The sequence below is a fragment of the Flavonifractor sp. An100 genome (assembly GCF_002161175.1).
In the GTDB taxonomy this organism is placed as follows: domain Bacteria; phylum Bacillota; class Clostridia; order Oscillospirales; family Oscillospiraceae; genus Lawsonibacter.
Window position 1 is genome coordinate 1 of sequence record NZ_NFMA01000004.1, and the last position, 114,413, is coordinate 114,413.

At 56.6% G+C, this 114,413-nt stretch carries 120 protein-coding genes, 1 pseudogene and 1 riboswitch (1 of these 122 running past the window's edge); of the genes and pseudogenes, 16 read left to right on the forward strand and 105 right to left on the reverse strand.

The genetic code is table 11. From position 1 onward, the window contains the following. Positions 1-122: 122 nt before the first annotated feature. From B5E43_RS03355 to B5E43_RS15045, 4 genes and pseudogenes are all read left to right on the forward strand, one after another. Positions 123-443: pseudogene (locus B5E43_RS03355) on the forward strand (CotH kinase family protein); the annotation flags it as partial. Between the two features lie 397 nt (positions 444-840). Beyond that, on the forward strand, positions 841-1,092 hold the full coding sequence (locus B5E43_RS15040) for a hypothetical protein (RefSeq protein WP_158098950.1): 252 nt from the start codon (positions 841-843) through the stop codon (positions 1,090-1,092). Positions 1,093-1,153: 61 nt separating this feature from the next. After that, positions 1,154-1,537, forward strand: a complete 384-nt coding sequence (locus tag B5E43_RS03365; RefSeq protein ID WP_087393651.1) for a hypothetical protein — start codon at positions 1,154-1,156, stop codon at positions 1,535-1,537. Continuing rightward, positions 1,527-1,694, forward strand: a complete 168-nt coding sequence (locus tag B5E43_RS15045; RefSeq protein ID WP_158098951.1) for a hypothetical protein — start codon at positions 1,527-1,529, stop codon at positions 1,692-1,694. The genes B5E43_RS03365 and B5E43_RS15045 overlap by 11 nt, the downstream gene beginning before the upstream one ends. A 305-nt stretch (positions 1,695-1,999) precedes the next feature. On the opposite strand, the gene spoIVA is transcribed toward B5E43_RS15045, so the two are convergent. The 36 genes from spoIVA to B5E43_RS03545 all read right to left on the reverse strand — a co-directional run bounded on the left by spoIVA (position 2,000) and on the right by B5E43_RS03545 (position 35,898). Further along, positions 2,000-3,478: a stage IV sporulation protein A gene (spoIVA, locus tag B5E43_RS03370; protein WP_343214264.1), complete on the reverse strand. Its 1,479-nt coding sequence runs from the start codon at positions 3,476-3,478 to the stop codon at positions 2,000-2,002. Positions 3,479-3,618: 140 nt separating this feature from the next. Then, positions 3,619-5,145, reverse strand: coding sequence for an SPOCS domain-containing protein (locus B5E43_RS03375; RefSeq protein ID WP_087393655.1), 1,527 nt, complete (start codon positions 5,143-5,145; stop codon positions 3,619-3,621). A gap of 284 nt (positions 5,146-5,429) precedes the next feature. Then, a complete protein-coding gene (rsgA, locus tag B5E43_RS03380) occupies positions 5,430-6,314 on the reverse strand; it encodes a ribosome small subunit-dependent GTPase A (protein WP_087393657.1) in 885 nt (294 codons plus the stop codon). A 2-nt stretch (positions 6,315-6,316) separates the two neighbouring features. Continuing rightward, positions 6,317-8,317, reverse strand: a complete 2,001-nt coding sequence (gene pknB, locus B5E43_RS03385) for a Stk1 family PASTA domain-containing Ser/Thr kinase (protein WP_087393659.1) — start codon at positions 8,315-8,317, stop codon at positions 6,317-6,319. 39 nt (positions 8,318-8,356) lie between these two features. Continuing rightward, positions 8,357-9,076 carry a Stp1/IreP family PP2C-type Ser/Thr phosphatase gene (locus B5E43_RS03390; RefSeq protein WP_087393661.1) on the reverse strand — a complete coding sequence of 240 codons (720 nt, stop codon included), beginning with the start codon at positions 9,074-9,076 and terminating at the stop codon, positions 8,357-8,359. Positions 9,077-9,133: 57 nt separating this feature from the next. Next, on the reverse strand, positions 9,134-10,162 hold the full coding sequence (rlmN, locus tag B5E43_RS03395) for a 23S rRNA (adenine(2503)-C(2))-methyltransferase RlmN (RefSeq protein WP_087393663.1): 1,029 nt from the start codon (positions 10,160-10,162) through the stop codon (positions 9,134-9,136). Positions 10,163-10,167: 5 nt separating this feature from the next. Further along, positions 10,168-11,496 (reverse strand): 16S rRNA (cytosine(967)-C(5))-methyltransferase RsmB, encoded by a 1,329-nt coding sequence (rsmB, locus tag B5E43_RS03400; protein ID WP_087393665.1) that lies wholly within the window; start codon positions 11,494-11,496, stop codon positions 10,168-10,170. A gap of 38 nt (positions 11,497-11,534) precedes the next feature. Further along, on the reverse strand, positions 11,535-12,467 hold the full coding sequence (gene fmt / locus B5E43_RS03405; protein ID WP_087393667.1) for a methionyl-tRNA formyltransferase: 933 nt from the start codon (positions 12,465-12,467) through the stop codon (positions 11,535-11,537). After that, positions 12,464-12,961: a peptide deformylase gene (def, locus tag B5E43_RS03410; RefSeq protein ID WP_087393668.1), complete on the reverse strand. Its 498-nt coding sequence runs from the start codon at positions 12,959-12,961 to the stop codon at positions 12,464-12,466. Before def ends, fmt begins: the two co-directional genes overlap by 4 nt. 25 nt (positions 12,962-12,986) lie before the next feature. Further along, entirely contained in the window at positions 12,987-15,452 is a 2,466-nt protein-coding gene (priA, locus tag B5E43_RS03415) for a primosomal protein N' (protein ID WP_087393670.1), read from the reverse strand. Between the two features lie 76 nt (positions 15,453-15,528). Then, positions 15,529-15,726 carry a DNA-directed RNA polymerase subunit omega gene (gene rpoZ / locus B5E43_RS03420; protein WP_087393672.1) on the reverse strand — a complete coding sequence of 66 codons (198 nt, stop codon included), beginning with the start codon at positions 15,724-15,726 and terminating at the stop codon, positions 15,529-15,531. 45 nt (positions 15,727-15,771) lie between these two features. Continuing rightward, positions 15,772-16,386 carry a guanylate kinase gene (gene gmk, locus B5E43_RS03425; RefSeq protein ID WP_087393674.1) on the reverse strand — a complete coding sequence of 205 codons (615 nt, stop codon included), beginning with the start codon at positions 16,384-16,386 and terminating at the stop codon, positions 15,772-15,774. After that, positions 16,377-16,655 carry a DUF370 domain-containing protein gene (locus tag B5E43_RS03430; protein WP_087393676.1) on the reverse strand — a complete coding sequence of 93 codons (279 nt, stop codon included), beginning with the start codon at positions 16,653-16,655 and terminating at the stop codon, positions 16,377-16,379. The genes gmk and B5E43_RS03430 overlap by 10 nt, the downstream gene beginning before the upstream one ends. A gap of 6 nt (positions 16,656-16,661) precedes the next feature. Further along, positions 16,662-17,528: a YicC/YloC family endoribonuclease gene (locus B5E43_RS03435; protein ID WP_206406912.1), complete on the reverse strand. Its 867-nt coding sequence runs from the start codon at positions 17,526-17,528 to the stop codon at positions 16,662-16,664. A 44-nt stretch (positions 17,529-17,572) separates the two neighbouring features. Continuing rightward, positions 17,573-18,106, reverse strand: a complete 534-nt coding sequence (locus tag B5E43_RS03440) for a hypothetical protein (RefSeq protein WP_087393680.1) — start codon at positions 18,104-18,106, stop codon at positions 17,573-17,575. After that, entirely contained in the window at positions 18,107-18,709 is a 603-nt protein-coding gene (locus B5E43_RS03445) for a DnaJ domain-containing protein (protein ID WP_087393681.1), read from the reverse strand. Beyond that, the gene (locus B5E43_RS03450; protein WP_087393683.1) at positions 18,706-19,572 is read right to left on the reverse strand and encodes a DUF5685 family protein; all 867 of its coding nucleotides are present in this window, start codon (positions 19,570-19,572) and stop codon (positions 18,706-18,708) included. The genes B5E43_RS03445 and B5E43_RS03450 overlap by 4 nt, the downstream gene beginning before the upstream one ends. Positions 19,573-19,583: 11 nt before the next feature. Then, the gene (locus tag B5E43_RS03455; RefSeq protein WP_087393685.1) at positions 19,584-20,006 is read right to left on the reverse strand and encodes a SoxR reducing system RseC family protein; all 423 of its coding nucleotides are present in this window, start codon (positions 20,004-20,006) and stop codon (positions 19,584-19,586) included. Between the two features lie 32 nt (positions 20,007-20,038). Then, positions 20,039-21,271 (reverse strand): CdaR family protein, encoded by a 1,233-nt coding sequence (locus tag B5E43_RS03460; RefSeq protein WP_087393688.1) that lies wholly within the window; start codon positions 21,269-21,271, stop codon positions 20,039-20,041. Beyond that, positions 21,268-22,149: a diadenylate cyclase CdaA gene (gene cdaA, locus B5E43_RS03465; protein ID WP_087393691.1), complete on the reverse strand. Its 882-nt coding sequence runs from the start codon at positions 22,147-22,149 to the stop codon at positions 21,268-21,270. The genes B5E43_RS03460 and cdaA overlap by 4 nt, the downstream gene beginning before the upstream one ends. A 247-nt stretch (positions 22,150-22,396) precedes the next feature. Next, positions 22,397-23,521, reverse strand: coding sequence for an aminotransferase class V-fold PLP-dependent enzyme (locus tag B5E43_RS03470; protein WP_087393693.1), 1,125 nt, complete (start codon positions 23,519-23,521; stop codon positions 22,397-22,399). Beyond that, the gene (locus B5E43_RS03475) at positions 23,518-23,772 is read right to left on the reverse strand and encodes a DUF3343 domain-containing protein (RefSeq protein ID WP_087393695.1); all 255 of its coding nucleotides are present in this window, start codon (positions 23,770-23,772) and stop codon (positions 23,518-23,520) included. The genes B5E43_RS03470 and B5E43_RS03475 overlap by 4 nt, the downstream gene beginning before the upstream one ends. 182 nt (positions 23,773-23,954) lie before the next feature. Further along, a complete protein-coding gene (gene ispF / locus B5E43_RS03480) occupies positions 23,955-24,431 on the reverse strand; it encodes a 2-C-methyl-D-erythritol 2,4-cyclodiphosphate synthase (RefSeq protein ID WP_087393896.1) in 477 nt (158 codons plus the stop codon). After that, positions 24,431-25,165, reverse strand: coding sequence for a 2-C-methyl-D-erythritol 4-phosphate cytidylyltransferase (gene ispD / locus B5E43_RS03485; RefSeq protein ID WP_087393697.1), 735 nt, complete (start codon positions 25,163-25,165; stop codon positions 24,431-24,433). The genes ispF and ispD overlap by 1 nt, the downstream gene beginning before the upstream one ends. Before the next feature lie 91 nt (positions 25,166-25,256). Beyond that, on the reverse strand, positions 25,257-25,736 hold the full coding sequence (locus B5E43_RS03490; protein ID WP_087393699.1) for a CarD family transcriptional regulator: 480 nt from the start codon (positions 25,734-25,736) through the stop codon (positions 25,257-25,259). A 175-nt stretch (positions 25,737-25,911) separates the two neighbouring features. Next, positions 25,912-27,873, reverse strand: coding sequence for a bifunctional 4-hydroxy-3-methylbut-2-enyl diphosphate reductase/30S ribosomal protein S1 (locus B5E43_RS03495; protein WP_087393700.1), 1,962 nt, complete (start codon positions 27,871-27,873; stop codon positions 25,912-25,914). Next, positions 27,870-28,517 (reverse strand): lysophospholipid acyltransferase family protein, encoded by a 648-nt coding sequence (locus B5E43_RS03500; protein ID WP_242964693.1) that lies wholly within the window; start codon positions 28,515-28,517, stop codon positions 27,870-27,872. The genes B5E43_RS03495 and B5E43_RS03500 overlap by 4 nt, the downstream gene beginning before the upstream one ends. Then, positions 28,514-29,191, reverse strand: coding sequence for a (d)CMP kinase (gene cmk, locus B5E43_RS03505; protein WP_087393702.1), 678 nt, complete (start codon positions 29,189-29,191; stop codon positions 28,514-28,516). Before cmk ends, B5E43_RS03500 begins: the two co-directional genes overlap by 4 nt. Before the next feature lie 28 nt (positions 29,192-29,219). Next, positions 29,220-30,482 carry an NAD(P)/FAD-dependent oxidoreductase gene (locus tag B5E43_RS03510; RefSeq protein WP_275532984.1) on the reverse strand — a complete coding sequence of 421 codons (1,263 nt, stop codon included), beginning with the start codon at positions 30,480-30,482 and terminating at the stop codon, positions 29,220-29,222. Continuing rightward, the gene (locus tag B5E43_RS03515) at positions 30,479-31,342 is read right to left on the reverse strand and encodes a MurR/RpiR family transcriptional regulator (RefSeq protein WP_087393704.1); all 864 of its coding nucleotides are present in this window, start codon (positions 31,340-31,342) and stop codon (positions 30,479-30,481) included. Before B5E43_RS03515 ends, B5E43_RS03510 begins: the two co-directional genes overlap by 4 nt. A gap of 104 nt (positions 31,343-31,446) precedes the next feature. Next, the gene (locus B5E43_RS03520) at positions 31,447-32,169 is read right to left on the reverse strand and encodes a pseudouridine synthase (protein WP_087393705.1); all 723 of its coding nucleotides are present in this window, start codon (positions 32,167-32,169) and stop codon (positions 31,447-31,449) included. Between the two features lie 31 nt (positions 32,170-32,200). Continuing rightward, positions 32,201-33,301, reverse strand: coding sequence for a D-alanyl-D-alanine carboxypeptidase family protein (locus tag B5E43_RS03525; RefSeq protein ID WP_087393707.1), 1,101 nt, complete (start codon positions 33,299-33,301; stop codon positions 32,201-32,203). Positions 33,302-33,388: 87 nt separating this feature from the next. Further along, complete coding sequence (locus tag B5E43_RS03530; RefSeq protein WP_087393708.1) at positions 33,389-33,805, reverse strand: spore germination protein GerW family protein; 417 nt, start codon at positions 33,803-33,805, stop codon at positions 33,389-33,391. Positions 33,806-33,809: 4 nt separating this feature from the next. After that, complete coding sequence (locus B5E43_RS03535; RefSeq protein WP_087393710.1) at positions 33,810-34,466, reverse strand: DUF2953 domain-containing protein; 657 nt, start codon at positions 34,464-34,466, stop codon at positions 33,810-33,812. After that, positions 34,463-35,083, reverse strand: coding sequence for an SMC-Scp complex subunit ScpB (scpB, locus tag B5E43_RS03540; RefSeq protein WP_087393903.1), 621 nt, complete (start codon positions 35,081-35,083; stop codon positions 34,463-34,465). The genes B5E43_RS03535 and scpB overlap by 4 nt, the downstream gene beginning before the upstream one ends. Continuing rightward, entirely contained in the window at positions 35,080-35,898 is an 819-nt protein-coding gene (locus B5E43_RS03545; protein ID WP_242964694.1) for a segregation/condensation protein A, read from the reverse strand. The genes scpB and B5E43_RS03545 overlap by 4 nt, the downstream gene beginning before the upstream one ends. 274 nt (positions 35,899-36,172) lie before the next feature. On the opposite strand from B5E43_RS03545, the gene B5E43_RS03550 reads away from it, so the two are divergent. Next, a complete protein-coding gene (locus B5E43_RS03550; RefSeq protein ID WP_087393712.1) occupies positions 36,173-37,504 on the forward strand; it encodes a putative ABC transporter permease in 1,332 nt (443 codons plus the stop codon). Between the two features lie 45 nt (positions 37,505-37,549). On the opposite strand, the gene yihA is transcribed toward B5E43_RS03550, so the two are convergent. From yihA to ruvC, 21 genes are all read right to left on the reverse strand, one after another. Beyond that, on the reverse strand, positions 37,550-38,149 hold the full coding sequence (yihA, locus tag B5E43_RS03555) for a ribosome biogenesis GTP-binding protein YihA/YsxC (protein WP_087393714.1): 600 nt from the start codon (positions 38,147-38,149) through the stop codon (positions 37,550-37,552). A gap of 10 nt (positions 38,150-38,159) precedes the next feature. Beyond that, the gene (gene lon, locus B5E43_RS03560) at positions 38,160-40,607 is read right to left on the reverse strand and encodes an endopeptidase La (RefSeq protein WP_087393716.1); all 2,448 of its coding nucleotides are present in this window, start codon (positions 40,605-40,607) and stop codon (positions 38,160-38,162) included. A gap of 94 nt (positions 40,608-40,701) precedes the next feature. After that, positions 40,702-42,021, reverse strand: a complete 1,320-nt coding sequence (gene clpX, locus B5E43_RS03565) for an ATP-dependent Clp protease ATP-binding subunit ClpX (protein ID WP_087393717.1) — start codon at positions 42,019-42,021, stop codon at positions 40,702-40,704. Between the two features lie 84 nt (positions 42,022-42,105). Continuing rightward, entirely contained in the window at positions 42,106-42,687 is a 582-nt protein-coding gene (gene clpP, locus B5E43_RS03570; RefSeq protein WP_087393719.1) for an ATP-dependent Clp endopeptidase proteolytic subunit ClpP, read from the reverse strand. 172 nt (positions 42,688-42,859) lie between these two features. Beyond that, positions 42,860-44,245, reverse strand: a complete 1,386-nt coding sequence (gene tig / locus B5E43_RS03575; RefSeq protein WP_087393721.1) for a trigger factor — start codon at positions 44,243-44,245, stop codon at positions 42,860-42,862. A 135-nt stretch (positions 44,246-44,380) separates the two neighbouring features. Beyond that, on the reverse strand, positions 44,381-45,067 hold the full coding sequence (locus B5E43_RS03580; RefSeq protein WP_087393723.1) for a metallophosphoesterase: 687 nt from the start codon (positions 45,065-45,067) through the stop codon (positions 44,381-44,383). A 4-nt stretch (positions 45,068-45,071) separates the two neighbouring features. After that, entirely contained in the window at positions 45,072-46,556 is a 1,485-nt protein-coding gene (thrC, locus tag B5E43_RS03585) for a threonine synthase (protein WP_087393725.1), read from the reverse strand. A 143-nt stretch (positions 46,557-46,699) separates the two neighbouring features. Further along, entirely contained in the window at positions 46,700-47,068 is a 369-nt protein-coding gene (locus B5E43_RS03590) for a YraN family protein (protein ID WP_087393727.1), read from the reverse strand. Beyond that, positions 47,065-47,670, reverse strand: coding sequence for a ribonuclease HII (locus B5E43_RS03595; RefSeq protein ID WP_087393729.1), 606 nt, complete (start codon positions 47,668-47,670; stop codon positions 47,065-47,067). Before B5E43_RS03595 ends, B5E43_RS03590 begins: the two co-directional genes overlap by 4 nt. 14 nt (positions 47,671-47,684) lie before the next feature. Continuing rightward, positions 47,685-48,578 (reverse strand): ribosome biogenesis GTPase YlqF, encoded by an 894-nt coding sequence (ylqF, locus tag B5E43_RS03600; RefSeq protein ID WP_087393731.1) that lies wholly within the window; start codon positions 48,576-48,578, stop codon positions 47,685-47,687. A 70-nt stretch (positions 48,579-48,648) separates the two neighbouring features. Next, positions 48,649-48,990, reverse strand: a complete 342-nt coding sequence (rplS, locus tag B5E43_RS03605; protein WP_087393733.1) for a 50S ribosomal protein L19 — start codon at positions 48,988-48,990, stop codon at positions 48,649-48,651. Positions 48,991-49,150: 160 nt separating this feature from the next. After that, entirely contained in the window at positions 49,151-49,948 is a 798-nt protein-coding gene (locus tag B5E43_RS03610) for a Nif3-like dinuclear metal center hexameric protein (RefSeq protein ID WP_087393735.1), read from the reverse strand. Next, complete coding sequence (locus B5E43_RS03615; protein WP_087393737.1) at positions 49,939-50,643, reverse strand: class I SAM-dependent methyltransferase; 705 nt, start codon at positions 50,641-50,643, stop codon at positions 49,939-49,941. The genes B5E43_RS03610 and B5E43_RS03615 overlap by 10 nt, the downstream gene beginning before the upstream one ends. 87 nt (positions 50,644-50,730) lie before the next feature. After that, positions 50,731-50,934, reverse strand: coding sequence for a DUF1858 domain-containing protein (locus B5E43_RS03620; RefSeq protein ID WP_087393739.1), 204 nt, complete (start codon positions 50,932-50,934; stop codon positions 50,731-50,733). A gap of 174 nt (positions 50,935-51,108) precedes the next feature. Continuing rightward, the gene (locus B5E43_RS03625) at positions 51,109-51,390 is read right to left on the reverse strand and encodes a zinc-ribbon domain containing protein (RefSeq protein WP_087393741.1); all 282 of its coding nucleotides are present in this window, start codon (positions 51,388-51,390) and stop codon (positions 51,109-51,111) included. A gap of 63 nt (positions 51,391-51,453) precedes the next feature. After that, complete coding sequence (locus B5E43_RS03630) at positions 51,454-52,128, reverse strand: sigma-70 family RNA polymerase sigma factor (RefSeq protein ID WP_242964695.1); 675 nt, start codon at positions 52,126-52,128, stop codon at positions 51,454-51,456. 58 nt (positions 52,129-52,186) lie between these two features. Continuing rightward, positions 52,187-53,545, reverse strand: coding sequence for a phosphoglucosamine mutase (gene glmM / locus B5E43_RS03635; protein WP_087393743.1), 1,359 nt, complete (start codon positions 53,543-53,545; stop codon positions 52,187-52,189). 99 nt (positions 53,546-53,644) lie between these two features. After that, a complete protein-coding gene (gene ruvB / locus B5E43_RS03640) occupies positions 53,645-54,715 on the reverse strand; it encodes a Holliday junction branch migration DNA helicase RuvB (RefSeq protein WP_087393745.1) in 1,071 nt (356 codons plus the stop codon). 66 nt (positions 54,716-54,781) lie between these two features. After that, a complete protein-coding gene (locus tag B5E43_RS03645; RefSeq protein ID WP_087393747.1) occupies positions 54,782-55,114 on the reverse strand; it encodes a DUF6054 family protein in 333 nt (110 codons plus the stop codon). A gap of 5 nt (positions 55,115-55,119) precedes the next feature. Further along, a complete protein-coding gene (ruvA, locus tag B5E43_RS03650; protein WP_087393749.1) occupies positions 55,120-55,725 on the reverse strand; it encodes a Holliday junction branch migration protein RuvA in 606 nt (201 codons plus the stop codon). Between the two features lie 5 nt (positions 55,726-55,730). Next, positions 55,731-56,252 (reverse strand): crossover junction endodeoxyribonuclease RuvC, encoded by a 522-nt coding sequence (gene ruvC, locus B5E43_RS03655; protein ID WP_087393751.1) that lies wholly within the window; start codon positions 56,250-56,252, stop codon positions 55,731-55,733. Between the two features lie 161 nt (positions 56,253-56,413). Here ruvC and B5E43_RS03660 point away from each other — a divergent pair, with 161 nt between their 5' ends. Further along, complete coding sequence (locus B5E43_RS03660) at positions 56,414-56,962, forward strand: nitroreductase (RefSeq protein ID WP_343214265.1); 549 nt, start codon at positions 56,414-56,416, stop codon at positions 56,960-56,962. A gap of 52 nt (positions 56,963-57,014) precedes the next feature. Here B5E43_RS03660 and B5E43_RS03665 read toward each other — a convergent pair whose 3' ends face one another. From B5E43_RS03665 to hisZ, 12 genes are all read right to left on the reverse strand, one after another. Beyond that, the gene (locus B5E43_RS03665) at positions 57,015-57,719 is read right to left on the reverse strand and encodes a Bax inhibitor-1/YccA family protein (RefSeq protein ID WP_087393753.1); all 705 of its coding nucleotides are present in this window, start codon (positions 57,717-57,719) and stop codon (positions 57,015-57,017) included. A gap of 35 nt (positions 57,720-57,754) precedes the next feature. Further along, positions 57,755-58,081 (reverse strand): phosphoribosyl-ATP diphosphatase, encoded by a 327-nt coding sequence (gene hisE, locus B5E43_RS03670; RefSeq protein ID WP_087393755.1) that lies wholly within the window; start codon positions 58,079-58,081, stop codon positions 57,755-57,757. Positions 58,082-58,154: 73 nt separating this feature from the next. Continuing rightward, the gene (hisI, locus tag B5E43_RS03675) at positions 58,155-58,475 is read right to left on the reverse strand and encodes a phosphoribosyl-AMP cyclohydrolase (protein ID WP_087393757.1); all 321 of its coding nucleotides are present in this window, start codon (positions 58,473-58,475) and stop codon (positions 58,155-58,157) included. Then, positions 58,468-58,677, reverse strand: a complete 210-nt coding sequence (locus tag B5E43_RS03680; protein WP_087393759.1) for a hypothetical protein — start codon at positions 58,675-58,677, stop codon at positions 58,468-58,470. The genes hisI and B5E43_RS03680 overlap by 8 nt, the downstream gene beginning before the upstream one ends. Positions 58,678-58,686: 9 nt before the next feature. Then, positions 58,687-59,442, reverse strand: a complete 756-nt coding sequence (gene hisF / locus B5E43_RS03685; protein ID WP_087393761.1) for an imidazole glycerol phosphate synthase subunit HisF — start codon at positions 59,440-59,442, stop codon at positions 58,687-58,689. 23 nt (positions 59,443-59,465) lie between these two features. Beyond that, positions 59,466-60,191, reverse strand: coding sequence for a 1-(5-phosphoribosyl)-5-[(5-phosphoribosylamino)methylideneamino]imidazole-4-carboxamide isomerase (gene hisA, locus B5E43_RS03690; protein ID WP_087393763.1), 726 nt, complete (start codon positions 60,189-60,191; stop codon positions 59,466-59,468). A 72-nt stretch (positions 60,192-60,263) separates the two neighbouring features. Then, positions 60,264-62,387, reverse strand: a complete 2,124-nt coding sequence (locus tag B5E43_RS03695; RefSeq protein WP_087393765.1) for an LTA synthase family protein — start codon at positions 62,385-62,387, stop codon at positions 60,264-60,266. 66 nt (positions 62,388-62,453) lie between these two features. Then, positions 62,454-63,065 carry an imidazole glycerol phosphate synthase subunit HisH gene (hisH, locus tag B5E43_RS03700; protein ID WP_087393912.1) on the reverse strand — a complete coding sequence of 204 codons (612 nt, stop codon included), beginning with the start codon at positions 63,063-63,065 and terminating at the stop codon, positions 62,454-62,456. Between the two features lie 89 nt (positions 63,066-63,154). Beyond that, positions 63,155-63,730 (reverse strand): imidazoleglycerol-phosphate dehydratase HisB, encoded by a 576-nt coding sequence (hisB, locus tag B5E43_RS03705; protein ID WP_087393767.1) that lies wholly within the window; start codon positions 63,728-63,730, stop codon positions 63,155-63,157. Between the two features lie 51 nt (positions 63,731-63,781). Continuing rightward, positions 63,782-65,059 (reverse strand): histidinol dehydrogenase, encoded by a 1,278-nt coding sequence (hisD, locus tag B5E43_RS03710; protein WP_087393769.1) that lies wholly within the window; start codon positions 65,057-65,059, stop codon positions 63,782-63,784. After that, positions 65,056-65,697 (reverse strand): ATP phosphoribosyltransferase, encoded by a 642-nt coding sequence (gene hisG, locus B5E43_RS03715; RefSeq protein ID WP_087393772.1) that lies wholly within the window; start codon positions 65,695-65,697, stop codon positions 65,056-65,058. The genes hisD and hisG overlap by 4 nt, the downstream gene beginning before the upstream one ends. Further along, positions 65,694-66,863 carry an ATP phosphoribosyltransferase regulatory subunit gene (gene hisZ / locus B5E43_RS03720; RefSeq protein WP_158098952.1) on the reverse strand — a complete coding sequence of 390 codons (1,170 nt, stop codon included), beginning with the start codon at positions 66,861-66,863 and terminating at the stop codon, positions 65,694-65,696. Before hisZ ends, hisG begins: the two co-directional genes overlap by 4 nt. Positions 66,864-67,066: 203 nt before the next feature. Between hisZ and B5E43_RS03725 the strand changes: the two genes are divergently transcribed. Beyond that, complete coding sequence (locus B5E43_RS03725; RefSeq protein ID WP_143382937.1) at positions 67,067-67,318, forward strand: hypothetical protein; 252 nt, start codon at positions 67,067-67,069, stop codon at positions 67,316-67,318. Here B5E43_RS03725 and B5E43_RS03730 read toward each other — a convergent pair. The 8 genes from B5E43_RS03730 to pyrH form a co-directional block, all read right to left on the reverse strand. Continuing rightward, positions 67,298-71,440 (reverse strand): PolC-type DNA polymerase III, encoded by a 4,143-nt coding sequence (locus tag B5E43_RS03730; RefSeq protein WP_087393779.1) that lies wholly within the window; start codon positions 71,438-71,440, stop codon positions 67,298-67,300. The two genes, B5E43_RS03725 and B5E43_RS03730, sit on opposite strands and share 21 nt — an antisense overlap. Before the next feature lie 32 nt (positions 71,441-71,472). Further along, positions 71,473-72,510, reverse strand: coding sequence for a flavodoxin-dependent (E)-4-hydroxy-3-methylbut-2-enyl-diphosphate synthase (gene ispG / locus B5E43_RS03735; protein ID WP_087393781.1), 1,038 nt, complete (start codon positions 72,508-72,510; stop codon positions 71,473-71,475). A 25-nt stretch (positions 72,511-72,535) separates the two neighbouring features. Then, a complete protein-coding gene (locus B5E43_RS03740; RefSeq protein ID WP_087393783.1) occupies positions 72,536-73,597 on the reverse strand; it encodes a site-2 protease family protein in 1,062 nt (353 codons plus the stop codon). A 28-nt stretch (positions 73,598-73,625) separates the two neighbouring features. Next, positions 73,626-74,762: a 1-deoxy-D-xylulose-5-phosphate reductoisomerase gene (locus B5E43_RS03745; RefSeq protein WP_087393785.1), complete on the reverse strand. Its 1,137-nt coding sequence runs from the start codon at positions 74,760-74,762 to the stop codon at positions 73,626-73,628. Between the two features lie 62 nt (positions 74,763-74,824). Continuing rightward, on the reverse strand, positions 74,825-75,646 hold the full coding sequence (locus tag B5E43_RS03750; protein ID WP_158098953.1) for a phosphatidate cytidylyltransferase: 822 nt from the start codon (positions 75,644-75,646) through the stop codon (positions 74,825-74,827). A gap of 1 nt (position 75,647) precedes the next feature. Further along, positions 75,648-76,397 carry an isoprenyl transferase gene (locus B5E43_RS03755; RefSeq protein ID WP_087393789.1) on the reverse strand — a complete coding sequence of 250 codons (750 nt, stop codon included), beginning with the start codon at positions 76,395-76,397 and terminating at the stop codon, positions 75,648-75,650. Positions 76,398-76,520: 123 nt separating this feature from the next. Next, positions 76,521-77,075 carry a ribosome recycling factor gene (gene frr / locus B5E43_RS03760; RefSeq protein WP_087393791.1) on the reverse strand — a complete coding sequence of 185 codons (555 nt, stop codon included), beginning with the start codon at positions 77,073-77,075 and terminating at the stop codon, positions 76,521-76,523. A gap of 45 nt (positions 77,076-77,120) precedes the next feature. Continuing rightward, the gene (gene pyrH / locus B5E43_RS03765) at positions 77,121-77,837 is read right to left on the reverse strand and encodes a UMP kinase (RefSeq protein WP_087393794.1); all 717 of its coding nucleotides are present in this window, start codon (positions 77,835-77,837) and stop codon (positions 77,121-77,123) included. 181 nt (positions 77,838-78,018) lie between these two features. Next, a riboswitch (FMN riboswitch) is annotated at positions 78,019-78,145 on the forward strand. A 112-nt stretch (positions 78,146-78,257) separates the two neighbouring features. On the opposite strand from pyrH, the gene B5E43_RS03770 reads away from it, so the two are divergent. The 7 genes from B5E43_RS03770 to B5E43_RS03800 all read left to right on the forward strand — a co-directional run bounded on the left by B5E43_RS03770 (position 78,258) and on the right by B5E43_RS03800 (position 87,066). Then, complete coding sequence (locus tag B5E43_RS03770) at positions 78,258-78,953, forward strand: ECF transporter S component (protein WP_087393797.1); 696 nt, start codon at positions 78,258-78,260, stop codon at positions 78,951-78,953. Between the two features lie 220 nt (positions 78,954-79,173). After that, the gene (locus tag B5E43_RS03775) at positions 79,174-80,730 is read left to right on the forward strand and encodes an alkaline phosphatase (RefSeq protein WP_087393799.1); all 1,557 of its coding nucleotides are present in this window, start codon (positions 79,174-79,176) and stop codon (positions 80,728-80,730) included. 108 nt (positions 80,731-80,838) lie between these two features. Beyond that, positions 80,839-82,044 carry a YibE/F family protein gene (locus tag B5E43_RS03780; protein ID WP_087393801.1) on the forward strand — a complete coding sequence of 402 codons (1,206 nt, stop codon included), beginning with the start codon at positions 80,839-80,841 and terminating at the stop codon, positions 82,042-82,044. Positions 82,045-82,166: 122 nt separating this feature from the next. Then, positions 82,167-83,420 carry a DNA polymerase IV gene (gene dinB / locus B5E43_RS03785; RefSeq protein ID WP_087393803.1) on the forward strand — a complete coding sequence of 418 codons (1,254 nt, stop codon included), beginning with the start codon at positions 82,167-82,169 and terminating at the stop codon, positions 83,418-83,420. 28 nt (positions 83,421-83,448) lie between these two features. Next, entirely contained in the window at positions 83,449-84,477 is a 1,029-nt protein-coding gene (locus B5E43_RS03790; protein ID WP_087393805.1) for an inorganic phosphate transporter, read from the forward strand. Between the two features lie 158 nt (positions 84,478-84,635). Continuing rightward, entirely contained in the window at positions 84,636-85,376 is a 741-nt protein-coding gene (locus B5E43_RS03795) for a ZIP family metal transporter (protein ID WP_087393913.1), read from the forward strand. A 226-nt stretch (positions 85,377-85,602) separates the two neighbouring features. Then, positions 85,603-87,066 (forward strand): carbon starvation CstA family protein, encoded by a 1,464-nt coding sequence (locus B5E43_RS03800; protein ID WP_087393807.1) that lies wholly within the window; start codon positions 85,603-85,605, stop codon positions 87,064-87,066. A 51-nt stretch (positions 87,067-87,117) separates the two neighbouring features. Here B5E43_RS03800 and sigG read toward each other — a convergent pair whose 3' ends face one another. The 6 genes from sigG to B5E43_RS03830 all read right to left on the reverse strand — a co-directional run bounded on the left by sigG (position 87,118) and on the right by B5E43_RS03830 (position 93,333). After that, a complete protein-coding gene (gene sigG / locus B5E43_RS03805; RefSeq protein WP_087393810.1) occupies positions 87,118-87,888 on the reverse strand; it encodes an RNA polymerase sporulation sigma factor SigG in 771 nt (256 codons plus the stop codon). Positions 87,889-88,023: 135 nt separating this feature from the next. Beyond that, positions 88,024-88,464, reverse strand: coding sequence for a DUF523 domain-containing protein (locus B5E43_RS03810; protein WP_087393811.1), 441 nt, complete (start codon positions 88,462-88,464; stop codon positions 88,024-88,026). Between the two features lie 72 nt (positions 88,465-88,536). Next, positions 88,537-88,788 (reverse strand): IreB family regulatory phosphoprotein, encoded by a 252-nt coding sequence (locus B5E43_RS03815; RefSeq protein ID WP_087393812.1) that lies wholly within the window; start codon positions 88,786-88,788, stop codon positions 88,537-88,539. 106 nt (positions 88,789-88,894) lie between these two features. Then, a complete protein-coding gene (locus B5E43_RS03820; protein ID WP_087393813.1) occupies positions 88,895-91,618 on the reverse strand; it encodes a DNA translocase FtsK in 2,724 nt (907 codons plus the stop codon). Positions 91,619-91,649: 31 nt separating this feature from the next. Then, entirely contained in the window at positions 91,650-92,510 is an 861-nt protein-coding gene (locus tag B5E43_RS03825) for an undecaprenyl-diphosphate phosphatase (RefSeq protein WP_242964697.1), read from the reverse strand. A 115-nt stretch (positions 92,511-92,625) separates the two neighbouring features. Next, positions 92,626-93,333: an ATP-dependent Clp protease proteolytic subunit gene (locus tag B5E43_RS03830; protein WP_087393814.1), complete on the reverse strand. Its 708-nt coding sequence runs from the start codon at positions 93,331-93,333 to the stop codon at positions 92,626-92,628. 161 nt (positions 93,334-93,494) lie between these two features. On the opposite strand from B5E43_RS03830, the gene B5E43_RS03835 reads away from it, so the two are divergent. Further along, positions 93,495-94,073, forward strand: coding sequence for a helix-turn-helix transcriptional regulator (locus tag B5E43_RS03835; RefSeq protein ID WP_087393815.1), 579 nt, complete (start codon positions 93,495-93,497; stop codon positions 94,071-94,073). Positions 94,074-94,129: 56 nt separating this feature from the next. Here the strand turns inward: B5E43_RS03835 and B5E43_RS03840 are convergent, their stop codons facing one another. The 14 genes from B5E43_RS03840 to tsaE all read right to left on the reverse strand — a co-directional run bounded on the left by B5E43_RS03840 (position 94,130) and on the right by tsaE (position 106,987). Next, positions 94,130-95,542 (reverse strand): aminopeptidase, encoded by a 1,413-nt coding sequence (locus B5E43_RS03840; RefSeq protein WP_087393816.1) that lies wholly within the window; start codon positions 95,540-95,542, stop codon positions 94,130-94,132. A gap of 20 nt (positions 95,543-95,562) precedes the next feature. Further along, positions 95,563-96,168 carry a dephospho-CoA kinase gene (gene coaE / locus B5E43_RS03845; protein ID WP_087393817.1) on the reverse strand — a complete coding sequence of 202 codons (606 nt, stop codon included), beginning with the start codon at positions 96,166-96,168 and terminating at the stop codon, positions 95,563-95,565. A gap of 82 nt (positions 96,169-96,250) precedes the next feature. Next, positions 96,251-97,276, reverse strand: coding sequence for an L-threonylcarbamoyladenylate synthase (locus B5E43_RS03850; RefSeq protein ID WP_087393818.1), 1,026 nt, complete (start codon positions 97,274-97,276; stop codon positions 96,251-96,253). Between the two features lie 2 nt (positions 97,277-97,278). Continuing rightward, positions 97,279-97,836, reverse strand: coding sequence for a GNAT family N-acetyltransferase (locus B5E43_RS03855; RefSeq protein WP_087393819.1), 558 nt, complete (start codon positions 97,834-97,836; stop codon positions 97,279-97,281). A gap of 4 nt (positions 97,837-97,840) precedes the next feature. Next, positions 97,841-98,497, reverse strand: coding sequence for an HAD-IA family hydrolase (locus B5E43_RS03860; protein ID WP_087393820.1), 657 nt, complete (start codon positions 98,495-98,497; stop codon positions 97,841-97,843). A gap of 14 nt (positions 98,498-98,511) precedes the next feature. After that, on the reverse strand, positions 98,512-98,772 hold the full coding sequence (locus tag B5E43_RS03865; RefSeq protein ID WP_087393821.1) for a hypothetical protein: 261 nt from the start codon (positions 98,770-98,772) through the stop codon (positions 98,512-98,514). Positions 98,773-98,817: 45 nt separating this feature from the next. Continuing rightward, on the reverse strand, positions 98,818-99,879 hold the full coding sequence (gene prfA / locus B5E43_RS03870; RefSeq protein ID WP_087393822.1) for a peptide chain release factor 1: 1,062 nt from the start codon (positions 99,877-99,879) through the stop codon (positions 98,818-98,820). A 54-nt stretch (positions 99,880-99,933) separates the two neighbouring features. Beyond that, positions 99,934-100,569 (reverse strand): YdcF family protein, encoded by a 636-nt coding sequence (locus tag B5E43_RS03875; RefSeq protein ID WP_087393823.1) that lies wholly within the window; start codon positions 100,567-100,569, stop codon positions 99,934-99,936. Further along, complete coding sequence (gene abc-f / locus B5E43_RS03880; RefSeq protein ID WP_087393824.1) at positions 100,566-102,467, reverse strand: ribosomal protection-like ABC-F family protein; 1,902 nt, start codon at positions 102,465-102,467, stop codon at positions 100,566-100,568. Before abc-f ends, B5E43_RS03875 begins: the two co-directional genes overlap by 4 nt. 34 nt (positions 102,468-102,501) lie before the next feature. Beyond that, positions 102,502-103,893 carry a UDP-N-acetylmuramoyl-tripeptide--D-alanyl-D-alanine ligase gene (gene murF, locus B5E43_RS03885; protein ID WP_087393825.1) on the reverse strand — a complete coding sequence of 464 codons (1,392 nt, stop codon included), beginning with the start codon at positions 103,891-103,893 and terminating at the stop codon, positions 102,502-102,504. A 4-nt stretch (positions 103,894-103,897) separates the two neighbouring features. After that, positions 103,898-104,950, reverse strand: a complete 1,053-nt coding sequence (locus B5E43_RS03890) for a D-alanine--D-alanine ligase (RefSeq protein ID WP_087393826.1) — start codon at positions 104,948-104,950, stop codon at positions 103,898-103,900. 183 nt (positions 104,951-105,133) lie between these two features. After that, positions 105,134-105,769 (reverse strand): uracil phosphoribosyltransferase, encoded by a 636-nt coding sequence (gene upp, locus B5E43_RS03895; RefSeq protein WP_087393827.1) that lies wholly within the window; start codon positions 105,767-105,769, stop codon positions 105,134-105,136. 24 nt (positions 105,770-105,793) lie between these two features. Then, on the reverse strand, positions 105,794-106,501 hold the full coding sequence (gene tsaB / locus B5E43_RS03900; protein ID WP_143382938.1) for a tRNA (adenosine(37)-N6)-threonylcarbamoyltransferase complex dimerization subunit type 1 TsaB: 708 nt from the start codon (positions 106,499-106,501) through the stop codon (positions 105,794-105,796). 21 nt (positions 106,502-106,522) lie between these two features. After that, positions 106,523-106,987 carry a tRNA (adenosine(37)-N6)-threonylcarbamoyltransferase complex ATPase subunit type 1 TsaE gene (tsaE, locus tag B5E43_RS03905; RefSeq protein WP_087393828.1) on the reverse strand — a complete coding sequence of 155 codons (465 nt, stop codon included), beginning with the start codon at positions 106,985-106,987 and terminating at the stop codon, positions 106,523-106,525. A gap of 123 nt (positions 106,988-107,110) precedes the next feature. On the opposite strand from tsaE, the gene B5E43_RS03910 reads away from it, so the two are divergent. Further along, complete coding sequence (locus B5E43_RS03910; protein WP_087393829.1) at positions 107,111-108,292, forward strand: FtsW/RodA/SpoVE family cell cycle protein; 1,182 nt, start codon at positions 107,111-107,113, stop codon at positions 108,290-108,292. 62 nt (positions 108,293-108,354) lie between these two features. On the opposite strand, the gene B5E43_RS03915 is transcribed toward B5E43_RS03910, so the two are convergent. The 8 genes from B5E43_RS03915 to B5E43_RS03945 all read right to left on the reverse strand — a co-directional run. Next, a complete protein-coding gene (locus B5E43_RS03915; RefSeq protein WP_087393830.1) occupies positions 108,355-109,155 on the reverse strand; it encodes an RnfABCDGE type electron transport complex subunit B in 801 nt (266 codons plus the stop codon). An 18-nt stretch (positions 109,156-109,173) separates the two neighbouring features. Continuing rightward, positions 109,174-109,797, reverse strand: coding sequence for an RnfABCDGE type electron transport complex subunit A (locus B5E43_RS03920; protein WP_087393831.1), 624 nt, complete (start codon positions 109,795-109,797; stop codon positions 109,174-109,176). Continuing rightward, on the reverse strand, positions 109,797-110,486 hold the full coding sequence (locus tag B5E43_RS03925; protein ID WP_087393832.1) for an electron transport complex subunit E: 690 nt from the start codon (positions 110,484-110,486) through the stop codon (positions 109,797-109,799). The genes B5E43_RS03920 and B5E43_RS03925 overlap by 1 nt, the downstream gene beginning before the upstream one ends. A gap of 17 nt (positions 110,487-110,503) precedes the next feature. Further along, a complete protein-coding gene (locus B5E43_RS03930) occupies positions 110,504-111,031 on the reverse strand; it encodes an FMN-binding protein (RefSeq protein WP_087393833.1) in 528 nt (175 codons plus the stop codon). Continuing rightward, complete coding sequence (locus B5E43_RS03935) at positions 111,028-111,972, reverse strand: RnfABCDGE type electron transport complex subunit D (RefSeq protein ID WP_087393834.1); 945 nt, start codon at positions 111,970-111,972, stop codon at positions 111,028-111,030. The genes B5E43_RS03930 and B5E43_RS03935 overlap by 4 nt, the downstream gene beginning before the upstream one ends. Continuing rightward, positions 111,972-113,282: an electron transport complex subunit RsxC gene (gene rsxC, locus B5E43_RS03940; protein WP_087393835.1), complete on the reverse strand. Its 1,311-nt coding sequence runs from the start codon at positions 113,280-113,282 to the stop codon at positions 111,972-111,974. Before rsxC ends, B5E43_RS03935 begins: the two co-directional genes overlap by 1 nt. 365 nt (positions 113,283-113,647) lie before the next feature. After that, positions 113,648-113,797: a hypothetical protein gene (locus B5E43_RS15225; RefSeq protein ID WP_164475074.1), complete on the reverse strand. Its 150-nt coding sequence runs from the start codon at positions 113,795-113,797 to the stop codon at positions 113,648-113,650. Between the two features lie 95 nt (positions 113,798-113,892). Next, a protein-coding gene (locus B5E43_RS03945) for an S-layer homology domain-containing protein (protein ID WP_087393836.1) crosses the window boundary here: on the reverse strand, positions 113,893-114,413 show its 3' portion. 592 nt of this gene lie beyond the right edge of the window; only the last 521 of its 1,113 coding nucleotides appear in the window; its start codon lies beyond the right edge, outside the window; its stop codon occupies positions 113,893-113,895.

Below are 114,413 nucleotides of genomic sequence, written 5' to 3' on the forward strand. Positions count from 1 at the left end.
GCCCGGTGCACCACGCCAGCGGCCGCCATGCACCATTTCGGCGGAATGGGTGCACCATTCCAGCGGTGGCTATGCACCATCATCTGCGGTCAAGTTGCACTTTTTGAGCGGCGTACGCAGCTCGGTACCATGAATACTTTGACGCTCTGATCGAAAGCTATTTTGAGAGCGGATATTTTGAGGCATTCGTGGCTGACACCACCACGATGATCATGCCTTACGCAGAGAAAGACCCTACTGCTTTCTGCTCTTATGAGGACTTCCAGCTGGGCGTGGAGACGATCACGAATTTCTGTCTGCTGCGCGCCGAAAGCGTGCGTGGTCAGCTGGATGGAACCATCCCCTCTACCATCGCGGCGCAGGCGGAGGATAAAAGTTGTTTTGTCGATGCGTCTTCTGTCTGGTTGCCTGACATGGGAGAGATCGCAGACTTGAAAGATTAAGCAAGAACGCCACGCCTGCATTCCGTTTTGGAACGACAGGCGTGGCGCTTGTTTTTCTATGGTTCTGCCATTTACCCCGTTTATTAGAACCTATCTTCTGCAGCTTAGTCAATCTCCCTTGTGTCTTTTCGAAGTATACGATATTGCAACACTGGAGTGCAGATTTCAAAGGGCTTTTATTGACTACAGTTGACGCAGATAAGGCGGCGAAACTGGATAGTCTGCAATCTCAGTTACTTCCTTATATGCAAGCGGCTGTTATTGGCAACAAGATGTTAGAGAGAGCAGAGCAACAGGTTAGCCGCGATATGTCAGAACGAGCGGGGACTATCTATTTCCAAGATACCAGCGTATCAGTGGATAATGCTGTAAGAGCGAAAAATGAAGTGGGCGGCAGATGGGGTATATTCCTTATGCAGTAGACCAGCAGATTACGAGAGAATGTGCAAAACAGGCAGAAAGCACGGCTGTTCCACAGCAAAGTCCACATGAGGACAGTGTAAACTCCACGCTCTCACAGCGAGAAACAAGCGAGATCGCCGTTGAGGATATTTCTGCTGTTACTACCACCGACAGCGCAGAAAACAGCGAGAAACGCCACGAGAGCAGGCAGAGCAAGTCCAACTTTGCGAATGTAAGCATACTGTGAGCATAGAGAAACGGGACAGAGTAAGCATAAACCAACAGGAAACTTTTTAGGGGGTGATTTTATGGAGATTGAAAAAATCGCGGGGTTGACCACAAAACAATCCATTTTTCTTATTGAGTATGCCAGGACGGATAACCTCGCTCACGCTTGCAGAGAAGCCCATATTAACCGAAATACGGGCTACAAGTATTTGCAGAATGAGGACTTCCAGGCCGCTTTGCAGGATATGAAAGAGAAAATCGTCAATGCGGCGTGGACGAAGTTATCCAGCAGTTTGGAAACGGCGGTTGAAAATGTGGTTGCGGTGCTGAACGACCCAAAAGCGACCATCAACGCCAGATTGAGGGCAACGGAGCTGATTTTTAACTATACTTCACGTTATGCAGAAAGCCGGGATATTTTAGCGAGAATGGAGCGTTTGGAGGAATGTTTCAATGCAGAGTAAAGTCCTCTTGAAAAAACTGAAACAGATGGAGCGGAAAGCCAACGGCAAAAGGCGGCAGTATGTCTTTTTCGGCAAGCCAAGCCGAGCAGAGTTGGCAAAACTGCCAGAGGGCGCAAGGGTCATTATCTTTGTCGGGGAAGATGAAATCTCAGACTAAAAAGGGCGGCTACACAGTAGGCAATACTGTAAACTTCGCATGATCTGACAGAATAACCCCCTTGACATCCACCCCCCACCGGCGTTATCTTGTTACCAAGGCGGCAGCCGGACAAGCCCGCTGCCGCCACAAACTAATTTTGCTCTATTCGCACCTGAAATGGACTTTACACAGAATTTGGGATTGACCCATTAAACTGTATCATGACAACATATTTCTTTGGCTCATGTGCATTCATTTCTTGCTGATTTGTGGTATTGTTTTGGGCGGGAGCACCCTACATGCTCCCGCCCATGTTTTTTGAATCACAAAATAATGCAGATAAGTCCTCCAGACCCCTCGTTGATAATTCGCTGCAGCGTTTCCCGCAGTTTGGAGCGGGCATCCTCAGGCATTCGTTTCAGCTTTGCATTGAGATCCTCATTCACCAGCTCATGCAGCGACTTCCCAAAAATATTGGCCTCCCAAATTTTGCTGTTGTCCCCTTCGTATTCTTGCAGGAGATAGCTAATCATATCCTCACTCTGCTTCTCTCCACCCACAATGGGGGACACCTCTGTTTCAATGTCGGCCCGGATCATATGGATGGATGGAGCGCTCGCTTTTAAGCGCACACCATACCGGCCTCCCTGTTTCGTGATCTCAGGTTCTTCCAGTACCAGAGAGTCGATGGAGGGAACAACAATCCCATAGCCGGTCTCCTCCACCTCCTTTAATGCATCCGCCACCTTGTCATAAGATGCTTTCACGTCTGCTAATTCAGTCAGCAAGGCCATTAGATCCCCGTCATCCCCGATTTGGAACCCAGACTGTTGGGAAAGTGTAGCATAAAAGAGTGCCCGCGGCAGTTCCAGCATAGCCATCGAGAGACCAGTACCCAAGTCAATGGATATAATTTTGGTCTCGCTGACCATTTCGCACTCCCGGAAGGCTTCTACCGCCTGTTCCACATCCCGGATCCGGCGCAGGTGACCGGTCCCCTCCCGTATTGCGGCATACAGCGCAGCCTTGATCGGGTGCTCTTGGGGCAGGGCATCCACCCAGGGAGGCAGGAACAAATCAAGCTCCTGCATGGGGAACTCATAGAGTACACTCTTGAGCAAGCTGCTGATTTGCTCCCGGTCCAATTCCAAACAGTTGACTGCAAGGCAAGTAACGTCATGCCGCTGGGCGATATCTGCTTGGATTGCTTTTGCACGCTCTGAATTGGGATAGGCCGAATTGAGCAATACGACAAAGGGTTTTCCCAACTCCTTCAACTCTGAAATGACCCGCTCCTCCGGTTCTACGTAGTCTTCTCGCGGAATGTCGGTAATGGTGCCATCCGTTGTGATGACGATCCCTATGGTGGAGTGCTCGGAAATCACTTTTCGTGTTCCAATCTCCGCCGCTTCCGCCATGGGGATCTCATGGTCATACCAGGGAGTGGTGACCATACGCTCGGTCTCCCCTTCTAACTGGCCTACCGCTCCCTCCACCATATACCCTACACAGTCAATCAGTCGGACCTGGAAGTCCGCCCCTCCGTCTACAGCCACAGAAACCGCTTCTTCCGGAACAAATTTGGGTTCCGCCGTCATAATGGTGCGGCCCGACCCGCTCTGAGGCAATTCATCTCTGGCCCGTTCCCGACGGTAGACATTTTCAATATTGGGGATAACCAAGGTCTCCATAAAACGCTTTATGAATGTGGATTTTCCTGTTCGGACCGGCCCCACCACGCCGATGTAGATATCGCCCTGTGTACGAAGTGCGATATCCTCGTAGATTTTGCGGTCTTCCACTGCCATTCCTCCTTCGGCCCGTTTGGTAAGCCGGTAGTTTTCCTTACACTCTATGAGGATAAGCTCTGGAATATAACAGCGACTCGTCCTTTTTTCCAGAATGAAAAAGGCACCTCATCCACAGACAAGGTGCCCGTTTCTTAGCGGGAGCTGGGAATCAGCAGCATCTTGCCCTCCGGCAGCACCTGATCTTCCAGTTCATTGGCCTGCAGAATCTGTTCCACTGTTGTTCCATATGCTTTGGCAATTTCCCAAACGCCCTCTCCAGGCGCAGCAAGGCGTAATACAATGGACGGGCGCTTCCCGTCTTCATTGGCCCTGGCATCCCCCAATCTGGCATTCTCCACAAAGGCCATCGGAGTCCGGCAGGTGGACAGGTAATGAAATTCCACAGGAAAACGCACTTCAATGCCTCCGGCACTTGGGGCTGCAAACACTTCTCCCGTGGTCCGACAAATGCAGCTGCATTGATATCCAGTCGGACAATCCAACCGACATGATACGGGAATTGTTCGCTGAATCCGCTGAATTTGCTCATGCTCATCCCAATATAAAACGGTAATCCATGCCTCTACCGTCAGAACTAGCTGGTCCCCCTCCCGGCTCTGGGTGAGCTGCCCCAAAGACAACCGGCTGTCGGTAACTCCTCGCACCATCTCTCCGGTTTCCAGCAGTTCCCGCACGGTCTGTGGCCGCATCCCCTGCTCCCCCAAGCGGCACAGGGGCAACAGTTGGCTGTCTACCTCCGTTTTCCATTTTGTGCTGTACAAGTCCTGCAGCAACGTCACACTGCGCCGGCAGCGTACCATCACCTGCGCCAGCAACTCCAGCGCAACCTCCCAGTTTCGTCCGTCCCCCGGCTCTTCTTGGCACTGTAGATCCGTCAACTCTACCCGAACCTGACAATCCCCCTCCTCTCCGACTCCGGAGACCTCCAGGATTTGCGAAAAAGGAAGTGACTCATGAGCGGAAGAAATGCCTCCCTCCGGCTCCTGAAGCAGCAGGTATACCTCCGCCATGCCTTTAAAAATCAATTTGGAACCAATTAGCTTACACTCAGTACACACAGGCTGTGCACGGCAGGCCAAAACCTGAGGAGCCTCTCCTTGCCCAGAGGGAAGGCGAATGGACTCTGTAAATGTAAAGGGTTTTTCCTGGATAGAAACCAGTTGATAGGTATCACCATGATACTGCCGCTGACACAGGGCCCCCTTCTCCTCCTCCAGCACACCCTTGCATATGGGATGCTCCACCGGCTGACAGGCCGTCACATCCACCGCCAAGTCCACTCGCAGCAAAACCTTGCGTGGATTCAGTGCTCTGGCCTCTGCATTTCGCAGGCGGGGACTGGCCTGGACCATCCCATGCTCTGTCAGTCCCTGGGCCTCTACCTGACAGGTAAATGGGAGTCCTACTTCCATCCGGCGCAAGCCAGAGGCCCCCTCAGGCTGATACAGAATGACGGCCCGAACCATCCCGGAAACTGACGCTGTCCCCTCCTTTGCCTGCTTACTCCCCAGGTACGCCTGGCCACACACATCCACAATGCGCAGAATGTCCGGACAGGCATCCGGTACAATACTCTCCAGTGTCTCCTCCTGGCACAGCGTCACCTCCGCCACCGTTTCGTAACAGATCATGGTATCACGGTCAAATTCTAATTCCATCGTTCTTGTCCTCTCCTTGTCATGGTGTTCGGCCGGCAGGACGCGGCCCCGGCTTTGTGACACTATATGCCTGCGGAGAGGGTTATAGACCTGTTTGCTTACTTCATGCCAAAAATCCTGCGCAGCAGACCCCGCAGGCACTTTGGAGAACGTACTACCACGATGCCCATGAAACCGCCTCCCCTCCCTGTTAGATTGACCGTTCCCGGCTAATCCAGTATATGGTCTGGTTCCTACCAGTGACACAAAAAAACGAGAGAACGGCAAAAAAGCCGTTCTCTCGTTTAACGTTCGTTTCGTTCCCAGTCCGGAATGGACTTGGCCTGTTCATACAAGCGGACATAGCTTTGATGGCGGCTGGCTGGGATTGCTCCCTCTCTCACAGCCTGAAGTACTGCGCAGCCTTGCTCCTTTACGTGGGCACAGTCCTGAAAGCGGCATTTGCCCAAGTATGGCGCAAATTCCGGAAAGCAGCTTTGGAGCCGTTCCTTCCGCGTCAATTCCATCCGCTCCACATCGAAGGAGGAAAACCCCGGTGTATCTGCCACCAGAGCATCACAGGACAGCCGAAACAGCTCTACGTGCCGGGTGGTGTGCCGTCCGCGTCCCAGCTTTCGGCTCACATCCCCTGTGGCCAACTGAATCTCCGGTTCAAGGGCGTTGAGGATACTGGACTTACCCACTCCAGAATTTCCTGTAAAGGCAGATACCTTTCCAGTAATCAATTCCTTCAGCTGGTCCAACCCTTCCCCTGTTTCCGCGCTGACCCGAAGAGTAGGAAATCCCGCCTTTTCATAGATTTCCGCCAACCCCGCGCCAGAGACCAAATCGCACTTGTTAATACACAGGATGCTGGGACATCCCCGGCTCTCCGCAATAGCCGCTACCCGGTCAATTAGAAAAGGATCGGTCACCGGTATGGCCTCGGAGGCAATGATGACCAGCTGATCAATATTTGCCACTGCCGGGCGGTAAAATTGATTTTTCCGAGGCAAAACCTGGTCCAGCGCCCCGCTCCCATCCGGCAAGGGGGTAAACTCAACCCGGTCTCCCACCAGGGGACTCATTTTCTCATGGCGTAGCTTTCCCCGGCCCCGGCAAGCAGTCAGAGAGTGGCCATCGTCCACATAATAAAACCCGCTGAGGGCTTTCGTGATAATCCCTTCCATGGTCACTCCTCGAGGGTCACAGTCAACGTATCATAGAGACTCCCATTTATAAATACAGTTAGGGTTTTCGTCTCGCCCACCTTTCCCGTCACCGGGACGGAGACATTGGGCAATTCCATGGCTGTGTCAATATCGTTCTCGTAAATCACCACTCCATCCATCATCACTGATACATTGATGATCTCTCCCGTATCTGGGATATTAGGAATGGATACGGTATTGGTGACCTCCTTCGGCTGGGTGTCCGGATCAGGGCCCTGGCTCACATTCAGATTTACCTTGTCCCCCTCAGATACCTCTGCATTGGGGGCCGGGTACTGATCGACCACTTTGCCCTCTTCCACAGTATCGCTGTATACCGGAATGATCTCTCCCTGCTCCAAATTTTGTAAAGCAAGCTGGTTGAGAGCATTCTCCTGGGTCATACCAATCAAAGTCGGCATGGGGAAGGTCTTGGTCTCCGGTCCCAGACTGATGACCATCTGCACCTTCGTCCCCGATGAGATGGGCGTTCCCTTCAATGGGGTATAGGAGATCACATGGTCCTTTTCTACTTTGTCATCGTTTTGATAGGTGGGCGTGTCATAGGCAATTCCTGCCTTGTTCAGGGCTTGGAAGGCCTCCAGATAATGCATGCCGTCCAGATCGATCATTTCCACCGTTTTCGGTCCGGCACTGACGGTAACAGTGATTTCCGTCACATCCTCCCCTACCTGGCTTTCTCCCTTGGGGTCCTGTTCCAGAATCGTTCCCTCTTCTGCGTCGTTTTCCACCGTCGATCCTATGGTCACTGTGAATCGACCCAAAAGCTCGCTATTCTGGCTGACTTCGTCATAGAGCTGACCAACCAAATTGGGGACTGTATCTTTTTGGGGCGGGGAGAAAAGATCAGAGAAAATGGTATTGTACAACAGCATGAACACCAGTGCCACAAACACCAGAACCCCCGCCGCAGCGGCCACAATCACCCACGGTGAGCCAGAACGGCGGTCCTCCTCTAGATCGTCCTCCTCCTCATAGCGGCGGGAAGGACGGCTAGACCCTCGAGAAGTGCTATGGCTGCGTTCCCGACTGTGGCTGTGGGTATGGGTAACTGTCCGGATTTGGGTCTTCTCCTCGTCGGGCTCCTCCTCCGGCATAAACTCACTGAGATTATAGTCAAAATTGATATTGGGATTTTTCCTGAACTCCTCCAGATCCGCCAGCATTTCATCAGCAGAGCTATAGCGGTTATCCGGATTGGGCGCCATCGCCTTCATCGTGATCTCTTCCAAGGCCTCCGGAATGGTGGGATCAATTTCCCGTGGTGAAAGTGGAATAGAGTTGATGTGCTGAATTGCCACAGAGACCGGAGTGTCCCCTTCGAAGGGGAGCCGGCCCGTAATCATCTCATAGAGGACCACGCCGGCCGAGTACAAATCCGAGCGGGCATCAATATGGCTGCCTCTGGCCTGCTCTGGAGAAATATAATGCACCGAACCAAGCGCCTCTTGTGTCAAGGTGCTGTGTCCTCCGGACGTCACCCGGGCAATTCCAAAATCGGCCACCTTAACGCTGCCGTCCCGTAAAACCATCACGTTATGGGGCTTAATATCCCGGTGAATGATCCCGCGGCTGTGGGCATGCCCCAGGGCTTTTACAATCTGAGTGGTGAAATGAAGAGCCTCCCGCCAGTTCAGCTTATTCCCTTTTTTCTGCATATACTGCTTAAGGGTAATGCCATCTATGAGCTCCATGACGATATATTCCAGCTCAGAAGACCGGCTGACATCGTACACAGCCACAATGTTGGGGTGGGAGAGCATGGCAACCGCTTGAGACTCATCATGGAACCGGCGGCGAAATTCTGCGTCCTGGGCCAAATCTTCCCGCAGAATTTTAATGGCCACCAAACGGTTGAGCCGATGGCACCGCGCTTTATAGACCCGCGCCATTCCTCCGGTCCCGATGACCTCCAGAATCTCATATCGGTTATCGAGTAATTTACCTATGTATTGATCCATGGTAAATCTCCTCCTTATATCTTCAGCATGGGACCGGCCTTATCCCTGAATCAGAACCGCTGTCACATTGTCCGGCGCTCCCCGGTGCATGGCAATGTCCAGTAAACGCTGGCAGCAGGTCTCATCTTCTCCGCCGTGAATCACCTCATAGAGGATCTCCTGCTCTGTCACCACATTACTCAGGCCATCACTGCACAGCAGGAGATATTCCCCCTGCTTAAGCGGCTGGCGGAAGCAATCGGTGAGCAAAATCGGCTCCGCTCCCAAGGCCCGGGTAATCAAATTTTTGTGGGGATGGTTTCGTGCCTCTTCCCGGGTCAGCTCTCCCCGCTCTACCATATCCTCCACAAGTGAGTGGTCTCGGGTGACTAACACAATCCCCGCCTGGCTGATATGATAGGCGCGGCTGTCCCCTTCATTCAGGATCAGCGCCTCTTCCTTACCAACCAACGCCGCCACCAAGGTGGTGCCCATTCCGGTGCACTCCTCCTCTGTAGTAGCACGGCGAAAAATCTCTTGGTTTGCTAAAGCGGCCGCAGACTGCATCCGCTCCTGGTCGTTGGATTCCTTCTCCTGCTCCATAAACCGCTTCATGAAGAGGTCTACCGCCATGGCGCTTGCCACGTTTCCTGCCCGAGCGCCACCCATCCCATCGCAGACCAAAGCGATGATACGGCCATCCTCCATCTTCTGTGTGGCATAGGCATCTTGATTTTGCTGTCGGACTGCACCGCGATGGGTGATCCCCCATATCTGCATGGAAATCGTCCTCTTTTCTGCCGGCATTCCGGCGCTGGTAAACAGTGGGGCAGACAATCATCCGTTGTCCTGCCGCATCGCCTTCCGGCGAAGCTGCCCACAAGAAGCGTCAATATCGCTGCCGAGCCGGCGACGTACCGTTACTGTCACGCCATGGCTCTCCAGCCGTTTCTGAAACGCCGCCACACGGCGGCTAGGCTTTAAGGGGCTCTCCTCCACATTATTCAGCGGAATGAGATTGACATGGCCTCCCGTCCCTTTCAGCAAGTGCGCCAAACGGTCCGCCTGCCAGTCCGAATCATTTACCCCATCAATCATAGCATATTCGTAGGAGATTCGCCGCCCAGTGGTCTGGAAATACCGGCGGCAAGTGTCCATCAGCCGGTCCACTCCCACAGAACGATTTACCGGCATGATCTTAGAACGAGTCTCATCGTCCGGTGCGTGCAGGGAAACGGATAATGTTAATTGTAACCCATATTCAGCCAGTTTGTCAATTTTCTCAACCAAACCACAGGTAGATAGAGAAATATGGCGCATCCCGATATTCATTCCATCGGGATGGTTAATGAGGGTAAGAAAACGAATCACCGTGTCAAAATTATCCAGGGGCTCCCCAATCCCCATTAACACAATATTAGAGATTGGCTCCCCGCTGTCCAGCTGGGTAAATAGCACTTGATCTACCATTTCTCCTGGTGTCAAGTCCCTTACCTTGCCAGCTAATGTGGACGCACAAAAAGCGCAGCCCATTCGGCACCCCACCTGGCAGGAGATACAGACCGTGTTTCCATGCTTATACCGCATAAACACTGTCTCAATGCAGTTTCCATCTCCCAGCTCCCAGAGGTATTTGATGGTCCCGTCCAACTGGGACACTTGTTTCCGTGCCACCTTAGGTGCCGTAAGAATACAAGTTTCCTTCAACTTCTGACGCAGCCCCTTGGAGAGATCACTCATCTCCTCAAAGGAGGTTACGCCCCGGTACAGCCACCGGAACACCTGCTTGGCGCGAAATGCGGGCTCCCCTTGGTCTTTGAACCACTGCGTGAGTTCTTCCAGGGTCATGGATTTTATGTCTACCAAAAGGTTCAACCTCTCTTTCGCAGCTTGCTGATGAAAAAGCCGTCTGTACCATGGCGGTGAGGCCAAAGGGTCACCATGCCAGCGGTAATTTCTCCAAGTGGTCCAGGAAGTGTAAAGGATTCCAGCTTGTAATCTATGTGGTCCGACAAAAAGCTCTGGACCACCTCTTCATTCTCCCGGTACAGCAGGGTACAAGTAGAATACAATAAAATTCCTCCCGGCCGTACATAACGGGCAGCATTATTTAAAATGGATCGCTGAATCTGAGGAAGCTCGGCCAAAGGCTCTGGGTCTTTATACCGGATATCCGGCTTTTTTCGAATGACACCCAAACCGGAGCAGGGTGCGTCTACAATCACCAAATCGAAGGCCTCGGCCCACTCCTCCCGATACACCTTTCCATCTGCTGTTTGGGGATGAATAATCGTCAGCCCCAGACGTTCTGCCCCCGCCTGAATGAGCCGTTTTTTGTGGGGGTGCAGGTCACAGGAGATGATCTCACCCTGGTTTTTCATCACAATGGCCGCGGCAAAAGACTTTCCTCCCGGTGCGGCACAGCAATCCAGTACCCGCATGCCCGGCTCAGCAGCCGCAGCTAATATGGCGCACCGGGAAGCTGGATCCTGGATGTAAAATAGCCCCTCTTGAAATGCCTGCAGGCGCTCCAGATTTCCGGTTTTTGTCAGAATTACACAGTCCTCCAGCCAAGGGTGGGGCTGCACTTGGGCCTGTTCTGTCTCCAGCTGAGCCAGAAGCTCTTGTGTGGTAGTCCGGCAACGGTTGACCATCCCCGTCATGGGAGGCTGGCTGTTGTCAGCCGCCAAAAGTTGAGGGGTCTCCTGCTCACCAAGTGTAAGGAGAAATTCCTTTACCATCCACTCCGGGTGGGAGTAAAGAGTCGATAGGTACATGACCGGGTCCTGCTGGGGAATCACCGGCAGGTTGTCCCGGTTACGCTCCAAACTGCGCAGGATTCCGTTAACCATGCCCGCAGCTCGTGGATTTTTACAGTGGAGCTTCGTCATGGCAACCGCTCGATTCACCGCCGCGCTGTGGGGGATTTTGGTTAAAAACAGCATCTGGTATGCCCCAAGGCGAAGAATCTGAAGCACCTTTCCTTCCATCCGTTTAAGGGGAATATTGGAAAATTTGGAGAGATAGAAGTCCAGCAACATCTGATTTTGGAGCACGCCAAAGCAAAGCTGCGTGGCCAGGGCCGCATCTCTGTGATCTAGACCAGCTGCTGACAGCTGCTTTTTTAGCTCGCCGTCTGTCCAACCACCCTGTCTCTGGCAGGCGTTCAGCGTCAACATTGCCACTTCCCGAGCATCCATTTCTTTTCGCCTCCTTCTCTCCTATTGTCCGCTAGGACTCAATTCTTTGATGCGTCAATGGGATGGCCGCGCAAATAATCACCAGCCGCCATCCGTCTGCTGCCGGGAGCCTGCAGCTCCAACAGGCGCAACACCTGCCCATCTCCACAGGCCACATCAATTCCATCGCTGCCTGTCCGCACCACCGTTCCAGGCGCTTTGGTTGTAGTTTCCCCTGTCTCCACAGAGGCAAACACCTTTACCGGTTCCTTGGAGAAAATGTCAGTGGAAGTGGCAGGCCAGGGCACCAGTCCACGAATTTTATTGTGGATGGACCGGGCCGGCTGCTCCCAGTCAATGGGAGACAAGCTACGGGAAAGCATGGGGGCCAGAGTCACTTTCGCTGGATCCTGAGGCATGCGGCTAGCAGTTCCGTCAGCAATCTGTGCCACCGTTTTGACCAACAGTTCCCCTCCCATTTGAGCCAGACGGTCATGTACCGTCTCCACCGTCTCATTGGGATCAATGGGCGTAGCCAACTGCGCGATAATATCTCCCGCATCCAATTCCGAAGCCATGTGCATAATCGTCACACCGGTTTCCTGCTCTCCATTGATGACAGCCCAATGGATGGGGGCTGAGCCGCGATATTTGGGGAGCAGAGAGGAGTGGACATTGATACACCCCTTGGGAGGCAGGGCAAGAATATCATCGGGCAAAATACGGCCATAGGCCGCTACCACAATCAACTCCGGGTTCAGTTCCTTCAATTGCGCCAAGGCTGTCCCATCCCGTAGCTTTGTGGGCTGGAATACCGGGATTCCGTGACTCTGTGCGCAGGCTTTGACCGGAGTTGGCTGGAGCTTATTCTGGTGGCGCCCCACCGGTTTGTCCGGTTGGCTGAATACCCCGCACACCTCATGTCCCGCCTGCACCAGAGCCTCCAGGGACGGGACGGCAAAATCGGGCGTACCCATAAAGACAATTCTCATTGTCCCTCCTCCTGCTCCTCCACCATGGCATCCAGTTCTTCACTGGTATACAGCTTTTCACACAGCTCGGTAAATAGGTGGCCATCCAGATGGCTCAATTCATGACAGAAGCAGCGGGCCGTTATATCCCGTCCCTCTACCTCAAACCAATCGCCCTTGCGGTCCTGGGCACGCACTTTTACCCAGTCCGGACGCTTCACATATCCCCACATACCGGGCACAGACAGACAGCCCTCCAGGCCATCCTGCTCCCCGCTCTGTTCCAGGATCTCTGGATTGACCAGCTCCAGCATTTCCCCTCTCTCGTTAATAACAATCACTGCACGGCGGAGAATGCCCACCTGAGGGGCTGCCAAACCTAGTCCATTTGCCTCAGCCAGTGTCTGCTTCAAATCATCCAGAAGATCCGCCAATTTCTCATCAAACTTTGTTACCGGATGGCACATCTTCCCCAACACGGGATCGCCCTTTTTCACAATTTCACGAATTGCCATTGTCGTTTCTCCTTCTGTGGTAAAATTAACTGTTATAGGGGTCCAGGTCTGCATAGACCGAGATCCCTCTGTTTTCTTTATCCTGGTGGGCAGAACGCAACAGATGGGCAATGAACGCCCGGGCCGCCTTGCCCATGTGCCCGGTCAGGGTTAAACGATACCGGTAGCGGTTATTGACTTTGGCTACCGAGGTTGGCGCCGGTCCTAAGATTCGCCAATGTCCCTCTTTGTCCAGTCCCGCTTCCAGAGCCCGCCGAAGTCGGACACAACACCGAAGAACCCCACCTTCGTCCAAGCCGGAAGCGGTTAAAACCACCAGATCGGTAAAGGGCGGATACCCCCGCAGACGGCGCAGCTGGATTTCTGTGCGGTAAAACGAATCATAGTCCTGACGGGCGGAAAATCGAATGACATCGTTATCCGGAGTGTAGGTTTGGATCACCGCTCTCCCTCGCTTTTCCCCCCGGCCCGCCCGCCCCACTACCTGAGTAAGCAGGGAGAAGGTGCGTTCACCCGCCCGAAAATCATCCACATATAGGGACAAATCCGGAGCGATTACCCCCACCAGCGTCACGTTTTCAAAGTCCAGACCCTTGGCCACCATCTGTGTTCCCACTAAAATTGGAATTTTCTCCTTCCGAAAACGTTCCAAAATCTCCTCATGAGGGTGGGCAGAGGATACGGTATCGGTATCCATCCGCAGCACCTCAACACCCGGGAAGCGGTCTTCCACCTCCTCCTGGAGCCGTTGGGTGCCGATGCCGATAAAATTCAACATTCCTCCGCATTGCGGACAGGATGGCGGTAACGGCTGGGAATAGCCACAGTGGTGACACATCAACCGATGGTTGGCCGAGTGATAGGTCAGTTTTACTGAGCACCTGGGGCACTCCGGGACAAACCCACACTCCCCACAGGTCACCATTCGATTGGCTCCCCGCCGGTTCAAAAATAGAATCGTCTGTTCCCCACGCGCCAAATTCTCTTCCAATTCCCGGCAGAGCACCTGGCTCAAGGCAGTCACATTCCGCCTGGCCAGTTCCTCCTTCATATCGGCAATCAGAACGTCAGGCAATGCCTTTTGATTGTAACGGCTGCGCAGGTAAAAGCAGTGGTAGTTTCCTCTCTGGGACTGATACATGGTCTCCACACACGGAGTGGCCGACCCCAGCACCAGAAGGGCCCCATTTTGCACACACCGGTATTTGGCCACATCCCGTGCGTGGTAGCGGGGCGCCTGCTCGGACTTGTAGCTGCCTTCCTGCTCCTCATCCAGGATTATCAATCCCAAATTCTCCAAAGGTGCAAAAACGGCGGAGCGGGTTCCGATCACAACCTTTGCCTCTCCCTTGCGTACCCGCTTCCACTCATCGTACCGCTCTCCTGCCCGCAAAGAGCTGTGCAGGACGGCTATGCTGTCCCCTAGGTAGGAAGTAAATACCCTTAACAGCTGCGGTGTAAGAACGATTTCCGGAACTAATACCAGTGCTGTCCGCCCTCTGGACAACGTCTGCTGTATGAGGCGAACATAGACCTGGGTCTTCCCGCTGCCAGTCACACCATACAACAGGGCTGCGGCCGGTTTTTCCGACTTCGCCAAAGCATCCAGCCCCTCAAAGGCGCTCTGCTGCTCCGCATTTAAAATGGGAGGCGGCAGCGGATCTACCTCCTCCACCTTGGGGCGGCGGAAGACCTCTCGATTTTCCAGCGTCAGTATCCCACTTTTTTCCAGAGAGCGGATGGTGGGCATAGAGGCCCCGGTAAAATAACACAGCTCCTTGGCTGACGCTGCCCCAAGAGAGCAGAGTAGCTCCGTAACCGAGTAGCGCAGGGGAGCACTTCGGCGCCGGGGTGACACCATAGCCATTGCATCCTCCGGAGGAATGGCCAGCACCGCCATTTTTTCCGACTTATCCCCAATCCCACGCTGGGTACTGGTTTCCCAAACCCCAACTTGTTCCTCCACCAAGCGGCGGATAGCCGGATTAGGGTCCCGGGTGCCAAAGGCCAAGCGAATTTGCTCCATATCGCCCTGCCCGCCCCAGGAATACAGCAGTTCCAACAGCTGCTTGGCTCCGGAATGCTTTTGGACGGTAGCCTCCGCCTCTGTCCGGTCTACTCCCTCCCGAATCTTGACACAGTCCCTCAGAGCAAAGGACAAGCCAGCCGGAAGCATCGCTTTTACACAGTCATAAACGGTGCAGAAATAACGCTCCCGCATCCAGAGAGCCAGTTGGATGGCCAAGTGGTCCAGCACAGGCGCTTCGTCTAAAAGAGCCTGAATTGCTTTAAGGGCAGTACCTACGGAGGGCTGCTGTTGCACCGATAAAACGATCCCCTCTGAGCCCCGGTTTCCAGAGCCAAATGGAACCAAGACCCGAATCCCCGGTACCACTTGCCCCTCCAATTCCGTGGGGATCAAATAGTCATAAGGCCGGTCAATGGCGTAAATCGCCTTTGCAACCGCCACCTTTGCCACGCTGCGCCCCACAGATGTACCTCCCTCTCCAAAACTTTGCCAAGGAACAGAAAGCAAGCGCAGGGTCTCCCCTTCGCTTGCTCCCTAATCATTCCTGTTCTGTGCGGTCCAGCTTTCCTTCTGCCACCTCTCGGATGGCAATGCTAACCGGCTTATCCTCCAGAGGCTCACCGGTCAACTCCGCCTCGCTGGCAATTTCACGGGCACGGTGGGCTACGACGTTTACCAGTTGATATCGGCTGGGCACCTTTTTCAGCAAATCTTTCATAGCAGGATAGAGCATCATAATACAAGACTCCTTTTCTCAATTCAAAACATAGGGGCAGCAGATTTAGGAGAACTGGGCAAGCATTTGCTTGCGGTTCTCGACCCGACATTCTGCCGCAGTAAGGATCGACTCAATCTCATGCACCGCGTTGGAGACCTTATCGTTGATCACCAAAAAGTCGTATTTGGGAATTTCCTGAAATTCTGTCCGAGCCTTTTCCAGCCGTCCAGCAATGACATCCTCGCTGTCTGTATTTCGGTTGTGCAAACGCCGGGACAACTCCTCAAAGGATGGAGGAATAATGAAGATGAACAGGGCCTGTGGGCAGCGCTCCCGCACCTTTGCCGCTCCCTGTACTTCAATATCCAACAGCACATCGATTCCCGCATCCAGCCGGTCTTGAATTGCTTTCAGAGAGGTGCCATAGTAGTGGTTCACATACTCGGCATACTCCAAAAGCTCATTGGCGGCAATCATTCGTTCAAATTCTTCTCGGGAAACAAAATTGTAGTTGACTCCGTCCTGCTCTCCCACTCGGGGCTGCCGGGTGGTGTAAGAAACGGAAAAATAAATGTTGTCCCGCTGCCCAAGCAACTCTGCAATCACCGTACTTTTACCAACGCCAGAAGGCCCTGAGAGGACAATCAGCTGTCCCTTTTCTTTTTTCTTTATTGCCACGGCGCTTCTTCCTCCTCTTCTGCGTCCTTTTCCCCATTTAGCCGCCCGGAAACCGTCTCAGGCTGAAGGGCCGAGAGCACCAGATGGTCATTGTCCATGATCAGGACGGCACGAGTCCTTCTGCCATACGTGGCATCAATCAGTCCCCCACGATCCCTCGCTTCCTGGACCATACGCTTGATTGGAGCCGAATCCGGACTGACAATGGCGATCAATCGGCTGGCAGAAACCAGGTTTCCAAACCCGATATTGATCAGTTTCACCGCCAGTCCCCCTTATTCAATATTCTGGACCTGCTCCCGGATCTTCTCAATCTCAGCCTTGATGTCCACCACATGGCGGGCAATCTCCAAATCACTGCATTTGGAGCCGATGGTATTGGCCTCCCGATTAAACTCCTGAATTAAAAAGTCCAGCTTACGGCCAGTGGCCCCTCCCTTGGAAAGCATTTCCCGCAGCTGTCCGATGTGGCTGCGCAGGCGTACGGTCTCCTCGTCTACGGCAATTTTGTCCGCAAAAATAGCTGCCTCGGTCAGGATCCGGGCTGGGTCCAACTGAGTATTGGCCAGCACCTCGCTCATTCGAGCCTCCAGCTTCGCCCGATACTCCGATACAGTTTGAGGCGAACGCTCTTCCACCAAAGCTACCTTGGCTTCAATCGTCGCCGCACGGGAGAGGATATCCTCCCGCAGACGCTCTCCCTCTCGGGTTCGCATCTGGTCAAAATCCGTCAGGGCTCGATCCAGCACGGAGCAGATGTCCTTTGCCATCTGTTCCACGTCCTCCTCGGCTTTTTCCGCCAGAAGAACGTCCGGGAACCGGGAAAGCAGAGACACCGATATATCATTGGTCAGGCCGTAAGCCTGAGCCAGTTCTGTGAGGGCTGCATAATATCCGTCCGCCACCGGTTTGTTCACCGACACCTGAACCTTTTCCGCATTTCCATTGTCCAGGGTGACAAATACGTCCACCTTTCCTCTGGAAATGGTGTTCTGGACTCGGGCTTTCATCCCGTCTTCCGCAAACAGATACAGCCTTGGAATCCGGACATTGCAATCTAAATAGCGGTTATTCACCGAGCGCAGCTCCACGGTAATTGTACAGCCGTTGACGGTCTCCTCCGCCCGGCCATATCCTGTCATACTTTTGACCAATTTGGTCACACTCCTTATTGTGCAATTCCCGATTACCACCGCCGACCTGGACCGATACGGTGATACAGCAGAGAAATCAGCCTAGACAGGCCGATATCATAGGCGATAAACAATACGTTACCTGCCAAATAGAGCACAGCCCCACTTAATTTAGGCAGATGAGAAAGCATGGGAAGGAACAGCTCACCAAATACAAACCAGACCAGTGTCAGCACCCCATTAAAGAACAGAAGTTTCAGACACCACTCAAGTTTCTTGTTCCGTAACGCCTCAATCTGGCCCTTTGCCACAGGGTATACGCCTAAAAACAGTACATACAGTAGTGCAATGCCTTTGTCCGGCAAGAGGAACAGCCCTAATACACCGGCAGCAGCCCAACACAAATACCCAGCTGCTCGTCCCACCGCCAACACTCCTGCCACCGGAAACAGTCCGGCCACAGCAGCAAGGCCTACTCGTCCAGAAGGCACCAGACAGGCCAACCACAGCAGCACCAGACTGCCGGCTGCTAAAATGCCCCCCACCGCAATCATACGGCTGTGACTGGAATCCCAACGTTTGGCCATTTAGCAGTTGCCTCCTCCGCACAGGCAATTCAGACACAGCATCGTCGTACAGCAGTCCAGTCCATCGACCGTATTGGTATATCCGTAGGGCCGGTATCCTCCTCCCCGCTGCTGAAGCATATTCAACGCTTGGCGGTATTCCATATTTCCGGGGTCCATTTGCACGGCCAGAGTATAATTCTGCATGGCCTCGTCCAGCCATCCTTTTCGGTAGGCAATACTGCCGCTGAGGAAGTACCACTCCCCGTCCTTCTGGGATACCTCATACAAAAGCCGCTCGGCCGTCCCCAGGTCACCTGCGTTAATCAGGTTTCTTACCCTGGCATAAGTAGGCGTGGAGGAAGAATAGCTGCTCTGCTGCTGATACCCGCCACCATAGTTGGAACCACTCTGCTGATAACTGCCGCCTCCGGATGAGCGCTGCTTATTGATCGCCTCGTAGGCCTCGTTGATCTCTTTCATCTTCTCTTCCGCCAGATCAGCTAACGGATTGTTCTGATAATTGTCCGGGTGATATTTCCGTGCCAACTCCCGGTATGCCTTTTTAATCTCCTCGTCGCTGGCGTTCTGACTCACTCCAAGGACGCTATACGGATCTCTCATTGGCGATTACTCCATATCTTTTGTTTTTTTATCTGGGCCCAGCTGCCATCAAACACAGCGCGCTCCACCAATGGGAGGCCCAGGTAAATGATATTTTCTAAAATCGGCTTTCGGCAGCCGAACTCTCCCAGCTGCAACGCCGCTCCCATCAACACGCGGGACTGATCCAAGGTCAGGGCCAGAGCGTCATCGTCCCCTTGAGGTCCATAGCGGACCTGCAACGGATTGTACCTCCCAGCCTTCTTATCCTCCTCCAAATCGTCTCTGGCGTCCACCAGATAGATCCACCGACCCAGATGGTAGAGCAGCTGCCCTAAAATCCGCTGCTGCTCCCACCCCTCCGGCACAGCTGCTTGCAGGATCCGTGCAAAGGTATCTGCCGTCCGGTCGATGGAAGAACACCGTTCCTCCTCCCGTTGGCTCAGTTCCTCCAAACAGATGCGGGTCATTGCGTCAAATTCCGGCCACTTTTTGGCGGCTTTATGATAGGAGGGATAAAGCACCCCGGCCAGAGCCCGGGCCGGCATACCACCCACCAAGCCATCATCACGCTGAGAATCCTTCAGCTTCCACCAGGTTAAAATCACACTGGCATCCGCAGCCCGGTCCAGCGCCAGAGCACTGGGACACATGGGCTTTTTGATCAATGGATTGGCATGACATCTGCCCGAGCAGGGCTGAAACGACTCCTCTGGTTCCCACAAAAGCAACGCTAGGAAGGTTAGATCATAACTGAGGAACATGGGGGCTACCGGTCCGTAGCGACGCCTCAAGCACCGGCACAGACCACAGTAGGTCGCCCGGTAGAGATCAAACTCCCCACATTTCAGCTCCTGACGTACAGGCCGAACATATCCAAACACGCAGGCATCCCTCAGGCAAGAAACTTTAAAATTCGAAATTCAGGGGCCTTACTCTGCGTCATAGCCCGATTCATCAGGAATGCGGGAATAAAGCCAGCTGCCAGGCCCAACACTCCAGTCCCCAGGGCTGCAATTTCACTTAACTGTAGCAGACTCTGCCCCAGTACATAGCCCGCTCCCAGCCCCACACAGGGCAGCAGAAATACCAGCACCGAGACGCCGATATTATGTCCCACCGAAGGCTCTACCTCCACATGGTCCCCGGGCTTTGCACCAATGGGATTACTAGCCAGGGCCAAAATCTCATCCTTCGGCTTTTGAGAACAGCCCTCACAGGAACCATCACAGTGAAGTCCGCACTCCATCTGGCGCAGCAGAGATACTTGAGCCACTCCGTCCTTCATTATTTTTTTTACAATTGCGTTTTGAACCATGGTTTTGCCTCCGAATCAATCTGAACCCTTTGTCAGCGGCTGACATTGACGCTGATGGAATACTCTCCGATCACCCCTACCGTACTGCTGGTGTCCAAGTACACCTTAGCCATGACGGAATAGGTGCCAACAGAGGTATAATTGGATACATCTGCCACAATGCGCAGCTGGCTGGCGTCAATGTTGGTCAGATCCTCCTCTTTTCCGCGGATAAAAACAGTCCGACTTTGCGTTGCCGAGGTGACCGTATATCCCTCCGGTTTATTAATCAGGCTAATATTGGTGACATCCAGGGCCCGGGTTGCCAGGCCGTTCACTGTCACAGTAACGGTCACTGAGGTGATTCCACTCACATTTTCCAGGTTGGGACTGAGATCAACGGGGAACGTAAAGGTATTGGAGCCAATCACCTTAGACAGATCAATACTGCCCAAGGACAGCTCTGTCAAGTCGCTGATGTCCTCCTTTGCTCCAGCAACCGTGATGGTATCATAATCAAACTCATATGTGATATCATCCTCTGTCGCCCCACCGCCGGGAATAAACTCCACAGTAAGCGGTATTTCTTTCAGCACCACCACAGGCACCACTACATAAGCCGTCTCCGAATCCAGCGTCACGTCTAAGTCAGTCAGCACATTGCCTTCCGAATCCAATAAGGTAAGGGGCAGATCTCCGGAAAATTGCTCGTCCAGCTCCTCATCCTCCAAAATGGCCACTACCTTAGCCACCTGGCTGACCTGCTCCATCGAACCGCTGACCACCACAGTCTCCGGACTGATCGCCGGCGTACCTGCCTGATAGCCATCGGCCACCTTCCCCTTCAGCTGGAACTCCACCGGGAAGGTGCTGGTATAAAGTTTATCCACTGTGACCGTGATCATATCCGGTTTTTGATCAATAGGATTCACATTCTCTGGATTGACATTCAATGGATAATTGATCTTATAAGTGAGTTTATTTTCTCCCTCCACACACTTAGATACATCAATAGTAACCGAAATATCCTCCCGGTTGCGCACTAAGCTGTTAATCACACTGGTAGCTGCCTGAAACCGAACACTGACCGTCTCCGAAGACAGGTCCGATACCGTTAGATTCTGACGGGTCAGCACCGTGCTTCCTGTGATTTCCACCGGAATATTGTTGATCCAAGTGGAGTCCGCCGGATCAAGGTCGGTCCGGACATAAAACCAAAACAACACCGCCAGAACGACCGACATCAAAACATAACTCCACTTGCTCTCTCCAAGTCGCTTCATCATGGCTGGTCGTCCTCCTTCTTGTTCCGACCTAAGACCCAGTTCAGCAAGGGAATTTGCGACACCTTGCCCTCATCCTGCACATCGTTGAGCAGTTCATTGCGCAGCAGACGCTCCAAAGTCTCCGGAGCCAGATGCCGCTTCAGCATCCCGCCCACTGCCGCGGAAATGGAGCCGGTCTCCTCCGAGACAATTACAACCACCGCATCCGAGTGCTCGCTCATACCGATGCCTGCACGATGGCGCATGCCCAGGTCTCGGCTTAAATTTACATTTCCGGAAAGAGGAAGCATACACCCTGCCCCCACAATTCGCCCATCCCGAACAATTACCGCTCCATCATGAAGAGGGGCTTTATTCCAGAAAATATTTTTCAGCAGCTCACTGGATACTGCACAGTCCAGTGCTGTCCCCGTTTTAATCACATCATCCAACAAATTTTGGCGTTCAAATACCATCAGCGCCCCTACCTTGTCCCTGGACATGTCGGTATAAGCCTCTGTGGTTTGGGCGATGGCCACCTCCATATCTGCCGCCGTAGTCTTACTGGAGGCAAACACCAGCCCCAGGCGGCTGCTGCCCATCCGCTCCAAAAAACGGCGGATTTCCGGCTGAAACAGAATAACCAAACCTAAAATACCATATTCCACCACTTTATTCAGTAAGAAGCTGGTAGCAGTCAGGGGAATAGCGGAAGAAATCGCCATAGCAAACAGCAAAATCAGGATGCCCCGTAAAACCCGTCCCGAACTGGTTTTCCGCAGCATCCAAAGGATTTTATAGATCACGAGAGATAGGATGGCAATATCCAACAAATCAGCTATTTGCAGCCGGATCACCGAAAAAAATGCCTGCGCCACATACTGCACCGCTTCCTGCATATTGGCCGTCACCTCTCCCTGCTTTCTTAAGAACCCACGCTTCTGTTTGCCCGGTCCATTACATGTTATTATACGATATTCCACCAGGAATGGCAACACGAAAGCGTTGACCGCTCATGAAATTTTCATAAATTTTTTCAAAAAAGTTCTCCATATCAGTCAATTCCCGGCCCCAGTCCTATGCTCTGCAATAAATTGGGGAGGAAAGGAACCCACAGTCCCTTTTCTCCCCAATCGTCCGTCTATTTTATGCTTTAGACAAAGTTTTCAGAACCCGCAGGAACTGTTGGATTTCCTGGTGGGTATTAAAATCAGACACACTGGCTCTCAGGGTACCGGTGTCCAATGTCCCCGCGGTCTTATGAGCCAAGGGTGCACAGTGAAGGCCGGCTCGCAGAGCAAATCCACGATCCCCCAGCTTTTCTCCCAATTCCTCACAGTCTTGCCCCTCAAAACGAAGAGACAGCACTCCCGCTTGCGCCAAGGGATTCTCCGCCAGGTATATTTGCAGTCCAGGAATTTGGGAGGCTCCTACTCCCATTTGCCGAATCAATGACCGCTCATGGGCTGCAATGGCCTCAACTCCCCGACGCTTGATATACCGTAGCCCCTCCAGCAGCCCCGCAATCCCCGCAATATTATGGGTACCTGCCTCCAGACGGTCTGGTAAAAACTCCGGCATTTCCTGGCGAATGGATTCGCTTCCCGTTCCCCCCTCCAGCAGCGGACTTGCATCCGCCGAGCACAGCAGCAATCCGGTCCCCTGGGGGCCATAGAGGCCTTTATGACCCGGCATAGCCAAAAAAGCAGCCCCTAGCGCCTGGGCATCCAAGGGCAGACAGCCCGCCGACTGGGACACATCCAAAATCAGGGGCACCTGATAGGAACGGCACAACTGGGCAATCTGTTCTACTGGCAGAATAAAGCCAAACACATTGGAAACATGGGTACAGATTGCCACATCGACGCCCCGCTCCAGCTCTGTACGAAAGGCCCGAACTGCGGCCTGCTGATCAAACAGAGGGCTGCTGGCAACGCGAATGTCCACATTTGGGATCGCGTGCAGGGGACGGGTCACCGCATTGTGCTCGTATCCTGAGATTACCACCCGGCTTCCCGGATGGACCAGGGACTTAATGGCAATGTTCAAACCATGGGTAGCGTTGAAGGTGAATACCACCTGCTCCGGATCCGGCACATGGAACAGCTCCGCAGCTAGCTCCCGGCAGGCAAATGCTACCTGCGCCGCTGCCACAGCTGGCGGATGTCCTCCCCTGCCTGGACTGGCATAGCGATGTATCGCCCGGGCACTGGCCCGGGCAACGGCAGGTGGCTTTTGTAGTGTGGTGGCTGCACTGTCGAGATAGATCACAGTTCCACCTCCTGATAGCTTCCGTCCCCTGCGGTGATATAAATTCGCTTTGGCGTCAACCCTACCCGCTGCAGAATCCGAAGGGCGTCCGGCAGGCTGCGCTGAGATATCTTGACGGAATGGCTGCACCCCTCCCCCGCAATGCTCTTGGGGGAACGCAGGGTGTGGGCTGTGATGCCCGCCCGCTCCAACGCGGCTGCGGTCCGCTGGGCATACGTCAGGGAGCGGCATACGATGAGATAATAGAGCATGGCTCGGTTCCTTTCTTGGGGTGACAGTTTGGCCTGTGCAACGGGCACAGTGCCTGAGAGAGACGCTACATCTCTCTGCATCAGTTTATGCGGCATGCTGTCCCCACGTCACCCAGCTCACGTCTTCCCTTCCCAAGGCACAAAAAGGCGGAGACCATTCCGGTCTCCGCCTCTATGCGTGATTATTTCTCTTTCTCCAACAGACATACCGCATGGGCAGCCATACCCTCTCCTGAGCCAGTAAATCCAAGTCCCTCCTCTGTGGTTGCCTTTACGTTTACCTGCTCCAAGGTTATTCCCATCCCCGCAGCCAGCCGCTCCCGCATCTGCGGAATGTAACCAGCCAGCTTCGGTCGTTGGGCCAGGATGGTGGCGTCCACATTTTCCACCCTCCATCCCTCTTTTTTCAGCAGAGCTGTCACATGCTCCAGCAGCTTCAAGCTATCCGCCCCGGCATAGGCGGGATCTGTATCCGGAAAATGCCTGCCAATATCCCCCAAAGCAGCCGCACCCAGCAGCGCGTCCATCACCGCATGGGTCAGAACATCCGCATCGGAATGCCCCAGCAGACCTCGCTCATAGGGAATTTCAACCCCTCCCAGAATCAGGCGGCGGTCTGGAACCAGCTTATGTACATCATACCCATGTCCAACCCGTATCACAGCTCTCCCCGTCCTCTCTGTTCCAAAATTGCCTCGCCCAGCAGCAAATCAAAGGGCGTTGTAACCTTGATGTTTTCCCGGCTGCCGGTGGTGAGAGACACCGGCAGCCCCAGGCGCTCTACCGCAGCACAGTCATCGGTCAATTCTTCCTTATCTGCCACCGCCTTCTCCACAGCGGCTCGAATTAGGCCCGTTTCAAATACCTGGGGCGTTTGTACCGCCCACAGGCAGGAGCGGTCCACGGTCTCCACTGTCTTTCCATTTTCCGCCCGCTTGATGGTATCCGTAATGGGAATCGCCGGAGCAGCTGCCCCTGTCTGGACCGCCCGCTGGATCGTTTCCTCCAAAATGGCCTGGGTCACCAGAGGCCGGGCTCCATCATGAATGGCAATCAGCTGTGCCTCTTCCCGCACCTCCCGCAGACCAGCCAAAACGGAATGGATTCGCTCTGCCCCTCCGGTTACCACCTTACTTACCTTGGTAATGCCGTATTCCCGGCACAGACGGCTGACCTCCACCAACAGGTCCTGACGCGTCACCACCACGGTCTCTTGGACCAAAGGACAATCCTCAAACGCAAGAAGTGTGTGGACCAAAATAGGCAGTTCGCCCAATGGAGCCATGACCTTATCAATCCCCTCCATTCGCCGCGCGCTACCAGCCGCTACCACCACAGCAGAACAGGCCGTAGGCGTCTGCTTTTTTTGAAAGAACGAACGTAAACCTGCCATAGGGTTTCCTCCGATTTTATGTTATGGGAAAGGGCGAAAATCAAAAGGAGCCGATCCGGCTCCTTTCAATGGTCCAACCTGGAATGGACACTCAGGCCAAAGCAGTATCCAGCTGCCGCTCCACGTCCTCATAGCTTAGACTCTGAGAGAGCACCAGTTCCGAAATCAAAATTTGTCTGGCTGCCAGGAGCATCTTCCGTTCCCCTGTCGACAGTCCCCGTTTGGATTCCCGCATGGTCAGTCCCTTGATCACCCGGGCAACCTCCAACAGGTCGCCGCTTTTCAGCCGCTCCAAATTTTCCCGGTAGCGGTGGTTCCAATTGGTGGTCATCTCAACCTGAATCCCGGGAATGGCCGCCAACAGCTGTCCGGCCTGATCCTGGTTCATAATGGGCCGCACGCCAATTTCCTCGCTGCCTTCGGTGGGGATCATAACTACCATAGAACGCTTTGGGAGCTTCATGATATAGTATTCCCGCACCACTCCGTCCACTTTCTTCTGTACCACACTCTCCAGCACCCCAGCACCATACATGGGATGCACCACCTTATCCCCAATTTGGAACGGCATTTGGCACCTCCAGTCCACAACGGCCCATTCTCACCTTAATTTTAATTTTATTATAGCATGGAATTACCTGGATGCAAGGGAAAACACCCGATTTTACAGAATTTCGCCTTAAATTTCATGGTTTTTATAAAAAATACCCCGCCGCAAATGCGGCGGGGTAAACTGGATTGTTGGATTACTCCTCGGTCTCAGCCTCAGCCTCTTCCTCCTGCTCCTCCTCAGCGGGAGCCTCCAGGAGAGCGCGGATGGACAGGGAGATCTTCTTGTTCTCCATATCCACATCGGTGATCTTCACGTCCACGCGATCGCCCTCAGCCAGCACATCGCTGGGCTTGTCGATGCGGTGGTCAGCGATCTGAGAGATGTGGATCAGGCCGTCCACGCCAGGCACGACCTCGGCAAAGGCACCGAAGGTCATCAGCTTGACAATGCGGACATTGGCCACGTCGCCCACCTTGTAGGTGTTGGTGAACACGGTCCAGGGCTCCTGGCTGTGGTCCTTCATGCCCAGAGAGATCTTCTTCTTCTCCTTGTCGGCAGAGATAACATACACATCCACGGTGTCGCCAACCTTCACCACCTCAGAGGGGTGCTTGATGCGGCTCCAGGACAGCTCGGAGATGTGGACCATGCCGTCCACGCCGCCGATGTCCACAAAGGCGCCGTAAGAGGTCAGAGACTTCACGGTGCCGGTATAGTGCTTGCCGTCCTCGATCTCAGCCCAAACCTTCTCAGCGGCAGCGGCCCGCTCAGCACGGGTAACCTTGCTGATGGAGCCCACCACACGGCGGCGGCTGCGGTTGACCTCGGTGATGACCAGACGGACCTTGTGCTTGAGCAGCTCGCTCATGGGAGTCTCGCGGGGCAGGCCAGTCTGAGAAGCAGGAACGAAGACCCGGTTGCCCTTGACGGAAACCACGACGCCGCCCTTGTTGTCCTCAATGACGACACCTTCCATAACGGTCTCGTTATCCTTAGCAGCCTCAATCTCTTCCCAACCCTTGTTGATGTCCAGACGGCGCTTGGACAGCTTGACCATGCAGTCCCGGTCGCTCACCAGCATAACATAGGTCTCGATCTCGTCGCCAACCTTGACTACGTCCTCGGGCTTAACGGTGGGATCATCGCTCAGCTCAGACAGCGGAATGTAGCCAGGATACTTGATGCCCAGCTCGACCTGAATCTCAGTCGGTGTAATTTCAACGACTGTACCAGTTACCTTATCCCCCGTATTTAAAGTTTTGATCGACTCCTCTAGCAGCTCTGCAAAGGACTTTTCGATCTCCATGATTTCATCGCTCATTTTGTCATAGACCTCCTTTATTATCCACGCGGGCGTAGACGCACCCGCCGTGATGCCGACCATTTCCGCCGGGGCCATGCCGGCCAGGTCCAGATCCTCCGCCCGTTCGATCAACCGGACATCGGGACAGACCTCCCTACAAAGCTCCGCCAGGCGCTTGGTATTGGAGCTTTTGCGGTCGCCAATGACTACCATCGTGCCGCATTCTCCAGCCAACCGATGGGCCTCCTCCTGGCGTTTGGACGTCGCTCCACATATTGTATCAAAAAAATCTGCGTTTGTACACTCTTTTTTTGCTTTTTTCACGCACCCGTCCCAAATTTTCCTGGTGGAGGTGGTTTGAGAGACAAATGTGAGGGGCAAATCCTTCCGCCGAGGATCCTGGGAAAGCCACTGCCCCAAGGCTTCCTCCCCCGGAAGTACCACAGGATGCTTACACCATCCCGCAATGGCCACCACCTCCGGATGGTCCGGAGTTCCAATAATAATTGGCTGTCTTCCTTGCTCCTCCGCCTGAGACACAATTTCATGAATCCGGGTCACATTGGGGCAGGTGGCATCCAGAATGGGAATCCCCCGCTCCTCCAATTGTTCATACACCGCTCGGCTCTCTCCGTGGGAGCGGATAATCACACTGGTATTGGGGGGAATATCCTCCATCCGCTCCACCACATGGACGCCCCGTTCTCCCAAATGGCGGATCACATCCTGGTTATGGATAATAGATCCCAGCATCACGCAGGGCTTGCCCTCTTCCGCCATCTTTTCTGCCAGCTCCACCGCCCGGCGCACACCATAACAAAATCCCGCGGACTTGGCCAACACAATGCTCACTTAGCAACCTCCTCCAGCTTATGGACTCGGTTCATCAGCTCATGGGTAATCTCATCCAGCTCGTCTGCCGTTGGTTTTCTACCCTGGAAGGTGGGCTGAAACGGCTCACCGATCACCACCAGGTTAGAGCGAAACAGCCGTTTTTCCGGCTGGATGTACACAGGAAGAAGAGGAACTCCCGTCCGGGTGGCAAACATTGCCGCCCCGGTCTTAGCCGCTACATCTTCTCCACTGTGGACACGGGTGCCCTCCGGAAACATCAGCAGCTTACAGCCGTCCTTGAGAAACTTCAGGGCGGTCTTCACCGCCTTCATATCCGCATGTCCCCGGTCTACCCCAAATACACCGGCCTTTCCTAAAATCCAGCCGATGAAGGGAACCCGCATAATCTGAATCTTGGCCATGGCACGCATGGGATAGTGGTAGCCAAAGGCAAACACCACGTAAAAGGGATCTCCAATGGTGGTATGATTGGGACAAATCACCACCGGCCCCTCCGGAATATGCTCCCGTCCAACCACCCGAATCGGACGAAACAGGTGAAAGAAGGGCCAGATTACAACATATAGAAAGTGGAACCAGGCATCCATCCGTCTGCGTTGCTGACCATTATTTTCTGCCACACTCACAGTCTCATTGCTCACAGGACGATCTTCTCCTTTATTACAGCCAGCAGGGCCTGTAAGCTCTGGGCCAAATTCAGTGCGGTGGTATCCACAAGTTGGGCATCCTCCGCCTGCCGCAGGGGAGCCACAGGACGGCTGCGGTCCTGCTCATCCCGCTGAATAATATCCCGCAAAATGGTATCATAATCCGCACTGGCCCCCCGCTGCTCCAGCTCCAGCAGGCGGCGCTTTGCCCTGGCTTCCGGGGCGGCTGTCAAAAAAATCTTCACATCCGCCTGGGGCAAAACTACGGTACCAATGTCTCTGCCATCCATGACTACATCATGCTCCCGGGCCAGCTTCCGCTGAAATTCCAGCAGGAAGTCCCGCACGGCAGGAATGGCCGCAACCTGAGAGGCGATTCCCGACACTTGATGCTCCCGGATGGCTTGGGATACATCCTCGCCCTCCAAAAACATACGCTGTCCCCCATCCGGACCATAATCCATTCGGATATCCAGATGGTCCAGAAGGGGGATCACCTGCTGGGACTGTGAGGCATCCACCCCGCAGCGAAGCGTTTTTAGCGCCACCGTGCGGTAAATGGCTCCAGTGTCCACATATAAAAATCCCAGTTCCTTGGCTACTTGACGGGCCAGCGTGCTTTTTCCCGCACCAGCCGGCCCGTCAATGGCTATACTTCTACGCTTCATCCTGATCCGCTCCAGTTATAGTTTCATTCTAATGCTGCCCCAGCTCCAAAAACTGGACTGCGCCCTCTCCGGCCGCCCGACCGGTGGCCCAGGCAATTTGGAGGTTAAATCCTCCCGTATACGCATCTACATCCAGCAGTTCTCCAGCTAAAAACAGCCCTGATACCCGTTTGGAGGCCATGGTCTTGGGATCAACCTCTCCCACCTTTACCCCACCTGAGGTCACAATCGCCTCAGCAATGGGGCGCGGTCCACGCACCTGTACGGTAAAGTGCTTGAACATCTCCACCAGGCGGCGGCGCTCCCCCTTTGTCAAATCATGGGCCTTCCGCTCCCCCGGAATCTCCGCCCGCTCCAACAGCACTGGAACCATCAATCGTGGCGCCAGTGCTCCCAGTACATTAGCCATATCCCGGTTGGCGTTGGCAATGAGCTCCCGCACCAGACGGGCATCCAAAGTGGCCTCCTCCAAGGCGGGTTTTAGGTCAATAGACAGGCGGTAAGACTCCTTCCCCATCTCCCGCATATGGGCGCTGGCTGACAGCACCAGCGGTCCGGACAGCCCAAAATGGGTAAACAGCATTTCCCCCTGCTCCTGGTAGAGGACTTTCCCCTTACCATTTCGCACGGTCAGCTTCACATTTTTCAGTGCTAGCCCCTGCATGGCGGCGCAGAAGGGGTCCGGCGACTCCAAGGGTACTAAGGACGGAACCGGGGGAACAATGGTATGTCCCATCTCTTCCGCCATCCCATATCCGTCCCCAGTAGAACCAGTGGCCGGGTAGGAAGCCCCACCAGTAGAAAGGATAACCGCTTTACAGAATATTACCCCTTGGTCCGTCCCCACTCCTGTGACCGCACCCTCACAGGACAACAGCCGCTTTGCGCGGGCATGGAGGATGGGCACCCGCAGGCGGCGCAGCTCCATGTATAGACCGTCAATCACATCAGCGGAACGGTCCGATTGAGGAAACACCCGGTTCCCTCGCTCCACCTTTAAGGGAACTCCCAGACTGCGGAAAAACTCTTCCACAAACTCCGGCGGGGTATGGTTCATGGCACTGTAAAGGAAACGGCCATTCCGAGGAACAGCGGCGAGCACCTCCTGAGCTGAGCAGTGATTTGTCACATTACACCGGCCCTTGCCCGTGATGTACAGTTTACGGCCCACTTTTTCATTGCGTTCCACCAGGCAGACCGAGCAGCCTTCCCGAGCCGCAGTAATTGCGGCCATCATCCCAGCCGCTCCCCCGCCGATCACAACCAGTGAATAGGCCTTCTGTTCCGTCACTCCTGCACCTTCTCATACACGCCGTATTCCTCCCAGATCCGCTCCAGATTCTGGAAGGTGGCCGCCAAATCGTCATTCTTCTTCTGGCTCACCGCCACCAGAAGGGCATTGATCAGGGAGAGAGGCGCTACCAAGGAGTCTACAAAGGACGCCATATCACTGCGCGCCTTCAAAAGATAAGTACCCAGAGGGGCCAGCGGAGACGCCTCGCTGTCGGTGATGGCAATGGTAGTAGCCCCCCGGTCCCGGGCAAAATTCATGGCCTGGACCGTCCGGCTAGAATACCGGGGGAAGCTAACGCCGATGACCACATCTCCCTCTCCTACCCGGAGCAGGCGTTCAAACACTTCGCTGGCCGTGTTGGCAGAGACCTCCACCACATTGTCAAAAATAAGATTAAAGTAAAAGGTCAGGAAAGTCGCAATGGCAGCGGAGGAGCGCACCCCCATAATGTAGATCTTTCGTGCCGACACAATGGCCTCGGCCGCCTTCTCAAAGCTATCCCGATCCAACTCCTCCAAGGTGAGGCGGATCTTCTCAATGTCAGACTGGAGCACCATGGACAGCAGATCCTGGTCCCCCAGCCGGTCATTGGTCACCTCGATGCGCTGCACCGAGGTCAGGCGGTTCCGAATCATCTTCTGCAGCGATTTCTGCATATCTGGATAGCCCTGATACCCCAGCTCCGCAGCAAAGCGCACCACTGTAGACTCACTGACGCCCACCCGCTTGCCTAGCCGGCTGGCGGTCATAAAGGCCGCTTTATCATAAGATTCCAGAATGAAATTGGCAATCCGCTTTTGTCCCTTGGAAAATGTAGGCATATTCCCCTGGATCAAAGTAAGGATGTCATGATTCATCAGACGCTCATCTCCTGGCTTATTTGCTTCATTATAGAGGACATTCTAATTCATATTACTCTGAACCGCAAAAAAATGCAAGGGATTTCCCAATAAAATTCATTTTATCCCTTTTCTTCCAGATGAGACAGGGATAGGACCTCCTGAGGGGTCAGATATCTCCACTGGCCGGGCTTTAGCGTGCGGTCCAGGTTCAGTCCACCCTCCCGCACCCGCTTCAGGCGCAGGACCGTCAAACCCGCATGGGCACACATCCGCCGGACCTGACGGTACTTGCCCTGATGAATGACGATGGACAGCTGGGTCACTCCCCCGCTGCTCCTCCCCTGCCGCACCCGGGCCGGAAAGAGCCGTTCTCCGTCCAGTTCCATAGGCGTTGACAACACCGGTACTGCCCGCTTCACGTCACCGGTTACCCAGACCAGATATTCCTTCTCCACCTCATGGCTGGGATGGAGCAGGCGGTTGGTGAGGGCGCCATCATCTGTCATGATCAACAGCCCTTCCGAATCCATATCCAGCCGGCCCACCGGCCACACCCGTGTTGGACAGTCGGACACCAGGGCGGCTACTGTTTTTCTGCCCTTCTCGTCGGACAGGGTAGTCACATAGCCCCGGGGCTTATGCAGCATCAAGTAAACCCGGTCTCCCCCCGGGGTCAATGCACGGCCATCCACCTCCACCCGATCCCGGTCCAGATCCGCCTTATCCCCCAATTGGGCCCGCTGTCCATTCACCGTGACCCGCCCGGCTATAATCCACTCCTCCGCTGTCCTCCTGGAGGCTAAGCCACAGGCGGAAATCAGCTTTTGCAGTCGCTCCTCCATCTGCTCCCCTCCATTTCTCGTTTCTTCTCTGTTACCCGGCCAGCGTCTGAAACCACCATCCTAAAAATCCCTGGTGGGGTGCCAGGTTGTCAGGCATCTGCTGTCCCGTCACCAGGGAGACCCGGGCACATTCCACTCCATCCACCCGGATCACCACCTCGCCTACTTCCGTGCCTACAGGAACCGGAGCCTCCAGGACCTCTTTTGTGAGGGTCAGCTCCTGGCTTACCTGCTCCCCCGCTCCCACACACAGCACCGCATCGTACTGGGCTACAATGGGACATACCGGCACCAGGCTATTGACCGCAGGTAGATACCCCACAGGCTGGCCGGCTTCAAGCGGCCGCTCTGCCCGGTAAGTCTCAAACCCAAAATCAAATAAAGCAGCGTGGTCCGCCCAGTCGTTGGGGTCGTTTAAGGTCACACAGACCAGTGTCAGCCCATCCCGCTCTGCTGCAGAGACCAGGGTACGCCCTGACTTCTCCGTGTATCCAGTCTTCATCCCGATGCAGCCGTCATACCGCCACAGCAGCTTGTTATGGTTGGTCATGACCCGCTGATCGAAAGTGATGGATTTTGTGGCCATCATTTCCCTCAGCTGCTCCTGTTGTAGGCAAGCCTGTCCCAGCAGCGCCATATCATAGGCGGTGGAGTAGTGTCCTTCTTCGTCCAGTCCATTGGGGTTGGCAAAGTGGCTGTTTTTCATCCCCAGTTGGGCGGCTTTCTCATTCATCCGCCCCACAAAGGCCTCCACACTGCCTGCGCAGTAGCCCGCCACGGCAATGGCCGCGTCGTTACCCGAGCGCAGCAGTAAGCCATACAGCAGCGCTTTCAGGGAAATTGTCTCTCCCGCACGCAAATAGAGAGAGGAGCCCTCCACCCCCGTCCAGGCCGGATCGATGGTGACCTCCTCCTCCAAATCGTGCCCAGACTCCAGCGCTACCAGGGCCGTCATCAGCTTGGTAATGCTGGCAATGGGCCGGCGTTCATGGGCATTCGACTGGCATAGTACCCGCCCGCTGGCAGCGTCCATCAGCACCATGGAGGAGGCACTGGTATCCACTGCGGCCGCCGTCGGAACCATCCCAGCCACCAAAAGCGCCGCAAACAGCACGGCATACATACGTTTCATCCACGGTCACCTTCCCTAATCCATCAAAGTGCCGTTAGTATGCGGTGCCGTTTCTTCTTTTATGGCGGGAAATTTCTGACTGGTTGCTTATTCCGACACAAAATCGGCCTCCTGGGCCTTCTTCTCCTGGCGGCGTTCGATAAAATCGGTTACCTTGTCCACTACCTCAGGGACCGCCTCAATCACCCGATCCACGGTGCTGGCTGGGCCGGGAGCCACGGGCAGCAACTTTACTGTGCCATCCCGCACCACCAAAAAGGCCACGGGCTCCAGCTTTGCCCCTGCACTGCTCCCGCCGCCGAAGTTGCTCTCCGAAGGAGCCTGCTTCTTCGTGGAAAATTCCGTTCCCGCCCCTGCAATTCCAAGGGACAGTCGGGAAACGGGGATCAGCGTCACCCCTTCCGCCTGGATTGGGGTGCCGATAATGGTATTGGCATCCGCCAGAGCCTTGACATGCTCCAGGGTAGTCTGCATCAAATCTTTTAAGGGATTGCTCTTTTCCATCGTTTCAGGCCGCCTTTCTCTCCTGTTTTGCTGATGCTTGTTCCTCCCGCACGCGCAAGAAGGTTTTCAGAGCCTTTAGGCCATATACTACTCCAAGGTATACCCCTTGTCCCACTCGGATAGACAGGGTCGCTGTACCATATACCTTTGTGCCGCCCCCGTTAAAGTCCACCTGTATCCGGGCCGTCCCATCCTTGACATGGAAGGCGCTCGTCAACGGCTCCCAAAGAGAGGCCAGCACCACATTTGCCTTGCCGTAAGCCAGAGCCGCATCTGCCGGGTCGGCCGTACCCACAGTCAGTTCCAGCTCCAAATGATCCACCCTCAGCTTATGATAAAACCGTCCCGCCGCCTCGATCACCACCGGAAGCAGGGCCTGAACATATTCCAGCGCTCCCCCCACCCGGTCTCCCAGAGACGGCTGCGGCGCAGGTGCGGCTGCTGGTTTTTTTTCTCTGGGCGTCCCTTTTGCAGGCTTTTTCTTTGCTTTTTCCGGACTCTTTTTTTTCTCTTTCCAGGGAAAAACCGGGATACGCAGCGGCCCCACACGGGCCCAAACCAACAGGCCAGAGGCACCATACTCCACCTGACATCCAACGGGAAGCAGAGCCAGAATGACCAGCAGCAGGGCAACAACAGCCAGGACAACTACCGCTGTCATAGCTCAGACTCCTGATGGACCGGAGCCTCCTGCTCCTCCTGCTCCTGTGCCTTCAAACGCTCCACTGCTGTCTCCAGCTCCAGCGTGAGCTGTTCCCCCTCCTTGGAGGAATCCGGCAGCTCCGGCAGCTCCTCCAAGCTGGAAAGGCCAAAGGAGCGCAGGAAGTTCTTCGTGGTACGAAACAGCGTCGGCCGGCCGGGTACCGCCAAGCGGCCCGCCTCCTCAATCAGCTCCCGCTCCAGCAGCAGACCCACGGTATAGGCGCTGTCCACTCCCCGGACCTGATCAATATACGCCCTGGTTACCGGCTGATAGTAGGCGATCACCGCCAACACCTCCAAGGCGGGCTGGGACAGCCTGGCAGGCTTTCGGCTCTCCAGAGTCTTTCGGATATAGGGAGCAAATTCCGGGGCGGAACACAGCTGATAGCTGGTATCCAGCTTGACCAGCCGGATTCCCCTCCGGTCGTAGCTGTACTGGTCCATCAGACGCTGGGCCACAGCGTCCAGCGTGGGCCGATCCACTTCCAGCCCCAGACAAAGCCGTTCCACCGCCACCGGCTCACCGGCGGCAAACAATACGCCCTCCAGCGCCGACTCCAATTCCTTGATTTCTATGCCCCATCCCTCCCGTCTTCTCCCCGATCGGCCGTAATCTCCACCGGAGTCTCCTCCGTCCCGGTGCAGGTTACAGTACAATCCTCCTCTGTGCCGGCCAAATGGATGCGTCTGGCTTTACACAGCTCCAACACCGCCAAAAAAGTGGCCACCACCTCTGACCGGCTCCGGCTCCCTTTGAACAGCGCCCGAAAACGGGTCACCCCAAAGTGAATAAGTCTGCGCACGATCTCCCCTGCTTTATCCGACACCGGATAGGGTTCCCGGCCCACAATGCCCTGGAAGGCGGAAACCGGAGGCGGCAGACGCTGCTCCGAACGGTTGAGCACCCCAGTAATGGCTCGGTACAGGTCCTCCTTTTCGTGGACATAGCGGTAGGTCCGATCGGGCTGAATGGCCTCCGGCACTTTTACCAGATAGTCTCTACCATAGCGGTACCGCTCATCCAAAAGCGGGACCACCTGCTTGATTTTTAAATAATTCTCATTGCGCTGATGGGCCTCCAACGTGGCGATGAGCTGTTCCATCTCGCTGATGGCCTCCTCATCGTCGATGGAAAGGAGCATGCGGGTTTTGATGTAGATCAGGTGGGAGGCCATAGTGACAAATTCACTGGCAACCTCCAGATCCAACTCCTTTCTTCGGTCCATCCACTCCAGATATTGGTCTAAAATGAGGGAGATCTGAATATCCTTGATCTCCATTTTGTTCTTTCCCAGCAGATGAAGGATCAGGTCTAAAGGCCCTACAAAGTCCTCCATATTTTCCTCCCGGGCCTTCACCACCCCTTCCAGGCGGTAAATGGGTCCTTCCACCCGCTCATCTCCTCTCGCGGCTTTCATCGTTCTTCTGTGTACGGGCCTCTCCGGGATCGTTTCCCTCTCCCAACTCCCCGTTTCGCCACGAGGCTTGTACAAAATTCGGCCGCAAAGCAATAGCTTAACAGATTATATTATAGCAAAATATGAACCCAATTACAAGGAACATTTCCCTTCCACTCAGCCCTCCCTTGCCAACGTCCTCCAGCTGTGGTAGGATTATGGCCATCCAATTTTATCGCCGCTTCTGCGGCCACGCAAGGAGTATCCTATGGACTTTACATTTTATCAGCTTCTCTGGTTCTTTCTGGCCTATGCCTTTTTGGGCTGGCTGTGTGAAACGGCACTGGCTGCCGCCAAAAAGGGGCGTCTGCTTAACCGCGGCTTTTTAAATACCCCCTTTTCCCCTGTCTATGGCTTAGCTGGTGTGCTTTTTGCGATTTTCCTCCCTGAACTGCGGGAGGACCCCTTTTTTCTGTTTTTGTTCGGCATGATTTTGGCCACTGGTCTGGAACTGTTCACAGGCATTTTACTGGAACGGATTTTTCGACAAAAGTGGTGGGATTATTCCCAGGAGCGGTTTCAATTTGAGGGCCATATCTGCCTGAAATACGCCCTTCTCTGGGGCCTGAGCGCCCTATTCTGCATCTTTGTAGGAAATCCACTGCTCCTGCGCCTGCTGTCCTTGTTTCCAGAGCGCATTGGCCGCATTATTCTGTTGGTCATTTTTTGTATACTGGCCGGCGATTTGATCAGCTCCACTGCCGCTCTCTTACAGCTCAACGGTAGCTTGAAGGGCCCCAGCGGCATTTCCAGACGCCTGCGCTGGATGACCAATGCCCTGGATAACACCGTCACCCGCTATGTCCAGCGCCGTATGGCCAGGGCATATCCCAGCCTGGAGCGGGAGCAGCTACAGCAGCGGGCCGCCCAGCTCCCTCACAAGGAACGGGCAACGGTATTTGCCCAGGGGTGCTGCTTTTATAAGCTGGCCTGTCTGTTTTTCCTGGGCGCATTTTTAGGTGACATCATTGAAACTCTGTTTTGCCGCGCCACAGCCGGTGTTTGGATGAGTCGAAGCAGTGTTGTCTACGGCCCCTTTTCCATCGTTTGGGGGCTGGGCGCCGTTCTTCTCACCGCTTTACTGTATAAATACCGTCACCGCAGCGACGGCTACATATTTTTCATTGGTACCGTTGTTGGCGGCGCTTACGAGTACGCCTGCTCCGTCTTCACGGAATTGGTGTTTGGTACGGTATTTTGGGACTACAGCCATCTCCCCTTCAACTTGGGTGGGCGCATCAACCTTCTCTACTGCTTTTTCTGGGGAATCGCTTCGGTGGTCTGGCTTAAGGTAATCTACCCCCTGCTCTCCGGCTGGATTGAACGGCTCCCCATCTCTGTGGGAAAGGTCCTCACTTGGGTCATGCTGCTGTTTATGGTCTTTAACATTGCCATTTCCTGCCTCGCTCTGGGCCGCTACACCCAGCGGCATACCATGGAGAATCCCCCGCAAACCAACTTAGGCACATTTTTGGATGAACGGTTTCCAGACAGCCGCATGGAGCATATCTATCCCAACGCAATTCTGGTTGATTCGTAAAAGGTCCGTAAAAAAACCGTGTATCCTTCCGGATACACGGTTTTTTTAACCCCTGGGAGTAATATGAGAAAAGATCTGGTCCAACAGCTGCTGCCGTCCGTCCCCCTTCTCCGCGGAAAAGGGAATCACACAGGTGGAATCATCCAGCTGTAGCGTCTGTCGAATCAGCTGCAAATTGGGCTCAATTTCCCGTTTTTTCAGCTTATCCAGCTTATTGGCCACCACCACAAGGGGGCAGCCTGTGGCACGAAACCACTCTGCCATGGTGCAGTCGTCAGCAGTGGGCTTATGGCGGGCATCCACGATCATAACGCCCAAGGTCATTTGGTCGGGCTGGGCAAAGTAATCTTCCATCAGCCTGCCCCACCGGTCCCGTTCTTCCTTTGAGACCTTGGCATAGCCGTAACCGGGCAAATCCACCAGATAAAAGGTGCCATCAATTTTAAAATAATTGATGTGGACGGTCTTTCCAGGCGCAGCCCCCACCCGGGCAAAATTTTTCCGGTTCAAAAGCCGGTTTATGGCCGAAGACTTTCCCACGTTGGAACGCCCGGCAAAGGCCACCTGGGGCAAACCATCCCGCAAAAAATCCTTGGGTGAGGCGGCAGAGAGAATAAACTCCGCTTTTTGTAAATTGACAGCCATCCCGCACCTCTCACTGACGAAGCCGGGCAGCCGGACGGGTATTGTTCGGGGCCACCAGCTCCGGAATCACCGGCTCCTCCCCTGTCTTCTGCTGGGAAGGTTCCCCCTGTCCAACCACCGGCAGTGGCTGCAGCAGGGCCTGGGACAACACCTGATCCGCTCGCTCCACCAGGACAAATTGCAGGGCTTTGCGCACGGTCTGATCAATTTCTTCCAGATCCTTGCCGTTATCCGCTGGGATAATGACCGTCTTAATTCCATTGCGGAAGGCAGCCATGGTTTTTTCCTTCAGCCCTCCAATGGGGAGCACCCGGCCCCGCAGAGTAACCTCTCCCGTCATGGCAATCCCCCGGCGCACCGGCGTCCCGGTCAGGGCGGAGACCATGGCGGTGGTGATAGCAATGCCCGCCGACGGCCCGTCCTTGGGGACGGCGCCCTCCGGGAAGTGGACATGGATGTCCTTTTCCTTGTAAAAATCAACCGAGATTCCAAGCCGGTCCGACTGGCTTCGGATGTAGCTCAGTGCAGCATGGGCAGACTCCTTCATCACGTCTCCCAGATTTCCCGTCAGCTCCACTTTGCCCGAGCCGGGCACCACATTGACCTCCACCTCCAGCAGTTCACCGCCCACGGAGGTCCAGGCCAGGCCATTGACCACGCCTACCCGCTCCTCCAGCACCTGCCGTTCGGGGTAGTACCGGGGCGCGCCTAAGAATTCTTGAAGTTGCTTTTCTGTAATGTGAATAGACTTTACACTATTAGCTACGATCTTCATTGCAGATTTCCGGCACAGGGCCGCCAGATTCCGCTCCAAAACTCGCACACCAGACTCCCGGGTATAGGAGGCGATGATCTCCCGAATGGCTCCATCGGATACCTTCAGCTGTTGCCGGCTCAGGCCATGGCGCTTGAGCTCCTTAGGCAGCAGGTGCTTCTTGGCAATCTGGAGCTTCTCCTCGTCGGTGTAGCTGGAAAGCTCAATCACTTCCATCCGGTCCAACAACGGACGGGGAATGGTCTCTGTGGTATTGGCCGTGGTGATAAACATGACCTCAGACAGATCAAAGGGGATTTCTAGGAAGTTGTCCCGGAAGGTGCTGTTCTGCTCCCCATCCAGGACCTCCAGCAGAGCGGAGGCCGGGTCACCCCGGTGGTCATGGCCCAGCTTATCGATCTCATCCAGCAGGATCAGCGGGTTACAGCTGCCCGCCTGGTTAATGGCGGAAATAATCCGCCCAGGCATGGCCCCCACATAGGTCTTCCGGTGTCCCCGGATTTCCGCCTCATCACTGACACCGCCCAGAGAGATCCGGGCCAGCTTCCGGTTCATGGCCCGGGCCATGGACATGGCGATGGAGGTTTTACCCACACCAGGAGGACCTACCAGACACAGAACCTGCCCTTTAAGCTGAGGTGCCAGTTGCTTGACCGCCACGAACTCCAAAATACGTTCCTTGACCTTCTCCAAGCCAAAGTGATCCTGGTCCAGCGCCTTTTTCACCGCCGCCACGTTCACCTTTTCCTTGGTGGTCACGCCCCAGGGCAGCTCCAGACACACATCCAGGTAACTGCGCAGCACCGTGGCCTCCGAGGACCCAAAGGGCTGCTTGGTCAAGCGGCTCAGCTCTTTATTCAGCTTCTCCCGCACCCCGTCTGGCAGCTTGGCCTTGGCGATTTTTTCCCGGTATTCCTCAAACTCATCGGTGCCCTCTCCCTCACCCAGCTCATTCTGGATGGCTTTGAGCTGCTCCCGGAGGTAGTAGTCCCGCTGATGGCCGGCAATCTGCTCCCGGGCCTTATTCTGAATCTCGGCGTCCAGGGACAGGATCTCCACCTCACGCTCCAGCAGACGGTGGAGCTTTTCCAGCCGCCGCACCGGGCGCAATTCCTCCAGAATTGCCTGTTTGTCGCTGTTGCGCATGGCAATGTTCTGGGCGATGTAGTCTGCAATATGGCCGGGGTCCTGGCTGGCCAGCACATGGATGAGCAGATCGGGAGATACCTTGGGAGCCAGCTCCGTGTACTGCTGGAACAGTTCGTAGGTGGCCCGCATCAGCGCCTCTGTTTTCGCGCTGCCCTTGGCTGGCGCCTCAGCCTCCGCGATCTCCTGCACCTCTGCCTCCAGGTAGGGTTCGGTGCGCATCAATCCCAGCATGCGGCCTCTGGACTGTCCCTCCACCATCACCCGGACATTGTCGCCGGGCATGCGGAGAATCTGGCGTACATTGGAAATGGTACCCACTGCGTAGAGATCATCCTTGCCAGGGGCATCCACGGAAATATCCTTTTGTCCCACCAGAAATACCGGACTTCCCGCCGTCATGGCTTCCTCCAGGGCTTTGATGGAGATATCCCGGGCCACCTCAAAATGGATCAACACATTGGGGAAGACCGTTAGCCCCCGCAGGGCAATCACCGGCATGGTGCTGGTATGCAACAAATCCCATTCTTTACTCATATGGTTTCACTTCCTTTCGCAGGTAAGAAAAAAACGCCCCGGGCCCGCCGTTCCGGGGGCACCGCGGGGCGTTTTGTAGAATTGAAATCGTATGTTATCCCGCGTGGGTCCCGGGGAGTCCTCCCCGTTCCGCCCGCAGGGACGCCTTGCCCAATTTGGGGCGCTGGTTCCGTTCCGGGTCCCGGGTAACCTCCGGCGCCGCTCCGTCGGTAATGCAGGGCGCTGTGATGGAGACCTTTACGATGGTAGGATCAGAGGGCACATCATACATGATCTTGGTCATGAGCTCCTCCAGAACCGCCCGCAGACCGCGGGCTCCGATTCCCCGGGCCACCGCCCGGTCTGCCACGGCCTCCAGAGCATCCCGGCTGAAATCCAGCTCCACCTGGTCATACTCCAGCAGCTTTTGGTACTGTTTCACCAGCGCGTTTTTGGGCTCAGTGAGAATCTGGACCATCTGGTCCCGGTCCAAGGATTCCAGGGTGGTGATCACCGGCAGACGGCCCACCAGCTCAGGGATAATCCCAAACTTCAACAGGTCCTGGGGCTGAATTTCGCTCATCAGCTGGCCCACATTGCGCTCCTTCTTGCTCTGGATCTCTGCTCCGAAGCCCATAGTCCGCTTATCCAAGCGATTTTCAATGATTTTATCAATGCCGTCAAAGGCGCCACCACAGATGAACAGAATGTTCTTGGTGTCGATCTGGATAAATTCCTGATGGGGGTGCTTGCGTCCTCCCTGGGGCGGAACGTTGGCCACCGTACCCTCCAGAATCTTCAGCAGAGCCTGCTGCACGCCCTCGCCGGAGACATCTCGGGTGATGGAGGTATTCTCACTCTTGCGGGCGATCTTATCCATCTCATCAATGTAGATGATGCCCCGCTCAGCCAGGTCAATGTCATAATCGGCGGCCTGGACCAGGCGCAGGAGAATATTCTCCACGTCGTCACCCACATAGCCCGCTTCCGTCAGGGTGGTAGCATCCGCAATGGCAAAGGGCACCTTTAGCACCCGGGCCAGAGTCTGGGCAAAGAGGGTCTTTCCGCAGCCAGTGGGGCCCATGAGCAGAATGTTGCTCTTCTGCAGCTCCACATCTTCAGCTCCGCCAAAGTAGATGCGCTTATAATGATTGTAAACGGCCACGGAAAGCGCTACCTTCGCCCGCTGCTGGCCGATGATATACTGATCCAGAACCCCGTGGATCTCCTGTGGCGTGGGGATCACATCGGGGACTCCGCGGTCATCCTCCACTTCCTCCACCGGATCATAGCCGTCATCCAAAATGCCCATACAAAGCTGGACACATTCATTACAGATGTAGGCGCCGGGACCGGCAATGATGCGCCGGACCTGATCCTGGTGCTTGCCGCAGAAGGAACAGCGGATATTTTTCTTCTCGTCGTTTCGAGCCATGGATACACCTCGTCAATTTACATCGGTTCGCCCCCTGAAACTCCAAGGGGCTCCCCGTTCCGCCCATGGATTTGCGCCGGTGAATCAGCGATGCTCAATCACCTTGTCGATCAGGCCATACTCCATGGCCTCCTGGGCAGTCATAAAGTTGTCGCGCTCACAGTCGGCGGTAACCACTTCCATGGACTTACCAGTATTCTCCGACAAAATGCGGTTCATGCGCTTTTTCACAATCTCCAGCCGCTTGAGGTGGATGGCCATATCAGTGATCTGGCCCTGCGTCCCGGCAGAGGGCTGATGAATCATGATCTCCGCGTTGGGCAGGGCCAAACGCTTGCCCTTCGCTCCGGAGGACAGCAGGAAGGCCCCCATGGAGGCCGCCATGCCGATGCAGATGGTAGACACATCGCACTTAACATACTGCATGGTATCGTAGATCGCCATACCGGCCGTTACCGAACCGCCGGGGCTGTTGATGTAAAACTGAATGTCCTTGTCCGGGTCCTGGGCCTCCAGATAAAGAAGCTGAGCCACCACCAGGGAGGCAGTGGTGTCATTGACTTCCTCAGAGAGCATAATGATCCGGTCATTGAGCAGACGGGAAAAAATATCATAGGACCGCTCGCCTCGGTTGGTCTGCTCGACTACATAGGGAACTAAACTCATAAACAATACTCCTTTTTTTCAAACGGTGATACCCAAGTATAACCGTCCCAGGGGAAAACAATTCCTCCCATTCCAAAGGAAACCGTTGTCTCCAGCCTTTGGAGTCCTCTCCCCTTCTAATACACACGCACCCGAGGCAGCAGAACGCTGCCTCGGGTTGTGATGCGCTTGCTTACTCAGCCTTGGGCTCCTCCGCCTCGTCAGCCTTCTTCTTGCGGGTACGCTTGGGCTTCTCTTCGCCCTCAGCCCCCTCCTCGTCGGCCTTCTTAGCGGCCTTTTTCTTGGCCTTGCCCACCTTGGCCTCGGCGATGACCAGTTCGCTGGCCTTCTTCAGGCGCAGGTCCTTGGTCAGATCGGCAGTGGGAACGGCAGCCTTCACCTGCTCCGCCTTCAGGCCGTACTGCTCAGCCAGACGGTTGATCTCCGCCTCGATCTCCTCCTCAGAGACCTGGAGCTGCTCGGCATCCGCCACAGCGGTGAGAGCCAGCTCGATCTGGACCTGGCGCAGAGCGGAGGGACGGGCAGAGGCGCGCATCATCTCAGGGGTCATGCCCATCATCTTCATGTAGTCGTCCATGGAGATGCCCTGGCTCTGCATCCGCATAGCATAGTCGTCCATCAGCTTATCCAGCTGGACCTCCACCATGCCGTCAGGGATCTCGCACTCCATGTTCTCCACCAGCTGCTCCATCACAGCGTTCTCAAAGTCGTTCTGGGCCTGGGCCTCCAGACGCTTGGTCCGCTTCTCGCCCAGATCCTTGCGGAAGGCCTCCAGAGTCTCAAACTCGGAGACGTCCTTGGCAAACTCGTCGTCCAGCTCGGGGGTCTGGGGCTCCTTGACCTCGTTGACCTTCACGTGGAAGACCACAGCCTTACCGGCCAGATCAGCGTGGTAGTCCTCGGGGAAGGTGATGTCCAGATCCTTCTCCTCACCGGCCTTCATGCCGATGATCTGATCCTCAAAGCCAGGAACGAAGGAGCCGGAGCCCAGCTTCAGCTCGTAGTTCTCGCCCTTGCCGCCCTCAAAGGGGGTGCCGTTGTCAAAGCCCTCAAAGTCGATGACCGCGGTGTCGCCCTTCTTGGCCTTGCGCTTGACGCTGACCAGACGGGTGGCACGGTCCACGTAGGGCTTCATCTCCTCATCGATGTCCTTCTCGGTGACCTTGACCTCCTCCTTGGGAGCGGTCAGACCCTTATACTCGCCCAGCTTCACCTCGGGGCGGACAGAGACCAGAGCCTTGAAGGTGAAGCCGTCCTTGCCGGCCTCAACGATCTCCATCTTGGGGTAGCCCACGTCGTCCAGGTTCTGCTCCTTGACGGCCTGCTCATAGGCACCAGGATAAACTGCATTGATGGCGTCTTCATAAAATACACCGGAGCCGTACATACCCTCGATGATCTTCCGGGGAGCCTTGCCCTTACGGAAGCCGGGGACGTTGATCTTGCTGCGGTTCTTCAAATAGGCCTGCTGTACCGCGGTCTCAAACTCTTCCGCTTCAACCTGGATGGTCAGCTCGACCGTGCTCTTTTCTTTTTTCTCAACGCTGGTGACCTTCATTTGTCCAAATTCCTCCTGTGGACGCGGGCTGCCTTTGCAGGGTCAAACCGCGCCTTTTTACTTTCGCCACGATATTCTATCAGATATCTGTCTATTTGACCAGAGTATTTTTAAGAAATTTCCATGAAATTTTCCCTAGGGAAGGATTTTTTCCGGCCGAAACCCCAAATAATCCGCCGCTACCAGGTGGTATTCCACTGTCCCCTGCCGCCCGGAAATGGCCAGACGGTGGCTTCCCCCATGGAGATGGCCGTAGTAACACCGGCTCACCCCGTAGCGCTCCATGAGATCGATGATCTCCTGACAGCGGTAGCCCTGGTACAGCGGCGGGTAGTGAAGGAAACAGAACTTCTCCCGCTCCCCACCCGCTTTCAGAGACGCCTCCAGCCGGATCAGCTCCCGGTTGAAAATTTTGGCGCTGTGCTCTCCCCGGTCCTCCTCGTAAAACCAGCCCCTGGTTCCACACAGGGCAACCTCTCCATAGATATGGCAGTTGTTGTGTAAAATTTCCAGGGTAGAAAACCCGTTTTCCTTAAAAAACTGGTTCATCTTGGAGGCGGTGGTCCACCAATAGTCGTGGTTACCTTTCATCAGCAGCTTCCGCCCAGGCAGACTGTCTAGAAAGGCAAAGTCCTCCCGGGCTTCGTTTAGACTCATACCCCAGGACAAATCGCCGCACAGCACCACGGCATCCTCCGCCTCTACGCACGAAAACCCCTGGCGCAGCTTGTCTACATAACCCATCCAGCCTCCGCCGAACACATCCATAGGCTTATCGCTGCCCAGGGAGAGATGGGTATCGCCAATCGCGTAAAGGGCCATCCCGTTACACCAACATGGACCGCACCGCGTCCACCATGTGGTCCTTCTCCACCGTCTGGGTGAAGCGGACCGCCTTGTCCCGCAGGCCGGCCAGAGGAGCGGGAGCGGGCAGGCCGGTCAGCTGGGACAGCTGATCCAGCGCGTCCAGTCCCTCCGCGATTGTCTCAGCGCCCAGAGCCCCCAGCACGCTGTCGCAGAACTTGAAGGGACTGGCTGTGGAAACCACCACGCAGGGGGTGTTGTCTTCCGTCTCCTTCCGGTACTGCTCCAGAGCGGAGAAGGCCACCGCCGTGTGGGGATCGATGAGATAGTCATGCTGACGGTATACCCGGCCAATCACTGCCTGGGTCTCCTTGTCGTCGCAGCAATAGCCGTAAAACAGCTTCTGTAACTTCCCCTTTACCCGGTCCGACACCTCATACCGCCCTGTGGCGTTCAGCTGCTCCATGTAGCCCTTTACTTCCTCCACATCCTGGGTCAGAGACAGCAGCAGCCGCTCCAGGTTGGAGGAGATCAGAATGTCCATGGAGGGGGACATGGTGTGGTAGAAGGTGCGGTTGCGGTCGTAAATCCCGGTACGGATAAAATCGGTGAGCACATCGTTCTGGTTAGAAGCGCAAATCAGCTTTTGAATGGGCACACCCATCTCCCGGGCGTAATAGGCAGCCAAAATGTTGCCGAAGTTGCCGGTGGGCACACAGACATTGATGCTCTGGCCCGGCTCAATGGCGCCATCCCGCAGCAGGTCACAGTAGGCGGAGACATAGTAGACGATCTGGGGAAGCACCCGGCCCCAGTTGATAGAGTTGGCGGAGGAGAAGAAATATCCCTTCCGGGCCAGTTCCTCCCGCAGGGCCTCGTCGGAAAACAGGCGCTTGACTCCGGTCTGGGCATCGTCGAAGTTGCCCACCACAGCGGCCACACCCACGTTGTCCCCTTCCTGGGTGATCATTTGCAGCTGCTGCACCTGAGACACGCCGTCCTTAGGATAGAAGACCAAAATCCGGGTCTTGGGCACGTTTTTGAAGCCCTCCAGAGCCCCTTTACCGGTATCGCCCGAGGTGGCCACCAGGATGCAAACCGTTTTAAACTCCTCTGTTTTCACCAGGGAGGCGGTGAGCAGGTGGGGCAGCATCTGCAGGGCCATGTCCTTAAAGGCACAGGTGGGTCCATGCCACAGCTCCAGGCAGTGGGTGGTACCGTCCAACGTATGGACCGGAGCCACCGCAGGGGTATCAAACTTTTCTGGGCCGTAGGCAGCGGCGGCGAAATCCGTCAGTTCCTTGACGGAGAACTCCTCCAAAAACTGCTTCATGATGTACACCGCCCGGTGCTGATAGGCCATATCCTTCAGATCTTCCAGAGCTTTCCCCGGCAGCTTCGGGATATAAAAGGGAGTCAGCAGACCGCCGTCGCTGGCCAGGCCCTGAGTAATGGCCTGGGACGCGGTGAATCGGGCTGCCCCGTCTCGCGTGCTGATGTATTGCATGTTGATCCTTCCTATCTATGTTACTTCTCCGATTGCCCACAGTGCGCCGTCCATGGGTGCCGGGCTCATAATGTTACAATTATGCCAGCTTCCGTCCGGAAGGTCAAGTGATTCCCGGAAAAATGGCCGTTTTCGACGCTGAGTCAAAAGGCATTTTCTATGCGGCGGACCCTGGGGGCCTTTGTGTCCATCCCCTGTGGAGCCTCAATTTCCACCACGTCGAATCGGGGCTGGAGGGAGGTGGGATGACGCTGGAGGTAGAGCTGGGCGGCCACATACAGCTTATGCTGTTTCCGACCGTCCACCGCCTCTCCTGCCGTGCCATAGGCGCTGCTCTTTCGGAGTTTGACCTCCACAAAGCAGAGGTATCTTCCATCCTCCACCACCAAATCCAGCTCCCCCATCCGGCACTTCCAGTTCCGACTGAGGATGCGGCAGCCCTGCTTGCGCAGCTCCTCTGCCGCCAGGTCCTCTCCCCAGTGGCCCAGGGTCTGACTCTCCCGCCCGCTCATAGGTTCTTTAAAAAGGTCCGGCGGTGGATTAGACTGGGGCCATAGGTGCGCAGCAGCTGATAGTGGAGCTTGGTACCGTAGCCCTTGTGGCGCTCAAATTGGTACTGAGGGTAACGCTGGGCCACCTCCAGCATAAACCGGTCCCGGCTCACCTTGGCCAAGATGGACGCAGCGGCGATGGAGGCAGACTGGCTGTCCCCTTTTACCACACAGCGGTGGGGTGTGGTCAGGGTAAAGGAGCGTCCCTTGTCTCGATTCCCGTCGATGAGGGCAAAATCCGGGGGCTGCGGCAGGCCATCCATGGCCAGCTGCATAGCCTTCATCCGGGCGCTGAGGATATCGGTGCGATCAATCTCCTCCGCGTCCACCCAGGCCACCGACCAGGCTAAGGCCCGCTCCTGAATGACCGGAAACAGCTCCTCCCGCCTGCGCTCCGTCAGCTTTTTGGAGTCATTCACCCCCGGGATCTCCTCCCCATAAGGAAGGACAACCGCAGCAGCATAGACGGGACCGGCCAGAGGCCCCGCTCCCGCTTCATCACAGCCGCAGACCAGGCGATAGCCCTCTTCCCGGGCCTGCCGCTCATATTGCCATAGATCCATATCCCTCAGCCTCCCTACGCTTCCAGGCTCTCTCCCCCATCCGGTCCTTCCAGGGTAAACCGTCCCAGCTTTCCACCGCGGTACTCGTCTAACAGCACCCGGGCCATGCGCTCAGTATCAAATTCCCCTCCGGAAATCCGCATTCCCCGCTTTTGGGCACAGGTCTCCAAAAGGCGGTAGCCATAGGCTACGTCATTTTCTTCTTCCTCCCGCTGGGGCAAGGCGGTGAGCTTATAGCTACTGATCAGAGCCTCCGGATACCACCGGGCCAACAGAGCCATAAAGTGGCAACCAAGGGTCTCCACATCCATAATTTCGTCCTTCACCGCCCCGGTGAAGGCCAGGTGAAGCCCAATGGTCTCATCCTCGAACTTGGGCCACAGAATCCCGGGCGTGTCCAGCAGATCCAAGGACTGGTCCACATTGACCCACTGTTTCCCCCGGGTCACTCCCGGCCGGTCTCCGGCCTTGGCCGACTTCTTTCGGGCCACTTTATTGATAAAGGTGGACTTCCCCACATTGGGCACTCCCACCACCATCGCCCGCACCGGACGGCCCACCTGGCCCTTCTCTCTCCACTTGGCGATCTGGTCCTTTAATACCCCCTGGATGACCGGAGAAAATTGATTCACGCCTCGGCCGGTTTTGGCGTCCGTCTCCAGCACGGCATGTCCTTGTCCCTTAAAAAAGGCCGTCCACTTGGCATTCATGGCCGGGTCCGCCTGATCGGCCCGGTTGAGCACAATCAGCCGGGGCTTTCCGGCGCAGATGCTGTCAATATCCGGATTTCGGCTGGACACCGGAATGCGGGCATCGATCAGCTCCACCACAATGTCCACATTTTTCAGGTCGCCCTCAATCTGGCGGCGGGTTTTTGTCATGTGACCGGGATACCACTGTATGTTCACTCAAATGCCTCCTTTCTGCTCCAAAACGGTGAAAAAGAAAGGAGCGGCTTCCACCGCTCCTTTTCATGGATTACAGGGCCTCTTTGACCTTGGCAGCCTTGCCTACGCGGTTGCGCAGGTAATACAGCTTGGCGCGGCGGACCTTGCCGTGACGCACGACCTCGATCTTCTCAATGGAAGGAGCGTGGACAGGGAAAACCTTCTCCACACCGATGCCGTAAGAGATGCGGCGGACGGTAAAGGTCTCTTCAATACCGCCGTGCTTCTTGGCGATCACAGTGCCCTCAAAGACCTGGATACGCTCACGGTTTCCTTCCTTAACCTTCAGGTGTACCCGAACGGTGTCGCCGACCTCCACAACGGGGGGCTCAGCCTTCTTGTACTTCTCAGTAAAAGCCTGCATCAGATCCATTTTGTCGTTCCTCCTGTTATATAGGTGTTCATACCGGTCTTCTTCCCCACATCACTTGGCGGGGACCGCAGAGGAGCACCCGTTTTCAGACTAAGGTAGTTTACCACAGGTCAATTCAAATTGCAAGGTATTTTTTCAATTTACCCCACATTTTACTCCCTTAAATCCCCCGGTATACCTCCCGATGGCAATCCGACAGCAGAACCTCAACAGACGGGAAGTGCTGTGCCAACTGTTCCACCAAAGGCAGACACACCACGTTCTCCGTGGCGTAGTGGCCGGCATCCATAAGGCTGATCCCCAGGGCCTTGGCCTGGAGGTACTGGTCATACTTCACATCTGCCGTGACAAAGGTATCACAGCCAGCAGCCACCGCATCCTCCAGCATAGAGCCGCAAGAGCCGCCGCCCACGGCCACCCGTTCCACTGCTCGTCCGCCCTCCACATAGCGCACCGAGGCCGCTCCCAACTTTTCTTTCACGAAAGCGGCATAATCAGCCGCGCTCAGGCCGCTACGATGGGCACGGCCCACCCGTCCGATGCCATAGGGACGCCCTTGCGCATCCACCCCATCGGGGTGGAGCTGGTCGATCTCCTGCAGCCCAAGGGCCTGGGCCAGGCAGCAATTAACGCCCCCCTGAGCCGCATCCAGATTGGTATGGGCGCAGATGGCCCCAATCCCCTGCTCGGCCAGAGACAACAAAATCCGGCCGGTCACAGTCTGGTCGGTCATTGCTTTCACCGGGTGAAAAATCACGGGATGGTGGGACACAATCAGGGAACAGCCCCGGTCCGCCGCCTCTTCTACCACCGCCTGGGTAATATCCAGCGCAACCAAAATTCGCTCTACCGGCGCCTGACTCCGCCCCACCAGAAAGCCTGCATTGTCAAACTCAAGCTGAGTGGAAAAGGGGGCCACTTCATCCAAATAGTTGTAGATATCCTGTATTACTGCCATGTATCCCACTCCTTCTTCATATCCTGTAGTCCGGACAATACCTGCTCCAGCTTCTTTCGCCGAGGGGCAGCCTGTTCCTGCTTTGCCTTCCGCAATCCCTCCAGCGCCCGTTCCACTTTTCCTATCCACTGCTCCAGCCACATGCCACGCAGGGGATCTGGGGTGTTTCGGCCAACCCAGAGCTCTGCCTGGGTCATGGGGGCCATCTGTCCTCCAGATACCAAGAGGGCGGTATATAGGGTATCCCCCTCCCTAGCTAACCGTTCCTCCAGGATCTGATAATCGTTTTCCCACAGCCATCTCCGCAGATCGGACATGGTGGACATGGGCTGTAAAATGAGAGTTTTTCCCGGCTCCCTAGTCCAGGGGGCGGCCGACAGGATATCGGCGATTGTCTCTCCCCCCATTCCCGCAATGACCACGACATTGGCCTCCTCCGGCCGGATTCCCTTCAGACCGTCACACAGCCGAAAGCCAATCCGTCCTGTGAGTCCATAGGTCTGCACAGTGGCCTTGGCACGGCTTAGAGGCCCTTGCCGCAGGTCAGCAGCAATCGCCGAAGCAATAGTTCCTTCCAGCAGTAAGGCTGCCGGGAGATAGGCGTGATCGGTACCCACATCGGCTAGCTGCGCCCCCTGCGGGACCAGCTCCGCCACCATGCGCAGCCGGGGCGACAGTTCGATCCGTCTGTTCATCTGCTGCTCCTCCTCCGTCTGACCCATCCTCGGGTTTTAATCAGAAAAAGGCAGGGGCGGAAGCTCCGCCCCTGCCCTCCCTTTGCATCAGTTGCCAGCCGCGATCATTTCATTGACCTTCGCCAGCAGGTCGTCCACCTCGACCCCATGGACCATGCAGGCCTGCTCCACCGTCTCGCCGCGAGAGGCCGGGCAGCCCAGGCAGTGCATGCCGATGCCCATAAACAAGGGAGCGGTCTGGGGTGCAATGGTCAGAATATCACCGATAATGGTGTCCTTGGTAATGGTCATAGTTAGGATTCCTCCATTTTTCTTTGGGATGGTGATAGTATATCCTACCCTGCGACAATTTGCAATGGATTTTCTGTGAATTTATTCCCGTCTGCATGAAACACTAATATTTCCGTTAATTGGAAGAAAAAGGACGCCCGATTGGGCGCCCTTTTTTCTGGCAAATATTTTTAATTAGCCCTGCTGCTCACGCATCTTGGCGAAGCACTCGCTGCAGTAGACAGGACGGTCAGACTTGGGCTCAAAGGGAACCTTAGCCTCACCGCCGCAAGCGGCACAAACGGCAGTGAAATACTCACGGGGGCCGCGGGCAGCGTTCTTGCGGGCGTCACGGCAGGCCTTGCAGCGCTGGGGTTCGTTCTGGAAGCCGCGCTCCGCATAGAACTCCTGCTCACCAGCGGTAAAGGTGAACTCGTTGCCGCACTCTTTGCATACCAGGATCTTGTCTTCGTACATGGATTTTCCCTCTCTTTGACTGTTGCCCAGACAGAAATTTGTCGGGCGGTTGTAATATTGCGATCAGCTCTCGCTGGATACGCCGGATGAAAATTGCCGCGCCATCTTTCGCCGGATCCGCTGAATTGCGTTGTCCACCGACTTTTGGGAGCGGCCTACCAGATGGGCAATCTCACCGCAGGAGAGACCGTTCAGGTAGGGTGGTAAAATGTTTGCTTCGAGCTCAGACAGCTGGCCCTTTAGAGCGTCGAGTCGCTCTCTCAGTTCCTCCCTGCCGATGATGACGTCCTCCGGGCTCTCAACACTAGAAAACAGGTGCGCGTTGGTTCCATCAAAAAGAGGGGGTTCAAAAGAGACACTGTGATTTAATGGTGCATGCTTCCCGCCCTGAGCCGCCCGAACCGCAGAGAGCAGACGACTGCGGATACAAATTTCCGCATAGGTACGAAAAGCCGTATCACGACTGGGATCAAAGCCCCGAATCGCGGTAAGCAGACCCAGCATTCCTTCCTGAATCAGGTCCTCACTGTCGCCACCGGCTAAAAACAGCGGCCGGGCGCAAGCTCGCACTAATCGGCCATATCGACAGACTAATTCCGCCTCCGCCTGGCTATCCCCTTGGGCCACAAGGGAACACAGGCTTTCATCAGTGGGAATATCTGTTTGGTTATCTTGCTTACTTATACTGCGGTTATTGAACATAATAAACAAAATCACCGGATTTGTCAAGGGTTTCATGGAAAAATTTTGTTCAATCTTCCATACCCGCAAAATCCGTCCTCAATCGTCAAAATTTTTATAGGCCGGAAATCAAATCAGCCAACCGCTGGGCCACCGTCTGGGCGATTTCCTGGGTCTTGGCCTCTACCATAACCCGCATCAGGGCCTCTGTTCCGGAGGGCCGCACCAGCACCCGACCCTCGCCGCCCAGGGCCTTCTCCTCTTTCTCAATCGCCTGAGCCAGTTCCTGGCTGGCCATAACAGCCTTCTTCACATCATTGTCCGCCACAGGGATGTTAATGAGTACCTGGGGATACCGGGGACAGGGGCCAAACAGTTCGGACGCCTTTTTCCCGCTCTCCTTCAACAACGCCAGCATCTGAAGGGCGGTGAGCTGTCCGTCTCCAGTGGTGGCATGCTCCAGGAAAATCATATGCCCCGATTGCTCACCGCCGATGGCATACCCCTTTTCCAGCATCCGTTCCAGCACATTGCGGTCACCCACACTGGTACACTCCAGATTGATGCCACGCTCCTTGGTATAGACATGCAGGCCCAAGTTGGACATCACAGTAGCCACAATGGTATTTCCGGGCAGCTTTCCCTTGGATTTCATATCCAGGCCACAAGCTGCCATGATCTGATCTCCGTCAATGAGAGCGCCGTTCTCATCCACTGCCAGACAGCGGTCGGCGTCCCCATCAAAGGCCAGACCCAGGTCGTAGCCGCCCGCCTTCACCATGGCCGCCAAAGCATCCATATGCGTGGACCCACACTTATCATTGATGTTGATTCCATCGGGATCGGCATTAATCACGTCGGTACGCAGCTTGGAAAAGCGGTCAAACAGCCGGGCGGCAGTGGCGGACGCCGCCCCGTTGGCGCAGTCCACCAAAATACGCAGACCGCCAAGGGTGGAGTCAATGGTGCTCTCCAGGTGATCAATATAGTCCTCAGAAGCCTTGGGGGCCACATAGCTCACCTTGCCGATTTCCCCATGGGTCTTGCGGTGGACGTCGTTGTGGCCAAAGAGAACGATATCCTCAATTTTCTCCTCCAGCTCATCGGAGAGCTTAAAGCCCTGGCCGTTAAAAATCTTGATGCCGTTGTGTTCAAAGGGATTGTGGGAGGCAGAAATGACGATTCCAGCATCCGCCTTTTCATCCACAGTCACCCAGGCCACCCCGGGGGTCGGCAGTGTACCCAGATCCAAAACGTCGGCCCCGGCTGTACAAAGCCCCGCAATTAGGGAGCCCTTCAACAGGTCGCCGGAAATACGGGTGTCCTTCCCGATGGTCACCAGAGGCTTTTCCCCCGGGTTCTTCCCCTTGGCCAACACCTCCGCCGCAGCCAGCCCCACCTTATAGGCCAGGTCCGCATCCAGTCCAGCATTGACTACGCCGCGAATCCCATCGGTTCCAAACAGTTTCCCCATATATAATTACCTCTTTCTTCCAAATTTGTCAATTTTTTCTTTTCAATACGGAATCAATTACTTTCTTTCCATAGCTAGAGAAGTCACAGGAAACCCAGCTCAAAAGGAGATCTGGTCCAGCTCTCCACAGGCCCCTCCCGGCACAGATAAGCCCAGGTGCTGGTAGGCCTTCTGGGTAACGCATCGCCCTCGGGGAGTGCGGGTCAAAAAGCCCAGCTGCATCAAATAGGGCTCATATACGTCCTCCAGGGTCACTGCCTCCTCATTGATAGTGGCTGCCAAGGTCTCCAGGCCCACCGGCCCGCCCCGGTAGTTTTCAATAATACTGCGCAGCATCCGGTGATCGATGGCATCCAGCCCCAAATGGTCGATCTCCAGAGCGGTAAGGGCCTCATCCGCCACCTTTTTGGTGATGACACCTCCGGCCTTCACCTGGGCAAAATCCCGTACCCGGCGCAGCATCCGGTTGGCAATCCGGGGCGTGCCCCGGCTGCGGCGGGCGATCTCCATGGCCCCGTCCTCCTCAATGGGAACGCCTAAAATTCCAGCAGACCGGGTCACGATTTGAGACAGCTCCTGAGGTGTATAAAGCTCCAGCCGCAAGGTCACGCCAAATCGGTCCCGAAGTGGAGCGGACAGCTGTCCAGCCCGGGTGGTCGCCCCGATCAGGGTAAATTTCGGCAGGTCCAGACGGATGGAGTTGGCCGAAGGACCCTTGCCAATAATGATGTCAATGGCAAAGTCCTCCATGGCCGGATAGAGGACCTCCTCCACCGAGCGGTTCAAGCGGTGAATTTCGTCCACAAAGAGAATGTCATTTTCATTCAGGTTGGTGAGTAGGGCGGCCAAATCCCCTGCCTTTTCAATGGCCGGACCTGAGGTAATGCGGACATTGACCCCCATCTCATTGGCAATAATGCCGGAGAGGGTGGTCTTGCCCAGGCCCGGAGGACCATGGAGCAGTACATGATCCAGGGGCTCATGGCGCATCTTGGCCGCCTGGATAAACACCTCCAGATTGCCCTTGGCCTTCTCCTGACCGATATACTCCCGCAGCGTCTTGGGCCGCAGGGAAAATTCGTTCTCATCCTCCCGGGTCAAGGAGGTCGTCACCAAGGGCTCATTGAGCTCCTCCGCCTCAAACTCCGGATTGGAAAAATCAATAGACATTGGGTCACTTCCCCATCTCAAATTGGGCCGGCTGCTTTCGAAAAGCCAGCATGGGAGGAAACGCGGTCAATACCGTTCCGCCAAGTCCTGAAGGGTATCCAGAAAGGCCTCTTCTCCCCAGGTGTTGATTTTAAAGAACATGGCCTGGCTGCCTCCAGAGGTGATGGCAGACAAAAACAGGTCCTCCCCATCCCCGGCCAGTGTCATGGTCATGCTTACCCGGTTCCCGCCGCCAAAGCTGTACCGCTCATATACCCGGACACAGCAGCGCACCCCGGCCCGCTGGTAATAGCTCTCGTCCTCGTAGCTGGCCGACATGCTGGCATTTAGAATTCCCTCGTGAAAGTAGTGCAAAGCATCGTCAAAATCCCCATGAAGCTCCAGTTCAAATTTGGCCATGGCTCTTACCCCTTCATCATCTTTTTCAGTGCCTGCTTTATGACCTCTTCCAGCGTCAAAGGCTCCAGATCAATCCCCTTAAGAGCCATATTGATCTCGCTCTGGGAATAGCCCAGCACCGCCAGCGCCGCCGAAGCCTCTGAGAGCTTATTCTCCGGAATGACAGTGATCCCGGTCCCCCCATAGGACTCCCCAGCTGCAATGGTCTGACCCTTGGCCAGCTTATCCTTCAACTCCAAAATCACCCGCTGGGCGATCTTCTTTCCGATGCCCTGGGCACAGGTGAGAGCTTTTTCATCCCCGGTAATAATACTCAAGGCCAGATTGGCTGGTGTACTAGAGGAGAGGATGGAAAGAGCGGCTTTTGGTCCCACACCGGAGACGGAAATCAACAGCTGGAACAGATTTTGCTCCTCCTGGGTGGCAAACCCATACAGCTCCATGGCATCTTCACGGACATTCAAGTATGTAAAGAGCTTTGCCTTGTCGCCCTTTTTTAGCGCAGATAATGTATAACTGGTGGTTCGGCAGGCATAGCCCACCCCACCACAGTCAATGACAGCCAAATAGGGCTCTGTATGGGCCACTGTACCGGAAAGATAATAAAACATATTCGCTACCTCGTGTCGTATTTCTTGGGATCGAAGACCCGTTCCGTATTAAGCAGGCTGGTGGCAGACCGGCTGTGGCAGATGGCGATGGCCAGCGCGTCGGCAGCATCGTCTGGGCGGGGAATCTCCCGCATACCCAGAAGTCGCTGGGTCATCAGCATCACTTGGCGCTTATCCGCTCCTCCATACCCCGCCACCGCCTGTTTTACCTGCATGGGAGTATACTCAAAAATTGGCACGCCCAGCTTTTCTGCCGCCAATAGGATCACCCCTCGCCCGTGGGCTACCGCAATGCCGGTGGTAATATTTTTGGTAAAAAACAGCTCCTCCAACGCCATCTCATCGGGATGAAAGGTGTGGATCAGCTCCTCCATATCGTTAGAAATCTGAAGCAGACGATTGGAAAGAGGGATACCTGGCGGAGTGGTGATGACGCCATAGCGCAAAAGGGTATTCTGTCCCCGCTGGGCGCGGATCACTCCAAACCCTATGGTGGCAACCCCTGGATCAATGCCTAAAACGATCATGCTATCCTCCTCTGCCCACAAAAACACAGAATAAATTATAGCACATTCTTCATTTCTTGGGAAGCACCCAAATCACCGCCGCCTCCCTACAGACTTGACAATTTCTCCCCGGCAGGCTACCATAATTCCATACTGTTTTTACTACTTAGGAGGGATTTCCCATGATGGATGTTCAGACCTGTATCCGAACTCGGAGAAGCGTTCGCAAATTTACCAGCGAACCGGTCAGCCGTGCTCTGCTGGAGCAGGTGGTAGAGCTGGCCGCCTATGCCCCCAGTTGGAAAAACACCCAGATCAGCCGCTACATTGCCATTGAGTCCCCAAAGGAGCAGGAACTCATTGCCAAGGAATACTGCCTGCCCAGCGCCAACAACCCCGCCATTATCCAAAACGCTCCCCTGCTGGTAGCCCAGACCTTTATTAAAAATCGCTGTGGCTTTGAGCGGGACGGGTCGTACACCACCGACCGTGAAGAGGGCTGGCAGTACTATGACTGCGGCATCGCCGCTCAGACCTTCTGTCTGGCTGCCCACGCTTTGGGGCTGGGGACCGTCATCATGGGTGTGTTTGACCGTAAACGCCTACAGGAGTATCTGCAGATTCCCGAGGATCAGGAGCTGATGGCTTTGATTGCTGTCGGCCACCCCGACCCCACTCCCCTTACCGCCCCCAAGCGGAAGGATGTGCAGACCCTTCTCTCCTATCGTTAAATTTAAAACAGAAAACGGCCCGCCTGAATCAGGCGGGCCATTTTTTCTCCACTTAATCTCTCCGGTTGCCCAGGAAGCGCAGCAGATACAAAAACAGGTTCAAAAAGTCCAGATACAGCTGCAGTGCAGAGAAAATCGACGCCTTAGCCAGCATGTCGGGGTATCCGGCATAATAGTGGTAGTAAGAGCGGATCTTCTGGGTATCATAGGCGGTATAGGCCAGGAACACCACAATACCAACGATACAGACCATCTGATCGAAGGCCGTGAAGGACGGAATAAACCAGGTGATCAGTCCAAACAAGACCAGGAAGATCAGGCCGGAAAAGGCGATGGTTCCCACCCGGGACAGATCCCGGTGGGTCAAAAAGCCGTAGGCGGCCAGGGCTCCAAAGTACACCGCAGTGGCTAAGAAACAAAACACCACGCTGGTAAGGTCAAAAATGAGAAGATAGACCGAGATGGTCAAGCCCAAGAGAGCGGAGAATGCCACAAACATAGCTACCGCGGCTCCCACCGACATCCGCTCAATGCGGCTAGACATGGTGAAGGCCAAAAAGAGGGTAGCAATCAGCACAACAAACTGAGCCTGGTAGGCAAAGTACACCGCCCCGGACAGCCAGCTTGCAATGGCCACTCCAAAGGTAATCATCAGTCCCAGGACCATCCACAGGAAAGTCTTGGCGGTATACTGTCCAATGGTCTCCGTCTGGCCGGGGGCCATGCTGCGGTCAAACTCATAAGGGTCAAAGCTCATAACAAAAACACTCCTTTCCCAGCCGTAGCGGCTGTTTAGGTATTGTGGTCACTGACGTGGAACTGCTTTAAATTTCCAATCTTCTGACTGCGGTGCTCCAGCTCCTCCATCACCGCCTCCAGGGGAATGCCCTGCTGGACCATCATCACAGTTAGGTGGTAGATCAGGTCAGAGATCTCCCCAACCGTATCCGCCTGCACTCCATTTTTTGCGGCGATAATGGTCTCGGCGCACTCCTCGCCTACCTTTTTCAGAATCTTATCCAAGCCCTTTTCAAACAGGTAGCAGGTGTATGACCCCTCCTGGGGCTGCTCCTTCCGGCTTATTACCACCTGATACAGTTTCTTAAGCGTATCATCCATGGGTATCGCTCCATTCTTTGTCTCAGTTTTCCCCGGAGTTCCCGGTCCATACCTGGCCTCTGGTTTGGGTTCATTATAACGGGATTTCCCGGAAAAAGCAACTGGGCGCACCTGTATGGCAGGTCGGGCCGTCCGGAATGCAGAAGTATAGTAGGGTATCGGTATCACAGTCCGTCATAATTTTCTGGACATGGAGGTAATTGCCGGAGGTGGCCCCTTTGTTCCATAGCTCCTGACGGCTCCGGGACCAAAACCATGCCGTCTTGGTTTGCAGCGTCAGTTCCACGGCCTGACGATTGGTAAAGCCCAGCATGAGAATATCTTTCGTCTGTGCATGCTGGATAATAACTGGGATTAGTTCCGATTTTTGGAACAACTGCTCCAAATCAAACATAAATGACGCTCCTTATTTTTCCCAGGGGGGCTTCTTCTGGGGCCGGTCCCAGGGATCCGCAACTGGTTTTTTTCTCCTGCTTTTCCGCCGGCTTTTGGGTATGTTCCGTTTTCTGCCCGCCTTGTTTTCTCTTCCCTTTGGCCGCCGCACCACCCAGATCCACTGCCAGGTCCAGAACTAACTCTATCAAGTCGTCCAGCATAGCGACCTCCTACCGCACCGGAAGACCGCGCCCCCGTAAATATTCCTTCACCTGGGGTACAGTCAGCTCTCCAAAGTGAAACAGGGACGCCGCCAGGGCGGCATCACAGCCAGTCTCCTCAAAGACCTGGGCAAAATGCTCTAAACTGCCACAGCCCCCTGAGGCGATCACTGGAATGGAGACCGCCTGGGTCACCGCTCGGGTCATCTCCAGATCAAAGCCGGCTTTGGTTCCATCGGCGTCCATGGAGGTGAGCAAAATCTCGCCCGCCCCCAGAGCCTCACCCCGGCGGGCCCACTCCACCGCATCCAGACCGGTGGGATTGCGCCCTCCGGCGGTAACCACCTCATAGCCGCCCTCCGGACGTCTTCTGGCGTCGATGGCCAGCACCACGCACTGGGCTCCAAACCGCTCCGACGCCCTGGAAATGAGAGTTGGGTCCTTTACTGCGGCGGAATTGACGGAAATCTTATCTGCCCCCGCCCGAAGCAAACGCTGAAAGTCCTCCAGGGTACGGATACCGCCCCCAACCGTGAGGGGGACAAACACCTGGGCCGCGGTGCGCTCCACCACATCGGCCACCGTGTCCCGGGCATCGCTGGTGGCGGTAATGTCCAGAAAGACAATCTCATCCGCCCCCTGGTCAGAATAAAACTTGGCCAGCTCCACCGGATCACCCGCATCCCGGATATTCACAAAGTTAACGCCCTTCACCACCCGGCCGTCCCGGACGTCCAGGCAGGGAATGATGCGCTTGGCCAGCATAGGCCATCCTCCTCTCTATGTCTTCAGTTCTGTTCCTGGGGACCTGCATCCGCAATTGCACGGGCCAGATCCACTGTACCAGAATAGTAGGCCTTCCCCACAATGGCAGCATAGAGCCCCATCTCCCCAAGGGCCAGGAGATCCTGGTTGCTGGACACTCCGCCCGAGGCCACGATGCGGCAGGAGACCGCTTGCTGCAGCTCCCTTAACCGTCCAAAGCTGGGACCGGTGAGAGTTCCATCAGTATCAATATCTGTAAAGATAATCGTCTTTACACCAATGTCCTCCATAGCCTTGGCAAAAGTGAGATAATCCAAGCCGGAATCCTCCACCCAGCCGGCCGTTTTTACCCGGCCGTTTTGTGTATCGATCCCCACTGCTATTCTATCTCCATACCGCTCCACCGCCTGGTGCACCAGCTCCGGCTGCTCCACCGCTGCTGAGCCGATCACCGCCCGACGCACGCCCAGGGCAAAGACCTCTTCCAAATCTGCCATGGAGCGGATCCCGCCTCCCAGCTCCAGATTCAGCCCCGACTGCGACAGCGAGCGGACAATGGCTCCGTTTTTCCGAACCCCGTCCTTGGCTCCGTCCAGGTCTACCACATGAATCCAGCGGGCACCGGCCTCCCGAAAGGCCCGGGCTGTGGCCACCGGGTCCTCTGCCACTTGATGGACCGTGGCAAAGTCCCCCTTATACAGCCGTACTACCTTTCCATCTTTCAAATCTATGGCAGGCAGAAGGATCATATGACCATCCACTCCTTTTTCCATGGTAGTTGTTTAACGGAAAGGGCGGGGCCGCCGGTCCCGCCCTTTTGATTATTTCGCTCCAAACACGTAGTGATAAAAGTCATTTTCTACGATCAGCGGCGTGCAGCTGCGCTTGTAGCTGACCAGCTTCTTCATTGCCGACACATAAGCTTCCTGCTCCTCCGCTGTCATGGTGACCCCAGCGGCGGGGGTAAACTCCTGACTGGAGGACTTATAGAAGCCCTTATCCGACTTCCAGCTCTGGGAGCTGAAGATGACCAGTCCCTCGCTGTCCGAGAGGATGTCGCTGCCCGCCAGCATACGGGAGTCGTACTCCAGGCCAAGCAGATTGGACAGGGTGGGCAGGATATCCACCTGGCAGCAGACCTTGTCCACCTCCACCGGCTCTTCCATACTGGCAGACCAGAGAATCAGGGAATTTTTATACACATCAAAGTCAATGTTGGACTCATTCAGTGCTTCCAAATCATCAGAGCTGCCAAACTTCTTCCCGGACAACTCTTCCAGCACATCCACATTGAAATAGGGAATGTGGTCGCCGGTAGCCACGATCAGGGTGTTGTCCAGCTTCCCAGCCTCCTCCAGCTTCTGGAGCAGCAGTTCCAGGGCGCGGTCCACCTCCATAGCGGTGGCAATATAGTTCTGGGTGGTCTCGCTGTAAGGCAGGGCCCGGACAGTATCCCGATAGGGGGCCACAATGCGGTTATTGGAATAGGGCATGTGGCCGCTGATGGTCAGGTAATAGACATGGAAGGGCTTATCACTGTTGATATAGTCATCCACACTGTTTTCAATGACCTGAGTATCTCGGGCGGGCCAGGCAATATCCCCGTTTTCCTTTACATCCACCTCCAGGCCGGTGCCAAACTGTCTCCAGTCATAGCCCAGATTGGTGTGGGATGCCTGCCGGCCATACATATCATAGTTACCGTGGTAGCCCAAAACCTCATAGCCCTCCCGGCCCAGCTGCTGGGCCAGGGAGAAGTAGCAGTCTGTCCCCAACTCTCCCGTGCGCTTCATGGTAATGGGGTTGCCGTCTTTGGGATAGAGCCCCAGCAGGGTCTGGCACTCTCCATTGGAGGTGCTGGTATAGTGAAGGGCGGTATAATAATTATTAAAAATAAAGCCTTCATGGGTCAGCTTATAGAGGGTGGGGGTCAACTCAGGGTCAATGACATAACCGGAGAAGCCCTCAATGACCAACTGAATGACGTTATACCCCTTGAACATCCCGGTATATTCGTTCTTTTTCGTGGGGGTCACGCTGTTGAAGTAGTTAGCCAGCCACTGGATATCCTCGTTGTCGGTACTCTCCGCAATGGCCGCCAGATCCACGTCCATCACGTTGGGCGAGGTATCGATCACCGGCTCCTCCTGGGAGCCATCCCCAGAGGAGGAATCCCCCTGGGACGAGCTGCACGAGCCGTCTCCCAGAGCGCCGATGGCATCAAAATCGCTGTCCAGATTCTGCTTGGGCGGGATGATCTGGTGCTTCAGATCCAGCCGCAGCATGGTCCAAAGCCCCAGTTGCTCCACCTGGTCATCGATGTTGGTGTCCACCTGATACAGCTGCTTAGGAGTCAGATCCCCTTTCCAGGGCAGCAAATACACTGTCCCCAGTCCGATGAGATGAAACACCACCACACCCGCCAGCACAAGACCGGCAAAGCGCACGTCAAACCGTTCAAAGCCTATCAGACGGGGGCCGAACACAAAAAGGAAAATGGTGGGCAGGAAGAACAAAAGGATCACCGGGATGCTTCCGATCACCGCGGTGACAATCACATCGGAGTAGTCGGTCAACCGGTTTTCCGTTGCAGTTCCCAGTGTACTCAAGGGATAGTAGGACTGCAAAATCTTCTTGGCAATCAGTTCCACTACATACACCAAGGTAATAAGAATGGTGAGCGTTTTCATTAGGATCCTATTCGTCCTGCGGTGGAAGCAGAGGGTAAGCGCATCCAGCAACAGACCGGCCGCAATCCCAAACATCAAATAGATGGGTAGATATATTAGGGATTCCTTCCGGACAATGTGGAGCAGAAGCTCCAAATAGAGCAGCAAAAGAGGGAAAAATAAAATGCGAATGATGGTTTGCAGTTCTTCTGAACCGCCTGCAAAGGAACTCCGACCGCTGTAAACCCGCTTGCCGGTGTAGGAATTGGAACGCATGCATTTACCTCCGATACGATTTCCTCAGCGCCGCTTCCCCACCTACCCGGAAATTTCCCTTCTCCGTCAGCGGTTTAACGACGCGAAATTGCGCAAAATGGTAAGCCCGGTCTCCCCGCTTTTCTCCGGATGGAATTGACAGCCAAAGAAATTGCCGTTTTGCACCGCAGCGGTCACCGGAATCTCATAGTCGGTCAGGGCAATGACCTCATTGGGATCTGTGTCCTGGGCGGAGAAGGAGTGGACGAAATACACCCAGACGCCGTCCTCCAGCCCCCGGAACAGCAGGGAATCGTGGAAAAAGCGCAAGGTATTCCAGCCGATGTGGGGCAGCTTCAGCTGAGTAGGAATCCGGGCCACACGCCCCTTCACCACACCTAGACCGGCGCAGGGGCGCACTTCCTCCCCCCGCTCCAGCAGCAGCTGCATCCCCAGGCAGATGCCCAGCACAGGCTTTTTTTGCCCCTGCTCCAGAACACAGCCCTCCAGCCCGGAGGCGCGCAGCTTATCCACTGCGTCCGGGAAGGCTCCCACGCCCGGTAAAATGATGCTGTCCGCCCGTTCCAGCTCCTGGCGATCCCGGGTAATGCGGGTCTCCTCCCCCAGATAGGCAAAGGCGTTGGAGACGCTTTTCAAATTGCCCACGCCATAATCCACAATCGCGATGTATCTTCCCATTTGTACCACTTCCCGCTCCATCCGTCAAGAGCGGGAGACCCTCTCCTCACTCTTTTAGACCTTAAGTTTTCTTTAAAAGTTTCAGCTTCTCACAAAACGCCCTTGGTGGAGACCACCGCTGCCCCCTCCACCCGGACCGCGTCCTTCACCGCCAGGCCCAGAGACTTGAACAGGCCCTCGGTCATATGGTGGGCATTGGCTCCGTAATGGCACTTTTGGTGGAGGGTCAACCCGGCGTTCATGGCCAGGGCCCGCATAAATTCCACAGTCAGGCAGGCATCATAGTCCCCAATCATGGGCTGGGGCATGTCTGCGTCAAAGACCAGATAGGGGCGGTTGGAGAAGTCCAGCGCAGTGAAGCAAAGCGCCTCATCCATGGGCACAAAGGCAGAACCAAAGCGCCGAATCCCTTTCCGGTCTCCCAGAGCCTCCTTTAAGGCCTGGCCCAGGACGATCCCGGTGTCCTCCACCGTATGATGGCCGTCCACCTCCAGATCTCCTTTCACGGTCAGCTCCAGCCCCCAGCCGGCATAAAAGGCCAGGGCGGTGAGCATATGGTCGAAAAAGCCGATCCCGGTGGATACCCACACCTCTCCCCCATCCAGAGACAGCTTGATCTCTACGTCCGTCTCCTTGGTGGTGCGGCGAATGGCTGCGTTACGCATCCTTCTTCCTCCTTAATACAGGTTGAGAAACCATCCCGTCCGAACAGGGGCTTAGCCCTCCAGCCGGACCTGAATGGAATTTGCATGGGCGGTGAGCTTCTCCGCCCGGGCCAGGGTCATAATCTCCTCCGCCAGGGGTTCCAGACTGGTCCGATCAAACTCCAATACGCTCATGGTCTTGCGGAAGGAGTCCACACTCAGCGGGGAGAAGAATCGGGCGGTCCCGCTGGTGGGCAGTACATGGTCCGGGCCGGCCAGATAGTCCCCCAGAGGCTCCGGCGTATAGGAGCCCAGGAAGACCGCCCCAGCGTTCTTCACCTTAGGAAGCAGGGCCCTTGGATTTTCGGTGACAATTTCCAAGTGCTCCGGGGCGATCTCATTGGCCAGCGCCACACAGGCGTCCAGATTCGAACACACAATAGCGCAGCCAAAGTCCCGCAGAGAGCACTCCATAATCTCCGAACGCTCCAAATAGCCGGTCTGGCGGACAATCTCCCCGTCCACCGCCCAGGCCAGCTCCATGGAGTCGGTAAGCAGCACCGCGGAGGCCAGCTTGTCGTGTTCCGCCTGGCTGAGCAGGTCGGCGGCCACATAGGTGGGATTGGCACCTCCATCAGCAATAACCAGCACCTCTGAGGGACCGGCCACCATATCGATGTCCAGGCTTCCGTAAGCCAGACGCTTGGCCGCCGCCACAAAGGCGTTGCCCGGCCCCACCAGCTTGTCCACCCGGGGAATAAAGCCCGCCCCATAGGTGAGGGCAGCCACCGCCTGGGCCCCGCCCACTGCGATGACCCGGTCGACCCCGGCGATCTTGGCCGCGGCCAACACCGGGTCGCTCAGGTTCTCCGTGGGCGGGGTGACCATGATGATCTCCTCCACCCCGGCCACCTTGGCGGGGACGGCGTTCATCAGTACACTGCTGGGATAAGCGGCTGTCCCGCCGGGGACATAGATCCCCACCCGGGTCAGTCCACGGACCACACGGCCCACCCGTCCACCGTCCGGGGAGGTCCACTCCGCCGTCTGAACCAGCAGCTTTTCATTATAATCCCGGATGTTCCGCTCTGCATGCTCCAGCGCCCGGATAAGCTGGGGAGAACAGGCCCGGTAGGCCTCCTCCAACCGCTCCCTGGGGACCTCATAGGGCTCACGGCCATCGAACTTCAAGGAGTACCGGCGCACCGCCTCAAAGCCCTCCTCCCGTACCCGCTCCAAGACAGAACGGACCGTCTGCTCTACCGCCTGGTTGTTTTGGGCCGCCCGGGCCCGCATGGCCGACAGCTGCTGCTCCTCGGCCACGCCGTCCGCCTGAAGAATGGAGATCATGCCTTTCCCTCCAATTGTGCCTCGCACTTGGCGATAAAATCACTGATTTGGTTCTTATACAGCTTCATACTGGCTGTGTTCACGATCAGCCGGGCGGACACCTCCGCCACCGTCTCGATGGGCACCAGGCCGTTGGCCTTCAAGGTTGCCCCGGTCTCCACAATGTCCACAATGGCGTCGGTCAGACCCAGGATGGGGGCCAGCTCCACGCTGCCCTCGATTTTAATGATATCCACATCCATCCCCTTCTTTTCAAAGAAGGCTCGGGTGACCTCCGGGTATTTGGAGGCGATACGGCGGGTTTTATAGGTCCCGTAGAAGTCGCTCCCCTCCTTCACCGCCAGAGCGAAGCGGCACTTGCCATATCCCAGGTCCAGCACCTCATAGAAGGCGCCGCCTTTCTCCAGAATAGTGTCCCGGCCCACAATTCCCAGGTCACACACCCCATGCTCCACATAGGTGATGACGTCGGGAGCCTTGGCCAGCACCGCATCCAGCGGATAGTTGGGCACGGCATGGATCAGCCGCCGGCCCGGATCTTTAATGGGAGAGCAGTCCAGTCCCGCCTGTTCAAACAGCTTCACCGACTGGTCCAGCAGCCGGCCCTTGGTGATGGCAATTCTCAAACGCTCGCTCATACCAGCACCATCCTCTCTCCGTCCTTATCAAAGACCAAAATAGCCTCCGCCCCCTTGTCCCGGGCCAGGTTCCGGGTGGACTCCAGGGTCCGGCAGGGGGACAGCTCACAGGTGCCCGCCGGGCGGCCGTCCACCGCTTCCAGAGCCTGGGCCAGATAGCCCGGCTCATAGTGGACCACACACCGCAGCCGGGGCAGCACGATCTCCGGCAGGGTTCGGGCCACCGCGTCCACATCCACGGCAAAGCCCGTGGCTTGGGCCTCCCGCCCAAAGACCTCCACCAGGTGATCATACCGGCCTCCGGACAGGACGGCGTCCCCCGCCCCCTCCACATAGCCTCGGAAGACCACCCCGGTATAGTAGTCGATCTGGTGGACCATTCCCAGGTCAAAGCGGATATACTGGCCATATCCGGCTGCGGACAGCTCGTCGTATAGGTCCCGTAGATAATCTACCGCCTCCGTCCGTCCAGCTAGGCGCTCCGCCTCATCCAGGACCTCCGTTCCCCCAAAGAGTCGGGAGAGCTGTTTCAGAGCGGCACAGGCGGGGTGTCCGTCATAAGGACTGAGGAAGGCACTCAGAGCGGCAAAGTTCTTCCCCTCGATCAGGGCCCGCATCTGCTCCTGCTTATCCTCTTCCAGTTCCAGACGGCCGGCCAGGTCCCGGAAAAATCCAGCGTGGCCCAGCTCCACATGGAACCGGGGGGCTCCACAGCTGCGCAGGGCGTCTACCGCCGTGACAATGATCTCCAGATCTGCCTTCTTCCCCTTGGCCCCAATGAGCTCAACCCCGCACTGTGGGATCTCTCGGCTGCCCCCGTTATGGGCCGGATTGGAGCGGTACACCGTCTGGTCGTAGTAAAGCCGCTGAGGCAGCGGCAGCGAGCACAGCTTTGTGGCGGCTACCCGGGCAATGGGGGTGGTGGAGTCAGGACGCATCACGCAGAATTTTCCGCTGGGGTCCCCCACCTTCACCATACGCTCCTGGGGAATGGCGCTGCCCGAGAGGGCGAACAGGTCATAATACTCGGTATCCGGAGTGGACACTTCTAAATATCCCCGCTGCCGGAACAGCCGGGTCAGACGGGACTGGATTTGCCGGCGCTCCTGACACTCAGAAAACAACCGGTCCCGGGTCCCCTCGGGGGTGTTGATCGTCAGCTTCAACGCTCTCGCTCCTTGCCCTGGGTAGATGGATAAAATCATCCACCTCCGCTTTTATTCTTTACCACGCTAATATACTATTGTAAGAAAATAATGTCAATAGCATATCCGCTAAAAAATCAGCGGATATGCTATCGGATCATACATGGTTCGGATGGGCCACAGAATCATGGTTTCTCCTCCAAATCCCTTCCACAGTAAGGGCAGTGGGAAAACTGCTGCCAATACTGGTGGATGGTGCGGCGGCAATGGGGACAGCGGATCTGCCCCAATCGAAAGGAGAGGAAGGAATTGAGCAGGGCGCACAACCAACAAAAAACAAACAACAAGTCGCTGTTCAAAAATTGGATCATTCCCCATACGGACAGCAAAAACAGACCAAACGTCAGTATAAAGGCGTGCGGACGGCTCATTATGTTTCCTTCTTCCTCATGTGGTCAGCCCAGCAGGGCAAATAGGTCCAGCTGGCTGGTCTCCGGCAGGTCACCAAAGGCCCCCGCCTGTTTCAAAAGCTCGATATGGGTCTTGGACACCTTGGGACAGGCGGCAGACACCTCTTCAATGGAGATAAACCGCTTGCCCTTTCGGGCCTCCGCCAGAGAGACAGCGGCGGTCTCTCCCAGCCCCGCCACCGATACAAAGGGCGGGCGGAGGGCGTTGTGCTCCTCATCCACCGTAAAGCGAATGGCCTCCGACTGGTACAGATCCATCCGGTCAAAGGTGAAGCCCCGGAGATAAAATTCGTAGCACACCTCCAAGGTGGTGAGCATGTCCTGCTCCACCGCAGAGGCCTCCTTGTCTTTGGCAATGATCTCCCGCATCTTCCGCTGGCAGGTCTCCATCCCCCGACACATGTAGGCCTCGTCAAAGGCCTTGGCCCGGATGGAGAAGTATGCGGCATAAAAGGCCAGAGGCCGGTGCACCTTGAACCAGGCGATTCGGAAGGCCATCATCACGTAGGCCACGGCATGAGCTTTGGGGAATAGGTAGGCGATCTTCTTACAGGAGCCGATATACCAGTCAGGCACGCCGGCCGCCTTCATCTCCTCCTCCGCCCCCTCGGGCAGGCCCCGCCCCTTTCGCACTGCCTCCATGATCTTAAAGGAGCGCTTGGGGGGCATTCCTTTGGAAATCAGGAAAAGCATAATGTCATCCCGGCACCCGATGGCCTCACTGACCTTGGCGGTTCCTGAGGTGATCAAGTCTTTCGCGTTACCCAACCACACGTCCGTGCCGTGAGAGAAACCAGACAGCCGGACCAGAATGTCGAACTGACTGGGCTGGGTGTCCTCCAGCATTCCCCGGACAAAGGTAGTACCAAATTCCGGAATGGCGGTGCCCCCTGTGGGGCCCAGAATTTTATCATTTTCATAGCCCAGCACCTTGGAGGACTGGAAAATGGACATGGTATCCTTGTCGTCCAGAGGAATATCTGTGCGTGCGTTCACCCCAGTCAGGTCCTCCAGCATGCGGATCATGGTGGGATCATCGTGTCCCAGCATATCCAGCTTCAGCAGGTTGGATTCCATGGAGTGATATTCAAAGTGAGTAGTAATGATATCGCTGTTGGGGTCGTCGGCGGGGTGCTGCACAGGGCAGAAGTCGTAGATCTCCTTGTCCTGGGGGATGACCACCATGCCGCCCGGATGCTGGCCTGTGGTCCGCTTCACTCCGGTACAGCCAATGGCCAGACGGTTTTCCTCCGCCTTGGAGGCGATCTTTCCCTTCTCGTCCAGATACTTTTTTACATAGCCAAAGGCCGTCTTTTCCGCCACCGTGCCGATGGTTCCGGCCCGGAACACATGGGTCTGGCCAAAGAGCTCAAAGGTGTACCGGTGGGCGCTGGACTGATATTCTCCCGAAAAGTTCAAGTCGATATCGGGTACCTTGTCGCCCCCAAAGCCCAAAAAGGTCTCAAAGGGGATATTGAAGCCGTCTTTTACATATTTGGTCCCACAGATGGGGCAGTTGGCATCGGGCATATCCGCCCCGCAGCCGTAGCCATTGGCCGGACCAAATTCAAAGTCGGAGTGCTTACACTTGGGACAGCGGTAATGGGCGGGCAGGGAGTTCACCTCCGTGATGCCCGACATAAAGGCCACCAGCGAGGAACCCACCGAACCACGGGAGCCTACCAGATAGCCATGCTCCAGGGAATTCTGCACCAGCTTTTGGGCGGACATGTAGATCACGTCATACTTACACCGGATGATGTCTCCCAGCTCCGCCTCGATCCGGTCCACCACGATCTGGGGCGGCTCATCTCCATAGAGCTCGTGGGCCTTCCCCCACACCAGCCGCTTCAGCTCTCCGTCCGAGTCCTCCAGTTTAGGGGCAAACAGGCCCTTAGGGAGAGGCTCAATGGGATCGCACCAGTTGGCGATGAGGTTGGTGTTTTTCACCACCACCTCGTAGGCCTTCTCCTTGCCCAGATAATCGAACTCCTCCAGCATCTCATCAGTGGTTTTGAAATAGATGGGCAGGGGTTCATCCGCATCCTCAAAGCCTTTGGAGGCCAGCAGGATATGGCGGTAGATCTCATCCTCCGGGTCCAGGAAGTGGACATCTCCGGTGGCACACACCGGCTTGCCCAACTCCTCCCCCAACCGAACGATGGTACGGTTGAAGTCCCGCAGCTCCTCCTCAGAGCGCACCATCCCTTTTCGGAGCATAAACATATTGTTGCAGATAGGCTGAATCTCCAGATAGTCGTACCAGGAGGCGATGCGCTTGAGCTCTCCCCAGTCCTTTCCATCCACCACCGCCCGGAACAGCTCCCCCGCCTCACAGGCCGAGCCGATAATCAATCCCTCCCGGTTTTCATTGATGAGGGACTTGGGCATGGTAGGCACCCGTTTAAAATGCTCCAGATGGGCCAGGGAGATGAGCTTATAGAGGTTACGTAGTCCGGTTTGGTTTTTCGCCAACACGATCAGATGCTTCGGCTGCCGCTTGGCCTTTCCGCCCTTACGCAGCCTAGGCATGTAGCCGTTGATCTCTCCCAAATGATGCAGTCCCAACTCCTCCATCATACGGAAGAAGGGCGGGAGCATATAGGCCACTGTGGCCGCATCGTCGCTGGCCCGGTGGTGGTTGAAGGCGGGCAGGTGAAGATGTTCCGCCACAATGTCCAGCTTATATTTGCCCAGATCGGGCAGCAGATTCTGGGCCAGAATCAGGCTATCCACGGAAGGGTTCTCAAAGGGGATGCCATACTTCCGGCATCCGGCGGCAATAAAGCCCATGTCAAACTCGGCGTTGTGGGCGGCCAGAGGCCGGTCCCCTGCAAAATCCAAAAAGGCCCTCAGGGCCTCCTCCTGGGAGGGGGCTCCCACCAGCATCTCGTCGGTGATCCCGGTCAGGCCGATGATCTCCGGGGACAGGATGCGGCCAGGGGATACAAAGGTATTGAACCGGTCGGTGATCTCCCCGTTTTTCAGCACCACAGCTCCGATCTCAATAATGACCTCATATTTCTTGTTCAGGCCTGTGGTCTCGATGTCAAAACAGACAATTTCATCGGAAAAGGAGGCATTGGTGTCTCCGTGGACCACCACACGGTCGTCCACATCGTTGATAAAATAGGCCTCCACCCCGTAGAGCAGCTTGATTTTCTTAGCCGAGTGCCAGGCGTCTGGGAAGGACTGTGCCACCCCGTGGTCGGTGATGGCAATGGCCGGATGTCCCCAGGCCTCTGCCCGCTTGACCACGTTCTTGTCTGGTCCCAGCTTGGGCCCCACTGCGGTGAGTGCATCCATGGAGGACATGGTGGTATGCAGATGGAGCTCCACCCGCTTTTCCGGGGCCTTGTCCTCCTTCATCTTCTTCTCTGCCGCCATCACGGCCACCGGCTCCAGCACCATATCTCCATAAAACCGGTCCATGTTCAGCCGGCCCTGCACCTTCAGGTGCATTCCCTTTTTGATGCCGTCCACCAGCGGCTTTCCCTCGTCACCGGGGAAAAATTTATTGATTCGGATGGAGCCGGTATAGTCCGTCAAGTCGAAGGCCACCACCCAGGCGCCCCGTTTTTTCAGCTCCCGGTTATCAATGGCAAAGACGTCGCCCTCCACCACCACCGTTCCCATGTCCAGCTCCAGCTCCCCGATGGGGGTAGCCGCCTTGGAGATGGGTTTGCCGAAAATGGCCTTGCCCGCGGGCTTCTTCTCCCCCTTGGGCGCGGCAGGACGGCTGACGCTCTTCATGGCCGCCCGGCGGATGGCCTCCGCCCGGGCAAAGGCATCCTGGGGCTGTTCCGTCTCAACTCCGCCCGGCTCCTCCTTGTGAAGATCTTCCACCGCACCGGCAGATTCCTCTTTGACCGTCTGAGATTGGGCGGCGATGTTCGGCAAGCAATTTAACTTTACAGAGTTAAGGCCATAACAACGGGCCAGGGTCTCCTCCGCCTCCCGAACCAAATTGGGACCGGCGCCTCCCGCCCCCTCTACGGTGATGGTTGCGCTGCGGCTGGCCTTATCAATGGCAGCGGTCACAATGAGCCAGCCCTCCACCGCCTGGGCCAGTTCGGTCCAGCGGCGCAGGGCGGCAAACATCTGTAAAAAAGGTATTTTTTTCGACATTATGTAAACTCTCCTCGCTGGGAAACGGTCTCTTAAAGGGTATCAATCAGGGCAAACAGCTCGTCCACCAGCTGATCCTGGGGAACTTTTTTAATAATCTGCCCCTTGCGGAATAACAGCCCCTCTCCCACTCCGCCGGCAATTCCACAGTCCGCTGCGCTGGCCTCTCCAGGCCCGTTGACCACGCAGCCCATAACCGCCACGGTGATAGGCTTGTCCACCTGCTTTAACCGCTCCTCCACCTGTCCCGCCAGGGAGATCAGGTCAATGCGGGTACGTCCACAGGTGGGACAGGACACCAGTTCCGCCCCTTCCTTCCGGATGCCGGCCGCCTTCAAGATTTCCCGGGCAGCATAGACCTCCTCCACGGGGTCGGCAGACAGAGACACCCGCATGGTGTCTCCAATTCCGAGGGCCAGCAGTCCCCCGATGCCCACCGCTGATTTTAGCGTACCCATACGGACAGTTCCTGCCTCGGTCACACCGATATGAAGGGGGTAGTCGCTCTGCTTCCGCATCAGCTGATAGGCCCGCATGGTCATGGGGACACTAGAGGATTTCAGGGAGACACAAATATTATCAAAATCAAACTTATTCAGCAGACGGATATGGCCGAAGGCAGACTCCACCATGGCCTCAGGGCAGACACGACCGTATTTGGCCAGCAGTTCCTTTTCCAAAGAACCACCGTTCACCCCCACCCGGATGGGGACGCCCCGCTGGCGGCAGGCGTCCGCCACCGCCTTGACCCGGTCCTCACTGCCGATGTTCCCCGGATTGATACGCACCTTATCTGCACCAGCCGCAATAGACTCCAGGGCCAGCTTATAGTCAAAGTGGATGTCCACCACCACTGGCAGCGGACTCTCCTCCTTGATCTTTCCCACCGCACGGGCAGCAGCCATATCCGGCACCGCCACTCGGATGATCTGACAGCCCGCAGCGGCCAAGGTCCGAATCTGGCTCAGAGTAGCGGAGACATCATCGGTACGGGTATTGGTCATGGACTGAATGGAAACGGGAGCCCCGCCTCCCACCGGAACAGAGCCCACCATAATCTGTTTTGTCATCCAAACACACTCCCTTTTCGTCCTCTCAACGGCCAAATAGCTTTCCCACATCGCTGAGAGTCACCACCAGCATCAGGGTCATAAGAGCAGCCAGTCCAGCCATATGGACATAGCCTTCATATTTTGCGTCAATTCGCTTTCGGAACAGCCCATACAAAATACAGTTCAGAAGCAGGAAGAAAATACGGCCGCCATCCAAAGCGGGCAGAGGCAGCAGGTTCATCACCGCCAGGTTGACCGCAATCAGAGCAGCCAAATAGGCCAGGCTGTACAAAGCCGCTCCGGTGGAAGGGGCGGAGTTGCCCACATCACTCATCACATCCATGATTCCCACCGGGCCAGACAGATCCCGCAGCCCAGCTGCTCCGGAGATGAGGTCACTCAGGCTCAGCCGCACCAGACGCACAAAATCCACGGCCATAAACCAGCCCTCCCGGAGCTTTCCCATAAAATCCGCGGACACAACCTGAAAGTTAATCCCATACTTCAGCTGAGTCTGGCCGTCCACCTCATACTCCCGTGGATAGAGAGGGAGATCGTCCAAAACCACCCGCTCTCCATCCCGTTCCACCACCAGGTCCATGGTTTTCCCATTGCTCCGGGAAAAAAACAGGGTTACATCGTCATAGACATAGACCCGCTCTCCGTCAATGGAAACAATCCGGTCCCCGGGCAGCAGGCCGTCCTCCCCGGACAACGGGAATCCATCGGCAAAGCTGACAATCACCGGCTCAATCAAGCTCTGGTAGGGCATGACCAGCACCAGGCACAGCAATAGGCCGGTAAGAAAATTCATCGCCGCGCCTGCGCATAAAATGATGATCTTTCGCCAGGTAGCCGCCCGCCCAAAGGCACGGGGATCGGCAGAATCATCGTCCTCCCCCTCCATGGCACAATAACCACCGATGGGGAAAACGCGCAGGCTGTAAAGTGTTTCTCCTTTCTTCCTGCTGAACAGAGTGGGACCCATACCAATGGAAAACTCATTGACCTTTACCCCCAGCAGCTTTGCACTGACGAAATGGCCCAGCTCATGGGTAGCAATCAGAAAGCCGAAAATCAGGATAGCAACGATTAGATAGAACATAGGACCTCCAAGGATATGATCTGCACAATTAAAGCACTGCTTCCCGGGCAGCCCGGTCCGCCTCCAGAACATCCATCAGCGTGGGCTGCTGCACCACTGGCACGGACTCCATCGCCCGAGCCACCTTCTCCCCGATCTCCAGGAACCGAATTTTTCCGGCCAAAAACAGTCCCACCGCCGCCTCATTGGCCCCGTTCAGAATGGCTCCCGCCGTCCCTCCGGTTTTGGCCGCCTCCATGGCCAGGGCCAGACAGCGGAAGGTCTCCAGATCCGGGCTGCCGAAGGTAAGCGCCCCGCAGTTCCACAGGTCCAGAGGATCCGCCGGACCGGGTACTCGCTTGGGCCAGGTCAAGGCGTACTGGATGGGCAGGCGCATATCCGGCGCCCCCAGCTGAGCGATCACCGCATTATCACAGTATTCCACCAGGGAATGGATAATACTTTCCCGGTGGATGAGAACCGAAATTTTTTCCGGCGGCATCTGATACAGGTGCATGGCCTCAATAAACTCCAGCCCCTTATTCATCAAAGTGGCGGAATCCACCGTAATTTTCGCCCCCATGGACCAGTTGGGATGCCGTAAGGCGTCTTCCCTTGTCACATGCTCCAGCTCCGGCGCTTTCTTGCCATAGAAGGGTCCTCCCGAGCAGGTGAGGATAAGGCGCTTGACCTCCCCCCGGTCCCGGTTTCCCTCCAGGGACTGGAACAGGGCCGAATGTTCGGAATCCACCGGGAGGATCTCCGCTGCGTAGTCCCTGGCCTCCTCCAGCACCAGACTGCCGGCACAGACCAGGGTCTCCTTGTTGGCCAGTGCAATCCGCTTCCCCTCCCGGATGGCGGCCAGGGTCGGCCGCAGGCCCACCATACCCACCACGGCGGTAATGACCGTATCCGCGCTGGAAATGGCGGCCGCCTCCAGCAGGCCCTCCATGCCGGAGGCCACCCGCACGGAAATATCCGCCAGGCGCACCTTCAGATCGGCCGCCGCCTTTTCATCCACCAGCACGGCCAGCTCCGGATGAAACTGTCTGGCCTGGGCCTCCAGCCGCTCCACACTGGCGTTGGCGGTCAAGGCGGCCACTTCCATGCCGCAGGAGGCGATCACTTCCAAAGACTGCCGCCCGATGGAGCCGGTGGACCCTAAAATTGAAATCCGTTTGCTCATGCTTTCACCTTTTTCCTAGCCATCCGTTTCCATATTGCTTCCCAGACCACATCAATTTGTAATCAAAATGCGGGCAAAATCCGCACCAGCAGCAGCAGAGTGGGGGCGGCAAAGATCATGGAATCAAACCGGTCCAGCATGCCGCCATGCCCGGGCAGAAGCGTGCCGTAGTCCTTGATCCCGTATTGCCGCTTCACCAGAGAGAAGGACAGATCCCCCAGCTCTGTCACCGCGCTTCCCACCAGCCCATACAGGGCCAGCGCCGGAAAGGAGACCGTGATTCCGGCAAACTGCTGCAGCACCAGGCCGTAGAGCAACATAAACACCCCGCCGGATACAATGCCTCCAATATAGCCCTCCAGGGATTTATTGGGGCTGACCCGGGTAATTCCCCGGTGCTTTCCCAAAAAGACACCGGCAAAATAGGCCCCCGCATCGGTGAGAAAGGCACTGATCACCGGCAGAAGTACCAGATATTTCCCGTGCTCCATACCCTTCAAGACCGCCAGAGCGGAAAGGCACAGAGGGACGAACAGCCCACCGAACATGCAGACCATAATTTTTTCAAACCCGATGGCCTTTTCCGTTCCGTAGAGCTTGATCGCCAGCAAAAACAGAGTGACCAATAGCAGCATAGCCACTACACCCACGGGCCAACCATTATAGCCCCACCCGTAGCAGCAAAGGGGGACCAGAGCAGCAGCCACAGCGGTATACACATACATACCGTTATGGTGGGCCACCTTAGTAGCTCGGAGCAGTTCAAAGGACGCCATTGCGCAGATGCACGCCAGCAGGCATCCAAGCCAGATGGGCGGCAGGAAAAATAAAACCACAAAAAACAGCGGGGCCAGGACCACCGCCACAACAATGCGGGTCAGCACCTCAAATCCCTCCAAACCGGCGGTTTCGGCTCTGATAGGCCGCGATGGCCCGGTGTAGCTCCTCTTTGGAGAAGTCGGGCCACAGTACGTCGGTAAAATAGAACTCCGCATAGGCGGACTGCCACAGCAGGAAATTAGACAGCCTGAGCTCACCGCTGGGGCGGATCACCAGGTCCGGATCGGGTACACCTTTGGAAAACAGGTAGCTGCTAAACTGGTCGGAAGACAGATGGTTGGCATCCGCCTTCCCCTCTAAGCAGTCCTGGGCATAGGCCCTGGCCGCCCGCAGCAGTTCATCTCTGCCCCCATAATTGAGACAGATATTCACCTGGCACCCCTCATAATGGCGGGAAATCTCCCGGGTCCGCTCACAAAGCTGGCGCAGTTCGGGCGTCAGCGGGGACAGGTCCCCGAAAAACTCCATTTTTACCCGGTCCCGCTCCATCTGGCCAATGGCTTCCAAAAGATACTTCTTCAAAAGCCCCATGATGGCAGAGACTTCCTCTTCCGGTCGCTTCCAATTTTCGGTGGAGAAGGCATAGACGGTCAAATAGTCCAGTCCGATCTCCTTGCAGTAGGTGGCAATGGTGCGGAAGGTCTCCGCCCCCGCCGCATGTCCGGCTGTGCGGGGCAGCCCCCGCTTCTTGGCCCAGCGGCCATTTCCATCCATAATAATGGCAATATGCCTGGGCAGATGGGAAAAATCTACCTGCACCTCCGCCTGGGTCGGCTTTTTTTGAAAAAAGGCCATGGGACACCTCATTTAGTTCTGTTTTATCTCTCTTGTCTCGGGCAGGCAATCCGCCCTAAACCGCTAAAGGGCCGCGGGGGACGGTCCGTCCGGCCCGCGGCCACGTATGGCTGGACTGCAGGATCAGACCGCCATCAGTTCCTTTTCCTTTTTCGCGGTAAGCTCATCAATCTCTTTGCACCGCTTATCCGTCAGATCCTGGAGCTCCTTTTCCAGATTCTTCTGGTCATCCTCTGTTAGTTCAGACTTCTTTGTCTTCTTCTTGATCTCGTCCATGGCGTCCCGGCGAATATTCCGCACGGCCACCTTGCCCTCTTCCCCGTATTTCTTCACCTGCTTGGTCAGCTCCCGGCGGCGCTCCTCTGTCAGCTGGGGGAAGGCCAGGCGGATAACACGGCCGTCATTTTGAGGGTTGATGCCCAGATCCGAGGTCTGGATGGCCTTTTCCACTGCCTTGAGCAAAGAGCCGTCCCAGGGCTGGATCACCAGAGTTCTGGGATCAGGAGAAGAGATGGCCGCTACCTGGTTCAGCGGCGTGGGAGAACCATAATATTCTACCGTGATACGGTCCAGCACGCCTGCATTGGCCCGGCCGGCTCGGACGGAGGCGAAGTTGGCCTTGACCACCTCAATGGTCTTGAGCATTTTCTCATCGTAGATTTTATTCTCAGGGCTCATGGTCTTGACTTCCTTTCCTTTTTCTATCCCTTTGTGCGTCTAGTCTCAGCCGCCCACAATGGTACCGATCTTTTCTCCCATCACTGCCCGAAGAATGTTCTCAGGGTCCTTCAGAGCGAAGAGCAGCACAGGGATCTTATTATCCATGGACAAGGAGGTGGCGGTGGAGTCCATCACCTTCAGGTGCTGGGCCAGCACGTCGTCATAGGTGATAGCGTCGTACTTCACCGCCGCGGGGTCCAGCTTGGGGTCCGCGGAGTATACGCCGTCAATATTCTTGGCCAGGAGAATCACGTCAGCGTCAATCTCCGCGGCCCGCAGTACCGCCGCCGTATCGGTGGAGAAGAAGGGATTTCCGGTCCCGCAGCCAAAGATGACCACACGTCCCTTTTCCAGATGCCGGATGGCCCGGGAACGAATGTAGGGCTCCGCCATAGCACGCATCTCAATGGCGGTCTGTACCCGGACGGCTACCCCCTTCTGCTCCAGCACGTCTGCCACGGCCAAGGCATTGATGGCCGTAGCCAGCATGCCCATATGGTCAGCCCGGACCCGCTCCATCTGGTCGCCGCCGTCCTTGACGCCGCGCCAGAAGTTGCCGCCGCCAACCACAACGCCCACCTGAACGCCAAGGTCCACACAGCGCTTAATCACGTCACATACCTGCCCGATCACATGGAAGTCCAGGCCGCGGGAGGCATCCCCCGCCAGGGCTTCTCCACTGATTTTCAGCAGAACTCGTTTATATTTTGGTTGCTCCATGGGAACCACTCCTGTCCTTTTTCTTGCTTCCCTATTTTAATATAATTCTTGCCATTTGCCTAGGGGGAAAGTCAAAGTTTTTCAAATTATTCACCTTCTCTCCCCCGCCCAGCCGCCGCCGTCATTTAGGGGTTGCTTTTTTCCTTTCTCTGTCGTATAATACGCCTTGGACAACTGAATCCAATGTCTTCAGGGCGGGGTGAAATTCCCCACTGGCGGTACAGTCCGCGACCGGGTCCAGAAATGGACCCGCTGACTCGGTGAAACTCCGGGACCAACGGTTACAGTCCGGATGGAAGAAGATGTGTGTGAAACAATTGATACGCAGCAGTTTGCGTATGCGCGCACCTCCTTAATTGTTTTGACACCTGGAAGGCATGGGCTTTTCAGGTGTACCAAAGCAAGTAAGGAGTGTTTTTTATGTCCGTACCTACCCCCTCTGTCACCCGCACCACTGCCCGTTCCAAGATCGACACCAAAACCATTGTCAGCCTGGCCATGCTCACCGCCATCGCCTACATCGTCATGCTGCTGTCCAAGCTGATGCCCAGCGTCATGTTCCTGGACTTCGACTTTAAAGATGTGGTCATCTGCATCGGCGGCTTTACCTTCGGTCCCATGGCCGCTGCCATCATCTCCATTCTGGTGGCCTTCATTGAGATGATTACCATCAGCACCACCGGCATCATCGGCTTTATTATGAACGCCCTGGCCACCTGCGCCTTCTGCTGCACCGCCTCCTTCGTCTACAAAAAGCTGCACACCAAAAAGGGTGCGGTGCTGGGCCTGGGCCTGGGCGTGGTGTGCCTGGTCGTGGTGATGCTGCTGTGGAACTACCTCATCACCCCCCTGTACATGACCGGCTATACCCGGGCCGACGTGGCTGCTCTGCTGCCCACCCTGTTCTTCCCCTTCAACCTGGCCAAGGGCGGCATGAACATGGCCGCCACCCTGCTGCTCTATGCCCCCGTGGTCACCGCCATGCGGAAAGCCGGCGTGGTGCCCCCCTCTCAGAGCAGCCAGGAGAAAAAGATCAATGCCGGCTTTGTCCTCTTTTCTCTGGCCCTGCTGGCCACCTTTGTCCTCTTCGCTCTCGTTCTGGCCGGGGTGATCTGACCAATCTCCCACGGGCCCTGTAAAATTCATTTTCCCTCATCCTCCCTACGGTGGAGCGGATCAGCCATCCGCTCCACCCTTTTTTTGTGATTTAACATTCTTCTGTTCTTTTTTACCTGGTTTTCACCCGGAGCCGGTAGCCGTTTTTACAAACCTTTCTTAGAATAAAGCCGTCTGCTGTGACAACAATAAACGAACAAAAGTGCAGGAGGAAATCAACATGAAACGATTCCTAACCGCCGCTCTGGCTTTGACCATGACGGCATCCGTACTGGCCGGCTGCTCTGCGGGCGCCTCCAACGGCGGCAACGCGGTCCAGACCGGCAACACCACCACCGCTCTCACCGCCAGTGCCGAAGCTCTGAAATCTCCCAAGTACGTATTTCTCTTCATCGGCGACGGCATGAGCTATCCTCAGTTCCAGTCTGCCTCCGATTACCTGGGCGCTTTGGCCGATGAGGACTATATGCTCACACAGCCCAGCCTGGACGACAACCAGGGCGCCATTCTGGACGGACCCGAGGCGCTGAACTTCATGAACTTTGAGGTAGCCGGCTCCGCCGTCACTTACGACTCCAACAGCTTCGCTCCCGACTCCGCTTCCACCGCCACCTCCATCTCCACCGGACACAAGACCTATTCCGGGTCCATCAATGTGGACGAGACGGCCACCAAGAGCTATGAGACCATCACCGAGAAGGTCCATGAGCAGCTGGGCATGAAGGTGGGCGTGATCTCCTCCGTCAACCTCAACCACGCCACCCCCGCCGCCTTCTACGCCCATCAGGCCAGCCGCAACGACTACTATGACATCGGCCTGGAGCTGGTGGAGTCCGGCTTTGAATACTTCGCCGGCGGCGGCCTGCTGAAGCCCACCGGCGCCAACGGTGACCAGGCCAACCTGTATGATCTGGCGGAAAAGGCCGGTTACGACGTGGTTACCACCCAGGCTGAGGCCTCCAATGTGACCGAGGGGCCCGTCATCATCGTGGACGAACACCTGGCTGACGGTGACGCCATGGCCTATGAGCTGGACCGCACCGACGATATGTGGTCTCTGGCCGACTACGTCAAGAAGGGCATCCAGGTTCTGGACAACGACAAGGGCTTCTTCCTGATGTGCGAGGGCGGCAAGATTGACTGGGCCTGTCACGCCAATGACGCCGCCTCCTCCATCCACGACACCCTGGCTCTGGCCGACGCGGTGCAGGTGGCCATCGACTTTGCCGAGGACCACGCCGACGAGACCCTCATCCTGGTCACCGGCGACCATGAGACCGGCGGTTTGACCATCGGCTTTGCCGGCACCGACTATGACACCTACCTCACCCTTCTGGACAGCCAAAAGATCTCCTTCGCCAAGTATGACAGCGACTATGTGGCCTCCTACAAGGCCAACAAGACTCCCTTTGCCACTGTTCTGGCCGACATTGAGACCCTCTTCGGTCTGAAGGCCCAGGGTGAGGAGGGCGACAAGCTGGTTTTGACCGACTATGAGATGGGTCTTCTGAAGACTGCCTACGAGAAGAGCGTCAATGGCTCGGAAACCGGCATGGCTGACCAGGCCGAGTATGTGGCCTACGGCACCTATGAGCCCCTCTCCGTCACCATCACCCACATCCTCAACAACAAGTCCGGCGTCTCCTTCACCTCCTACAGCCACACCGGCCTGCCTGTGGCCGTGTTCGCCGACGGAGTGAATGCCGACCAGTTTAAGGGATACTACGACAACACCGAGATTTTCAACAAGCTGGCTGACATGCTGGCGGTCAAGTAATCTCCCCCCTATTTCATCTCACCGGCCCGCCTGTGCCCGGCTAGGACACAGGCGGGTTCCCCTGTTACCGTCCCTATTTTCCAATCTCAATTTTGAGGAGTCATCGCCATGGAACATCATCTCATCCCTACCCAGTCCATCCGCTACCACGCCCCTGTGTGGGTCTGCGTGCTGCTTACCCTTCTCCTTATCCTGCTCCCCACCGGCTACGAGGACAATGTTGTATTCCAGGAATCCGACATTCAGCCCGCCCTGGTATTGCAGACGGATGAGTCCTCCATTGTGGACACCGGCCTGGTTCGTTCCGGGGAACAGCGCTGTCAGCTGGAAATTCTGGGCGGAGCATTTAAAGGGCAGACCGTCACCGGAACCAACGCCCTCAACGGTTCCCTGGAGCAGGACAAAATATTTGCCTCCGGCGACAAAGCTCTCGTGCGCATCAACTACCAGGATAACCAGGTGCTGAGCGTCTCCATGATCGACCACTACCGCATGCCCTGGGAAATCCTGCTGGGCGCTTTATTTGTTCTGCTTCTCATCCTCTTTGCCGGCAAGACTGGGATTCGGGCTGTGCTGTCCTTTGTCCTCACCGTTCTGATGATTTGGAAGGTACTGGTCCCCCTCTATCTCAAGGACTGGAATCCCATCTGGGTGGGGCTGGCCATGACATTAGTGCTCACCGTTTTGATCATTGCTCTGGTTTACGGCTTTGACCAGCGCTGCGCCGCCGCTGTCTCCGGGTCTGCCCTGGGCATTCTGGTCACCTGCGGAATGGGTATTTTATTTACCGACCTATTCCAGATCCACGGCGCTGTCATGTCTTACTCCGAGAGCCTGCTCTATGCCGGTTATCAGGACCTGAACCTGACCCGCATTTTTATGGCCTCCATCTTCATCGGCGCTTCCGGAGCCATTATGGACCTGTCTGTGGATATCACCTCCGCCGTCCACGAGGTGGTGGAGAAGCGGCCCGACCTGAGCTGGTGGGAGGCGGCCCGTTCCGGTATGAATGTGGGGCGCGCGGCCATGGGCACCATGACCACCACCCTCCTCTTTGCCTACTCGGGGGGCTATGTGGCTCTGCTCATGGTATTTATGGCCCAGGGTACCCCCCTGTCCAACATCTTCAACTACAAATATGTGGCCGCTGAGATCATCCACACCGTCATCGGTTCCTTTGGTCTGGTCACCGTGGCCCCCTTCACCGCTTTGTGTGCCGGGCTGTTTCTTTCCCGGAAGCAGGAGACCTCTGCGTCAAGCGACTCCATTCCACAGCAACAGGCCCCTGCGTCTGTTCCGCAAAGCAATCCATAATCCCCCAGCGGCCCACCGGGGCCGCTTTTTCCATCCGTTCCCTCCTCTCATTTTAGAACATTCGTTTGACTTCTTCTCTCCTGAGGGGTATAATGAGATGAAATAAAAAGGAGGGGACTGGGATGGACCGGGTGATCTTTCACTGCGACTTGAATAGCTTCTATGCCTCGGTAGAGCTGCTGGATCACCCGGAGCTGCGCCACCTCCCGGTGGCAGTCTGCGGCGACCCGGAGAGCCGGCATGGAATTATTTTAGCCAAAAATGAACCGGCAAAGGGCTTTGGGGTAAAGACCGCTGAGACCATCTGGCAAGCCCGGAAAAAGTGTCCCGATCTGGTACTCCTCCCCGCCCACCACGGCAAGTATCGGGACTTCTCCCGCCGGGTCAACCGGATTTATCAGGAGTACACCGATCTAGTGGAGCCCTTCGGTATCGACGAGAGCTGGTTGGACCTGACCGGCACCCTTCACCTCTTCGGCAAAAATCCCAGGGCCCTGGCCGACCACCTCCGGGACCGGCTGCGGGGAGAGCTGGGGCTGACCATTTCCGTGGGGGTCTCCTTCAATAAGGTGTTTGCCAAGCTGGGCAGCGACTATAAAAAACCCGACGCCACCACCCTTATTACCCGGGAAAATTTCCGCTCTCTGGTCTGGCCCCTTCCGGTCAGCGACCTCCTTTACGTAGGCCGGGCCGCTGTACAGACCTTTGAAAAGTTCGGCATCCGGACTATCGGCGACCTGGCCCGCTTTGACCGGGAAGCCCTCTTCTCTCTGCTGGGCAAAAATGGGGCCCAGCTCTCTGATTTTGCCAACGGGCTGGACCACTCTCCCGTCGCCCGCGCCTCCCAGCTGGAACCTCCCAAGTCGGTGGGAAACGGCCTCACCTTCTCCCGCAATCTTCAGGGCGCGGAGGAGATCCGGGCGGGCATCACCCAGCTCTCCGACCAGGTGGCTGCCAGGCTACGTCGCCACCACATGAAATGTCAAGGAGTTTCCCTTGCCATCAGGGACCCCAGTTTTCGGGACATCAGCCGCCAGCAGCGTCTCTCCGCCCCCACCTGTCTGGCCCGAGAAATCGCACAAACTGCCATGGATCTGGCCCGGCAATGCTGGAACCTGGACAGCCCCGTTCGTGCCCTCACGGTCACCGCCATCCATCTCCTCCCAGAGGAGGAGGCCGGCGCTCAGATGGATTTGCTGGCGGGAGAGCGAGAGGCCAAACGGCAGCGCCTGGAGCGCTTGGAGGGCACCATGGATGCCATTCGGGCCAAATATGGCGCCGGAGCCATCGTTCCTGCCTCCGCTCCCCTGGACTCTGGCCGGGAACGGCACGCCCCTCCTCCAGGCGGCCTGAACTCATATTTGGAGGAGTCTTAAACATACATTGGGGTATGGAGGTGGTTCCATGCCCCTTTCTTTTTTTGACTTTTTTGATCAGCTCTGCCATCAGCCTGCCCTTGCGCTGACCACCACCCTCACCCTGGCTGTCCTCCTGGTCAACGGCTGGACCGACGCCCCCAACGCCATCGCCGGAGTGGTGGCCACTGGAGTGCTGCCCTTTGGACGGGCGGTTGTGTTGGCGGCGGTATGCAATTTTGCCGGGGTTCTCTGCGTCACTTCCGTCAACGCCTCTGTGGCGGAGACCATCTACTCCATCGCCAGCTTCAACGGCGGCTCCCGGGCGGCGCTTACTGCTCTATGCGCTGCCATGGCCGCCATTGTCCTTTGGGCTGTGGCTGCCTGGCGCTTCGGCATCCCCACCAGCGAGAGTCACGCTCTGGTGGCCGGGATCTCCGGAGCCGCCATCGCTTTGGAGGGCGGTATCTCCTGCATCCGCTGGGATTGCTGGCACAAGGTTTTCCTCGGTTTGATTGTCTCGACGGCTCTGGGCTTTTTTGCCGCCCGGCGGGCCCGGCACCACTTAACTCGGATGCGCCTGCCCAACCGCCTATGTGCCCTCCTGCAGATTCCAGGGGCCGCCTGTACAGCCTTTCTTCACGGCGCCCAGGACGGGCAAAAGTTTTTGGGAGTCTTTCTTTTGGGCGCTGCCTTAGCCCAGGGGCAGAGTCAGGAGCAGACCTTCTGGGTTCCCATTTGGCTTATGGGCGGATGCGCCGCGTGCATGGCGCTCGGCACTGGAATGGGCGGGCGGCGCATCATTGACACCGTAGCACAGGACATGGTGTCCCTAACCTGCCGCGATGCCTTTGCCGCCGACCTGGGGAGCATCCCTTGCCTTCTTTTGGCCACCCTCTTAGGCCTGCCCGTTTCCACCACCCACACCCGCACAGCGGCCCTGTTGGGGGCTGCCCCAGAGGGCAGCCTGCGCTGGTCTGTGGCAGGGGGGATTGCGCTGGCCTGGCTGCTCACCTTCCCTGCCTGCCTGGGATTAGGGTACTGGCTGGCCCGCCTGTTTCTCGCATTGCTCCCCTGACTGCTGCACCTCCAGCCCTCTCTCGGCATAGCCTACTGTGGAAGCAACCGAAATAGGCGCCTGTCATTGCTCAGGCACCGTGACCATCGAGAAAGGATGTACATTTCGTGACTCAGGCTCTTCTGTGGACCTTCGGCGGGACTGGTTTTACCTGTCTGATGACCGCTGCCGGGGCTGCCATGGTTTTTCTGTTTCGGGAGCGCTCCTCCCCCACCCTCCACCGCGCCATGCTGGGCTTTACTGCCGGCGTTATGATCGCCGCCAGCATGTGGTCTCTTCTCATCCCTGCCATAGAAAAGGCCGAGAGCATGGGCATGAGGCCCTGGCTGCCCGCTGCCGGAGGCTCCATGATCGGCATTGCCTTTTTGCTGGCTATGGATTATCTCCTTCCCCACCTGTCCCCGGAGTCCTTCCGCTGTGCCGGCGGCCACGGTACGCCCAGGCGAACCGCTCTTTTAGTGCTGGCTGTCACCCTCCACAACATCCCGGAGGGAATGGCAGTGGGCATTTCCTTTGCTTTGGCCGCACAAAACGGTGATCCCTCCCTTCTTCCGGCTGCCACCGCTTTGGCTCTGGGCATCGGCATTCAAAATTTCCCCGAGGGAGCCGCCATCTCGCTCCCACTGCGGCAGGAGGGGATGAGCCGGACGCGCTCCTTCCTACTAGGGGCTGCCTCCGGTGTGGTGGAGCCCATCTTCGCTGTACTCACCGTACTCATTGCCGGCTCCGTGCAGCCCCTAATGCCCTGGCTGCTCTCCTTTGCTGCGGGTGCCATGCTCTATGTGGTGGTGGAGGAGCTCATTCCGGAAGCTCAACTGTCCGAAGGCGGCCATACCGGTACCCTTGGCGTGATGACCGGCTTTCTGATCATGATGATCTTGGATGTGGCCCTGGGTTAATGTCCCATATTTTGTTAATTGTGACCAGTTTTTTTCCGAAATCTCCCTTCTTTTTTCAATATTCTCGGCTTGATTTTCTAATGCATCGTGCTATAATGAAGCCGCCTTTGAAGGGCGGTCTCAAAGCTGTGCCGCCCTGCCCTTTTCTTCCCCGCCTGGAAGGAAGCAGGGCTTTTTTTGTGCTGTTTCGGGGAGGAAAAAGCAAATTGAAAAGGAGGAAAACAACATGATCACGTTCCTAGTCTCCCTGGTGGTCCTGCTGGTGGGTTTTGCTCTGTACAGCAAACTCATTGAAAAGGTTTTCTGTATTGACGACCGGCAGACCCCCGCTGTGGCCCACCCCGACGGGGTAGACTACACCCCCATGAAAACCTGGCGTCTGTTCCTGGTTCAGCTGCTGAACATCGCCGGCCTCGGCCCCATCTTCGGCGCTCTGTCCGGTGCCTGCTGGGGTCCCCGCGTCTACCTCTGGATTGTTTTTGGTACCATTTTGGGCGGCGGCGTCCACGACTTTATGTCCGGTATGATGAGTGAACGCCATGATGGCGCTTCCATCTCCGAGATCGTTGGTATGTATCTGGGCAAGTTCATGCTCCAGGTCATGCGGGTCTTCTCCGTCATTTTGCTGATTCTGGTGGGCGTCAACTTCTCCAAGAACCCCGCCGCTCTGCTGGCCTCCCTCACTCCTGAGCAGTTCAACGCCTCCTTCTGGCTGGTTGTTGTCCTGATCTACTACTTCATCGCCACCTTCCTTCCCATTGATAAGATCATCGGCAAGCTCTACCCCATCTTTGGTGCCTGCCTTATCATCATGGCCCTGGGTCTGATGGGTGTGATGCTGGTAGACAGCAACTACCGCTCTGCCATGCCTGAAATGTGGCAGTACGTCGGTGTAGATGGTATGGGCCATCCGGACGGCACCCCCATTTGGGCTCAGATGTTTGTTACGGTAGCCTGCGGCGCCATTTCCGGCTTCCACGCTACTCAGTCCCCCATGGTTGCCCGCTGCATGACCTCGGAAAAAGAGGGCCGCAAGGTGTTCTACGGCGCCATGGTCGCCGAGGGTGTGATTGCCCTGGTGTGGGCCGCTGCCGGTGTTACCTTCTACGGCAATGTGGCTGATCTGAACGAAGTGATGGTAACCGCTGGTGGTTCCGAAGCTGTCAACACCATCTGCCGGGCTATGATGGGCCCCATCGGCGGCATCCTGGCTCTGCTGGGCGTCATTGCCTGCCCCATCACCTCCGGCGACACAGCCTTCCGGTCTGCCCGTTTGACCATTGCCGACTGGTTCCACATCGACCAGTCCCACTGGAAGAACCGCCTGCTTCTCTCTGTGCCTGTTCTGGGCGTAGGCGCTCTGATTACCCAGTGGGGTGACTTCGCCACCCTGTGGAAGTACTTCTCCTGGTCCAACCAGACACTGGCTATGATGGTTCTGTGGGCCGGTGCTGTGTATCTCCATCGCAACGGCTTCCCCCCTGTGGCCTGCTTTATGTGCGCTCTGCCCGCCACCTTCATGTCTGCGGTGTCGGTGACTTACTTCATCCAGGCTCCGGAGTGTCTGAACATGTCCACCTCCATTGCCTACCCTGTGGGCATCGTGGTCGCCATCCTCTTCCTGGCCATCTTCCTGTGGCGGGAGTGGATCGCCCGGAAAGGCGACGTAAAGACCTCTGCTGCTGCGTAATATTTCATACTTGAAAAAGAGAGCCGTCCAAAAGTTTGGACGGCTCTCTTTTTACATCTCTTTCCGAATTTGTCGCAACGCGGTTTTTTCCAACCGGGATACCTGGGCCTGCGAAATTCCAATTTCATTGGAGACCTCCATCTGGGTCTTCCCCTGAAAAAATCGCATGGCCAAAATTTTACGTTCCCGCTCATTTAAATGGGATACCGCCTCTTTCAGAGCAATGTGCTCCAGCCACATTTCGTCCGTGTTCCGGCTGTCCCGCACCTGGTCCATCACACAGATGGTGTCTCCGCTGTCGGAATAAACCGGCTCATAGAGGGACACCGGCTCCAAAATAGCGTCCAGGGCAAAGACGACCTCTTCCCGCTTCAGCCCCAGCATGGACGCAATTTCCTCCACTGTAGGTTCCTTTTGATGCTGGGCCATATACGATTCCTTAGCCTGAAGGACTCGGTAAGCGGTATCCCGCATGGCCCGAGACACCCGCATGGTACTGTTGTCTCGAAGGTAGCGGCGGATTTCCCCAATAATCATCGGTACGCCATAGGTGGAAAATTTTACGTCCAGGTCCGTATTGAAATTATCAATGGCCTTAATTAGGCCGATGCAGCCAACTTGAAACAGGTCATCGGCGTTCTCCCCACGATTGACAAAGCGCTGTATCACAGACAGCACCAGGCGCAGATTTCCTGAAATCAGCTCCTCCCTAGCCCGTTGATCTCCCGCCTTGGCCCGACGAAGCAGCTCCTGCGTTTCCTCATTTTTTAACACCTTTAGTTTGGCGGTATTCACCCCACAGATCTCTACCTTGTGCTGCACAAAACAAAACCTCCCGCCCTCGGTGATACTGTGCTTTCAGTATCTCCGGGGTGGGAGGTTTCATACCGCTTAAAGGGAAGCGAAATTTTTTATCGTCTGACCGCTTTCGATGGATTTTTGCCCTCGTTTTGACTGTTACAGTAAACCGCTGCCCTCCAGCTCCTCCTCATCCAGCACCTGAATCCCCGCCTTCCGCAGCAATCCAGCCGTAATTCCCTGTCCGGGGATTTTCGTCCCTGTGAAGGTTCCATCATAGATCTGCCGGCTTCCGCAGGAGGGGGAACGGGCTTTCAAAACGGCCACCGTACAGCCCTGGGACACCGCCAGCTCCAAAGCAGACTGCGCCCCCTTCTGGTATTGCCCGGTGACATCCTCTCCCAGCCGGTTTACCACCCGGCCATCCGGCTGCACCTCTGCCGGCGGACGGGGCGTGGGCAGTCCACCCAGCACCTCGGGACAGGCCGGCACCAGAGTGTGCCCTGCCTGCTGTAAAGCCACTACTCCAGGCGATGGCATTCCCCTCCCATCGTACCGGCAGGGCTCCCCCAACAGACACCGGCTGACCAAAATTTTCATTCCTTCCGCCTCCCCCTTGATAGAAAAACGCCCGGCTGAATATGCCGGGCGTTTGTTTTGTAGTTTTCAGCCTCAGTGGGTCAAATAATACTTCACCAGAGTCTGTAACAGCTCATCCCGGTCCACCTTGCGGATCAGAGCCCGGGCATTGTTGTGGTTGGTGATATAGGTGGGGTCCTCGGACAGGATATACCCCACGATCTGGTTGATGGGGTTATAGCCCTTCTCCTGCAGCGCCTGATAGACAGTGGACAAAATCGTCTTAATCTCCAGGTCCCGCTGGTCTCCTAGACTGAATTTCCGGGTAAAGTCCATCTCTCCCATCGGGATCACCTCCTATTTCTCTCAACTAGGTTTAGTTTACTCCAAAAGCCCTTTTCTGTAAAGGGTCTGGGGGGAATTTTAATGAAAATGAAATATTTCCTTGGGGTTACAGCGTATCTTCCTCCGTCCGGTCCAGAGCATCCTCCACATCAAAGGGCGGGAGGTCCTCTTGGACCGCTGTCCCATCGGACTGGGGAGCGGTTGTGACACCGTTTCGATATTTCATCTCCTGCCACTGTTCCTTTGTAATCAGCAGCTGACGGGGCTTGGAGCCCTCAAAGGGGCCTACAATTCCCTTTTCCTCCAGCTGGTCCACCAGACGGGCAGCCCGGGCATACCCCAGCTTCAGACGACGCTGGAGCATGGACACAGAGGCCTGACCCGTCTCCACTACCACTTCGGCAGCCGCATCGATGAGCTCGTCGAACTCCCCATCTCCGTCCTCCGGAGCGGGGCCGCCCACGCCCTTGCCGCTCTTCTCCTTCTCCGCGGCGTGCTGCTCGATCTCCTGCATGACCGCATCGTCATACTGGGCCGAACCGCTCTTTTTCACGAAGTCCACCACCGATGCCACTTCCTGGTCGGTGATGAGACAGCCCTGAACCCGGGTAGGTTTCCCGGCCCCCAGGGGGAAGTAAAGCATATCGCCCCGTCCCACCAGCTTCTCTGCCCCGGTGATGTCCAAAATAATCCGGGATTCCAAACTGGAGGCCACCGCAAAGGCAATACGGCTGGGGATATTGGCCTTCATCAGGCCGGTAATGACGTCGGCCGAGGGACGCTGGGTGGCGATGATCAAATGCATCCCGCTGGCACGGCCCATCTGGGCCACCCGGCAAATGGACTCCTCCACCTCTTTTGCAGCCACCAGCATCAGGTCAGCCAACTCGTCGATAATGACCACCACCTGGGGCATCTTTTCCATCCCCTCGGTCTTGGCGGCCAATGCATTATAGGAGGCTAGGTCCCGGACCCCCACCTCAGAAAAGGCCCGGTAGCGCTTCATCATCTCCGTCACCGCCCACTGTAGGGCTCCGGCCGCTTTCTTGGGGTCAGTGACCACAGGAATGAGCAGATGGGGGATTCCGTTATAGATTCCCAGCTCCACCATCTTGGGGTCCACCATAATAAGGCGCACCTCTTCCGGGGTCGCTTTATAGAGCAGGGAGATGATCAGGGAGTTGGTACACACCGATTTACCGGAACCGGTGGTACCCGCAATGAGCAGGTGGGGCATCTTGGCGATGTTGCCCACAATGGGATTGCCTCCGATATCTTTCCCCACAGCGAAGGACACTTTGGAGGCGCTATCCGTAAAGGCCTTGGAACCGATCACCGAGTGGATATTCACCGGGGAGACCAGCTTGTTGGGCACCTCAATTCCCACCATGGAAATCTGGTCCGGAATGGGCGCAATCCGAACTCCGGTGGCTCCCAGAGCCAGCGCAATGTCGTCGGCCAAGTTGGTCAGCTTATTTAACCGCACCCCCTGATCCAGCTCCAGCTCGTACCGGGTCACCGAGGGACCCCGGGTGACGTTGGTGATATTGGCGTCGATGCCAAAGGAGTGGATGGTGTCTGCCAGGCGCTGCCGGTTTGCGTTGAGCTCCGCCAAGGCCTCTCCTCCGATGTCTCCGGGGCCCTCCTTCAGCAGGGACAGGGGCGGGTACTGGTAATCGCTGCTCCCCTGCTCCAAGCTGCCCTGGATATCCTGGGCCACCTGGGCCGCCTCCTGCTCCACCTCCTGGCGTTTGACCTTTCCGCTGCTCTCCGGCTGAGAGGCAACAGGAGTAGGCGCCGGAGCGGCCGGTTGCACTGGCTGAGCCGGCTGCTCCGCAGGCTTGTCCACCGGCTGTTCCGGAGGAGCCACCGAGACGGGAGGCACAACGGGAATGGGCTTGGGCGCTACAATAGGCTCGCTGACAAAGGTCTCTTCCTTCCCTTCCTCCAGTTCCGGCTGGGCCAGGGGCTGCTGCTTTTTCCCGGTAAGCAGTTGGTCCGGAGAGGGCACCCGCGGCTTGCGGTCAAAGAAGCTGCGCTTCCGCTCCGGTACCGGGGCAGGCTCCGGCCTTTGCACCGGCCCATCGTCCACCGGGATGTCAATGTCTACACGGCGAACATGCTCCGTCTCCACCGGTTGGCTCACGGCTGCCCGTTCCTCCCGGCCTGCACGGCGGCGGGGCCTCTCCGGCTCCGCTTCCGGCTCGTACTCGTAACGGGGACGGTTAAAGATCCAATCCGCCACATCCAACAGTGTCCGGTTACAGGCAGCCAGACCCATGAGGATTCCGGCCATCGCAAAAAGGATGGTACAGCCCAAGCTGGTAAACAGGGACACACAGCCCTGGGCCAGTACCCCGCCCACAGCCCCACCAGACTTGAGTGCTTCTCCACTGCTCCACAGAGATTTCAGTAGTCCAGCATCCCAAGCCATGGGTTCTACCATCAGCCCATGGACTAGGCAGGAAAAGACCAGGGGCAGCAGCAGCGCACAGGTCAGGCGCAGGCGCACCGGACGCCCCCGATGGAAGGCCAAGATATAGGCGCCCCAAAGCAGAGCGGGGGGCATCAGCCAGAATCCATACCCCAGCAGTCCTTTGATCAGGCCGCAGAAAAAGTCAATGAAGATTGCCTCCATATGGAAATACCCGAAGGCAGAAAACACAGCCAGCAGCAAACAGACCGCCGCCCCTGCTTCCCGGCGAAAGGGCCGGGGCGCCGGGGCGGTGTTCTTTCGGCTGGCCGTACGCTTGCCGCTGGAGCCAGAGGAGGGACGCCGTCCTCCAGAGGAGGAACGGCTGCCCGATGATTTTGATTGGGTCCTTGCCATGACTCTCTCGTTCCTTTCCAGTTTGCCCCGATTACACGGCCGGAGCGGCCACGAAGGTTGCCTTCAGCAAAATCAGGACCAGGGAGATCAATCCGGCGGCCCAGCAATAATAGGCAAAGGCTCCGAATTTTCCCTTATCCGCCAGAAGATTCACCAGGCGGATGGCAAAATAGCCCACCACTCCGGCGATGACCATACCCAGCAGATACTTGGGCAGCACGCCCTCCGGCAGGCCGCCCTCAGCGCCCAGCACATCCTTTACCTCCAGGATGGTGGCGCCCAGCACGGCAGGCAGGGACATAAGGAAGGAGTACCGAACGGCAAACTTCCGGTCAAAGCCAACCGCCACTCCGGCAGAAATGGTGCAGCCGGACCGGGACAGGCCGGGAATGGTGGCACAGCCCTGGGCCAAGCCCACCAACAACACGTCTTTTACCGTGGCACTGCGGGCATTTTTCCGCCCGCCCGACATCCGGTCAGAGAAAAACAGGATGCAGCCGGTGACCAGCAGAGCACAGCTGACAAACACCGGATTGCTCCCCAGGGCCTCCACGTAGTCCTTCACCAGCAGGACCACAAACAGGGGCAGTGTACCCACAATGATCAAAAACACAAGGCGACGGGCCTCCGGGGGATGCCCCCGAGAGGGATTCCGGGAAAACACAGCGGCGATCCCGCGGAAAAACTCCACAATCATCTCCAACACATCCTGGATGTAATACACACAAACCGCCATCAGCGTGGCAAAGTGGAGCAGGATATTAAATAGGTTATCCGGCTCCTCCATGCCAAAAAAGTGCTGCAACAGCGTCAGGTGCCCAGAACTGGAGATGGGCAGAAATTCAGCTACGCCCTGGACAAAGCCAAGAACAGCCGACATGAGATAGGACACGATATGTACCTCCTACGGCGCTATGCCAATAAAATCACAAATACTATATTAGCACAATGGGCCGTATAATTCCAGTCTTTTTCACCCGGTTTCGGAAAGAGCTCCGGGGAGGAGATCATGCTCCCTCCCCGGAACTCTCCCGGCGCTCCCGCACCAATCGGTGCAGACATTCCAACGCGTCGGACAGGCCACCAATGTGGTCAATGAGTCCCAGCTCCACCGCCTCTTCCCCATAGATCACACTTCCCACATCCGCGGCCAGCTCTCCAGTTTGTAGCATTAGCTTTGTAAAGGCTTCTCGCTTTATATTGCTGTTGGCCGTAACAAATTGAATAATCCTCTCTTGGATACGTTCAAAATAATAGAAGGTTTGAGGCACCCCTATTACCAGACCATTCAGCCGCACCGGATGGATGGTCATCGCTCCCGAAGGAGCAATGAAAGACTCTTTTGCAGCCACCGCCAGCGGCACCCCAATAGAGTGGCTTCCCCCCAGCACCAGGGACACGGTTGGCTTAGACATAGAGGCGATTAACTCAGCGATGGCCAGTCCCGCCTCCACATCTCCCCCGCCGTTGTTGAGCAGCACCAGCAATCCATCGATGTCCTCGCTCTCTTCCACCATGGCTAACAGAGGGAGCACATGTTCATATTTGGTGCTCTTACTGGTGGGAGGCAGCAGCTGGTGGCCCTCGATCTGCCCCACAATGGTGAGCACATAGATGCTCCCCTTCTCTGTGCGGATGAGCGATGACCCTAAATCTACCAACGCCTGGGTGTCCGGTGCCTGGGGCTGTTCCTGTCCGCGTTCTTCTTCGCTCATAAAACCCCTCCTTTAAACTACCCCCTTAGTCTACCTCTTGGGAGGCATTTTTACTCCAAACCGCCCTAAAATTATCCATTCTACTTTTCGTAGGTTGCCTTTTTCCCCATTGTCCTCTATGATGTCACATAGAATCCCACACCCAAGGAAAGAGGAGACATATGGATAACCAAAAATTCGGGGCCTTTGTGGCCCAGCTGCGCAAGGAACAAAATCTGACTCAAAAGGAGCTGGCTGACCGTCTGAATGTGACGGACAAGGCGGTCTCAAAATGGGAGACGGGAAAGGGCTTTCCTGACGTCAAACTGCTGGAGCCCCTGGCCCAGCTGCTGGGCGTCTCTCTGGTGGAGCTGATTCAGGGAGAACGCAGCCAGGCGGAAAGCCTGACGATGGACGAGGCTGGGAAGGTGGTTTCTCAGGCCATGGACCAGTCCCAAAAGCATACGGCCCGGCGGTATCTGCACCTGCTGCGATGGTTGCTTATCGTCATTTGTGTGTATTTGGCCTATGAACCGGTCATCCTCTTGGGCTGCCTCATCTACCTCCAGGCCCTCCAGCTCACTGCACCTCTGGCCTCTACCTACGGGATCATTGGCGGAGCGGACGGCCCCACAGCTATTCTGGTCGCCTCCTCCTTCCCATTCCCCACCTGGTTCTGGCCCCTGGTCCAGTCTGCGGGCGCCATTGTTTGTCTGGTGCTGGCCATCCGGGTGTGGCGCTTGGAGCGAAAATTGAAGTAATCTTTATCAAAAATAAACCCGGGACCATGGAATGGTCCCGGGTTTATGCATATTCTTTACTTTGCTTCGTAAACCGCCTTCATGCCCTTGTAGGTCATATAGCAGTCCAGCTTACCCACCGTCTCAAAGGGGGCGTGCATGGACAGCACCGGCACGCCGGCGTCCAGGGTGTCGATATCCCGCTCGGCCATGTAGACGGCAACCGTGCCGCCGCCGCCCGCGTCCACCTTGCCCAGCTCGGCCATCTGCCAGACCACATTGGCCATGTCCAGCACCCGCCGGGCATAGGCCACCACCTCTGCCGAAGCATCAGAAGCCCCGGACTTGCCCCGGGCTCCGGTGTATTTGCACAGTCCCATGCCGTAGTTGACAAAGGCGCTGTTGCGCTTCTCATACACATCGGCAAAGTTGGGGTCATACGCCGCCGTCACATCGGCGGAGAGACAGAAGGACTTCTCGTAGCACACCCGGGGCAGTACCCCCTGACCAGCACACAGGTCGGCCATAAAGGTGTCGAAAGCCGCCGACTTCATACCGGTGACGCCCTCAGAGCCGATCTCCTCCTTATCCGCCAGCATGCAGATGGCTGTGCGCTCCGGCACATCCAGCTGCAGCAGAGCCGCCAAGGCCGCATAGGCGCATACCCGGTCATCGTGGCCGTAGGCACCGATCATAGAGCGGTCAAAGCCAATATCACAGGCGGAGAAGGCCGGGACAGCCGACAGCTCAGCGGAGATAAAATCGTCCTCCACAATGCCGTACTTCCGGTTGAGCAGCTCCAGCACGGACAGCTTCACCCGGTCGCTGCCCTCATCGTCGGCCAGAGGACGGCTGCCTACCAGAATGTTCAGGCTCTCACCCGGAATGGCCTCGCCCAGCGCCTTCTTGGACTGCTCCGAACCCAGGTGGGGCAGCAGATCGTCAATGGTGAAGAGGGGATCTCCCTCCCCGTTACCCACCGACACCCGGATCACCTGGCCGCTCTTCAGTGCCACCACACCATGAAGCTCCAGAGGGATGGTCACCCACTGATATTTCCGCAGGCCGCCATAGTAATGGGTTTTCAAAAAAGCCAGCTCGTCGCTCTCATACAGGGGATTCTGCTTCAAATCCAGGCGGGGAGAGTCAATATGGGCCGCTCCGATGTTCACGCCCTCCTCCAGGCCCTTTCGGCCCATAACCGCCAGCATGATGGCTTTTCCACGGTTCACCCGGTACACCTTATCCCCAGGCTTCAGCTCCATACCCCGGGCATAGGGGCGGAACCCCGCATTCTCCGCCAGGGCAATGGTACGGTCCACACACTCCCGCTCCGTCTTGCCAGCGTCCAAAAACTGCTTGTAGCCCGTACAGTAGGCCTCCATAGCCTCCAGCTCCCCAGGCAGCAGCCGGTCATAGCCGTTCTTTTTCTGGCTGCTCAGAGCTTTCCGCAGCTGCTCACCCCGAGTCAGCTCCTTGGTTTCATCCATTGAAAAAACCTCCTTTTTGCCTATTGTATGTTGTTCCTCAAAATCGATTCAAACAGCGCCCGGGACCGGGCCGCAAATTCCTCCGCTCCGGCGCAGTCGTTGAAAAGTGTATAGTCACAGCCGGTTTGGAAATAGTCGTCGCTCTTTTGGGCCCGGACCCGGGACCAGGCGTATTCCTCCGAAATGCCCTCCCGGGCCATGATCCGCCGTACCCGCACCTCCGGAGGTGCCAAAACGGCTACCGTGGCGGTGCACTGGTTCTTCAGCTGGCTCTCCAACAGGCCGATGGCATCGATGGCCACCAATGTTTTTCCATCTGCCTGGTACTGCTCCACCAAGGCGTGGGTCCTGTCTACCGTAGCCCGCTGGGCAATGGCGTTGAGCTGTTCCAACTTCGCCCGGTCCCCAAACACGATGGTCCCCAGCTTCTTTCGATCGATGGACCCGCTCTCATCCCGGAGAGGCCCAAAGGCATCTTCCAGATAGCTCTGTAAAGTAAAATTACTTTCCAGTAATTCATGGTAGACCTGGTCGCAGTCAATGACCGCTCCCCCCAGCTTTTTGATCTCACCCAAGGCGGTGGTCTTCCCTGCGCCGGTGGGCCCGGTGATTCCGATGATGGTCATACGAACATCTCCTCATTTTTACTCAAACAGCTTCCGCACCGGGTCCGAAAAGAGCTATCTCAACCAAATGCAAAGTACAGGATCACACCTGGATGATATGGAACCCTGCGGCCTTATTCAGCCGGTTGGTAATGGCAAGACCAATGCCGGAATCGTCCGGACACTGTGCCCAGATGGCGGTCACCTGGGTGTGGTCAAACTGGCGCAGAGCGTCAAAAATATGCCGGGCCTGTTCCTCTTTGTCTCCAGCCGGGCCCAGGTCCATGACAGGCCTCGTCTCAGACTGTCTCGTGAACAGGGGCAAAAACTCGTCAAAGCAGATGACCCCATCCTCCGCAGCGGCATGGGACGCGATGTAAGCAGCGCTCTTGGCTGGCTCTCCGGTCACCACGGTCACCGGAGCCTTGGGGGCATAATGGCGGTATTTCATTCCGGGGGCTTTTGGCTTCTCCCCCGCCGTCATCAGCCGGGTGACTGCCTGATCCACCACGACCTCGCCCAATACGCTCTCCAACTGCTCCAGGGTAATGCCGCCGGGACGAAGCAAACGGGGCGGTGTGCAGGTCAGATCAATGATGGTGGACTCCACCCCCACCGAACAGGGACCTCCATCCACAATGGCTTCAATTTTTCCGTCCATATCCTCCAGCATATGCCCAGCTGTGGTGGGACTGGGCCGGCCAGAGGTGTTTCCAGAGGGAGCAGCCACCGGCACATCCGCCAGACGGATGATCTCTCGGCACACCGGATGGGCAGGACAGCGCATGCCCACGGTATCCAATCCTGCCGTCACTACATCGGGGATCAGGGGCTTCCGTCTTAAAATCATGGTCATAGGACCGGGCCAAAACCGTTCTGCCAGATCCCAGGCGCATGGGGGGATCTCCTGACAGTAACGTTCCAGCCAAGAGGCCTCCGGGATATGAAGAATCAACGGATTGTCCTGGGGGCGGCCCTTGGCTTGGAAGATATGCCCCACCGCCTCGGAGTTCAGTCCATCTGAACCCAGGCCATATACCGTCTCCGTAGGGATACCCACCAGGCCCCCCGCACGGAGAATTTCAGCGGCCTGGCGGACATCATTGGTTGTCAACTGTTTTGTAATCAAAGTTAGGACTCCTCTTTCTCGCTCCATACCGTTTTTCCTTCTGGCCGCTCATGACGGCTGACAGAAAAAATGAGATGGGGCATATCCATACCGTAGTAGTGCTTCACAAAGCTCCCACGGACCGTCATACCATTTCGTCGGGCGACCGCCTGGGAAGGCAGGTTATTGTCCCGGATGATGGAATATACTTCCTCAAACCCTAAGATTTCAAAGGCGTAGTCCCGACAGGCACGGGCTGCCTCCGTGGCATAGCCCTTGTGCCAGGCCGCCCGTTCCAGCAAATAGCCCACCTCGGGCACCTGACGTCCGTCTCCCAGACTCTGCCAGGACAGCCCACACTGGCCCACCATAACTCCGGTTTCTTTTTCCACCACCGCCCACAGGCCAAAGCCGTCCCGGCGGTAGCGCTCCTGCTGCCGGCGCAGCCACTCCCAGGCCTCCTCATCGGGAAAGGCATGTTCATAGGCATACATCACCTGGGCATCCTGGAGCATACGGCACAGGGCAGGAAAATCCCCGTCCGTCATCTCCCGCAGCCCCAGGCGCTCTGTCTCTACCATCCACTTATCCACGGCCCAGCACCAGCTCTGTCAAAGCCCGGGGATCAGACACCACAAAATCCGCTCCCTCCGCCTCCAGCTCCTCCCGAGTACGGAAGCCCCAGAGCACTCCGCAGCTAGTCAGACCGCCGTTTTTCGCGGTACGAATATCCACATTGCTGTCTCCCACAAAAAGGGTGCTCTCCGCCTTGGCGCCAATGCGCTCCATCAGGCGGTGCAGCAGTGTGGGGTCAGGCTTGGTGGGTACATCGGGCAGCGCCCCCTGCACCACCGGAAACAGGCCGGGGTAATAGTGCTCCACCACCGGACCGGCCATCTGGTCCGCCTTATTGGACAGCACCGCTACGCAAACTCCTCCGTCCTTCATCGCCTTCACGGCCTCCGGAACGCCGGGATAGGGGGCGGTTTTATCCTCCTTATGTGCGTCATAATAGGGCATGAACTCCCCCAACACCTGGCGGACTCCCTCCGGGGTTCGCCAGTCCTGAGGAACAAACCGCTCGGCCAGCTTGGTCATTCCGTTGCCCACAAAATATTTGTATTCCTCCACCGTGTGGGTGGGCCAGCCGTGGAGCTTGGCTACATGGTTGCAGGCATCGGCCAGGTCATCAATGGTATTGAGCAGGGTGCCGTCCAGGTCGAAGATCACATGGGTATACATGGTTCCTCGCCCCTTTACTCAAAAATCCCGATCTCCATGCCGCCGATCTCCACCTTGGTGCTGGGGGCAAAACCGGCGCGCTGGAGATAGGCCTTCACCGCCATCTGCGCATACTTGGGGTTGACCTTTTCATCCTCAAGGTCCAGGTCCAGCCGGTGCCCGGCCTCGCCGCCGCAGACCACGCCGTGGTCGTCCAGCACCTCGTTAAGCTCTCCTACCACATCTTCCAGGCTCTTCCCCTGAGGCAGTGCCTCATAGTGAATAAATAAATCCATTGATTTTGTTCTCCTTTTCTGTATTGTTTGGCCTTCCCGGACCGTTTACTGCTCCGACTGCTTCAGCCGCTCCGCCTGGTCGGCGGCGGCCAGAGCGTCAATGAGTTCATCCAGTTCCCCGTCCATCACATGGTCAATTTTATACAGGGTCAGGCCAATCCGGTGGTCGGTGACCCGGCCCTGAGGGAAATTATAGGTGCGGATCCGTTCATTGCGCATCCCAGTTCCCACCTGGCCGCGCCGCTCGGCGGTATACTCGCTGGAAATTTTCTCCTGCTCGGCCTCATAGAGCCGGGAGGCCAAAATCCGCATGGCCTTATCCCGGTTCTGGAACTGACTGCGCTCCTGCTGGCACTCCACCACCGTCCCGGTGGGATGGTGAATGAGCCGCACGGCGGACGAGGTTTTGTTCACGTGCTGCCCCCCCGCTCCGGAGGAGCGGAACACCTGCATTTCAATATCCGCGGGGTTAATCTGTACGTCCACCGCCTCCATCTCCGGCAGCACAGCCACCGTGGCGGTGGAGGTATGGATGCGGCCGCCGGACTCCGTCTCCGGAACCCGCTGCACCCGGTGGACCCCGCTTTCAAACTTCAGGCGGGAGTAGGCGCCCTCCCCTTCGATTGTAAAGGAGATTTCCTTTATTCCACCTAATTCCGTTTCACTCACGGAGTCTACCTCCGTGTGCCAGCGGCGGCTCTCGGCATACATGGAATACATCCGGTACAGGGAGTGGGCAAACAGGGCTGCCTCCTCCCCTCCCACCCCCGCCCGAATCTCCACAATGACGTTTTTCCCGTCGTTGGGGTCCTTGGGCAGCAGGAGAATTTGCAGCTCCCGCTCCAGGCGTTCCAGGTCTTCCAGCGCCTGCTGGTACTCCTCTTGGGCCAGCTCCTTCATCTCCGGATCGGACAGCAGCTCCTTCGCCTGGTCCCGGGCCTGTTTGGTCCTCTGATACGCCCGGAAGGTGTCCACCAGGGGCTGCAGCTGGGTCTGCTCCTTATTCAGTTGCGCCACCTGGGCCGGGTCCTCATAGGTCTCCGGCGCCGCCAGGCGAGCCTCAATCTGGCTGTATCGGGCCTCAATTGCTATCAGCTTGTCCAGCATAGGGACCTCCTGTCAAGGAAATGTTTGGCGGTTTTCCGCGGGGCTTCCGCCCAATCACCGGTCAAAGAGGAAGGACTTGACCAGAGCCAGGGGCTCCCGAATGTACATCCCCATCCGGGAGGCGAAATGGCTGGAGGGGGCAGCCAATGTGGAGACCTCCTCAAAGCCTGCCCGCTCCGCCAGCATCCGGGCCCGGGTGAGATGGAAGCCATTGGATACCACCACCACCTGGGTCTGCTCCAGATCATATCCCACTTCTTCCAGCAGCTGAGCGGTATATTGAAAGTTTTGGGCAGTGTTATGGGACTCCTCCTCCAACAAGATGTCCTCCTCCGCCACACCGCGCTCTATCAGGTAATCCGCCATGGCCCGGGCCTCTGTGGTAGGCTCATCCGGCCCCTGGCCCCCAGAGACCACAATGGTGAGATCCGGATTCGTCCCCAAATAGGACAGAGCCTTATCCAAGCGGTCCTGAAGCAGAATGGAAGGGCCATAGTCCTTCACCTGGCAGCCTAGGATCACCATGACCTGAGGCTGACCTTGAATGTGGTCATAGGACCCCGCCAGCACCGCACCAAGCAGTGCTCCAAAGGTGACCACACCTGCCAGCACCAGCGCCAGAACCGCCTTGAACCAGGCTGGGTAGCGTCTGCCTTTATAACTGGCCACTTCAATCGCTCGTCTCTTCATCCCCGCGCCTCCTCCAGCTCCGCAGACAAAGACTCCCAGGTCCCGTACAACTTGAGAATTTCCTCCTCCAGGGCCTCCTTTTGCTCATAGAGCTCCTGGAGCTTCAGATAGTCCGAGGAGGCCTCTTCGATCTGCTGGGTCAGCTCATACATGCGCTCCTCAGCCTTGCCCACCGCACGCTCAGCGGCAGCCACCTCTTTTTCCAGGTTTTTCGTGCCCCCGGGGCGCTTGGGTTTTTCCTTTTTGGGCTCCTCTTTCACCGCTTTGGTCGGAGACGCAGCCAGCTGTCGCTGGCGCTGCCGGGCAGCCTGGTACTCCTGATAGGTTCCCTTAAAGTCGGTAATGTGCCCGTCCTCCAGCATCCAGATCCGGGTGGCAAAGCGATCAATGAAGTAGCGGTCATGGGAGACAAAGAGCAGATTGCCCTCATATTCCTCCACCGCCTCCTCGATCCACTCCCGGCTCTGGATATCCAGGTGGTTGGTGGGCTCGTCCAAAATCAGCAGATTGATTTTGGCGTCCATCAGCATACACAGCCGCAGCCGGGACTGCTCCCCGCCGGAAAGAGCGGAGACCGGCTTGAACACATCCTCTCCCCGGAACTTGAAGGCGGCCAGCCGGTTTCGGGCCGTCTGAGCCGTGCAGTCTAGCTCGTAGAGCATGGTATCCACCAGCGAGCGCTCTGGATGCTCAAAATGAATGATCTGGGGCAGGTAACCGATTTTCACTGTGGGACCCAGGCGGAGCTTTCCTCCGTCCGGCTCCTCCTCCCCCATGAGGATTTTCAGCAGGGTGGATTTGCCCGTTCCGTTATCTCCCAGCAGGGCAATGCGCTCGCCCCCCTCCACCTCCAGATTCACCTCAGAGAAGAGCATGCGGTCCCCAAAGGATTTGGACAGATTTTTGATGGTGAGTACCTCGTCCCCACGGAACTCCCGCTCCCCAAAGCGCACCTCCATCTTTCGCTCCCGCTTGGGACGATCGGTGGTGCGCATACGCTCAATCCGTTTTTCCATGGACTGGGCCCGCTTGAAGGTCTTGTCCATACCGGAATAGGCCCATGTACGCAGCTGCTCAGCCGCCTTCTCCAGCTGCTGGATTTTAGCCTGTTCCTTCTCATACTGCTTTAGCTTCTCCTCGTACCGCCGTTCCTTCTCCACGGCGTAGAAGCTGTAATTTCCGGAATAGAACTCCGCCCTACCCTCCTGGATTTCAATGACCCGCTGGACCACCTTATCCAGAAAATACCGGTCATGGGAGACCGTCAGTACCGTGCCCTTAAATTTTTCCAGGTACTCCTCCAGCCACTCGGTAGCCCGCAGGTCCAGGTGGTTGGTAGGCTCGTCCAGCAGCAGGATGTCTGTGTCCTCCAGAATGAGCCGACCCAGGTTGACCCGGGTCTTCTCACCACCGGAAAGCTGGTCAAACAGCTGCTCCCGCATGGCTTGGGAGATGGACAGACCGCTGCACACCTTATTCTTGTTGATCTGGGTCTCGTAACCCCCGCCCATCTGGAAGGCGGAGGCCAGCTGGTCATACCGGGCCATACGGGCAGGGTCGTCCCCCTTCCCCATCTCCTCGGCCAGCTTGGTCATCTCTTCCTCCATGGCGTGGAGAGGGGCAAAGGCAGTTTCCAGCACATCCTCCACCGTATACCCGGCCGGATAGACGGGGATCTGGGAGATGAGACCCATGCGCTTGCCGGGGGCGGTGACAACCTCCCCCTCGTCATAGTCTATGGCCCTCGTAAGGATGCGCAGCAAGGTGGTCTTGCCGCAGCCATTCGGCCCAAGCAAGCCCACCCGCTCCCCAGAGTCCACCTGAAAGGTGAGCCCATTTAAAATTTTGCTTCCAACCTCAAATTCTTTTACCAGGTTGGATACGGATATATCGATCATATTGTCCTCTTCTGTGTCAACCGCCCTGTCTGGCTCATGCCTCCTCAGTCAGCTTCAACAGGTATGCGGTCAGTTCTTCCAATTTCATCCCTCGGGATGCCTTCACCAAAATGGTACTGTCCTCCCGGACGATCTGATTCAACACCGCCTTGGCCGCATCCCGGTCTACACAGTGGTACACCATGGGAACTCCGGACTCCCGGGCCGCTTGGGCCATGTGCTGGGACATCTCTCCCACGGCCACCAGGCAATCCACCTTTGCCTTGCCCAGGCATTCTCCGACCCCCGCATGCAGGGCGGGAGCAAAGGGCCCCAGTTCCAGCATATCCCCCAGCACCGCCGCTTTCCAGCTCCCCGGGCCGTCTGCCAACACACTGATGGCCGCCCGCATGGACTGGGGATTGGCATTATAAGTGTCATCCAAAATGGTGATTCCCCCGGCCCGATGGAGCACGTTCATCCGCATCTTCGTGGGGACAAACTGGGTCAGGCCCTGCTGAATTTCATTGGGGGTCAGGCCAAAATGCTCCGCCACCGCCGCAGCCATGAGTGCGGGATAGACCATATGCTCTCCCAGAGCCGGAATTTTTACCTCCCGCTCCATATTGGGCGTGGTCATCCGGCAATGAATGTGGCTGACGCCGTCACCTCCCACAGCCTGGGCTCGGTACTCCAATCCCTCTGTCTGTCCGAAAAAGACGGTGGACACCGGCGTTTTCCCCCGCAGTGTGGTGAGAAGAGCGTCGTCCCCATTCAAAATAAGCAGGCCGTCCTTTTGAATATGGGGCAGCAGCTCGCACTTGGCCTTAAAAATATTCTCCCGGCTGCCCAGGCGCTCAATATGGGCATCTCCGATGTTGGTGATAATCCCCACCTCAGGCTGTACGATTTCGGCCAGGTAGTCGATCTCCCCAAACTTGTCCATGCCCATTTCCAGCACGCAGATCTGGTGTTCCTTACTCAAACGCAGCAGCGTCAGGGGAAGGCCCACATTATTATTAAAGTTCCCCTCCGTCTTGAGCACCTTATACCGGGTGCTCAGCACGGCGGCAATCATGTCCTTGGCCGTGGTCTTGCCCACGCTTCCGGTTACCGCCACAAAGGGGATATGGAACCGCCCCTTATACCAAGCCGCCAAATCCCGCAGCGCCCGCTGGGTATTGCCTACCTTTACATAGAATTTGTCCTCCCGGTAGCTCTCCCGCTCCCGGGCGGTGAGACAGCCAATCGCTCCCCCTTCCAGGGCGGCGTTAATGTAGGCGTGGCCGTCGAACCGCTCTCCAACCAGGGGAATGAACAGAGCTCCAGGATGAATGGTACGGCTGTCTGTGTCCACCCGGAGAATCGGGGTGTCCAGATTCTGGTTTCCCCCCAGCAGCTTTCCGTTCACTGCCTCCAGCAGCTGGGATAGGGTGATGGTCTCCATTGACTCAAAGTCCTCCCTTCCGGGCCTCTAACGAGGCCTGGATAATGGTTTCACACAGCGTTCCATAGTCGATCCCTACTACCGCCGCCTCCTGGGGCACCAGGCTGGTGGGGGTCATACCGGGCAGGGTATTGATTTCCAAGAAGTAAGGGGTTCCGTCCTCCGTAACAATGAAGTCCGCCCGGGCATATACCGCCAGCCCCAAGGTCTGGAACACCCGCAGCGCGGCATCGCCCACCGCCTTTTCCCACTCAGCCGGGATCTCCGCGGGACATACCTCCAAAGCCGCTCCGGGCTGGTACTTATTTTCGTAGTCATAAAAGCCCTTCTTGGGAATGATCTCAATGGAGGGCAGGGCCTTTCCGTTGAGAATGGCTACCTGGATTTCCCGGCCCTGGATGTACTGCTCCAACACTGTCCGTCCGCCCAGCTCCATGCTCTCGGCCAAGGCAGCACGCAGCTCCTGCTCGGTATGGGCGATATACACCCCGATGGACGAGCCACTGGCGATGGGCTTCACCACCACTGGACGGACAGTGGTCCGGACCAGCTTCTCCAGATTGTCCGGGGTAACGGTAACGGTCTCCCACTTGGGGGTCACCACCAAATGAGACACCAGCCGCTTGGTCAGGTCCTTATCCATGGCAATGGCAGAGCCCAAATATCCGGAGCCAGTATAGGGCACGCCCAGCAGATCCAGAGCCGCCTGAATCCGTCCATCCTCCCCACAGGCCCCGTGCAGGGCCAGGTACACCACATCCGCTCCGGCGCAAAGCTCCAGCACCCCAGGGCCGATGGCAGAGGGACTATTGCCTTTCCGGCTGGCGCGTACCTGCTCCAAATTGGGAGCCTCCCGGCTTACCCGCTTAAACGCCTCAGGAATGGGCGCGTGATAAAGTGCCTCGCCGTCGGATACGCCCTCCTCCAAGCCATAAAATAAGTCTACCAGCGCCACCTGATGGCCGCGGTCCCGCAGGGCCTGGCAGACCATTGTGCCTGAGGACAAGGATACGTTGCGTTCCGGGCTCAGTCCCCCGGCCAACACCACGATTTTCATAGTAAAACACCTCATTTGGGACAATTCTGTACACCTATCACATTTTATACGCTAATAGAGTATTTTAGCACAGCTGTATGCAATACTCAAGGGCGGGAATAAAAATTTTGCCAATCTGCCCCCACTGTTTCGGCAAAAAAGCGCCCCGGACATCCGTCCGGAGCGCTGTATCGACCATGTAGATTACTTGGTGCCGAAAATCCGGTCGCCTGCATCACCCAGGCCGGGGACAATATAGGCGTGGTCATTGAGCTTCTCGTCCACTGCCGCCACATAGATATCCACATCCGGATGATCCCTCTGGATACAGGCAATTCCTTCGGGGGCAGCAATCACATTCATCAGCTTGATGTGCTTACAGCCGTAACCCTTCAGAAAGGTGATGGCCGCAGAGGCAGAACCGCCGGTGGCCAGCATGGGGTCTAGAACGATGACATCCCGCTCGGCAATATCACTGGGCATCTTGCAGTAATATTCCACCGGTGTATGGGTATCCGGATCCCGGTACAGGCCGATATGTCCCACCTTGGCGGAGGGGATCAGATTCAGAATGCCATCCACCATGCCTAGACCGGCACGCAGGATGGGCACAATGGCCAGCTTCTTGCCCGCCAGCTGCTTGAAGGTACCAGTGGCAATGGGAGTTTTGATCTCCACATCCTCCACTGGCAGATCCCGGGTCGCCTCATAGCATTCTAGAGCCGCGATCTCCGAAACAATCTCCCGGAACTCCTTGACACCGGTATTCTCATCCCGCAGGATGGACACCTTATGCTGCAGCAGAGGATGGTCTAACACGTGCACTTTCTCATTGAACATACTGGTGATCCCCTTTATTTTAATTTATTTCTGTTGTTCCCGCTCTAAGCGCTCCCGCTCGGCCTGGGACAGTCTGTGATAAACCGGTACCAGGTCACGCCCCGCTACCAGTTCTCCCCGGGCTGCCAGCTCCTGAGCCGCTCGGGCCACACCCCAGGCACTCTGCATACGCAGATTCTCCGGAGCCAGCTCCAACTGTAGGCCTTGTTCCGTCAACGTATTATAGCACAGCTTGGCCCCGTCTCCAACGACTATTTTTGAATTTTCATATTTTTTCAACTCTTCGCTCAATTCCTCCAGGGAGATGGCCCGGTCGGGACACAGCCGCTCCAGGCCCTGGCCCGTGGCCAGAAACAGGGCGTTATACACCTGCTTTCGCCGGGCGTCCATGGCACACACAATGACCTTGCCCTTCAGATGGGCCAGCAGCCAGGCCATGGACTCCAGCGTGGAGCAGGGAGCGCAGGGCTTATCCTCCGGCCAGGCCAGACCCTTGACGGTGGACACCCCGATACGCAGGCCGGTAAAGGAGCCCGGCCCAGCTGCCACGGCCAAAACATCCACGTCCTTCAGGCTCTGGCCGCAGTTACTTAGCAGGTCCTTCACCATAGGCAGAAGGGTGCGGCTGTGGGTCAGGCCGCTATTTTGATAGGATTGTGCTACCAACTCGCCGTCTCGGCACAGGGCCACGGAACAAGCGGTGGCAGAGGATTCCAGAGCTAAAATCATCATATCACTGCATCTCACTCTATACTAATGGTCTTTTTGAAAGGGGATTGCTTTGTCCCCATCCAGACAGGGGACATTGATTACGGTAATGATCCGCTCATCGTCTCCGTCCCCTCTGCGGATTTCCACCCGGATGGTATCCTCCTCCAGGGCGTCCGCCACATTCTCACTCCACTCCACGGCACATACGCCACCCCGGGCCAGGTAGTCCTCCCAGCCGATGTCAAATAGCTCCTCAGAGCTGCCCAGTCGGTACATATCAAAGTGAAACAAGGGCAGCCGCCCTCCCTCATACTCGTTGACAATGGTGAAGGTCGGGCTGGTTACGCGGTCCCGGATGCCCAGCCCGTGGGCCAAGCCTCGAGTGAAGGCAGTCTTTCCCGCCCCCAGGTCTCCGGTAAAGGCCACCACAGAACCTGGCTGCAGCTGTTCCCCCAGCCGCCGTCCCAGTTCCTCGGTCTCCCCTTCCCCATGGGTGACATACTCCACGGCACATCCTCCGTTCACAGAAAATTTTCAAACCTTTCATGATTATACCACAGCTATGGTTTGCGTTTCTACCAAAATGTGATAAAATATATTGTCCAACTTTCCAAACGAGGAGGTGAGGCCTTGGGCGCCCTATTTTCTCCCGTCCGGGAATTTTTCCGGAAGGGCGACTTGCTCCTGCTCATCCTATGTACGGCATCCAGTTTATTTGGTTTAGCACTGATTTTTTCCGCCACCCGCTATGACGGAAATAACAAAGCGGTAATCGTCCAGTCTGTGGGCATTATATTGGGGATTATTGCCTATATTGTCCTCACCTTTGTGGACTTTCAGCTGTTTACAGAAAAGAATTGGAAACTGCTGCTGGGCTTCAGCATCGTTCTGATCCTCCTAATCCTCACTCCCCTGGGATTTGAAGTGTATGGAAACCGCAACTGGCTGCACATTCCCGGCTTCCCCGTCAATTTGCAGCCAAACGAAATTGTCAAACTTCCCTTTATCCTACTGCTGGCCCTTCAAATCACCAAGCTACAGCAACGGGGCTACGATATCAGCTCCATCCCCTCTGTAGCCGTTATTGGCGGATATACCGTGTTTATGCTGGCGCTGATCGCCGCTGTATGCGGTGATATGGGTACCTGTGTGGTATACATGATCATCTTCGTGGTGATGGCTTGGGTGGCTGGTGTGAAAATCCGATGGTTTGTACTGGTGGGCGGCGGTCTGATCTTGACGGCGGTCATTCTCTGGCTCTTTGTTCTCCCAGAAACCAGTCTTTGGACAGACTACCGGATCATGCGTTTCCGGGTCGTTTTTGACCACGACCTGGACCCCTTGGACAAGGGCTTTCAGCAAAGCCGCTCCATTTTGGCTATTGGTTCCGGACAACTCTTTGGTCAGGGCTACCTCCAGGGGCTTCAGACCCACTCGGAAAACAGCGACGCCCTCCCCGCCCGGGAAACCGACTTTATTTTTGCCGTCTGCGGGGAGGAGTTGGGCATGGTGGGCTGCATCCTCCTTCTGCTCCTGCTCACCGCCATCGTGCTGCGGTGCGTCTGGGTCAGCCGCCACGCCAGCTCCCCCTATTCCGCCTATGTGTGTATGGGCATGGCCGGCATGCTGATGGCTCAGATCGTTTTGAACGTGGGAATGTGTCTGTATGTTCTGCCGGTTATGGGACTGACCCTCCCCTTTATCAGCTACGGCGGCTCCTCCATCATCACCCTCTTTGCCGCCATGGGAATCGTGTCCAGCACAAAAGCAAAAATTCTCCCCAGCTGGCTGCGGGATCGAAGTCAGGTTTAGAGAAAATTTCAGAAAAAGAAGAAGCGCCATCCCGTGGGGATGGCGCTTCTTTGTTGGACTTTTTACTCGTTGGCGGGAACGTGGATGATACCAACCGGGCATTCCTTCACGCACAGCTGGCAGCCCACACACTTGTCCTGGTCGATATAGGCCAGGTTGTTCTCCACCGTAATGGCCTCCTTGGGACAGGCCTTGGCGCACTTCATGCAGCCGATACAGCCGGCCGTGCAGGCCTTCCGGGTATCGGCGCCCTTATCCTTGTTCTGGCACAGAACAACAGGCTTGCGCTTGTGCTCGGGCACCAGGGAGATGACGGAATTGGGACAGGCAGCAGCACAGGCGCCGCAGCCCACACACTTCTCCCGGTCCACCTTGGCAATGCCGTCCAAAATGTGGATGGCATCAAAGGCGCAGGCCCGGGTACAGTCGCCGTAGCCCAAGCAGCCGAACTTACACATACCGTCGCCGCCGTATAGGCCCTTGACGGCCTGGCAGCTCTGCAGGCCCTCAAACTCATAGCGCTTGGAGGTCTTGCCACAGGTTCCGGAGCAGGCTACAACCGCCTTCATGGAGACGGAGGCACCGGCTTCCACACCCATGATCTCCGCAATAGCGGCGGCAGTCTTGGCACCGCCCGGAGTACACTTGTTAACCGCATTGCCGTCTTCCACAATGCTCTTGGCGTAGTCGGCACAGCCGGCGCAGCCACAGGCGCCGCAGTTGGCGCCGGCCAGGACAGCGGTGATCTTCTCCACACGCTCATCCACGGGCACATACATGAAGATGGAGGCGGCCACCAGAATCACTGCACCGATCAAACCGATGACGGTCACGATGACAATTGCCAATAAAATCGGACTCATACTGTCTTCCCCCTCCTATCAAACCTTAAAGATGGCATCCACAATGCCGCCGAAGCCCATGAAGGACAGGGACGTCATAGCAGCGGCCACCAGGGTGATGGGCAGGCCCTTGAAACAAGAGGGAACGATGGCCTGCTCCACCTTGCGGCGCACGCCGGAGAACAGGACCATGGCCACCAGGAAGCCGATACCGGCGCCGGCAGCGCAGACGATGCTCTCGATGAAGTCGTAGCCGTTGTCCAGGTTCAGGATAGTCACGCCCAGGATGGTGCAGTTGGTGGTGATCAGGGGCAGATACACGCCCAGAGCCTTGTACAAAGCGGGAATGAACTTCTTCAGGAAGTTCTCCAGCAGCTGCACCAGGATGGCGATGATCAGAATGAACACGATGGTCTGCAGGTAGCTCAGGTCACGAGCGGTATTCTCGGCACCGGCGGGGACCAGGATGAGCTTATAGATGGGCCAGGTAGCGGCCGTGGCCATGACCATGACGAAGGTGACGGCCAGGGACATACCTACGGCGCTGTCCAGCTTTTTGGATACGCCCAGGAAGGGGCAGATACCCAGGAACTTGGCCAGGACGTAGTTGTCCACCAGGATCATGGTAAAGAAGATACTGGCAAGCTTAACAGCCAATTCCATTACGCATTACCCCCTTCCGCAGCTTCCACAGCCTTCTGCTTTTTTGCCTTGGGAGTGGTCAGCCAGGTGGCGGCGGCCATCAGGATGCCGAACACGAAGAAACCGCCGGGCGCGCTGGTCATGATGGTGAAGGGATCAATGGACTCGGGGATCACGCGGATGGCGAAGCCTTCGGGCAGGAAGGGCAGCAGGCCGTCCAGGCCGGACATCCAGGTGCCGGAGCCCAGGATCTCACGGATGGAGCCCATCACGGTCAGGGTGATGGTGAAGCCAATACCCATGCCGATGCCGTCCAGAGCGGAGTCGACCACATTGTTCTTGGAGGCGAACATCTCCGCACGGCCCAGGATGATACAGTTCACCACGATCAGAGGCAGATACACGCCCAGAGCAGAGTCCAGGGAGGGCACATAGGCCTTTACCAGCATCTGAACCACCGACACAAAGCCGGCGATGACGGTGATGTAGCAAGGAATACGGACCTGGTCGGGAATGATCTTCCGCAGGGCGGAAATAACGATGTTGGAGCACAGCAGCACGAAGGTAGCCGCCAGGCCCATGCCGATGCCGTTCGAGGCCATCGTGGTAGTAGCCAAGGTGGGACAGGTGCCCAGGACAAGGCGCAGAACCGGGTTCTCATTCAGAAAACCGTTGGTTAAAATTTTCAGCTTACTATTCTGATTACTCATCTCGACTCACCTGCCTTTCAAGGAATCGCGTTGTAGGCGTCAATGGCATAGTTGACTGCCGTGTTGACTGCCCGGCTGGAGATAGAGGCACCGCTGATGCGGTCCACTTCCTGATCCAGGGTAATGGTGGAAGCGGGCAGACCGGAATACTGGCCCCAGAAGGACTCGTTGGTCACCTTGGTGCCCACGCCGGCGGTCTCAGCCTGGCTCTGGATCTTCACTTGCTTGATGGTGCCGTCGGCATTGAAGGCGACCATAACCTCGATGGTGGAGCTATAGCCTTTGGCGGAAGAGGAAATAATGGTACCCACGCCGTTGTCGGCCACATAGATGCCGCTTACACCCTCATAGGGAGCGGGGTCGATCTCAGTGTAGCCGTCAGCATCGGGGAGCAGCTCCGCCCGGGCCTTCTCAGCGGCAACGCGGGCAGCCTCGGCAATAATGGGAGCGGTGGCCTGGTTAGTCACAGCCAGAGCGCCGGTGATAACGATGCAGATGATACCCAGTACCACGATGGGCTTAAATACTTTGTTCCAATTGCTCATTTCGCGGCACCTCCCTTTTTCGCTTTGGCGATGCCCAGGCGGTCCTGACGGGTGAGGACGTCAATGTAGGGCACCACCAGGTTCATCAGCAGGATGGCAAAGGACACGCCCTCGTTCATGGTGCCGAAATGACGGATCAGCATGGTGATCACACCCAGGCAGATGCCGAAGATCAGCTTACCCTTATCGGTGGTGGGAGAGGTGACATAGTCGGTGGCCATGAAGAAGGCACCCAGCATCAGGCCGCCGGAGAGTAGCTGCACGATGGGGTCCAGGCCGAAGCACAGACTCAGGACAGCCACAGTGGCCAGATAAGTAACGGGGATCATGGGGCTGATGACCTTGGTGACGATCAGATAGATGCCGCCCAGCAGCAGGGTAATGGCGCAGGTCTCACCCAACACACCGCCGTGGTTGCCCAGCAGCAGGGTCAGGTAATCACTGGAGCCCAGTTGGTCCACCACAGCCAGAGGGGTGGCAGAAGCCAGGGCATCGATGCCGTTTTCCGGCTTGGGATAGTCCGCCATGCGGCCGGCAAAGCCCACAGCCAGGGCAATACGGCCCACGATGGCGGGGTTGGCGAAATTGTAGCCCAGACCGCCAAAGAGCTGCTTGACAATAACAATGGCGATAAACGCACCCACAATGGCCATCCACCAGGGCAGGGTGGCGGGCAGGTTAAAGGCCAACAGCATACCGGTGACCACAGCGGAGAAGTCTCCAACCGGGACCTCACGGCCCATCAGCTTGCAGTAACCGTACTCAAACAGGACGCAGGCCGCCACGGTAATGGCGGTGAGGATCAGGGAATTGATCCCAAAGATAAACACAGAAGCGATCAGCGTGGGCACCAGGGCGATGCAGACCCGCTGCATGATCTTCTGGGTGCTGTCCGCGCTGGTGATGTGGGGCGCGGCAGTGACGATCAGTTTGTTCGCCATCACTTCTTACCTCCATTCTTCATCATGATCTTAGCCTGGGCAATGGAGGGGGCCAGAGGCCGCTTGGCGGGACAAACGAAGGAACAGGTGCCGCAGCTCATGCACAGGTCGGCGTTGAGCTCCTGGAGCAGTTCCACGTTTCCATCGTGATAGGCCTGGACAATCTCCTTGGCAGACAGGCCCAAGGGGCATGCGTTGGTGCAGCGCCCACAGTGGATGCAGTTGGTCTCCTTGGGGAGGTGAGCCCACTTCCGGGAGAAGGCCAGAATGGCGTTGTTGTTCTTCAAAATGGGCTGGGACAGGTCGGCCAGACAGTTGCCCATCATGGGGCCGCCGTAGAGCACCTTGCCGGGCTCGTCGGTCAGGCCGCCGCAGAACTCCAGCAGCTCCTGGACGGGAGTGCCGATGATCACTTCCACATTCTTGGGGTCCTTAACAATGTCGCCGTCCACGGTCAGGCGCTTGGTGACCAGAGGCATACCGGTCTCCAGGTACTTGCCCACAAAGGCCACGGAGGTGACATTCATTACGATCACGCCCACGTCGGAGGGCAGGCCGGGGAAGGGCACTTCCCGGCCGGTACAGTTCTCAATGAGCACTTTCTCAGCGCCCTGGGGGTAACGGCAGGCCAGAGTCTTGACCTCGATGCCGGGTACATCAATGGCATCCTTCATTTTGGCAATGGCCTCGGGCTTGTTGCCCTCGATGCCGATGACGCACTTACCGATATTTAAGTACTTCATAACCGCCTTCACACCACCCAGGATAAAGTGGGTGTCCTCAATGAGGCAGCGGTTATCCGAGGTGATGTAGGGCTCGCACTCGGCCGCGTTGATGATCAATGTGTCGATCTCGTCCAGATTCTTGGGAGCCAGCTTCACCGCAGCGGGGAAACCGGCGCCGCCTAAGCCCACCAGACCGCTGGCACGGACCGCGTCCTGGAAGGACTTCAGATCGGTGACCTGAGGGGGAGCGATGGCGGGATCCACCTTCTGCTCTCCATCCGGGATGATCACTACGGCAGTCTGGACAGCGCCGTTAGGCGCGGTAATGGTGGTGATTCCGTCCACAATTCCGGACACGCCGGAGTGGATATCAGAGGAGACAAAGCCTCCGGCCTTGCCCACCACGGTGCCCACGTACACCTGATCGCCCTTGGCCACGGTGGGAGCCGCCGGCGCGCCAATATGCTGGGACATGGACAGGACGATCTTTGACGGCAGCGGCATCACTACCGTCTCAAGGCTGGAAGTCCGCTTCTCGTGCGGAACTCCCGCGCCTTGCGCGGAACGTTTGAGAAATTTACTCATTCAGATTTCGACCTCCCTAATACTGCTATCGCTGGGGCAGAGGGGTGCTTCTTTCATTCCAAATACCTGCCTGAGTTCCCCTTCCCTGCCGGAAGGGGTGACCGCACCCAAAACAGGAAGCCCTCCCAGAATGAGGCGGACCACCCCGATGTACGCCCGCACTTAGCGGACGCACGACAAAACCCGCCGACCCCTGTTCCTGTCCCCGAAAAGGAGCCGTCGGTTCTGCTTGCGTCGTACATCATACACCTTTTCCCATGAAAACGCAAGAATGTTTTCAAGAAATCCCATATTTCCCCTTGTTCCGCTGAAATAAAAATGGGGCGCGGACCAACTGGTCCGCGCCCCATAGACGTCTCTTTGTCTCAGCAGCAGCCACCGCAGCCATTGTTGCAGCCGCAGCTGTTACCGTTGCCACCAAAGCTATTGCCGCCGCAGCAGCAGCAGAGAATGATGATCAGAATGATGATCCACAGACAGCCACCGCCGCCAAAACCGTTATTGCAGCACCCCATTTGAGTACCTCCTGTTTTATGAAAGTTTTAAGAGGGCTTTTCTTGCCCTTCTCATTCCCATCATATGCGCAGGAAGAAAATGGGTTCAGTAAAAATCAAAGAATCTTTTCCGCATAGGAGCGCAGCATGGTAGCTACCTCCGCCCGGTTGGCGCTGCTCCGGGGACTGAGGGTGGGCGCTTCTGTAGAGGTGCCACTGACAATCCCCTCTCCTACCGCCCAGCTCAGGGCCTCTCTGGCCCAATCACTGGCCTGGTTCAGCTCCTGGTACCCGGACAGGTCCGCTCCCTGGGAAACCTCCAGTCCCAGATAATTGGTGGTAAAGCTATACAGCAGCGCCACCACCTGTTCCCGGGTAACCTGCTGCTGGGGACTGAAGGTCCGCTCCCCAGTACCGGCCGTAATCCCCTGGGCCGCTCCCCACTTGACATAGGGGGCGTACCAATCCGACTCCGCCACATCATCAAAGCTGATGATGGAGGCCTCCGCCAGCTCCTGCTCCGGCGCTCCTGCAATCTGGTAGAGCACCGTCATCAGCATAGCCCGGTTCATAGCCGCATAGGGACCGAAATGGTGTTCATCCATACCGGAGAACAGCTTGTTTTTATAGACATACT

Coding starts and splice junctions, on each gene's coding strand:
- B5E43_RS15040 (WP_158098950.1), top strand. CDS start 841: ATGGGGTATATTCCTTATGCAGTAGACCAGCAGATTACGAGAGAATGT.
- B5E43_RS03365 (WP_087393651.1), top strand. CDS start 1,154: ATGGAGATTGAAAAAATCGCGGGGTTGACCACAAAACAATCCATTTTT.
- B5E43_RS15045 (WP_158098951.1), top strand. CDS start 1,527: ATGCAGAGTAAAGTCCTCTTGAAAAAACTGAAACAGATGGAGCGGAAA.
- B5E43_RS03375 (WP_087393655.1), bottom strand. CDS start 5,145: ATGGAATTAGAATTTGACCGTGATACCATGATCTGTTACGAAACGGTG.
- rsgA (WP_087393657.1), bottom strand. CDS start 6,314: ATGGAAGGGATTATCACGAAAGCCCTCAGCGGGTTTTATTATGTGGAC.
- pknB (WP_087393659.1), bottom strand. CDS start 8,317: ATGGATCAATACATAGGTAAATTACTCGATAACCGATATGAGATTCTG.
- B5E43_RS03390 (WP_087393661.1), bottom strand. CDS start 9,076: ATGCAGATATGGGGGATCACCCATCGCGGTGCAGTCCGACAGCAAAAT.
- rsmB (WP_087393665.1), bottom strand. CDS start 11,496: ATGGATGCTCGGGAAGTGGCAATGTTGACGCTGAACGCCTGCCAGAGA.
- fmt (WP_087393667.1), bottom strand. CDS start 12,467: ATGAGAATTGTCTTTATGGGTACGCCCGATTTTGCCGTCCCGTCCCTG.
- def (WP_087393668.1), bottom strand. CDS start 12,961: ATGGCAATTCGTGAAATTGTGAAAAAGGGCGATCCCGTGTTGGGGAAG.
- rpoZ (WP_087393672.1), bottom strand. CDS start 15,726: ATGATGCTCTATCCTGCTATGAAAGATTTGCTGAAAAAGGTGCCCAGC.
- B5E43_RS03435 (WP_206406912.1), bottom strand. CDS start 17,528: ATGACAGGATATGGCCGGGCGGAGGAGACCGTCAACGGCTGTACAATT.
- B5E43_RS03440 (WP_087393680.1), bottom strand. CDS start 18,106: ATGGCCAAACGTTGGGATTCCAGTCACAGCCGTATGATTGCGGTGGGG.
- B5E43_RS03445 (WP_087393681.1), bottom strand. CDS start 18,709: ATGAGAGATCCGTATAGCGTCCTTGGAGTGAGTCAGAACGCCAGCGAC.
- B5E43_RS03455 (WP_087393685.1), bottom strand. CDS start 20,006: ATGGTTCAAAACGCAATTGTAAAAAAAATAATGAAGGACGGAGTGGCT.
- B5E43_RS03460 (WP_087393688.1), bottom strand. CDS start 21,271: ATGATGAAGCGACTTGGAGAGAGCAAGTGGAGTTATGTTTTGATGTCG.
- cdaA (WP_087393691.1), bottom strand. CDS start 22,149: ATGCAGGAAGCGGTGCAGTATGTGGCGCAGGCATTTTTTTCGGTGATC.
- B5E43_RS03475 (WP_087393695.1), bottom strand. CDS start 23,772: ATGCTCTATTATCTCATCGTATGCCGCTCCCTGACGTATGCCCAGCGG.
- ispD (WP_087393697.1), bottom strand. CDS start 25,165: ATGGCAGGTTTACGTTCGTTCTTTCAAAAAAAGCAGACGCCTACGGCC.
- B5E43_RS03490 (WP_087393699.1), bottom strand. CDS start 25,736: ATGCCGTTCCAAATTGGGGATAAGGTGGTGCATCCCATGTATGGTGCT.
- cmk (WP_087393702.1), bottom strand. CDS start 29,191: ATGAAGCGTAGAAGTATAGCCATTGACGGGCCGGCTGGTGCGGGAAAA.
- B5E43_RS03515 (WP_087393704.1), bottom strand. CDS start 31,342: ATGAATCATGACATCCTTACTTTGATCCAGGGGAATATGCCTACATTT.
- B5E43_RS03520 (WP_087393705.1), bottom strand. CDS start 32,169: ATGGAGGAGCGACTGCAAAAGCTGATTTCCGCCTGTGGCTTAGCCTCC.
- B5E43_RS03525 (WP_087393707.1), bottom strand. CDS start 33,301: ATGAAACGTATGTATGCCGTGCTGTTTGCGGCGCTTTTGGTGGCTGGG.
- B5E43_RS03530 (WP_087393708.1), bottom strand. CDS start 33,805: ATGGAAAAGAGCAATCCCTTAAAAGATTTGATGCAGACTACCCTGGAG.
- B5E43_RS03535 (WP_087393710.1), bottom strand. CDS start 34,466: ATGACAGCGGTAGTTGTCCTGGCTGTTGTTGCCCTGCTGCTGGTCATT.
- B5E43_RS03550 (WP_087393712.1), top strand. CDS start 36,173: ATGGACTTTACATTTTATCAGCTTCTCTGGTTCTTTCTGGCCTATGCC.
- yihA (WP_087393714.1), bottom strand. CDS start 38,149: ATGGCTGTCAATTTACAAAAAGCGGAGTTTATTCTCTCTGCCGCCTCA.
- lon (WP_087393716.1), bottom strand. CDS start 40,607: ATGAGTAAAGAATGGGATTTGTTGCATACCAGCACCATGCCGGTGATT.
- clpX (WP_087393717.1), bottom strand. CDS start 42,021: ATGGCTCGAAACGACGAGAAGAAAAATATCCGCTGTTCCTTCTGCGGC.
- clpP (WP_087393719.1), bottom strand. CDS start 42,687: ATGAGTTTAGTTCCCTATGTAGTCGAGCAGACCAACCGAGGCGAGCGG.
- tig (WP_087393721.1), bottom strand. CDS start 44,245: ATGAAGGTCACCAGCGTTGAGAAAAAAGAAAAGAGCACGGTCGAGCTG.
- B5E43_RS03580 (WP_087393723.1), bottom strand. CDS start 45,067: ATGGCCCTTTACGCGATTGGCGATACCCATCTCTCCCTGGGCAGCGAT.
- thrC (WP_087393725.1), bottom strand. CDS start 46,556: ATGCAATACATCAGCACGCGAGACGGGGCAGCCCGATTCACCGCGTCC.
- B5E43_RS03590 (WP_087393727.1), bottom strand. CDS start 47,068: ATGAGCGGGCGGGAGAGTCAGACCCTGGGCCACTGGGGAGAGGACCTG.
- B5E43_RS03595 (WP_087393729.1), bottom strand. CDS start 47,670: ATGGATCTATGGCAATATGAGCGGCAGGCCCGGGAAGAGGGCTATCGC.
- rplS (WP_087393733.1), bottom strand. CDS start 48,990: ATGGATCTGATGCAGGCTTTTACTGAGAAGTACAAGAAGGCTGAGCCC.
- B5E43_RS03610 (WP_087393735.1), bottom strand. CDS start 49,948: ATGGCAGTAATACAGGATATCTACAACTATTTGGATGAAGTGGCCCCC.
- B5E43_RS03615 (WP_087393737.1), bottom strand. CDS start 50,643: ATGAACAGACGGATCGAACTGTCGCCCCGGCTGCGCATGGTGGCGGAG.
- B5E43_RS03620 (WP_087393739.1), bottom strand. CDS start 50,934: ATGACCATTACCAAGGACACCATTATCGGTGATATTCTGACCATTGCA.
- B5E43_RS03625 (WP_087393741.1), bottom strand. CDS start 51,390: ATGTACGAAGACAAGATCCTGGTATGCAAAGAGTGCGGCAACGAGTTC.
- B5E43_RS03630 (WP_242964695.1), bottom strand. CDS start 52,128: ATGAAACCCTTGACAAATCCGGTGATTTTGTTTATTATGTTCAATAAC.
- glmM (WP_087393743.1), bottom strand. CDS start 53,545: ATGGGGAAACTGTTTGGAACCGATGGGATTCGCGGCGTAGTCAATGCT.
- ruvB (WP_087393745.1), bottom strand. CDS start 54,715: ATGTCTATTGATTTTTCCAATCCGGAGTTTGAGGCGGAGGAGCTCAAT.
- B5E43_RS03645 (WP_087393747.1), bottom strand. CDS start 55,114: ATGGCCAAATTTGAACTGGAGCTTCATGGGGATTTTGACGATGCTTTG.
- ruvA (WP_087393749.1), bottom strand. CDS start 55,725: ATGTTTTATTATCTTTCCGGTACAGTGGCCCATACAGAGCCCTATTTG.
- ruvC (WP_087393751.1), bottom strand. CDS start 56,252: ATGATCGTTTTAGGCATTGATCCAGGGGTTGCCACCATAGGGTTTGGA.
- B5E43_RS03660 (WP_343214265.1), top strand. CDS start 56,414: ATGATGGATGTTCAGACCTGTATCCGAACTCGGAGAAGCGTTCGCAAA.
- B5E43_RS03665 (WP_087393753.1), bottom strand. CDS start 57,719: ATGAGCTTTGACCCTTATGAGTTTGACCGCAGCATGGCCCCCGGCCAG.
- hisE (WP_087393755.1), bottom strand. CDS start 58,081: ATGGATGATACGCTTAAGAAACTGTATCAGGTGGTAATAAGCCGGAAG.
- hisI (WP_087393757.1), bottom strand. CDS start 58,475: ATGTTTGATTTGGAGCAGTTGTTCCAAAAATCGGAACTAATCCCAGTT.
- B5E43_RS03680 (WP_087393759.1), bottom strand. CDS start 58,677: ATGCTGGACGACTTGATAGAGTTAGTTCTGGACCTGGCAGTGGATCTG.
- hisF (WP_087393761.1), bottom strand. CDS start 59,442: ATGCTGGCCAAGCGCATCATTCCCTGCCTGGACGTCCGGGACGGCCGG.
- hisA (WP_087393763.1), bottom strand. CDS start 60,191: ATGATCCTTCTGCCTGCCATAGATTTGAAAGATGGAAAGGTAGTACGG.
- B5E43_RS03695 (WP_087393765.1), bottom strand. CDS start 62,387: ATGCGTTCCAATTCCTACACCGGCAAGCGGGTTTACAGCGGTCGGAGT.
- hisH (WP_087393912.1), bottom strand. CDS start 63,065: ATGGGAAGATACATCGCGATTGTGGATTATGGCGTGGGCAATTTGAAA.
- hisB (WP_087393767.1), bottom strand. CDS start 63,730: ATGCGTAACGCAGCCATTCGCCGCACCACCAAGGAGACGGACGTAGAG.
- hisD (WP_087393769.1), bottom strand. CDS start 65,059: ATGATCTCCATTCTTCAGGCGGACGGCGTGGCCGAGGAGCAGCAGCTG.
- hisG (WP_087393772.1), bottom strand. CDS start 65,697: ATGAGCGAGCGTTTGAGAATTGCCATCACCAAGGGCCGGCTGCTGGAC.
- B5E43_RS03730 (WP_087393779.1), bottom strand. CDS start 71,440: ATGTCGAAAAAAATACCTTTTTTACAGATGTTTGCCGCCCTGCGCCGC.
- ispG (WP_087393781.1), bottom strand. CDS start 72,510: ATGACAAAACAGATTATGGTGGGCTCTGTTCCGGTGGGAGGCGGGGCT.
- B5E43_RS03740 (WP_087393783.1), bottom strand. CDS start 73,597: ATGTTCTATCTAATCGTTGCTATCCTGATTTTCGGCTTTCTGATTGCT.
- B5E43_RS03745 (WP_087393785.1), bottom strand. CDS start 74,762: ATGAGCAAACGGATTTCAATTTTAGGGTCCACCGGCTCCATCGGGCGG.
- B5E43_RS03755 (WP_087393789.1), bottom strand. CDS start 76,397: ATGGCCTTTTTTCAAAAAAAGCCGACCCAGGCGGAGGTGCAGGTAGAT.
- frr (WP_087393791.1), bottom strand. CDS start 77,075: ATGAGCCCTGAGAATAAAATCTACGATGAGAAAATGCTCAAGACCATT.
- pyrH (WP_087393794.1), bottom strand. CDS start 77,837: ATGGAGCAACCAAAATATAAACGAGTTCTGCTGAAAATCAGTGGAGAA.
- B5E43_RS03770 (WP_087393797.1), top strand. CDS start 78,258: ATGTCCGTACCTACCCCCTCTGTCACCCGCACCACTGCCCGTTCCAAG.
- B5E43_RS03775 (WP_087393799.1), top strand. CDS start 79,174: ATGAAACGATTCCTAACCGCCGCTCTGGCTTTGACCATGACGGCATCC.
- B5E43_RS03780 (WP_087393801.1), top strand. CDS start 80,839: ATGGAACATCATCTCATCCCTACCCAGTCCATCCGCTACCACGCCCCT.
- dinB (WP_087393803.1), top strand. CDS start 82,167: ATGGACCGGGTGATCTTTCACTGCGACTTGAATAGCTTCTATGCCTCG.
- B5E43_RS03790 (WP_087393805.1), top strand. CDS start 83,449: ATGCCCCTTTCTTTTTTTGACTTTTTTGATCAGCTCTGCCATCAGCCT.
- B5E43_RS03795 (WP_087393913.1), top strand. CDS start 84,636: ATGACCGCTGCCGGGGCTGCCATGGTTTTTCTGTTTCGGGAGCGCTCC.
- B5E43_RS03800 (WP_087393807.1), top strand. CDS start 85,603: ATGATCACGTTCCTAGTCTCCCTGGTGGTCCTGCTGGTGGGTTTTGCT.
- B5E43_RS03810 (WP_087393811.1), bottom strand. CDS start 88,464: ATGAAAATTTTGGTCAGCCGGTGTCTGTTGGGGGAGCCCTGCCGGTAC.
- B5E43_RS03815 (WP_087393812.1), bottom strand. CDS start 88,788: ATGGGAGAGATGGACTTTACCCGGAAATTCAGTCTAGGAGACCAGCGG.
- B5E43_RS03820 (WP_087393813.1), bottom strand. CDS start 91,618: ATGGCAAGGACCCAATCAAAATCATCGGGCAGCCGTTCCTCCTCTGGA.
- B5E43_RS03830 (WP_087393814.1), bottom strand. CDS start 93,333: ATGAGCGAAGAAGAACGCGGACAGGAACAGCCCCAGGCACCGGACACC.
- B5E43_RS03835 (WP_087393815.1), top strand. CDS start 93,495: ATGGATAACCAAAAATTCGGGGCCTTTGTGGCCCAGCTGCGCAAGGAA.
- B5E43_RS03840 (WP_087393816.1), bottom strand. CDS start 95,542: ATGGATGAAACCAAGGAGCTGACTCGGGGTGAGCAGCTGCGGAAAGCT.
- coaE (WP_087393817.1), bottom strand. CDS start 96,168: ATGACCATCATCGGAATCACCGGGCCCACCGGCGCAGGGAAGACCACC.
- B5E43_RS03855 (WP_087393819.1), bottom strand. CDS start 97,836: ATGGTAGAGACAGAGCGCCTGGGGCTGCGGGAGATGACGGACGGGGAT.
- B5E43_RS03860 (WP_087393820.1), bottom strand. CDS start 98,497: ATGTATACCCATGTGATCTTCGACCTGGACGGCACCCTGCTCAATACC.
- B5E43_RS03865 (WP_087393821.1), bottom strand. CDS start 98,772: ATGGATTTATTTATTCACTATGAGGCACTGCCTCAGGGGAAGAGCCTG.
- prfA (WP_087393822.1), bottom strand. CDS start 99,879: ATGCTGGACAAGCTGATAGCAATTGAGGCCCGATACAGCCAGATTGAG.
- B5E43_RS03875 (WP_087393823.1), bottom strand. CDS start 100,569: ATGAAGAGACGAGCGATTGAAGTGGCCAGTTATAAAGGCAGACGCTAC.
- abc-f (WP_087393824.1), bottom strand. CDS start 102,467: ATGATCGATATATCCGTATCCAACCTGGTAAAAGAATTTGAGGTTGGA.
- murF (WP_087393825.1), bottom strand. CDS start 103,893: ATGGAGACCATCACCCTATCCCAGCTGCTGGAGGCAGTGAACGGAAAG.
- B5E43_RS03890 (WP_087393826.1), bottom strand. CDS start 104,950: ATGAAAATCGTGGTGTTGGCCGGGGGACTGAGCCCGGAACGCAACGTA.
- upp (WP_087393827.1), bottom strand. CDS start 105,769: ATGTTCAATGAGAAAGTGCACGTGTTAGACCATCCTCTGCTGCAGCAT.
- tsaB (WP_143382938.1), bottom strand. CDS start 106,501: ATGATGATTTTAGCTCTGGAATCCTCTGCCACCGCTTGTTCCGTGGCC.
- B5E43_RS03915 (WP_087393830.1), bottom strand. CDS start 109,155: ATGAGTCCGATTTTATTGGCAATTGTCATCGTGACCGTCATCGGTTTG.
- B5E43_RS03920 (WP_087393831.1), bottom strand. CDS start 109,797: ATGGAATTGGCTGTTAAGCTTGCCAGTATCTTCTTTACCATGATCCTG.
- B5E43_RS03925 (WP_087393832.1), bottom strand. CDS start 110,486: ATGAGTAATCAGAATAGTAAGCTGAAAATTTTAACCAACGGTTTTCTG.
- B5E43_RS03930 (WP_087393833.1), bottom strand. CDS start 111,031: ATGAGCAATTGGAACAAAGTATTTAAGCCCATCGTGGTACTGGGTATC.
- B5E43_RS03935 (WP_087393834.1), bottom strand. CDS start 111,972: ATGGCGAACAAACTGATCGTCACTGCCGCGCCCCACATCACCAGCGCG.
- rsxC (WP_087393835.1), bottom strand. CDS start 113,282: ATGAGTAAATTTCTCAAACGTTCCGCGCAAGGCGCGGGAGTTCCGCAC.
- B5E43_RS15225 (WP_164475074.1), bottom strand. CDS start 113,797: ATGGGGTGCTGCAATAACGGTTTTGGCGGCGGTGGCTGTCTGTGGATC.